The organism is Jiangella alkaliphila (genome assembly GCF_900105925.1).
Classification (GTDB): domain Bacteria; phylum Actinomycetota; class Actinomycetes; order Jiangellales; family Jiangellaceae; genus Jiangella; species Jiangella alkaliphila.
The window spans coordinates 1,129,480-1,241,853 of record NZ_LT629791.1 but is presented as its reverse complement, the minus strand read 5'-3'; the positions used below and the strand labels follow the sequence as shown (position 1 = coordinate 1,241,853).

At 72.4% G+C, this 112,374-nt stretch carries 109 protein-coding genes and 4 pseudogenes (2 of these 113 cut by a window edge); 61 read left to right on the top strand and 52 right to left on the bottom strand.

Annotated features, from left to right (window positions below; genetic code table 11):
• On the top strand, positions 1–599 hold the 3' end of the coding sequence (locus BLV05_RS05845; RefSeq protein WP_052762134.1) for an MFS transporter. 625 nt of this gene lie to the left of the window's left edge; the window shows 599 of its 1,224 coding nt (coding positions 626–1,224); its start codon lies off the left edge, out of view; the stop codon is at positions 597–599.
• An 11-nt stretch (positions 600–610) separates the two neighbouring features.
• Positions 611–1,498, top strand: coding sequence for a serine/threonine dehydratase (locus BLV05_RS05840; RefSeq protein WP_407716983.1), 888 nt, complete (start codon positions 611–613; stop codon positions 1,496–1,498).
• A gap of 7 nt (positions 1,499–1,505) precedes the next feature.
• On the opposite strand, the gene BLV05_RS05835 is transcribed toward BLV05_RS05840, so the two are convergent.
• Positions 1,506–2,030, bottom strand: a complete 525-nt coding sequence (locus tag BLV05_RS05835) for a hypothetical protein (RefSeq protein WP_046766973.1) — start codon at positions 2,028–2,030, stop codon at positions 1,506–1,508.
• A gap of 351 nt (positions 2,031–2,381) precedes the next feature.
• Here BLV05_RS05835 and BLV05_RS05830 point away from each other — a divergent pair, with 351 nt between their 5' ends.
• A complete protein-coding gene (locus tag BLV05_RS05830; protein ID WP_052762135.1) occupies positions 2,382–2,975 on the top strand; it encodes a DUF6624 domain-containing protein in 594 nt (197 codons plus the stop codon).
• Positions 2,976–2,978: 3 nt separating this feature from the next.
• Here BLV05_RS05830 and BLV05_RS05825 read toward each other — a convergent pair whose 3' ends face one another.
• The gene (locus BLV05_RS05825; protein WP_083421280.1) at positions 2,979–5,039 is read right to left on the bottom strand and encodes a beta-propeller domain-containing protein; all 2,061 of its coding nucleotides are present in this window, start codon (positions 5,037–5,039) and stop codon (positions 2,979–2,981) included.
• Positions 4,996–6,249, bottom strand: a complete 1,254-nt coding sequence (locus BLV05_RS05820; RefSeq protein WP_231948761.1) for a D-arabinono-1,4-lactone oxidase — start codon at positions 6,247–6,249, stop codon at positions 4,996–4,998. Before BLV05_RS05820 ends, BLV05_RS05825 begins: the two co-directional genes overlap by 44 nt.
• A gap of 64 nt (positions 6,250–6,313) precedes the next feature.
• Between BLV05_RS05820 and BLV05_RS05815 the strand changes: the two genes are divergently transcribed.
• From BLV05_RS05815 to BLV05_RS05800, 4 genes are all read left to right on the top strand, one after another.
• Positions 6,314–7,015, top strand: coding sequence for a DNA methyltransferase (locus BLV05_RS05815; protein ID WP_052762136.1), 702 nt, complete (start codon positions 6,314–6,316; stop codon positions 7,013–7,015).
• Positions 7,016–7,209: 194 nt separating this feature from the next.
• A complete protein-coding gene (locus BLV05_RS05810) occupies positions 7,210–7,902 on the top strand; it encodes a helix-turn-helix domain-containing protein (RefSeq protein ID WP_052762137.1) in 693 nt (230 codons plus the stop codon).
• 54 nt (positions 7,903–7,956) lie between these two features.
• Positions 7,957–8,502, top strand: a complete 546-nt coding sequence (locus BLV05_RS05805) for a dihydrofolate reductase family protein (protein WP_046766976.1) — start codon at positions 7,957–7,959, stop codon at positions 8,500–8,502.
• Positions 8,499–9,287, top strand: a complete 789-nt coding sequence (locus BLV05_RS05800) for an alpha/beta fold hydrolase (RefSeq protein ID WP_197683543.1) — start codon at positions 8,499–8,501, stop codon at positions 9,285–9,287. The genes BLV05_RS05805 and BLV05_RS05800 overlap by 4 nt, the downstream gene beginning before the upstream one ends.
• A 619-nt stretch (positions 9,288–9,906) precedes the next feature.
• Here the strand turns inward: BLV05_RS05800 and BLV05_RS38500 are convergent.
• From BLV05_RS38500 to BLV05_RS05785, 4 genes and pseudogenes are all read right to left on the bottom strand, one after another.
• Positions 9,907–10,074, bottom strand: a complete 168-nt coding sequence (locus BLV05_RS38500; protein WP_407929306.1) for a transposase — start codon at positions 10,072–10,074, stop codon at positions 9,907–9,909.
• A 133-nt stretch (positions 10,075–10,207) separates the two neighbouring features.
• Positions 10,208–10,386: pseudogene (locus BLV05_RS38495) on the bottom strand (transposase); the annotation flags it as partial.
• A 104-nt stretch (positions 10,387–10,490) separates the two neighbouring features.
• Entirely contained in the window at positions 10,491–11,345 is an 855-nt protein-coding gene (locus BLV05_RS05790) for an alpha/beta fold hydrolase (protein ID WP_082154948.1), read from the bottom strand.
• Positions 11,346–11,430: 85 nt separating this feature from the next.
• Positions 11,431–12,309, bottom strand: coding sequence for a LysR family transcriptional regulator (locus tag BLV05_RS05785; RefSeq protein ID WP_046766979.1), 879 nt, complete (start codon positions 12,307–12,309; stop codon positions 11,431–11,433).
• Positions 12,310–12,396: 87 nt separating this feature from the next.
• Between BLV05_RS05785 and BLV05_RS05780 the strand changes: the two genes are divergently transcribed.
• The 3 genes from BLV05_RS05780 (at position 12,397) to BLV05_RS05770 (ending at position 14,470) form a co-directional block, all read left to right on the top strand.
• Positions 12,397–13,749, top strand: a complete 1,353-nt coding sequence (locus tag BLV05_RS05780; RefSeq protein ID WP_046766980.1) for an FAD-binding oxidoreductase — start codon at positions 12,397–12,399, stop codon at positions 13,747–13,749.
• 83 nt (positions 13,750–13,832) lie between these two features.
• Complete coding sequence (locus tag BLV05_RS05775; protein ID WP_046766981.1) at positions 13,833–14,054, top strand: type II toxin-antitoxin system VapB family antitoxin; 222 nt, start codon at positions 13,833–13,835, stop codon at positions 14,052–14,054.
• A complete protein-coding gene (locus tag BLV05_RS05770) occupies positions 14,051–14,470 on the top strand; it encodes a PIN domain-containing protein (RefSeq protein ID WP_046766982.1) in 420 nt (139 codons plus the stop codon). The genes BLV05_RS05775 and BLV05_RS05770 overlap by 4 nt, the downstream gene beginning before the upstream one ends.
• A gap of 69 nt (positions 14,471–14,539) precedes the next feature.
• Here BLV05_RS05770 and BLV05_RS05765 read toward each other — a convergent pair whose 3' ends face one another.
• A complete protein-coding gene (locus BLV05_RS05765) occupies positions 14,540–15,292 on the bottom strand; it encodes an ABC transporter permease (protein WP_046766983.1) in 753 nt (250 codons plus the stop codon).
• Positions 15,289–16,278: an ATP-binding cassette domain-containing protein gene (locus BLV05_RS05760; protein WP_046766984.1), complete on the bottom strand. Its 990-nt coding sequence runs from the start codon at positions 16,276–16,278 to the stop codon at positions 15,289–15,291. The genes BLV05_RS05765 and BLV05_RS05760 overlap by 4 nt, the downstream gene beginning before the upstream one ends.
• A gap of 74 nt (positions 16,279–16,352) precedes the next feature.
• Here BLV05_RS05760 and BLV05_RS05755 point away from each other — a divergent pair, with 74 nt between their 5' ends.
• Positions 16,353–17,303 carry a helix-turn-helix transcriptional regulator gene (locus tag BLV05_RS05755; RefSeq protein ID WP_172860605.1) on the top strand — a complete coding sequence of 317 codons (951 nt, stop codon included), beginning with the start codon at positions 16,353–16,355 and terminating at the stop codon, positions 17,301–17,303.
• Between the two features lie 15 nt (positions 17,304–17,318).
• Here BLV05_RS05755 and BLV05_RS05750 read toward each other — a convergent pair.
• Positions 17,319–17,992: pseudogene (locus BLV05_RS05750) on the bottom strand (O-methyltransferase).
• A gap of 114 nt (positions 17,993–18,106) precedes the next feature.
• On the opposite strand from BLV05_RS05750, the gene BLV05_RS05745 reads away from it, so the two are divergent.
• Together BLV05_RS05745 and BLV05_RS36430 are read left to right on the top strand one after the other, a co-directional pair.
• On the top strand, positions 18,107–19,021 hold the full coding sequence (locus BLV05_RS05745) for a DNA polymerase beta superfamily protein (protein ID WP_160312712.1): 915 nt from the start codon (positions 18,107–18,109) through the stop codon (positions 19,019–19,021).
• A gap of 81 nt (positions 19,022–19,102) precedes the next feature.
• Complete coding sequence (locus tag BLV05_RS36430; RefSeq protein WP_169790489.1) at positions 19,103–19,258, top strand: DUF6131 family protein; 156 nt, start codon at positions 19,103–19,105, stop codon at positions 19,256–19,258.
• A gap of 5 nt (positions 19,259–19,263) precedes the next feature.
• Here the strand turns inward: BLV05_RS36430 and BLV05_RS05740 are convergent, their stop codons facing one another.
• Positions 19,264–19,752 (bottom strand): GNAT family N-acetyltransferase, encoded by a 489-nt coding sequence (locus BLV05_RS05740; protein WP_046766986.1) that lies wholly within the window; start codon positions 19,750–19,752, stop codon positions 19,264–19,266.
• A 91-nt stretch (positions 19,753–19,843) separates the two neighbouring features.
• Between BLV05_RS05740 and BLV05_RS05735 the strand changes: the two genes are divergently transcribed.
• Together BLV05_RS05735 and BLV05_RS05730 are read left to right on the top strand one after the other, a co-directional pair.
• Positions 19,844–20,335 (top strand): glutathione peroxidase, encoded by a 492-nt coding sequence (locus BLV05_RS05735; protein WP_046766987.1) that lies wholly within the window; start codon positions 19,844–19,846, stop codon positions 20,333–20,335.
• A gap of 33 nt (positions 20,336–20,368) precedes the next feature.
• Positions 20,369–21,355: pseudogene (locus tag BLV05_RS05730) on the top strand (aldo/keto reductase).
• A 25-nt stretch (positions 21,356–21,380) separates the two neighbouring features.
• Here BLV05_RS05730 and BLV05_RS05725 read toward each other — a convergent pair.
• Entirely contained in the window at positions 21,381–22,328 is a 948-nt protein-coding gene (locus tag BLV05_RS05725; protein WP_046766988.1) for a hypothetical protein, read from the bottom strand.
• 93 nt (positions 22,329–22,421) lie between these two features.
• Between BLV05_RS05725 and BLV05_RS05720 the strand changes: the two genes are divergently transcribed.
• From BLV05_RS05720 to BLV05_RS05710, 3 genes are all read left to right on the top strand, one after another.
• A complete protein-coding gene (locus tag BLV05_RS05720) occupies positions 22,422–22,973 on the top strand; it encodes a PH domain-containing protein (protein WP_046766989.1) in 552 nt (183 codons plus the stop codon).
• Between the two features lie 24 nt (positions 22,974–22,997).
• Positions 22,998–23,450: a peroxiredoxin gene (locus tag BLV05_RS05715; RefSeq protein WP_046766990.1), complete on the top strand. Its 453-nt coding sequence runs from the start codon at positions 22,998–23,000 to the stop codon at positions 23,448–23,450.
• Positions 23,451–23,528: 78 nt separating this feature from the next.
• On the top strand, positions 23,529–24,539 hold the full coding sequence (locus tag BLV05_RS05710; protein WP_407929302.1) for an LppM family (lipo)protein: 1,011 nt from the start codon (positions 23,529–23,531) through the stop codon (positions 24,537–24,539).
• A 54-nt stretch (positions 24,540–24,593) separates the two neighbouring features.
• Here BLV05_RS05710 and BLV05_RS05705 read toward each other — a convergent pair whose 3' ends face one another.
• The 12 genes and pseudogenes from BLV05_RS05705 to BLV05_RS05650 all read right to left on the bottom strand — a co-directional run bounded on the left by BLV05_RS05705 (position 24,594) and on the right by BLV05_RS05650 (position 34,568).
• A complete protein-coding gene (locus tag BLV05_RS05705) occupies positions 24,594–25,277 on the bottom strand; it encodes a YceI family protein (RefSeq protein WP_046766992.1) in 684 nt (227 codons plus the stop codon).
• Between the two features lie 95 nt (positions 25,278–25,372).
• A complete protein-coding gene (locus BLV05_RS05700; protein ID WP_046766993.1) occupies positions 25,373–26,512 on the bottom strand; it encodes a winged helix DNA-binding domain-containing protein in 1,140 nt (379 codons plus the stop codon).
• 40 nt (positions 26,513–26,552) lie between these two features.
• Positions 26,553–28,100, bottom strand: a pseudogene (locus BLV05_RS05695) (phosphoketolase family protein); the annotation flags it as partial.
• Between the two features lie 229 nt (positions 28,101–28,329).
• The gene (locus tag BLV05_RS05690) at positions 28,330–29,427 is read right to left on the bottom strand and encodes a hypothetical protein (RefSeq protein ID WP_052762140.1); all 1,098 of its coding nucleotides are present in this window, start codon (positions 29,425–29,427) and stop codon (positions 28,330–28,332) included.
• Between the two features lie 191 nt (positions 29,428–29,618).
• Positions 29,619–30,260: a response regulator gene (locus tag BLV05_RS05685; RefSeq protein ID WP_046767221.1), complete on the bottom strand. Its 642-nt coding sequence runs from the start codon at positions 30,258–30,260 to the stop codon at positions 29,619–29,621.
• Positions 30,261–30,265: 5 nt separating this feature from the next.
• Positions 30,266–31,525 carry a sensor histidine kinase gene (locus tag BLV05_RS05680; RefSeq protein ID WP_052762141.1) on the bottom strand — a complete coding sequence of 420 codons (1,260 nt, stop codon included), beginning with the start codon at positions 31,523–31,525 and terminating at the stop codon, positions 30,266–30,268.
• Positions 31,526–31,547: 22 nt separating this feature from the next.
• On the bottom strand, positions 31,548–32,126 hold the full coding sequence (locus BLV05_RS05675) for a TetR/AcrR family transcriptional regulator (protein WP_046766994.1): 579 nt from the start codon (positions 32,124–32,126) through the stop codon (positions 31,548–31,550).
• 161 nt (positions 32,127–32,287) lie between these two features.
• Entirely contained in the window at positions 32,288–32,734 is a 447-nt protein-coding gene (gene rplI, locus BLV05_RS05670; protein WP_046766995.1) for a 50S ribosomal protein L9, read from the bottom strand.
• A gap of 17 nt (positions 32,735–32,751) precedes the next feature.
• Positions 32,752–32,988: a 30S ribosomal protein S18 gene (gene rpsR / locus BLV05_RS05665; RefSeq protein WP_026877935.1), complete on the bottom strand. Its 237-nt coding sequence runs from the start codon at positions 32,986–32,988 to the stop codon at positions 32,752–32,754.
• Positions 32,989–33,113: 125 nt separating this feature from the next.
• On the bottom strand, positions 33,114–33,659 hold the full coding sequence (locus tag BLV05_RS05660; protein WP_046766996.1) for a single-stranded DNA-binding protein: 546 nt from the start codon (positions 33,657–33,659) through the stop codon (positions 33,114–33,116).
• 12 nt (positions 33,660–33,671) lie between these two features.
• A complete protein-coding gene (gene rpsF / locus BLV05_RS05655; protein ID WP_046766997.1) occupies positions 33,672–33,962 on the bottom strand; it encodes a 30S ribosomal protein S6 in 291 nt (96 codons plus the stop codon).
• Between the two features lie 180 nt (positions 33,963–34,142).
• Positions 34,143–34,568 (bottom strand): hypothetical protein, encoded by a 426-nt coding sequence (locus tag BLV05_RS05650; protein ID WP_046766998.1) that lies wholly within the window; start codon positions 34,566–34,568, stop codon positions 34,143–34,145.
• A 58-nt stretch (positions 34,569–34,626) separates the two neighbouring features.
• Here BLV05_RS05650 and BLV05_RS05645 point away from each other — a divergent pair, with 58 nt between their 5' ends.
• Complete coding sequence (locus tag BLV05_RS05645) at positions 34,627–35,415, top strand: deoxyribonuclease IV (protein ID WP_046766999.1); 789 nt, start codon at positions 34,627–34,629, stop codon at positions 35,413–35,415.
• On the opposite strand, the gene BLV05_RS05640 is transcribed toward BLV05_RS05645, so the two are convergent.
• Entirely contained in the window at positions 35,402–35,917 is a 516-nt protein-coding gene (locus tag BLV05_RS05640) for a MarR family winged helix-turn-helix transcriptional regulator (protein WP_046767000.1), read from the bottom strand. The two genes, BLV05_RS05645 and BLV05_RS05640, sit on opposite strands and share 14 nt — an antisense overlap.
• A gap of 76 nt (positions 35,918–35,993) precedes the next feature.
• On the opposite strand from BLV05_RS05640, the gene BLV05_RS05635 reads away from it, so the two are divergent.
• The 3 genes from BLV05_RS05635 to BLV05_RS05625 are packed head-to-tail and all read left to right on the top strand — an operon-like array spanning position 35,994 to position 38,831.
• Entirely contained in the window at positions 35,994–36,602 is a 609-nt protein-coding gene (locus BLV05_RS05635) for a YceI family protein (RefSeq protein ID WP_046767001.1), read from the top strand.
• 40 nt (positions 36,603–36,642) lie between these two features.
• Entirely contained in the window at positions 36,643–37,782 is a 1,140-nt protein-coding gene (locus BLV05_RS05630) for a lipid II:glycine glycyltransferase FemX (RefSeq protein ID WP_046767002.1), read from the top strand.
• Positions 37,783–37,787: 5 nt separating this feature from the next.
• A complete protein-coding gene (locus tag BLV05_RS05625; protein ID WP_046767003.1) occupies positions 37,788–38,831 on the top strand; it encodes an alanine racemase in 1,044 nt (347 codons plus the stop codon).
• A gap of 167 nt (positions 38,832–38,998) precedes the next feature.
• On the opposite strand, the gene BLV05_RS05620 is transcribed toward BLV05_RS05625, so the two are convergent.
• The 4 genes from BLV05_RS05620 to BLV05_RS05605 all read right to left on the bottom strand — a co-directional run bounded on the left by BLV05_RS05620 (position 38,999) and on the right by BLV05_RS05605 (position 44,609).
• Positions 38,999–39,445 (bottom strand): hypothetical protein, encoded by a 447-nt coding sequence (locus BLV05_RS05620; RefSeq protein ID WP_046767004.1) that lies wholly within the window; start codon positions 39,443–39,445, stop codon positions 38,999–39,001.
• Between the two features lie 142 nt (positions 39,446–39,587).
• On the bottom strand, positions 39,588–40,730 hold the full coding sequence (locus BLV05_RS05615) for a mannosyltransferase family protein (RefSeq protein ID WP_046767005.1): 1,143 nt from the start codon (positions 40,728–40,730) through the stop codon (positions 39,588–39,590).
• Complete coding sequence (locus BLV05_RS05610) at positions 40,727–42,145, bottom strand: glycosyltransferase family 87 protein (protein WP_052762142.1); 1,419 nt, start codon at positions 42,143–42,145, stop codon at positions 40,727–40,729. The genes BLV05_RS05615 and BLV05_RS05610 overlap by 4 nt, the downstream gene beginning before the upstream one ends.
• 61 nt (positions 42,146–42,206) lie before the next feature.
• Positions 42,207–44,609, bottom strand: a complete 2,403-nt coding sequence (locus BLV05_RS05605) for a transglycosylase domain-containing protein (RefSeq protein WP_052762143.1) — start codon at positions 44,607–44,609, stop codon at positions 42,207–42,209.
• A 280-nt stretch (positions 44,610–44,889) separates the two neighbouring features.
• Between BLV05_RS05605 and BLV05_RS05600 the strand changes: the two genes are divergently transcribed.
• The 9 genes from BLV05_RS05600 to BLV05_RS05560 all read left to right on the top strand — a co-directional run bounded on the left by BLV05_RS05600 (position 44,890) and on the right by BLV05_RS05560 (position 55,293).
• Entirely contained in the window at positions 44,890–45,534 is a 645-nt protein-coding gene (locus BLV05_RS05600; protein ID WP_046767006.1) for a PadR family transcriptional regulator, read from the top strand.
• A complete protein-coding gene (locus BLV05_RS05595; RefSeq protein WP_046767007.1) occupies positions 45,531–46,610 on the top strand; it encodes an inositol-3-phosphate synthase in 1,080 nt (359 codons plus the stop codon). The genes BLV05_RS05600 and BLV05_RS05595 overlap by 4 nt, the downstream gene beginning before the upstream one ends.
• Positions 46,611–47,131: 521 nt before the next feature.
• Entirely contained in the window at positions 47,132–50,242 is a 3,111-nt protein-coding gene (locus BLV05_RS05590; RefSeq protein WP_052762144.1) for a sensor histidine kinase, read from the top strand.
• Positions 50,239–50,634 (top strand): roadblock/LC7 domain-containing protein, encoded by a 396-nt coding sequence (locus BLV05_RS05585; protein WP_046767008.1) that lies wholly within the window; start codon positions 50,239–50,241, stop codon positions 50,632–50,634. The genes BLV05_RS05590 and BLV05_RS05585 overlap by 4 nt, the downstream gene beginning before the upstream one ends.
• 149 nt (positions 50,635–50,783) lie before the next feature.
• Positions 50,784–51,083, top strand: coding sequence for a DUF742 domain-containing protein (locus BLV05_RS05580; protein WP_231948754.1), 300 nt, complete (start codon positions 50,784–50,786; stop codon positions 51,081–51,083).
• Positions 51,064–51,660: a GTP-binding protein gene (locus BLV05_RS05575; RefSeq protein WP_046767010.1), complete on the top strand. Its 597-nt coding sequence runs from the start codon at positions 51,064–51,066 to the stop codon at positions 51,658–51,660. Before BLV05_RS05580 ends, BLV05_RS05575 begins: the two co-directional genes overlap by 20 nt.
• A 46-nt stretch (positions 51,661–51,706) precedes the next feature.
• The gene (locus BLV05_RS05570; RefSeq protein ID WP_152690581.1) at positions 51,707–53,308 is read left to right on the top strand and encodes a hypothetical protein; all 1,602 of its coding nucleotides are present in this window, start codon (positions 51,707–51,709) and stop codon (positions 53,306–53,308) included.
• Positions 53,309–53,353: 45 nt separating this feature from the next.
• Complete coding sequence (locus BLV05_RS05565; protein WP_052762146.1) at positions 53,354–54,193, top strand: hypothetical protein; 840 nt, start codon at positions 53,354–53,356, stop codon at positions 54,191–54,193.
• Between the two features lie 62 nt (positions 54,194–54,255).
• Positions 54,256–55,293: an NAD-dependent epimerase/dehydratase family protein gene (locus BLV05_RS05560; protein ID WP_152690582.1), complete on the top strand. Its 1,038-nt coding sequence runs from the start codon at positions 54,256–54,258 to the stop codon at positions 55,291–55,293.
• A 78-nt stretch (positions 55,294–55,371) separates the two neighbouring features.
• Here BLV05_RS05560 and BLV05_RS05555 read toward each other — a convergent pair whose 3' ends face one another.
• The gene (locus BLV05_RS05555; protein ID WP_046767011.1) at positions 55,372–55,737 is read right to left on the bottom strand and encodes a DUF3054 domain-containing protein; all 366 of its coding nucleotides are present in this window, start codon (positions 55,735–55,737) and stop codon (positions 55,372–55,374) included.
• Positions 55,734–57,272, bottom strand: a complete 1,539-nt coding sequence (locus tag BLV05_RS05550) for a CCA tRNA nucleotidyltransferase (RefSeq protein WP_082154954.1) — start codon at positions 57,270–57,272, stop codon at positions 55,734–55,736. Before BLV05_RS05550 ends, BLV05_RS05555 begins: the two co-directional genes overlap by 4 nt.
• Positions 57,273–57,416: 144 nt before the next feature.
• Here BLV05_RS05550 and BLV05_RS05545 point away from each other — a divergent pair, with 144 nt between their 5' ends.
• From BLV05_RS05545 to BLV05_RS05480, 14 genes are all read left to right on the top strand, one after another.
• Positions 57,417–57,872 (top strand): NUDIX hydrolase, encoded by a 456-nt coding sequence (locus BLV05_RS05545; protein WP_269149039.1) that lies wholly within the window; start codon positions 57,417–57,419, stop codon positions 57,870–57,872.
• Complete coding sequence (locus BLV05_RS05540; protein ID WP_046767013.1) at positions 57,869–60,082, top strand: DUF6049 family protein; 2,214 nt, start codon at positions 57,869–57,871, stop codon at positions 60,080–60,082. Before BLV05_RS05545 ends, BLV05_RS05540 begins: the two co-directional genes overlap by 4 nt.
• On the top strand, positions 60,079–63,600 hold the full coding sequence (gene murJ / locus BLV05_RS05535) for a murein biosynthesis integral membrane protein MurJ (protein ID WP_052762147.1): 3,522 nt from the start codon (positions 60,079–60,081) through the stop codon (positions 63,598–63,600). Before BLV05_RS05540 ends, murJ begins: the two co-directional genes overlap by 4 nt.
• The gene (sigM, locus tag BLV05_RS05530; protein ID WP_046767014.1) at positions 63,597–64,262 is read left to right on the top strand and encodes an RNA polymerase sigma factor SigM; all 666 of its coding nucleotides are present in this window, start codon (positions 63,597–63,599) and stop codon (positions 64,260–64,262) included. Before murJ ends, sigM begins: the two co-directional genes overlap by 4 nt.
• Positions 64,259–65,101 (top strand): anti-sigma factor family protein, encoded by an 843-nt coding sequence (locus tag BLV05_RS05525; protein WP_157524208.1) that lies wholly within the window; start codon positions 64,259–64,261, stop codon positions 65,099–65,101. The genes sigM and BLV05_RS05525 overlap by 4 nt, the downstream gene beginning before the upstream one ends.
• Positions 65,102–65,189: 88 nt before the next feature.
• Complete coding sequence (gene trxB / locus BLV05_RS05520; RefSeq protein WP_046767016.1) at positions 65,190–66,161, top strand: thioredoxin-disulfide reductase; 972 nt, start codon at positions 65,190–65,192, stop codon at positions 66,159–66,161.
• A 46-nt stretch (positions 66,162–66,207) separates the two neighbouring features.
• Entirely contained in the window at positions 66,208–66,531 is a 324-nt protein-coding gene (gene trxA, locus BLV05_RS05515; protein ID WP_046767017.1) for a thioredoxin, read from the top strand.
• Positions 66,532–66,941: 410 nt separating this feature from the next.
• On the top strand, positions 66,942–67,430 hold the full coding sequence (locus BLV05_RS05510; protein WP_152690585.1) for a hypothetical protein: 489 nt from the start codon (positions 66,942–66,944) through the stop codon (positions 67,428–67,430).
• 294 nt (positions 67,431–67,724) lie between these two features.
• Positions 67,725–70,526: an FtsK/SpoIIIE domain-containing protein gene (locus tag BLV05_RS05505; RefSeq protein ID WP_046767019.1), complete on the top strand. Its 2,802-nt coding sequence runs from the start codon at positions 67,725–67,727 to the stop codon at positions 70,524–70,526.
• Positions 70,523–71,674 (top strand): hypothetical protein, encoded by a 1,152-nt coding sequence (locus tag BLV05_RS05500; RefSeq protein WP_046767020.1) that lies wholly within the window; start codon positions 70,523–70,525, stop codon positions 71,672–71,674. The genes BLV05_RS05505 and BLV05_RS05500 overlap by 4 nt, the downstream gene beginning before the upstream one ends.
• A gap of 103 nt (positions 71,675–71,777) precedes the next feature.
• On the top strand, positions 71,778–72,383 hold the full coding sequence (locus BLV05_RS05495) for a hypothetical protein (protein ID WP_157524206.1): 606 nt from the start codon (positions 71,778–71,780) through the stop codon (positions 72,381–72,383).
• A 2-nt stretch (positions 72,384–72,385) separates the two neighbouring features.
• Positions 72,386–72,760, top strand: a complete 375-nt coding sequence (locus BLV05_RS05490; RefSeq protein WP_046767022.1) for a hypothetical protein — start codon at positions 72,386–72,388, stop codon at positions 72,758–72,760.
• 537 nt (positions 72,761–73,297) lie between these two features.
• The gene (locus BLV05_RS05485; RefSeq protein WP_052762148.1) at positions 73,298–74,527 is read left to right on the top strand and encodes a GNAT family N-acetyltransferase; all 1,230 of its coding nucleotides are present in this window, start codon (positions 73,298–73,300) and stop codon (positions 74,525–74,527) included.
• 103 nt (positions 74,528–74,630) lie between these two features.
• Positions 74,631–75,104 carry a hypothetical protein gene (locus BLV05_RS05480; RefSeq protein WP_046767023.1) on the top strand — a complete coding sequence of 158 codons (474 nt, stop codon included), beginning with the start codon at positions 74,631–74,633 and terminating at the stop codon, positions 75,102–75,104.
• An 18-nt stretch (positions 75,105–75,122) separates the two neighbouring features.
• Here BLV05_RS05480 and BLV05_RS05475 read toward each other — a convergent pair whose 3' ends face one another.
• The 5 genes from BLV05_RS05475 to BLV05_RS05455 all read right to left on the bottom strand — a co-directional run bounded on the left by BLV05_RS05475 (position 75,123) and on the right by BLV05_RS05455 (position 80,278).
• Positions 75,123–75,431, bottom strand: coding sequence for a hypothetical protein (locus BLV05_RS05475; protein ID WP_046767024.1), 309 nt, complete (start codon positions 75,429–75,431; stop codon positions 75,123–75,125).
• An 11-nt stretch (positions 75,432–75,442) separates the two neighbouring features.
• Positions 75,443–77,305, bottom strand: a complete 1,863-nt coding sequence (locus BLV05_RS05470; RefSeq protein WP_152690586.1) for an FtsK/SpoIIIE domain-containing protein — start codon at positions 77,303–77,305, stop codon at positions 75,443–75,445.
• Positions 77,306–77,404: 99 nt separating this feature from the next.
• Positions 77,405–78,211, bottom strand: a complete 807-nt coding sequence (locus BLV05_RS05465) for a hypothetical protein (RefSeq protein ID WP_046767026.1) — start codon at positions 78,209–78,211, stop codon at positions 77,405–77,407.
• Entirely contained in the window at positions 78,208–79,578 is a 1,371-nt protein-coding gene (locus tag BLV05_RS05460; RefSeq protein WP_046767027.1) for a CHAP domain-containing protein, read from the bottom strand. The genes BLV05_RS05465 and BLV05_RS05460 overlap by 4 nt, the downstream gene beginning before the upstream one ends.
• 94 nt (positions 79,579–79,672) lie before the next feature.
• Complete coding sequence (locus tag BLV05_RS05455; RefSeq protein WP_052762149.1) at positions 79,673–80,278, bottom strand: YbjN domain-containing protein; 606 nt, start codon at positions 80,276–80,278, stop codon at positions 79,673–79,675.
• A gap of 125 nt (positions 80,279–80,403) precedes the next feature.
• Between BLV05_RS05455 and BLV05_RS05450 the strand changes: the two genes are divergently transcribed.
• Positions 80,404–81,273: a hypothetical protein gene (locus BLV05_RS05450; RefSeq protein ID WP_046767028.1), complete on the top strand. Its 870-nt coding sequence runs from the start codon at positions 80,404–80,406 to the stop codon at positions 81,271–81,273.
• On the opposite strand, the gene BLV05_RS05445 is transcribed toward BLV05_RS05450, so the two are convergent.
• The 7 genes from BLV05_RS05445 to BLV05_RS05415 all read right to left on the bottom strand — a co-directional run bounded on the left by BLV05_RS05445 (position 81,266) and on the right by BLV05_RS05415 (position 89,906).
• Positions 81,266–82,045, bottom strand: coding sequence for a J domain-containing protein (locus BLV05_RS05445; RefSeq protein WP_083421278.1), 780 nt, complete (start codon positions 82,043–82,045; stop codon positions 81,266–81,268). The two genes, BLV05_RS05450 and BLV05_RS05445, sit on opposite strands and share 8 nt — an antisense overlap.
• A gap of 119 nt (positions 82,046–82,164) precedes the next feature.
• Positions 82,165–84,510 carry a hypothetical protein gene (locus tag BLV05_RS05440; protein WP_046767030.1) on the bottom strand — a complete coding sequence of 782 codons (2,346 nt, stop codon included), beginning with the start codon at positions 84,508–84,510 and terminating at the stop codon, positions 82,165–82,167.
• Positions 84,507–87,140, bottom strand: coding sequence for an ATP-binding protein (locus BLV05_RS05435; protein WP_082154955.1), 2,634 nt, complete (start codon positions 87,138–87,140; stop codon positions 84,507–84,509). Before BLV05_RS05435 ends, BLV05_RS05440 begins: the two co-directional genes overlap by 4 nt.
• The gene (locus tag BLV05_RS05430; RefSeq protein WP_046767031.1) at positions 87,133–87,885 is read right to left on the bottom strand and encodes a hypothetical protein; all 753 of its coding nucleotides are present in this window, start codon (positions 87,883–87,885) and stop codon (positions 87,133–87,135) included. The genes BLV05_RS05435 and BLV05_RS05430 overlap by 8 nt, the downstream gene beginning before the upstream one ends.
• Before the next feature lie 53 nt (positions 87,886–87,938).
• Positions 87,939–88,271, bottom strand: a complete 333-nt coding sequence (locus tag BLV05_RS05425; protein ID WP_046767032.1) for a hypothetical protein — start codon at positions 88,269–88,271, stop codon at positions 87,939–87,941.
• A 43-nt stretch (positions 88,272–88,314) separates the two neighbouring features.
• A complete protein-coding gene (locus tag BLV05_RS05420; RefSeq protein ID WP_046767033.1) occupies positions 88,315–89,583 on the bottom strand; it encodes a conjugal transfer protein in 1,269 nt (422 codons plus the stop codon).
• The gene (locus tag BLV05_RS05415) at positions 89,580–89,906 is read right to left on the bottom strand and encodes a hypothetical protein (RefSeq protein WP_157524204.1); all 327 of its coding nucleotides are present in this window, start codon (positions 89,904–89,906) and stop codon (positions 89,580–89,582) included. The genes BLV05_RS05420 and BLV05_RS05415 overlap by 4 nt, the downstream gene beginning before the upstream one ends.
• Positions 89,907–90,160: 254 nt before the next feature.
• Between BLV05_RS05415 and BLV05_RS05410 the strand changes: the two genes are divergently transcribed.
• From BLV05_RS05410 to BLV05_RS05355, 12 genes are all read left to right on the top strand, one after another.
• Positions 90,161–90,982: a hypothetical protein gene (locus BLV05_RS05410; RefSeq protein ID WP_052762151.1), complete on the top strand. Its 822-nt coding sequence runs from the start codon at positions 90,161–90,163 to the stop codon at positions 90,980–90,982.
• A 583-nt stretch (positions 90,983–91,565) separates the two neighbouring features.
• Positions 91,566–92,081, top strand: a complete 516-nt coding sequence (locus tag BLV05_RS05405) for a hypothetical protein (RefSeq protein WP_152690589.1) — start codon at positions 91,566–91,568, stop codon at positions 92,079–92,081.
• Between the two features lie 47 nt (positions 92,082–92,128).
• Positions 92,129–92,827, top strand: coding sequence for an SAF domain-containing protein (locus BLV05_RS05400; RefSeq protein WP_052762153.1), 699 nt, complete (start codon positions 92,129–92,131; stop codon positions 92,825–92,827).
• Positions 92,827–93,636, top strand: coding sequence for a P-loop NTPase family protein (locus BLV05_RS05395; protein ID WP_046767035.1), 810 nt, complete (start codon positions 92,827–92,829; stop codon positions 93,634–93,636). Before BLV05_RS05400 ends, BLV05_RS05395 begins: the two co-directional genes overlap by 1 nt.
• The gene (locus BLV05_RS05390; RefSeq protein WP_152690590.1) at positions 93,629–95,224 is read left to right on the top strand and encodes a CpaF family protein; all 1,596 of its coding nucleotides are present in this window, start codon (positions 93,629–93,631) and stop codon (positions 95,222–95,224) included. Before BLV05_RS05395 ends, BLV05_RS05390 begins: the two co-directional genes overlap by 8 nt.
• Entirely contained in the window at positions 95,221–96,129 is a 909-nt protein-coding gene (locus tag BLV05_RS05385; RefSeq protein ID WP_046767036.1) for a type II secretion system F family protein, read from the top strand. The genes BLV05_RS05390 and BLV05_RS05385 overlap by 4 nt, the downstream gene beginning before the upstream one ends.
• Entirely contained in the window at positions 96,126–97,031 is a 906-nt protein-coding gene (locus tag BLV05_RS05380; RefSeq protein WP_046767037.1) for a type II secretion system F family protein, read from the top strand. Before BLV05_RS05385 ends, BLV05_RS05380 begins: the two co-directional genes overlap by 4 nt.
• Before the next feature lie 123 nt (positions 97,032–97,154).
• A complete protein-coding gene (locus tag BLV05_RS05375) occupies positions 97,155–97,355 on the top strand; it encodes a hypothetical protein (RefSeq protein ID WP_152690591.1) in 201 nt (66 codons plus the stop codon).
• A gap of 3 nt (positions 97,356–97,358) precedes the next feature.
• Entirely contained in the window at positions 97,359–97,793 is a 435-nt protein-coding gene (locus BLV05_RS05370) for a TadE/TadG family type IV pilus assembly protein (protein ID WP_052762154.1), read from the top strand.
• A 1-nt stretch (position 97,794) separates the two neighbouring features.
• Positions 97,795–98,232 (top strand): TadE family protein, encoded by a 438-nt coding sequence (locus BLV05_RS05365; protein WP_046767039.1) that lies wholly within the window; start codon positions 97,795–97,797, stop codon positions 98,230–98,232.
• A complete protein-coding gene (locus tag BLV05_RS05360) occupies positions 98,229–98,660 on the top strand; it encodes a TadE/TadG family type IV pilus assembly protein (RefSeq protein ID WP_046767040.1) in 432 nt (143 codons plus the stop codon). The genes BLV05_RS05365 and BLV05_RS05360 overlap by 4 nt, the downstream gene beginning before the upstream one ends.
• 80 nt (positions 98,661–98,740) lie before the next feature.
• Positions 98,741–101,920, top strand: a complete 3,180-nt coding sequence (locus BLV05_RS05355) for a LysM peptidoglycan-binding domain-containing protein (protein WP_046767041.1) — start codon at positions 98,741–98,743, stop codon at positions 101,918–101,920.
• Between the two features lie 69 nt (positions 101,921–101,989).
• Here the strand turns inward: BLV05_RS05355 and BLV05_RS05350 are convergent, their stop codons facing one another.
• Complete coding sequence (locus tag BLV05_RS05350; RefSeq protein WP_046767042.1) at positions 101,990–102,892, bottom strand: hypothetical protein; 903 nt, start codon at positions 102,890–102,892, stop codon at positions 101,990–101,992.
• A complete protein-coding gene (locus BLV05_RS05345; protein ID WP_152690592.1) occupies positions 102,886–103,437 on the bottom strand; it encodes a hypothetical protein in 552 nt (183 codons plus the stop codon). The genes BLV05_RS05350 and BLV05_RS05345 overlap by 7 nt, the downstream gene beginning before the upstream one ends.
• Positions 103,438–103,604: 167 nt before the next feature.
• Between BLV05_RS05345 and BLV05_RS05340 the strand changes: the two genes are divergently transcribed.
• The 3 genes from BLV05_RS05340 to BLV05_RS05330 all read left to right on the top strand — a co-directional run bounded on the left by BLV05_RS05340 (position 103,605) and on the right by BLV05_RS05330 (position 107,165).
• Positions 103,605–104,741, top strand: coding sequence for an N-acetylmuramoyl-L-alanine amidase (locus tag BLV05_RS05340; RefSeq protein ID WP_046767044.1), 1,137 nt, complete (start codon positions 103,605–103,607; stop codon positions 104,739–104,741).
• Positions 104,742–104,839: 98 nt separating this feature from the next.
• Complete coding sequence (locus BLV05_RS05335) at positions 104,840–106,177, top strand: aminotransferase-like domain-containing protein (RefSeq protein WP_046767239.1); 1,338 nt, start codon at positions 104,840–104,842, stop codon at positions 106,175–106,177.
• Positions 106,178–106,193: 16 nt separating this feature from the next.
• Positions 106,194–107,165 carry a D-alanine--D-alanine ligase family protein gene (locus tag BLV05_RS05330; RefSeq protein WP_046767045.1) on the top strand — a complete coding sequence of 324 codons (972 nt, stop codon included), beginning with the start codon at positions 106,194–106,196 and terminating at the stop codon, positions 107,163–107,165.
• Between the two features lie 169 nt (positions 107,166–107,334).
• Here BLV05_RS05330 and BLV05_RS05325 read toward each other — a convergent pair whose 3' ends face one another.
• The 7 genes from BLV05_RS05325 to rnpA form a co-directional block, all read right to left on the bottom strand.
• Positions 107,335–108,366, bottom strand: a complete 1,032-nt coding sequence (locus BLV05_RS05325; RefSeq protein ID WP_046767046.1) for a ParB/RepB/Spo0J family partition protein — start codon at positions 108,364–108,366, stop codon at positions 107,335–107,337.
• On the bottom strand, positions 108,359–109,273 hold the full coding sequence (locus BLV05_RS05320) for a ParA family protein (protein WP_046767240.1): 915 nt from the start codon (positions 109,271–109,273) through the stop codon (positions 108,359–108,361). The genes BLV05_RS05325 and BLV05_RS05320 overlap by 8 nt, the downstream gene beginning before the upstream one ends.
• Positions 109,274–109,512: 239 nt before the next feature.
• Positions 109,513–110,193, bottom strand: coding sequence for a 16S rRNA (guanine(527)-N(7))-methyltransferase RsmG (gene rsmG / locus BLV05_RS05315; protein ID WP_046767047.1), 681 nt, complete (start codon positions 110,191–110,193; stop codon positions 109,513–109,515).
• Positions 110,194–110,261: 68 nt separating this feature from the next.
• Positions 110,262–110,762, bottom strand: coding sequence for a Jag family protein (locus tag BLV05_RS05310; RefSeq protein ID WP_046767241.1), 501 nt, complete (start codon positions 110,760–110,762; stop codon positions 110,262–110,264).
• A gap of 101 nt (positions 110,763–110,863) precedes the next feature.
• Positions 110,864–111,790 (bottom strand): membrane protein insertase YidC, encoded by a 927-nt coding sequence (gene yidC, locus BLV05_RS05305; RefSeq protein ID WP_046767048.1) that lies wholly within the window; start codon positions 111,788–111,790, stop codon positions 110,864–110,866.
• Positions 111,791–111,797: 7 nt separating this feature from the next.
• Positions 111,798–112,145 (bottom strand): membrane protein insertion efficiency factor YidD, encoded by a 348-nt coding sequence (gene yidD, locus BLV05_RS05300; RefSeq protein ID WP_082154958.1) that lies wholly within the window; start codon positions 112,143–112,145, stop codon positions 111,798–111,800.
• Positions 112,142–112,374, bottom strand: the 3' portion of a protein-coding gene (rnpA, locus tag BLV05_RS05295; RefSeq protein ID WP_046767049.1) for a ribonuclease P protein component. 139 nt of this gene lie beyond the right edge of the window; the window shows 233 of its 372 coding nt (coding positions 140–372); its start codon lies off the right edge, out of view; it ends in the stop codon at positions 112,142–112,144. The genes yidD and rnpA overlap by 4 nt, the downstream gene beginning before the upstream one ends.

The window sequence follows — 112,374 nt, the reverse complement described above, 5'->3', positions numbered from 1 at the left end:
CGGTGGCCGGGCGGACCTGGCTGTGGACGTACCTGGTCTCCGGCGCGGTCGGCGTCCCGCTCTGGCTGGCCGGCTACCAGCTGCTCGGGCCGGTGATCGCCGCCGGGCGCCCGGACGGCCTGCGGTTCTGGGGCTGGGCGGTGTCGGCGTTCGTGCTGGGCATGCTGGCCGGCTCGGTGGTCGCGCTGCGGTGGCGGCCGCGCCGGCCGATGCTCGCGACGGTGGCCGTGCTGCTGGCCTGGCCGCTGCCGCTCGCCGTGCTGGCCCTCGACGTGCACCTGGCGTGGGTGCTGGTGCCGATGGCGGTCAGCGGGCTGGCGCTGGACCTGTCGATCGTGTTCTTCGAGACCGCGCGGCAGCAGCAGGTGCCGGAGCAGCTGATCGGCCGGGTGTCGTCGATCGGGCTGCTGAGCGAGCTGGTCCTCGTGCCGGTCGGCTACCTGCTCGGCGGGGCCGTGGCGGACCGGGCCGGCCCGGCGCCGGTGCTGTGGGGCTGCGTCGCCGGCCTGGTCGGCTGCACGGCCGCGCTGTTCGCCGTCCGCGACATCCGCACCCTGACTTGGCGTTCGGAGCCCGAAGCGCACAAGGTGGAACGGTGACGACGACGAACCTGCCCGGTCCGGCCGCCGTGGCCGCCGCCGCGGCGACCATCGCCCCGTACATCCGCCACACGCCGGTGCTGCGCGCCGAGCTCGACGGCCGGCCGCTGGTGCTGAAGCTCGAACACCTGCAGCGCAGCGGCTCGTTCAAGCTGCGCGGCGCGCTGACGGCGCTGCTCGGCGGCGACCGCCCGGAGCACGTGGTGACGGCGTCCGGCGGCAACCACGGCCTCGGGGTCGCGACGGCGGCCGCCCTGCTCGGTCTGCCGGCGACGGTGTACGTGCCCGAGACCGTCCCCGAGACCAAGGCGCGGCGCATCGAGGAGGCCGGCGCCCGGCTCGTCCGGCACGGCGGCACCTATGCCGAGGCGGCCGCGGCGGCGACGGACGCGGCGGCGGCGCCCGGCGCGCGGTACCTGCCCGCCTACGACCACCCCGACGTCATCGCCGGCCAGGGCACGGTCGCCGCCGAGGTGGTGGCCGAGGCGCCGGACGTCGACGCGGTCGCGGTGGCGGTGGGCGGGGGCGGACTGGCGGCCGGCACCGCGCTGGCCGCCGGCGACCGCGCCACCGTCGCCGTCGAGCCTGAGCACTGCAGCGCCCTGCACCAGGCGCTGGCCGCGGGCGAGCCGGTCGACGCGGCGGTCGACTCGGTCGCGTCGTCGGCGCTTGGCGCGACCCGGGTGGGCGAGCTGCCGTTCGCGATCCTGACGGCGGCGTCGGTCCGGTCGGTGCTGGTCACCGACGCCGAGCTGCTGGCCGCGCGGGACCGGCTGTGGGACGAGTTCCGGCTGCTGGTCGAGCCGGCCGCCGCGGTGCCGTTCGCCGCCTGGCTGGCCGGGCGGGTCCCGGGCGAGCTGCCCTGCATCGTGCTCTGCGGCGCCAACACCGACCGCTGAGGCAAGGTCACTGACCCGGGAGCTCGGCCTCCAGCCGGGCGATCTCGGCGGCGCGCCGTTCCAGCAGCGCCGACCCGGGCAGCGGCTCGTCGCCGGCGGGAGTGGCGTCGAGGCCGCGCTCGCGCAGGACGGCCAGGGCGGCGGCGTACTCCGCCTGCAGCGCCTCGCGGTCCTCGTCCGGCAGCCGCTCGAACGCGTCGAGCAGCCGGTCCTGGCCGGCCTGGGTCGCGGTCTCGAGCCGGCTCAGCCGGCGCCGCCGCTGCGCCTCCCGGTCCTCCGGTGGCCGCGGCGGCCGGGTCCTCGCCCGGAGCAGCAGGAACAGCACCAGCACGCTGACCGCCGCGCACAGGACGCACGCCACGACCCAGCCTGCCTGTATGCCGTCGTCCCCCGCGGCCTCCAGCATCCTTCCGCCGACCACGACCGAGACCAGCGCCTGATAGCCGGCCGCGTAGTACAGATCGTTGCGGTCCGGCAGCGGCCGGCCACGCATGACCGGCCAGACCCACAGCCCCCAGCACGCGGTGCTCACCAGCAGCAGCGCGCCCGACCAGGGGATGGGCCGCCACCAGGTCCGCGAACGCGAAGAGCAGGCTCGTGCTGACGGTGAACGTGGTGAACAACAGCAGCTCGCGCCGGAGCACCCTCGACCAGCGCGTGGTGCCGACCGGCCGGACGAGGGGTGCGCGCAGGGCCGTCGTGAGCCCCGTCAGCTCCCGGCGCACCGCGTCGGCGTAGTCCGGCGCGACCGCCAGCACCCGCTCGTCCAGCTCGTGCCGCGACTCCTCGAACCGGGCCTCGGGTACCGCAGCCGCCCACTGGGCCGCCGTCATGTCGGTCTTGTCGGTCACGACCCGCAACCTTACGGGGCCATACTGTCTGGATGATCCGAGCAGCGCTGCTCGTCCTCCTCCTGCTGGCCGCGGCGTGCTCGGGCGACGACGCGAGCCCGCCGCACCGGGAGCGGAACGAGGAGCTGCGCGCCGAGCTGCTGGCGATGATGGAGCAGGACCAGGCCGAGCGGTCCGGCCAGAGCGCCGAGTGGAACGACCAGGAGCGCACCGACCGGCTGGCCGAGATCGTCGACGAGCACGGCTGGCCCGGCTCGGACCTCGTCGGCACCGACGGCGCCACCGCGGCGTGGGTGATCGCGCAGCACTCCGACCTCGACACCGAGTTCCAGCAGCGGGCGCTGGAGCTGATGCGGCCTGCCGTCGAGGCCGGTCTGGCCGACCCCGGCGACCTCGCCTACCTGGAGGACCGCGTCGCGCTGAACACCGGCGGCGAGCAGCTCTACGGCACCCAGATCGCCTGCGTCGCCGACGTCCCGGAGCCGGCCCCGCTCGCCGACCCGGAGACGGTCGACGAGCGGCGGGCCGAGGCCGGGCTGGAGCCGCTGGCCGACTACCTCGCCACCCTCGAGGAGGCGTGTGCCATCGACGCGACCGCCAGCCCAAGCCCGACCCCGTTCGGGTGACCCTCAGCCGAACGCGAGCCAGCCGCGCGGCTGGAGGTCGTCCAGCCCGTTGACCTGCACGCCGTCCTGCCACACGGTGTAGAGCGCGTCGCCGACGACGATGCTGCGGCGCAGCTGGGTCCAGCCCTCTCGCGGCGCCTCGGTGCGGGTGATCTGCCCCTGCTCGGTGACGGTGTCGTCGCCCAGCTGGACGACCAGCGCGCTGGGCCCCGTCATCGTCTCCAGCGGCACGACGACCTGGTCGGTGTCGGGCCAGAACAGGAACGACTGCGGGTCCCACTCCGTCTGCGACCACGCGTCCGGGACGACGTGGCCGTCCAGCTTGGTCGGTGCGCTGGGGTCGGCGACGTCGAACAGCGAGACCTGCGCGCCGACGGTTCTGCCGTCGGTGGACGCCTCCTGGCCGACGCCGATCAGCCGGTCGTCGCCGCCGTCGTGCAGGTACGACGAGTAGCCGGTGATCTTCAGCTCGCCGGTGACGGCTGGGGCGGCCGGGTCGGACAGGTCCAGCACGTAGAGCGGGTCGACCTGCCGGAACGTCACGACGTAGCCGGTGTCGCCGAAGTAGCGGACGGCGTAGATCTGCTCGCCCTTGCCCAGGCCGCCGACCTGCCCCAGCGGGACCAGCTCGCCGTCGCCCTCCTCGAGCGTGTAGAGCACGCTCTCGCTGGTGTCGGTGTTGCCGGTCCAGTCGTCGATGGTCGTGGCGACGCGCAGGACGCCCTCGTGCTCGGACATCGCGTACCGGCCGATGATGCGGCCCTCGACCTCGCCCGATGCCAGGTACCGCGCGGCGACGTTGCCGGTGATGTCGAACGCGTGGATGCCAGTGGTGATCTCGCCGGGCTCGGGCATCGGCCGGATCGAGCGCTCGTCGGCCGGGAACGGGTCGCCCCACCGCGTGGTCGCGACGTAGAGGCGGTCGGGGCTGGCGTAGACGGTGTCGCCGTCGGTCAGCACGCCGACGGTGCCGTCGGCGCTGAGCCCCTCGGCCGGGTCGAACGTCAGCACGCTGAGCGTGGAGTAGCCGGTGAAGTCGTCCGGCCGGCTCAGCTGCTCGCAGCCGACCAGCTGGTCGGTCACCGGCTCGTCGTCGCCGCTGGTGAACCTGTACGACGGCAGCCAGTCGGCGATGGTGGACGCCTCGACGACGGCGCGGTTGCGCTCGGTGAGCTCGTCCTCCGGCAGGTTGTAGTCCTGCTCCGTCATCGGGAACTGCAGCTTGGGGTAGGAGCTGACGACCAGCCGGACGGTCTCGTCGACCATGCGGGCGTCGAGGTAGTTGCCCTCGACCTCGAGCCGCGACTCGACCACCGGCGCCGCCGGGTCGGAGATGTCGATCAGCAGCACCGCGGTCGTCGACGGCATCCCGCCGCCGGGGTAGCTGCTCATCGCGGTGTCGTAGGCGATCATCGTGTTCTGCCTGACCAGCGCGACGACGCGGTCGCCGGCCAGGAACACCGAGGCATCGGCGTACTCCGGGGCGAACTCGGGGCCCGCCTCCGGGCTTCCGGACGGGACCGTGAGCGGCAGCCGGCCGACCTCGCGCGGCGCGGCGCCGGTGACGTCGACGATGCGCAGGTCGCCGCCGGCCGCGGTGACCAGCACCCGCCCGTCGGTCTTGGCGACGTCGGGCTCGTCGACGCCGGCCTCCTGCACGTTCGTGGTGGAGTGCGGTTGCCGGGCGGCGCCGCCGCTGTCGTCGCCACCATCCGTCCCCCGGGCGCGGCGAACGCACCGGAGTCCTCGGCGGCGACGTCCTGTTCGGCGCCGGCCGGCATCGGGTACATGTCGGTGCCGGTGCCGAGGCCCCACGGCCCGACCCGGTGCAGCGCCTCCGTCTTCAGGTGCTCCAGGACGTCCTCGCAGGCATCGAAGGACGTCAACCCCATGACGGCGATCGCACCGTCTTCGTCGTCTGAACCGAACGTGCAACCGGCGAGCATGCCCAAGGAGACAAGGCCGGCAAACCACCGCCTCATGCCCGATTCGACGGCGCGTGTGCGCCGCCGGTTCCGCGTCAGCCGATGTAGCGGTCGAGGAAGGCGTTGCCGAACCGGCCATCGGGGTCGTACGCGCCGCGCAGCCGGCGGAAGTCGGCCAGCCGCGGGTACCGCTCGCGCACCTGGCCGGGATCGACGGTGAACAGCTTGCCCCAGTGCGGCCGGGCGTCGTACGGGGCCAGCGCGCGCTCGATCTCCGCCAGCACCGGGCCGACGCCGTCCGGGTCCTGCTTCCAGGTGAAGTGGAAGCCGGCGACGTCGCGGCCGTAGGACGAGCTGAGCCAGAGGTCGTCGGCGGCGACGGTGCGGATCTCGGAGATGTGCAGCAGCGGGGCGATCCGGCCGGCCAGCCGCGCGAGGGCGCCGAACGCCTCGACCGCGTGGTCGCGCGGCACCAGGTACTCGGACTGCAGCTCCGCGCCGCTGCTCGGGGTGAACTCGAGCCGGAAATGCGGCAGCCGGTCGTACCAGGGCCCGGCCACGTCCTGCTGCTCGGTGGCGTTGGCTGCGGGCATGCCCGGCACCGGGTTGCGCGCTCCGTCGGCGAGCCGGGCGCCCAGCCAGTGCGGGTCCGGCGTCCAGCCGTCGCCGTCCTCGACCCGGTGCTTGACCCAGCCGCGCGCCGTCCCGCTCGCCCAGTCGGTGAAGACGCTGACGCTGTAGGCGGCGGCGAAGATCTCGTCGAACCGCTCGGCGACGGTGCGCAGCGGGAGGTCGTCGTAGACCACCTGGCGGACCTCGAACGCGGGCACGACGTCGAGCGTCACCGCCACCACGACGCCGAGCGCGCCGAGCGCCACGACGGCGCCGTCGAAGTCGGGGTCGTCGCGGCGCAGCGTGACCAGTTCGCCGTCGGCGCGCACCAGGTGCAGCCCGGCCACCGCCGTCGCGAGGTTGCCGTTGCCGTCGCCGGACCCGTGGGTCGCCGTCGCGACCGCCCCGGCAACCGAGATGTGCGGCAGCGAGCCGAGGTTGTGCAGCGCCCAGCCCTGCCGGTGCAGCTCCTCGGCGACGTCGCCGTAGCGCAGCCCGGCCGCGACCGTCACCGTCCGTGCCGCCGCGTCGACGTCCACCGGCGGCGGCAGCCCGGCGACAGAGACCAGCTCGCCGGTCGTGTCGGCGACGTCGCTGAACGAGTGCCGGCTGCCCAGGGCCCGGATGCGCCCGGTGCGCGCGACGAGCTCCTGCAGCTCCTCGACCGACGCCGGCGTGTGGATCAGCGTGGCGGCGTAGGTGAGGTTGCCCGCCCAGTTCGTCCGTTCCGCGCTCACAGCGAGCAGCGTACGGCCCGGGTCCCGGCAGCGCGTTGGCGGCCGGTCCAGCAAGATGGTCCGCATGAGGCCCTGGCTGCAGCAGTGGATGGACGACCTCGTCAACGAGCGCTACGTGGAGGCCGACGAGAACGTCCACTTCACCGAGAACCTGGCCGAGACGGTCATCGCCGAGTACTCCCTCCCCGGTCAGCTGGTGCTCGACCCGTTCGCCGGGTTCGGCACCACGCTGGTCGTCGCGGAGCGGATGGGCCGGTCCGGCCTGGGCATCGAGCTGCTGGCGGAGCGCGCGGAGATGGTCCGCCGCCGGCTCGGCGGCGCCGGCGAGGTCATCACCGGCGACGCCCGCAAGGTCGGGGCGCTGGTCGATCGGCCGGTCGACCTGTGCCTGACGTCGCCGCCGTACATGACGCTGGAGAACCACCCGGAGAACCCGCTCAACGCCTACGAGACCCTCGATGGCGACTATGGGTCCTACCTCGGCGAGCTGGACCGCATCTTCGGCCAGGTCGCCGGGCTGCTGCGGCCGTGGGGCCACCTCGTCCTCAACGTCGGCAACATGGTCGACGACGGCGTCGCCACCACCCTCGCCTGGGACGTCGGCCGCATCGTCGGCCGGCACCTGACATTCCGGCAGGAGACGTTCCTGTGCTGGGACGAGCAGCCCGAGTGGCTCACCGGCGACTACTGCCTGGTGTTCCAGCGCACCGCGGAGGAGCCCCCGCCCGGCGTGAGGCCGGGCCGCCGGGCGGGACCCACCCACTAGGGATCCTTCTATGTTCGTCAAGCCGGGTTGAATCCCTAGCTCACTCTGACGGTCATCGTCCGAGGTTCGCTGGGCACCGAAGATCGCACGACAGGAGTTCCCACGATCGTTCAGGTGCCAGCCGCCGCGGCGTGGGCGTCGGCTCTTGGTAACGATTGGTTCGGCCGATCACGGATCGTTCTAGAATCGGCGGAGTGGACCTGGTGTTCGATGAGACCGCCGTCGACCAGCCCCTGGTGCAACGGGTGTGGTGGTCGACGTGTGAGGCCACGACCGGGTTCGCCTCTGCGGTCAAGACCTCGTCGATGCTCGCGTTCGCCCGGAGCCCGGAGGGAGTGACGTCCGTGCATCTGCGCGGACCGGAGCAGTCGAGCGCCGTGGTGATGTGCGAGGAGGGCTGGGAGTTCTTCGGCGTGGAGTTCCGGCTCGGCGTGTATCTGCCCCAGTTCCCGCCTTCGGCTCTGGTCGATCGGCAGGACGCGCTGCTGCCGATCCTGCCGGGCGACCGGATCGTGCTGGACAACCGGGAGTGGGAGATGCCGACAGCGCAGAACGTGGATGTCTTCGTCAGCCGGCTGGCGCGCGCCGGACTGTTGCTCCTCGATCCGCTCGTCGACGACATCCAGCACGGCGAACGCCCGCGCGGCATGTCGGTCCGGATCGCGCAACTCCGATTCCGCCGAGCCGTCGGACTGTCTCATCGCAAGGTCAGCAGCATCGAGCAGGCGCGGAAGGCGGCCGCGTTGCTCGCGGCAGGTGGATCGATCGCCGATGCGGTGATCGGCGGCGGATACTACGACCACCCCCACCTTGCGCGGGCGATGCGATGGGCCACCGGTCAGACTCCGAGCGAGCTGAGGTCCCGCATCTCGTTCCTCGCGTTGTGAGGCGTTTCGCTTCAGTACAAGACCGGCGGATCGGCCGGATGGTTGAATCCCGGCATGCGGAAACTGATCGAATACGACCATGTGTCGATCGACGGGAGACAGGCGGGCGAGGCGTGGTGGACCGGCCAGCAGCAGGTCGTTCCGGGTGACCAGCACTTCGAGTACCAGCTGGGGCTGCTGTCCTCGGCGGTCGGCATCCTGCTCGGCCGCGTGACCTACGAGGGCTTCGCACAGACGTGGCCGACCATGACCGGCGACGTCGCCGACACGATCAACTCGCTGCCGAAGTACGTCGCCTCCCGCACGCTGACCGAAACCACGTGGAACGCCGAGATCCTGGAGGGCGGCGACGCGGTCGAGGCGGTCGCCAGTCTGAAGGAGTCGGGCGACGGAACTCTGATCAAATACGGCAACGGCCTGTTCAGCCGGGGGTTGTTCGAGGCCGGACTGATCGATGAGCTGCACCTCAGCGTGTCGCCGTTCATCGCGGGGTCCGGTGAGTCGCTGCTGTCAGGCCTCGCCACGACGGCGGTTGACCTGATCGGTGTGACCGAGGTCGGCAATGGCACCGTCGTGCTGGCCTACGCCCCGAGACGTTGACCGAGAGGATCCGCCAGATGACCCAAGGAGCCTATGCCGCCGTGAACGGCATTGATCTCTACTACGAGATCCATGGCGCCGAGCATCCCGGCCCGCCGCTCATCATGCTCCACGGCGGCGCGTACACCTTCCACCTGAGCTTCGGCGCGGTGCTGGGGTCGCTGAGCGCCGAGCGCAAGGTGATCGGCGTCGAACTGCAAGGACACGGGCACACCGCCGACAGCGACCGCCCCTTCACCATCCGGCAGTGCGCCGAGGACGTCATAACGCTGCTCGATCAGTTGAACATCGACCAGGCCGACTTCTTCGGCTTCAGCCTGGGCGGGCTGACCGCGACCGAGGTCGCCGTCCGAGCACCGGAGCGCGTCCGCCGGCTGGTACTGGCCGCCTCCCACTTCGGGCGGACCAGATCCGTTGCCTACTACTCGGAGATCACCGACGTGCAGCTGGATTCACCGCGGATGCCGACCGAGGAGCAGGGCGCCGCGATGATCCGCGCGTACACCGAGGTGGCCCCGAACCCGGACGGATTCTACGAGTTCGTGCCGAAGGCACAGTCCGAGGTGCACGACTTCGAGGGATGGTCGAACGAACAGCTGGCCAGGCTGACCATGCCCATCCTGATCATCATCGGCGACACCGACTTCGTCCGCCTGGAGCACGCCGTCGACATGAAGCAGTCTGTGCCCAACGCGCAATTGGCGATCCTCCCCGGCACCACGCACCTCGAGGTCATTCGACCCGACCTCGTGCTGCCGATGGTGAGCGCGTTCCTGGCACAGTGAGCGAGCGACCGCGTAAATCCCCGCCGTGCCATGCCGAATCTGGAGCCAGCCCGTCGCGGTCGTAACCTCGGGGAATCGCTGGCCGCGACCTGGTCAGAGGGTCAGCCTGCCGGTGATCTTTACGCCGAAGGTGCGGTGGATGTTTCGCCGAAATCGGGACAGAGTCGCGTCATAGTCAGAGATTTTGTCGAACACGCGCCGACGCCGACATCAGCCGGTGTCACGTTGTACCGGTCGGCCGGACGATGACGATGCCCGGGAGGCCCGCGAGTCCCGACATCTGTGTGGGCAGTCTCGCGCGCGCAGCGCCCGCGCGGCGGACCCGGTGCCGGCTCGGGGGCGAAGGGCGGCTCCCAGGCGCTCCCCACTCGCGATTCCTCTGCGTACGGCAGACCGGGCCATTGTCGACGATCGACCGGGCCACGATGAGCGTCATTTCCGAGCTTCGAAGAGGGGGACGGTTGCCATTGATCTCGCGCCCCGAGCATGACGCAGGTGCAGGCGACCAATGATTCGTTGAATCGCACTGGGTTGCGGCGTGCAAAGGTTGCCCGCCGCAATCGTCACGCCGAGGCGATGATTCGGGCTCTTTCCAGATCTATACAACTAGCGTGTCTCCTTATTGGCGTAGCCAGATGGTGATGGCAGCGAGCACGACGCCTCCTCGGTAGGTGATGGCGAGTTTGTCGTACCTGCTGGCCAGTGCTCGCCACTGCTTGAGCTGGTTGAAGCCGCGTTCGACGACGTTGCGCGTGCTCAACGGGCTCCTGGCGCAGGTTCGTGTGATTCCACAGTTCCCCCCGCGCCTCTGGCCAGGGACCCAGCGTGCTGGTGCGCTCGGATGATCGTGGAGTCGATGCTGACGATCCAGTCGAGCTCACCGGCCGCGTCGGCCTCGGCCAGCAACCGGGTGTGGATCTTGTCGTAGGTGCCGTCACCGCTGAACCGGCGGTGACGTTTTCCACACCGTCTGCCACGGCCCGAACGACGCCGGCAGATCCCGCCACGCGACCCCGGTCCGGAATCAGTAGATGATCCCCTCCAGGACCTGCCGGTGCTCCCTGAACGGACGACCGCGCTGCCCTTCCGACGACGGCATCAACGGCTCGATCCGCGCCCACTGCGCATCGGTCAACAACGCCTCACGCGACATGAGACCAACAATCCCGGCCCCACCGCCGATCTTTAGGAGACACGCTGGCCCTAGTGGACGCTCGCCCGTGCGACCCGCTCGATCAGCCGGGTGACGGTGCGGGAGTCCGACATCAGGCCGAGGTGTCCGGCGTTGTACTCGCTGATGGTGGCGCCGGCGTTCTCGGCCATCGCCCGCTGGACGTCCGGCGGGATGATCTCGTCCTTGAGCCCGATCAGCGTCCAGGACGGGATCGTCTCCCAGGCGGGCGGCCCGGAGGTCTCGGCCAGCCCGCCGAAGGCGGCCGCCCGCTGCGTGGCCCACACGAGCGCCTTGTCGTCTCGGCTCAGTCCGGTCGCGAACGAGTCGAAGACGACCGTCTCCTTGAGGTACAGGTCGGTGGTGGGGCCGGGCGGGCCGGCGGGCACGAAGTCGAAGACGGTCAACGGGTCGGCCGACAGCGCGGAGTCCGGCCCGGCCAGCTCGAGCGGGCTCTGCCCCTCGTCCGGCGCGAACGCGTTGATGTAGACGAGCGCCTCGACGTTCGGACTCCCGGTGGCCGCGTTGGTGATCACGGCGCCGCCGTAGGAGTGGCCGACGAGGACGATCGGCCCGGTCAGCGTGTCCAGGAACGCCCGCACGGACGCGGCGTCGGTGGCCAGTGAGCGCAGCGGGTTGGCGATCGCCCTGACCGTGTAGCCGTCGTCCTGGAGCCGTTCGGTGACGTTGTTCCAGCTCGAGGCGTCGGCCCAGGCGCCGTGCACCAGCACGATGGTCGGCTTCGGCGGGCCCGGGCGTCCGGCCTGGGCGACACTCTGTGCCGAGGTGACGCTGACCAGGAGGAGGGCGACCGCGGCGAGGAGGACCACCCACCTGGGCGGCCGCCTCCCGGCGTGGCTGACGGCTCGAGCGATCGGCATGGTCATGATCCGGTCCTCCTTCGATGGCGTCGAGCCGGAGGTGCCCGACGTTCCGGAAGACCGGCCACCGGCCCGCGGTGTGACAGCCGCGTCAGACGGACGGCCCTTCGATGTCGCGGGCGGCGGCCAGCAGCTGCCTGATCGCGGCCGGCGGCGGGTCGGCGCGGACCGCGAGATACGTCGTCGAGACCAGCGAGCCGAGCCGGCGGTAGGCGACGCCGGGCATCGGCGGTGGCGGCCCGACCTCGTAGAACGGCGTCCATGACGGCGCGGCGTGCGCGAGGTCGGCGAGCGTCTCGCGCAGCGACGTGAACGGCGGGCCGGCCGGCGGGTCGATGCCGGCGGCGCGGAAGGCGGCGGTCACCAGCGCATGGAACGGCGGGTTGGCGCGTGGATCGGCCAGCCGGACCGGCAGGTCGCCCAGGTGGCTCAGCCGCACCGTCTCGTGGGCCGTGAGCGGATGCCCGGCCGGCAGCGCCACGACGACCGGCTCGGTCCAGAGCGCGAGCAGCTCCAGGTCCGGTGCGTCGGTGACGTCGCGGACGAGGGCGGCGTCCAGCACGCCGGACCGCACGGACGCGAGCCGGTCGGCCAGCTTCACCGTGCTCAGCCGGACCCGCAGCTCCGGCGCCCGCTCGGCGAGGGCCGCGAGCAGCGTCGGCAGCCGCCGGCCGGGCGCCGGGCTGGTCCCGAGCCGCAGCGAACCGGCGCCGGCGAGCTCGGCGGCCAGGCGGCGGGTGCGTTCCGCCGCGGCGAGGACGGCCCGCGCCTCCGGCAGCAGCCGGTCGCCCTCGGCGGTGAGCCGGACCCGCCGCGTCGTCCGGTCGAACAGCACCACGCCGAGCTCGCGCTCGAGCCGGCGCAGCTGCTGGCTGACGGCGGGCTGGCCGACGTGCAGGGCCTCGGCGGCGCGCGCGAACCCGCCCTCGTCGGCGACGGCGACGAAGTACGCGAGCTGGCGCAGCTCCACGGACCTCCCCGATTGATCACTGTTGGTGATAACTGTACGTGCGGCTTCGGCCTGGTCCGGGCTCGACGGCTCGGGTGGGATCGAGGAATGGACACCACAGATCTCCCGGCGGTCGCCGACCTCGCGCGCCGCATCGACGGACCCGTCCTCCTGCCCGGCGACGACGGCTACGACCGCGAGCGGTCCGGCTTCAACCTCGCCGTCGACCACCGGCCCGCCCTGGTCGTCGTCGCGGCGTCGGCCGCCGACGTCGCCTCGGCGGTGCGGTTCGCCGCCGGCCAGGGCCTGCAGGTCACCGCCCAGGCCACCGGCCACGGCGCCGGCGCCCCGCTGGACGGCGGCGTGCTGGTGAGAACGCGGCGACTGGACGGCGTGCGGCTCGACGCCGGCGCCCGCCTGGTCCGGGTCGAGGCCGGGGTGCGCTGGCACCAGGTCATCGAGCCGGCCGCGGCCGCCGGGCTGGCGCCCCTCAACGGATCGTCGCCGCTGGTCGGAGCGGTCTCGTACCTGCTCGGCGGTGGTCTGCCGGTGCTCGGGCGGACGTTCGGCTGGGCCGCCGACCGGGTCCGTCGCCTGGAGGTCGTCACCGCGGGCGGCGACCTGGTCACCGTCTCACCGGACAGCCATGCCGACCTGTTCTGGGCGCTGCGCGGCGGCAAGGGCGGCTTCGGCATCGTCACCGCGGCCGAGATCGAGCTGGTCGCGCTGCCGGAGCTGTACGGCGGCGGTCTGATCTTCGCGGCTGACCGTGCGGCGGCGGTGGCGCACGCCTGGCGCGACTGGTCCGCCGACCTGCCGGACGCGATGAACACCGCCCTGGCCTTCGTGCGGCTCCCGGACCTGCCGGTCGTGCCGGAGCCGTTGCGCGGCCGGCTGACGGCGCACGTCCGCATCGCGTTCGCCGGCTCCCCGGACGAGGGCGCGGCCCTGGTGCGGCCGCTGCGCGAGCTCGGGCCGCTGGTGGCCGACACCGTCGCGCCGATGTCGTCGGCCGACATCGCGGCCGTCTACAACGACCCGACCGAGCCGATCGGCTACGACGAGCGCTCGCTCATGCTCCGTTCGCTCGACGCCGCGGCCGTGGACGCCCTGGTCGAGGTGGCCGGGCCGGCCGCGCCGGGCGGCGTGATCGTGGCCGACGTGCGGAGGCTCGGCGGGGCGCTGGCCCGGCCGCCGGAACACCCGCGCGCCCTCGACCACCACGACGCCGAGTTCAGCCTGGCCACCGTCGCGATGGACCCGGCGGCAGCGGCGGCGCTGCTGGACCGGCTCCGGCCGTGGAGCACCGGCCTGCCGTTCCTCAACTTCCTCGGCGGCCCGGCGGCGGCCGCACTGGCCGGCGAGGCCTTCCCGCCGCAGACCCTGGCCCGGCTGGCGGCGATCAAGCGCGACCGCGACCCCGGCGGCGTGTTCCCCGCCCCGCACTTGTCCGTGACCTGAGCGAAGCCGCCAGGCGCCGCCGACACGGCTGAATGTTGCTGTGATGTAGAGTCTTTGTACATCGGCCACATCGGGGGTGCGTCATGTCCGTGACTCAGATCGATATCGACGACGACGTCCTGGCGGAGGCCATGCGGCTGTCGGGCGCGAAGACCAAGAAGGAGACCGTGAACACCGCACTTCGCGAGTACGCGGCCCGCCACCGGCGCATCGAAGCCCTCGAGACCTTCGCGACGTTGTCGCAGGCCTGGGACTACGAAGGCTGGGAGCGTCGTCGCCAGGCCGACAGGGAACCCGGTAGTTGATCAGGTACCTTATCGACTCCTCCGCGCTCTGGCGCATCCTGCGTTCTGACGAGTTGCGCGCAGCCTGGGGCGAAGTCATCAGTGCCGGTGCGGTCGGCTCCTGCCCGCCGCAGCGATCCGAGTTCCGCCGCTCGGCGCGCGACATCGACGAATACGACCAGATGTCGGCCATGTTCGACGCGCTCTATCCCGACGTCTCCGTGCCCAAGGACGCATGGCGCTGGATCGAGTCCGCGCAGTACAGGCTGCTGCGCAAGGGCATGCACCAGGCGCTCTCGATCGTCGACCTGCTGGTCTGCGCCACGGCCGCGCATCACAGTCTGACTGTCCTGCACGACGACGGTGACTTCGTCGCGGCGGCGCAGCACCTGCCGGACGTGCGCGAGCGCCGGGTCAGGCAGGTCCCGCCGCGCTGAGCCGGTCTCGCGCGACATCGGGCCGGCCGCACGTCGGCGGCCGGCCCCGATGACCCCATGGGGTGAGGGCTAGGACGAGCGGCGCATCGCCCGGGTGCCGACCGCCAGGCCGAGGACCGCGACGGCGACCGAGGCGACCACGGCGGACAGCACGGTCGACGCCGGGAACTCGCCGTTGAAGAGGGCCCGTTCCGCGTCGACGACGTAGGTCAGCGGGTTCGCGCTGGACAGCGCCCGCAGCCAGCCGGGCCCGTCGTCGACCGGGAGCAGGATGCCGGCCAGCAGCAACAGCGGGAACAGCACCGTCTGCTGCACAGTCCAGAACAGCCACTCGGTGTTCTTCGACGCCAGCGCCAGCGTGTACGACAGCGCGCCCAGTCCCACCGCCATGACCGACAGGATCAGCACGCCGACCACGACGCCGCCGAGGTGCAGGTCGAAGCCGAACGGGGTGCAGACCGCGACGATGATCGCCGTCTGCACGATCATCGGGACGATCTCCTTCAGGGCCCGGCCGACGATCAGCGCCGGCCGCCGAAGCGGCGTGACCAGCATGCGCTCGTGCGCGCCGGTCTGGATCTCGAACAGCAGGTTCGACCCGGTGAACGAGGTGCTGAACAGGCACGACATCACCACGATGCCGGGCACGAACCACTGCAGCGCGGAGCCGCCCTCGACCTCGGGGAGCAGCGGCGCGAACAGCCCGAGGAACACCAGCGGCTGGATCATGCTGAACACGACCGAGAACGGGTCGCGCAGGACGGGCCGCAGCTCGCGGCTGAAGACGGTGACGGTGTCGGTTATCACGGTCGTGCTGCTCATGCTGCGACCTCCTCGGCGGAGACGGTGTCGGTCGCGGTGCCACCCTCGCGGAGGCTGCGACCGGTGAGGTTGAGGAACACGTCGTCGAGAGTGGGCCGGTTGACGGCGGTGGACTCGACGGCGATGCCGGTGGCGTCGAGGTCGCGGATGATGCCCGGGACGAGCCGCGGCCCGCCCTCGGCCCGCACCTCGACCGTCGCGCCGCTCGCGGTCACGGCCGCGCCCTCGAGTGCGTCCAGACGCGCGGCCGCCCGCACCGCGTCCGAGACGGACCCGAAGCCGAGCGTGATCAGGTCGCCCGAGTGGTCGGCCTTGAGCCGGGCCGGGCTGTCGTCGGCGATGACGGTGCCGTGGTCGATGACGATGACCCGCTCGGCCATCGCGTCGGCCTCGTCGAGGTAGTGCGTCGTCAGCACGATCGTCGTGCCGTGCTCGGCGCGCAGCTTTAGGATGTGCTCCTGCAGGTTGGCCCGGTTCTGCGGGTCCAGCCCGGTGGACGGCTCGTCGAGGAACAGCAGCCGCGGCGCGTGGATGAGGCCCATCGCGATGTCCAGCCGCCGCTTCTGCCCGCCCGACAGCGACGACACCGGCCGGTCCGCGACGGCAGCGAGGTCCAGCGATGCGATCAGCTCGGCCGCCCGCTCCTTCGCGTCGCGCACGCTCATGCCGTACGCCCGGCCCTGGCTGACCAGCTCGTCGCGGCCGCGCTGGGCGTGCGCCGCGCCGTTGCCCTGGCCGATGTAGCCGATGACCCGGCGCACCTCGCGCTGCTGCGCGACGACGTCGTAGCCGGCGACGGTCGCGGTGCCGGAGGTCGGCGGGATCAGCGTCGTCAGCATGCGCAACGTCGTCGACTTCCCGGCGCCGTTCGGCCCGAGCAGGGCGACCAGCTCGCCCTCCGCGACCCGCAGGTCGAGCCCGCGTACGGCTTCGACCGTATCCTTCTTGACGGTGAAGTGCCTGGTCAGACCCTTGGTCTGGATCATCGTGGTGGTCATGTGGACTACGCTAAAGTGCATTCAGGCCACTTTCTGACCTCAATAGCGAGGACTCTGGATTCATGGCGAACACGAGTGCTCGGATGCTCCGGCTGCTGTCCCTGCTGCAGACGCATCGGTACTGGCCGGGGGAGGAACTGGCCGACCGGCTCGGCGTCAGTCCGCGCACGCTGCGCCGCGACGTCGACCGGCTGCGCGAGCTCGGCTATCCGGTCGACGCGAACCGCGGCGTCGCCGGCGGCTACCAGCTGCAGGCCGGCGCCGCGCTGCCGCCGTTGCTGCTCGACGACGAGGAGGCGGTGGCCATCGCGGTCAGCCTGCGCACGGCCGCCGGCGGTGGCGTCGGCGGCATCGAGGAGACGTCGGTTCGGGCGCTGACGAAGGTGGTGCAGGTGCTGCCGCCGCGGCTGCGCCGCCGGGTCGACGCGCTGCACACGTACACCGTCCCGACGATCCCCGGCTACGGCCCGCGAGTCGACTCCGACGCCCTGACGGTCATCGCCCAGGCCTGCCGCGACGACGAGCGGCTGCGGTTCCGCTACACCTCACGCGACGGCACGGCGACCGGCCGGCTGGTCGAGCCGTACCGGCTGGTGTCGCGCGGGCGCCGCTGGTACCTCGTCGCCTGGGACGTCGAGCGGCACGACTGGCGCACGTTCCGGGTCGACCGGCTGACCGAGCCGGTCGCGACCGGTGCCCGGTTCCGGCCGCGGGAGCTGCCGGCCGGCGACGCCGCGACGTTCGTGCACGAGCGCCTGGCCGCCATCCCGAACCGCTACCACGTGGTCGTCGACGTGCGGGCGCCGGTCGGCGACGTGAACGCGCAGATGTGGGGCTGGGGGACGGTCGAGGCCATCGACGACGGCTCCTGCCGGCTCACCATGAACGTCGACTCGCTGGACTGGCCGGCGCTGGCGCTGGGCGCCATCGGTGCCGAGTTCGACGTCGTCGAGCCGGCCGAGCTGAGCGACTATCTGCGCGAGATGGGCGAGCGGTTCCTCCGGTCCGCGTAGCGCCCCGCGCCGCCCTCAGACGTCGGCGGTCACGACGGCGAGCAGGAAGCCGTCGTAGCCCTTGGTGCCGACGGTCTGGACGGCGGTCGCGGTGAGCCGTGGCTCGGCGGCGACGTACTCGTACAGCCGGCGGGTGCCGTCGACGGCCGCGTCGCCCGTATCGGCGTCGACCACCCGGCCCGCGCGCACGGCATTGTCGACGACGATGACGGTGCCGCGTCGCGCCAGCCGCAGCGCCCAGCCCACGTAGTCGGCGTTGCTCTGCTTGTCGGCGTCGATGAAGACGAGGTCGAACGGCCCGGCGCCCTCGGCCTGCAGCTGCGGGAGGGTGTCCAGCGCCTTGCCGACCCGCACGTCGACGCGGTCGCTCAGCCCGGCCCGGGCGAGGTTGGCCGTGGCGACCTCGGCGTGGGCGGGTCGGCCTCGAGCGTGATCAGCCGGCCGTCGGCGGGCAGCGCCCGGGCCAGCCAGATGCTGCTGTAGCCGCCCAGCGTGCCGATCTCGAGCACCCGCCGGGCCCCCGCGATCTGCGTCAGCAAGTGCAGGAACTTGCCCTGGTTGGGTGCGACGTTGATGGCCGGCAGCCCGGCCGCGTCGCTGGCGCCCAGCGCGTCGTCGAGCACGGGGTCGGGGGCGAGCAGGTGCTCGACGAGATACTGGTCGACCGCGGTCCACTGCTGCTCGCTCATGCCCTCAACCTACCGGCGGTTCTGATACCTGCCGATGCAAAGGTTCCGGTCCAAACGGTTGAAACCCGATGGATCGTCGGACGGGCGCACAGGTGGCGGGCGAGAATGGTCAGCATGTCTCGCCTGAGCGCCCCTGCGCGAGTCCCGGTCGGCATGCAGGTCGTCGTCCACGGCACGCCGGCCGATGCCGCCGTCCCGGGGACCGGCCGCGGCCTCGCCGGTCGCGTCGTCCGCGAGGCCGACGGCACGTACACCATCGCCCTGGCCGACGGTCAGGTGGTCGAGGCGGGTCCCGACCAGCTGAGCACGCTCGCCGACCCGCCGTCCGAGCTGCCCGAGCCGGTCCGCGCCGCGGCGCCGGACGACCTGGTCGTCGCGCGCACGCTGTACGCCGCCGCCGTCGGCGAACCGCTCGCCGACCCGGGCGCCGAGCTGACGGTGCGCGCCGTCTACCAGGCGCCCACGGCGGCGTTCTGGTCACTGCGCAAGCCGCCTGAGCAGGTCGCCGGGCCGGGTCCGTCGTGGCTGTCGTGGGAGGTCGAGCGGTTCTGCCGGCTGGCCCTCGACGCCGACCCGGTCTGCCTGGAGCTGCTGTGGTCGCCGCGCCGGGTGTGGGTCGGCGCGGTCGGGCAGGAGCTGCTGGACCTGCGCCCGGCCTTCCTGTCGCAGACCATCTCCGCCGCCTACGCCGACCACGTGCTGGCCGGCTTCACCCGGCTGGCCGGCGACGACGGGCCCGACGTCGAGCAGGCGGCCGCCGCGGCCGACCTGCTGCGCCTGCTGGTCGAGGGGCAGGCGCTGCTGCGCACCGGCGACGTCGGCGTCGCGTCCGACGAGCACCGCGAGCGGCTGGCCACCGTCCGGGCCGGCGCGCTGCCCTGGGAGCAGATCGACGCCTACCGGATGGAGCTGCAGCAGCAGCTGGACGAGGCGGCCGCGGCGTCGTTCCTGTCGCCCGGCCCCGACACCGGGCGGGTGGACGCCTGGCTCAGCGACCTGCGCCGCCGCGACCTCGAGCCGGCCTCCTAGCTCCCGCGCCCGATTGGACGGTGACGTGCCGGGTATGTACCGGTGCGTCACGAAAGTCCAATAAGGGGCAAAGGAGCTGGGATGATCATCCTGGGTGTCGTACTACTGCTGATCGGGTTGTTCACGAGCGTCGGCATCCTGACGACCATCGGCATCATCCTGCTGATCGTCGGAGCGGTGTTGTACGTCGCGGGCGCCGCCGGCCGCCCGCTGGCCGGCCGCCGGCACTACTGGTAGGGCCGCTAGAGGCGGCGGTGCATGATGTGCAGCCCGACGTAGCCGTGCACCGGGTGCAGGTAGCCCTCCGGTAGCGTCCCGACGACCTCGAACCCGAGCGATCGCCACAGTGCGATCGCTCGGGTGTTCGTCTCGACCACCGCGTTGAACTGCATCGCGCGGTACCCCGCGGCGCGGGCCCAGTCGAGGACGTGCTCGCCGAGGGCGCGGCCGACGCCCCGGCCGGAGTGCTCCGGCGCCACGATGAAGCTGGCGCTGGCGATGTGCGACGCCGGTCCCAGGTGGTTCCGGTTCATCTTCGCCGAGCCGAGCACCGTCCCGTCGTCATCGACCGCGACGACCGTGCGGTCCGGCGGGTCCAGCAGCCAGATGCGCCGGCCCGTCTCGGCGTCGAGGTCGCGCGGCAGCGTGTAGGTCTCGCCCGCGGCGACGATCCCCTGCAGGATCGGCCAGATCGCCGGCCAGTCGCCGGCCCGGGCGTCGCGGATCTCCATCAGCCGAGTATGCGACCCGTCCGGAAGAACCGCGGTGGCGGTGTGGTTGCATTCCGAGGGGCAGCTACCCGCCCGGCGTGAGGAGCCCGCGTTGACCAGCCTGTACGACATTCCACTGCATACCATCGACGGCGCCGACGCTTCGCTCGCGGACCGCAAGGGCACGCTCCTGCTGCTGGTCAACGTCGCGTCGAAGTGCGGCCTGACCCCGCAGTACGAGGGCCTCGAGCGGCTGCAGGAGCGCTACGCCGATCGCGGGTTCACCGTGCTCGGCTTCCCGTGCAACCAGTTCGGCGGCCAGGAGCCCGGCACCGCCGAGGAGATCCAGGAGTTCTGCTCCACCACGTACGGCGTCACCTTCCCGCTGTTCGAGAAGGCCGACGTCAACGGCCCGACCCAGCAGCCGCTGTACGCCGAGCTGACCCAGGTCGCCGACGCTGAGGGCGAGGCCGGCGACGTCCAGTGGAACTTCGAGAAGTTCCTGGTCTCCGCCGACGGCGCCGTGCTCGGCCGGTTCCGCCCCGGCGTGCTGCCGGAGTCGGACGAGTTGGTCGGGGCCGTCGAGGCGCACCTGCCGCGCTGATCTAGGCTCCGCCCGAGACATGAGAGGTTGATGGTGGAGACGAGAGAGCTGGGACGGACCGGCCGGCCGGTCGGCGTGGTCGGGTTCGGGGCGTGGCAGATCGGCGCCGACTGGGGCACCGTCGTCGACGACGCCGCGCTGGCCGCGCTGGAGGCGGCGGTCGACGCCGGGGTGACGTTCGTCGACACCGCCGACGTGTACGGCGACGGCCGCAGCGAGCGGTTCGTCGGTGAGCTGCTGCGTCGCCGTCCGGACGCCGGGCTCACCGTCGCGACCAAGCTGGGCCGCCGCGCGAACCCGCACGTGGCCGGCGCGTACACGCTCGACGCGTTCCGCGCCTGGACCGACCGCAGCCGCGAGAACCTTGGCGTCGACACGCTCGACCTCGTCCAGCTGCACTGCCCACCGCCCGAGGTGTACTCGCGCGACGCCGTCTTCGACGCGCTGGGCACGCTGGTCGAGGAGAAGCGGGTCCGCGGCCTACGGCGTCAGCGTCGAGACCTGCGACGAGGCGCTGGCCGCGCTGCGCCGGCCCGGGGTGGCCACCATCCAGATCATCCTCAACTGCTTCCGCCAGAAGCCGATCGACGAGGTGCTCCCGGCGGCCGCCGCGGCCGGCGTCGGCATCATCGCCCGGGTGCCGCTGGCCAGCGGGCTGCTGTCCGGCCGCTACGACGCGTCGACGACGTTCGGGCCGAACGACCACCGCACCTTCAACCGCGCCGGCGAGGCGTTCGACGTCGGCGAGACGTTCTCGGGCGTCCCGTTCGAGGTCGGCGTCGAGCCGCCCGCGAGATCGCGGCGCTGACCCCGCCGGACGTCAGCACGGCGCAGCTCGCGCTGCGCTGGATCCTCGACCAGCCGGGCGTCTCCGTCGTCATCCCCGGCGCCCGCGGCCCGGAACAGGCCGTCGCCAACGCGGCCGCCGCCGGACTCGCCCCGCTCGACGCGTCGACGGCGGCGGCCATCGGGCGCGTCTACGCCGAGCGCATCCGGCCGCTGGTGCACGACCGCTGGTGATCCACCGCGGCGGCGCCGAAGGGGTCTAGAGGCGCGCCTGCGGCGGAGCGATGCGCGGTGCGACGTCGAGCAGCGTCGGGGCGAACGCTCCGGCCAGCCTGACCAGCGCCTCGCGGTCGTCGGCGGGCACGTGCGGCCGGTGCCGGACGTACATGCTGACCTGCTGGTGGCCCATCCAGAAGTAGACGCCGCCGGTCGGCAGGTACACGCCGTTGTCGTGCAGCCCGCCGACGTCGATCGCCGCGGCGCCCGGCTGCTCCGCCGCCCACATGCGGCCCACTTCGTCGCCGTAACCGCGGATCGTCGCGGACAGGACGTCGGGACCGGCCGCCCACTCGCACCGCAGCTCGTCGACGGTCTGGCGGTCGCGGCGCTCCTCGGCCGGCGTGCCCAGCACCGCCTCGGCCTGCGCGGTGACGGCGTCGCAGGCCGGCTCGGTGCCCAGCTCCGGCGCCGGCGCGAGGTCCGGCAGCCGCGGCAGCACCAGCTCGGCCAGCCGGACGGCGTTCTGGTCGCCGCCGCCCTGCACGCGCACCAGCCGGCCGGAGTCGTAGACCTGCATGAGGCCCGCCCCGACGTAGTGCGCCGCGTCGCCCAGGCCGGGCACCTCGGTGGCCGGGCCCCGGCCGTCGGCGGCGTACCCGTCCAGCAGCTCCCGGTGCTCGGCCGGCGTCACCGGGTCGATGGAGACCTGGAGCTGGAACGGGATCTGCGGGCCGGTGGTGGTGCCGTGGTCGACGGTGATCTGGCAGCTGTCGAACGACGGGTCACCGACCGGGCCGGCGTAGTCGGTGAGCACGATCCGCCGGCCGGTGTAGATGGAGTGGACCTCGTCGGCGCTGATCAGGTCGCAGACGCGGGTGGCCGGCGGCGCCTCGCCGGCCTTCGCGCCGGACGGCCCGGCGATCTGGGCCGCCGCGCCGCAGCAGGTGAGCAGCACGAGGACGAGGGCCGCACCGGACCGCAGCCGCATCCCCTCACCCCACCCTGTATCGCCGACGCATATAGAGGATGACGCATCGGCCGGTCAGAACGGTTGCTCCAGGTGATATGCCACGATCGTCCCGTGACGAACACGGTGGTGCTGCGGCACGCGCTGGCCCGGGCGGTCGCGGTTACCGGCTGGGCCGCCGCACTGGGCTGGCTGGTGGCGACGTGGCCGCCGGGCGGCCCCGGCCTGTTGTTCGCCGCGGCGGCGAGCGGGCTGTTCTGGGTGCTGTGCTGGCGGCCGGCGGTGGTCATCGACGACGCGGCCGTCACCGTCCGCAACCCGCTGCGCGACGTGCGGATCGGCTGGTCCGCACTCGACGAGGCGACGTTCGGCTGGTCGCTGCTGCTGCGCGCGGGCGACGTCGCGTGCCGGGCCGTCGCGGCGCCCGGTCCGGCGTCGATGTCGGCCCTCTACGACCGGCACGTCACCCCCGGCGGCGTGCTGGAGCGCGACGCCGTCGCCCAGGCTGGACGACGTCCGGCGCCGGCCCTGCTGGCGGTGCGGCAGCGCTGGGAGGCGCGCCGGTCCGAGCCGTCGGGCGGGGTGACGGCGACGCCGGCGGTCGCGAGCGTCGCGGTGCTCGCGGCGTCGCTGGTGCTGCTGGTCCTGGCGGCCGTCACCGCCTGATCGGGGCGGTGGCAGGATGGAGGCATGGATGTCGGAGACGTCGTCGACGATTTCGTCCTGCCCGACCAGTCCGGCACGCCGCGCCGGCTCAGTGAGTTGCTGGCCACCGGCGCGGTGGTGCTGTTCTTCTATCCCGCCGCGATGAGCCGTGGCTGCACGGCCGAGGCCTGCCACTTCCGCGACCTCTCGGCCGAGTTCGCCGCCGCCGGCGCCCAGCCGGTCGGCATCAGCGCCGACGCCGTCGAGCGGCAGCAGGCCTTCGACGCCGGCAACGACCTCGGGTTCCCGCTGCTCAGCGACCCCGATCGCACGGTGGCGGCGCAGTTCGGCGTCAAGCGGCGCATCGGCGCGATCCCGGTGAAGCGGCAGACGTTCGTCATCGGCGCCGACTCCCGCCTGCTGGGCGTGGTCCGCAGCGAGCTGGCCATGGAGAAGCACGCCGACAGCGCGCTGGACATCCTGCGCGCCGCCGCCTGAGCGCCGATCACCGTCGCCCGGAATCCCGGTCCCGTCCGGAGGTGCCGAAACGGTGATCGTTGTGCCAGGCTGCGGCCCATGAATCGAACGCGACCTGTACGTGCCCTGGCAGTGGCGGCGTCGGCGCTGTTGCTGACCGGGTGCTTCAAAGTCGATATGCAGCTCGATGTGTCCGAGAACGACACCGTCGGCGGCGAGATGATCCTCGCCCTCAGCCGCGACGTGTCCGCGATGGCCGAGTCGATGGGCGAGGACCCCGACGCGCTCTTCGGCGAGATGGAGGACCTCCCCGAAGGCACGGAGGTCGAGGAGTACGAGGACGACCAGTTCGTCGGCCAGCGCTACACCTTCGAGGACGTCCCGCTGTCGGAGTTCTCCGAGGAGCAGGACTTCAGCATCACCCACGAGGGCGAGGAGATCGTCGTCACCGGCACCCTCGACATGACCGACATCAACCCCGAGGACATGGCCGGCCAGCTGGGCGAGCTGGGCGGCGAGGAGATGCCGCTGGGCGACATGGACCAGCTGATGGAGTCGCTCGAGATGAGCGTCGCCATCACGTTCCCGGGGGAGGTCACCGACCACAACGGCGACCTCGACGGCACCACCGTCACCTGGACCCCGACGCCGGGCGAGGCCAACGAGATCAGCGCGCGGTCCGCCGACTCCGGCGGCGGGGGCGGCGACGGCGTCCCGGTGTGGATCTGGATCCTCATCGTGGTCGTCGTCCTGGGCCTCGCGGCGCTGCTGTTCTTCCTGTCACGCAACCGCAACCAGGCTCCGCCCGCCGAGGCGGCGACCGTCGGCGCAGTCCCACCGCCGCCGCCCGGTCCCGGTCCGGAGGCGGCGCCGTCCGTTCCGGACGCCGGGGTCGCGCCGGCGGCCAGCCCGTTCGCGCCGCCGAGTGGTGCGGACGCGCCGGCGCAGCCGACCACCCCGCTCCCCGTCCAGCCGGACGAGCCGGCGACGGCCCAGGCCGAGCCGGTCACGGAGCAGGCCGAACCCGTCACCGAGCCCGTCACGGAGCAGGCCGAGCCGGAGCGGCCGGCCGAGGGCGATCAGCCGGAGCCGCCGGCGCCGCCGCGCTGACCCACAACGACGCCGGCCGGACCGCATCGCGCGGTGCGGCCGGCGTCGCCCCTCTCACCCCTGGCTGAGCGTCAGCAGGAACTCCACCGTGCCGCTGTCCTCGACCCGGACGAAGCCGAGGTCGGGCGGGTCGACCTCGAAGTCGGCGAACTGGATCTCGCCCGAGCCGGCCACCTGGACGCCGTCGCCGGAGCGCTGCACGTCGAGCTGCACCTCGATCGAGTGGGTGACGTCGCGCACCGTCAGGTCGCCGGTCGCCGTGACGCTGATCGGGCCGCCGTCGAGACCGTCCAGCGGCACCGGCGACGTGAGCGTGAACGTCGAGGTGGGGAACTCGTCGGTCTGCATGATCGGGCCGCGGAACTGGCCGTCGCGGCTGCCGCTGTCGGTGGTGATGGTGGTCATGTCGACGGTGATCTCGCCGTCGGTCGCCTCGCCACCGGCCACCGTGATCTGGCCGGTGACGTCGCTCGTGCGGCCGACGACGGTGTTGTCCTGGCCGTTGAGCACCTCGTCGACGCGGTAGCCGGCCTCGGACCCGCCGGCCACCGTCCACGTGCCCGTGAGGTCGCCGCTGCCACCGGACGCGGGCGGCGGCGACGTCTCCAACGCCAGCGGCTCGGGCGCGTCGTCGCTGAAGACGTTGATGTAGAGATACGTCCCGCCGACGACGACCAGCACGAGCGCGGCCAAGGCGCTGACGCCGATGACTACGCGGCGGCGGGTGAACAGAGACATCCGGTCGACCTCCAGGCAGTGTGTGTACCTGCTAGTAGTACGAGGAACTCGGCGACGGGGATGGTGGTTCCGCCAGTCGCGCCCGTCACACCCGGTCAGGATGGCAGGACGCGCACCTCGACCGCCGGTAATCCGGCCCACCAGCGGTCGTAGCGGCGGTAGACCGTGGGCTCGCGGCCGGCCAGCAACGCGGACAGCGACGCGGCCTCCGTCGCCAGCCCGTCCCAGTCGGCGTCGGACAGCGGCCGGAACGCGGTGGCCTCGATGCCGCCGTCGACCGGCCGCCACACGCCCGCGACGAAGCCGTCGACCAGCAGCGTGGGCAGGGTGTCGCCGTTGGTGCGGGTGACCAGCTTGCGGTACTCGGGCGGGATGACGCGGCCGCGGTCGGCGTGCACGAGCAACACGCTGTCCCACATGGCCAGCAACCGCGGTGGCGCCGGGACGTCCTCGCCGGGCCGCGGCGCGCCGGGCAGGTCGTAGAGCACCGTGCCGTCCGGGCCGTCGAACCGGGTCAGCTCGCCGGCGACGGCGTCGACGGCGGCCCTGGCCGGCGCGCGGTTCAGCAGCGCGAACTGCGCGAAGTCGGGCATGGACACCGGACCGAACGCGGCGACGTAGCGGCGGAAGAGCTCTACCTGGGCGGCCGCGCTGGTCTCGGCGTCGGCGATGGCCGGCGGGTCGGCGGCCGCGACGTAGGCCGGGCGGGTGCCGAACGACCACGGCGGCCCGGTGGGCGCGTGCTGCACCGGCCCGAACTGGCGCAGCGCCCACCACAACCCCTTCATCGGCGCGCCGTGCCGCTCGGTGAGCCACGCCTCGCACTCGGCCCCGCTGCGCGGCGTGGCGACGAATTCCAGCAGGTCAGGGATGGCGGCCTCGGCGTCGGCATGGCTCAGCCCGCTCACCCGGAACCGAGGGTCGTTCAGCCGCGCCGCCCGCAGCGTCGGCTGCATGGCCCGCTGCCAGGACGGATAGTCGCCGGCCGGCACGGCGTGCAGCGTGATGCGCATCAGCGTCGCCTTGACCAGCGCTCGTTCGGCGAACGCGGCGTCGAGGTCGGCCGGGTGGAAGCCGTCGAGCCGGTTCCACAGCGCGACGTACGGCGACGCCGGGTGCTGCGCCTGCAGCGCGACCAGGCGCCCGACCGCGTCGACGACGTCGAGCCGCGCACGCTCCAGCAGCAGCTGCCGGGCCAGCGTGGCGCGGTTGAGCGCCCGGGCGGTCATCGTCATGGCGGCATTCTGCCCGGACGGTCCGACAGCCCGGGCCGCGTCAGCCGCCGGTCCGCTCGCCCTGTACCGGTGCGGGCGCCGCCTCGAAGTCGGCCGCGGTGTCGTCGCCGGCCGTGCCCGGCAGCCCGCGGGCGCGCGCGTCGGGCCAGGCCCACTCGGCCACCTCGGGGAGGTCGGTGCCGTGCTCGCGGGTGTACTGCCGGGCCCGCAGCCGGGCGTCGGTCATCCGCTGCCGCAGCACGGCCTGCTCGGCGGCCAGCCCGGGGACGCGGTCGATGACGTCCATGACCAGGTGGTACCGGTCGAGGTCGTTGAGCATCACCATGTCGAACGGCGTCGTGGTGGTGCCCTCCTCCTTGTAACCGCGGACGTGGATGTTGTCGTGGTTGGTGCGCCGGTAGGTCAGCCGGTGGATCAGCCACGGGTACCCGTGGTACGCGAACACGACCGGCTTGTCCGTCGTGAACAGCGCGTCGAACTCGCGGTCGCTCAGGCCGTGCGGGTGCTCGCCCTCGTCCTGCAGCCGCATGAGGTCGACGACGTTGATCACCCGGACCCGCAGCTGCGGCAGGTGCCGGCGGATGAGGTCGACGGCGGCCAGCGTCTCGACGGTGGGGATGTCGCCCGCGCAGGCCAGGACGATGTCGGGCTCGCCCTCGCCGCCGTCGGTGCTGGCCCACTCCCAGATGCCGATGCCGCGGGTGCAGTGGGCGATCGCCTCGTCCATGGTCAGCCACTGCGGCCCGGGCTGCTTGCCGGCGACGACGACGTTGACGTAGTCGCGGCTGCGCAGGCAGTGGTCGTACGTCGACAGCAGCGTGTTCGCGTCCGGCGGCAGGTAGACGCGGATGACGTCGGCCTTCTTGTTCACCACGTGGTCGATGAAGCCCGGGTCCTGGTGCGAGAAGCCGTTGTGGTCCTGGCGCCAGACGTGCGACGACAGCAGGTAGTTCAGCGATGGGATGGGCGCGCGCCACGGGATCTCGCGGGTCACCTTCAGCCACTTCGCGTGCTGGTTGAACATCGCGTCGATGATGTGGATGAAAGCCTCGTAGCAGTTGAACAGCCCGTGCCGGCCGGTCAGCAGGTAGCCCTCGAGCCAGCCCTGGCACTGGTGCTCGGACAGCATCTCCAGCACCCGGCCGGTCGGCGACAGCGAGTCGTCGATGGGCAGCGTCTCGCCCAGCCAGCGCTTGCCGCCCGCGTCGACCGCCGCGGAGAGCCGGTTCGACGCCGTCTCGTCCGGTCCCATGATGAGGAAGTTCGTCGGGTTCTCCGTGACGACGCCGGCCAGCCACTCGCCCAGCACCCGGGTCGGCTGGGCGATGGCGCCGCCCGGCACCGGCACGTCGACCGCGTGCGCACGGAAGTCGGGCAGCCGCAGGTCGCGGGTGAGCACGCCGCCGTTGGCGTGCGGGTTCGCGCTCATCCGCCGGGGCCCGGACGGCGACAGCTCGCGCAGGTCGGCGCGCAGCCGGCCGTCGTCGTCGAACAGCTCCTCGGGCCGGTAGGAGCGCATCCACTGCTCCAGCAGCCGGGTGTACTCCTCGTTGCCGCGGACGGCGTTCATCGGCACCTGGTGCGCGCGGTCGCGGACGACGGCGACGGCGTCGGCGACCGCCTCGGACACGGACTCGCCGGTGCCGGACGGTGCGACGGAGAACGCGATCAGCACTGAACACTCCTGATGTCTCGGGTCGTGCACGCCATGCTCCCGCGCTCCGGTCGTCTCACGGTCTCGACCGACGACTCGTGGGAGCCTCCGGCCCCCATTCGCCGCCGGTATGCACGTCCCTCGACGGCCCATCGTAGGTCGGTCAGCCGAGGCCGCAGTCGGCGCACCGGCCGCGGCGGCGCAGCCAGTACGCCAGCGTCCCCCAGCCCAGCGCGACGCCCCAGAGCGGCCACAGCAGCGTCGGCCCGATGGCGGCCCAGTCCTCCACGCCGAACCAGCTGTCTGTCAGGGCCACCTTCACCATGCCCAGCCCGCCCGACGTCGCGAGGACCGCGACGAAGGTCGCCGGCACCACCGCGAGCCCGACCGGGACCGTCCGGCGGCGCAGCATCGGCACCCAGCGCGGGAACACCTCGCCCCACCGCTGCACCAGGCCGAGCGTCAGCACGGTCCCGACCAGCGCGAACGACCCGAGCCAGGCGGCCGCCCAGAGCGAGCCGTCGGCCCGGGCGTCGTCGTACTGCTGCTCGTCCATGCCCATCGGCACACCGGCGACCCACACCCACCGCGTCACCGCGTAGAGCGCCGGGATCGCGGCCGCGACGTACACGGCGACCCGGCCCCAGCGAAGCACCGCCGCGACCGATGCCGACCGGTCCGGCCGGCCGCAGCGGGCGCAGCTGCCCGCCGTCCGCCGCGCATAGGCGACGGTCGCGCCCGCCCAGAGGAACCCGCCCACGAGCGCGACCAGCTGGTGCACGTCCTCGACGCCCAGCGCCGCGGCGACATCGGCCCGGATCTCGGCGTCGAACGGCGCCCGGAAGACGATCATCGGCAGGTAGCCGAGCAGCGCCAGCAGTCGGGTCGTGGGCACCACCACCAGCAGCACCAGGGCGAACGTCGCGCCGAGTCCGACGGCGAACCGGCGCCACCAGCGAGGGATGTACGCGCCGGGACGGTAGCGGGCCATGACGGCGCCCGTCCCCGCGGCGGCCAACGCGACCGCGGCGAACAACGGCGCGCCGACGTCGGCCGGCACGTCGCCGAGCAGGGCCATGCTGCTGTCGCGGTCGGTGGGGTCGATCGGGTAGCCGGCGCCCGTGAGCGTCCAGCCCAGCGCCGTCAGCCCGTAGCCGAGCGCCCACAGGGTCGCGGCCCACGGTGCCCACTCCGGCCAGCGCCGCAGCACACCACGGAGCGCGGAGTCCGCCGCGGGCCGGTTCAGGATCGTCTGAGTCATACCTCACCTTCGCCCGCGCCCGGCGCCCCCAGCCTCCCGCCGTCCGGTGAACCGCCTCCCCCGAGGGAGGGACGGGCCCCACCCCGGCCAACCCCAAGTTGATCTTGGAGTTGTTCGCCCATCTATCGGACAATTCGCTACTCAATTGCCGAAGAACTCCAAGATCAACTTGGGGTTGGGTGGAGGATCGGTCAGCGGGGGCTGATGAAGCCGGACTCGTAGGCGGCGATGACGGCCTGGGTGCGGTCGCGGACGGCGAGCTTGGAGAGGACGTTGCCGACGTGCGTCTTCACCGTCTCGACGCCGACGACGAGGTCGGCCGCGATCTCGGCGTTGGACAGCCCGGCCGCCATCAGCCGCAGCACCTCGGCCTCGCGCTCGCTCAGCCCGGCGCCGGCCAGCGCGTCGCCGCCGTCGGTGCCGTGCGACGCGGCCAGCGTGCGAATGGCGGCCGGGAACAGCAGCGAGTCGCCGCGGGCCACGGTCCGGACCGCCTGCACGATCTGCTCCGGCCGGGCCCGCTTGAGCAGGAACCCGTGCGCACCGGCGCGCAACGCCTCGTACACGTAGTCGTCGTTCTCGAACGTCGTGACGACGAGGATGCGCGGCGGGTCGTCGCGGCGGCTGAGCAGCCGGGTCGCCTGGATGCCGTCGACGGCCGGCATCCGCACGTCCATCAGCACGACGTCCGGGCGGGACCGGGTCACCAGTGGCCCGACCTCGGCGCCGTCGGCCGCCTCGCCGACGACGCGCAGGTCGGGCTCGGCGTCGATGATCGCCCGCAACCCCGCCCGCACCAGCGGCTCGTCGTCGACCAACAGCACCGTAATCACGTCCGTCACCGGCCGCCCTCCCGTCCCGGCAGGTGCACCCGCACCCGCCACACCCCGTCCGCGGCCTGCGCGGACAACTCGCCGCGCAGCAGCCGCACCCGCTCGCGCATGCCGCGCAGGCCGCGGCCACCGTTCGCCCGGCCGGACGCGCTGCCGTCCGCCGTGCCGTCGGGCAGCGGGTTCGACACGTCGATGTCCAGCCCGTCCGCCGTCGCGGCGACCCGGAGCCGGACCGGCAGCTGCGCCGCGTGCCGGGCCGCGTTCGTCAGACCCTCCTGCACGATGCGGTACGCCTCGCGCGACAGCACTGGCGGCACCGCCGCGAGATCGCCGTCGACCGTCGCCTCCAGCCGCATGCCGGTGGTCCGGGTGTCGTCGATCAGCCGAGGCAGGTCGGCGAGCGTGCGCTGCGGCGACGTGCCGTCGTCCGGCGCCGTGCCGCCCGCGCGGAGCACGCCCAGCACGTGGTCGAGGTCCTCCATGGCGGTCCGGCCGGCCTCCTCGACGGCGACGAGGGCGCGGCGGGCGAACTCGGGATCGGAGTCGAGCACCCGGCGCGCGGCCGCCGCCTGCAGGGTCGTCACCGTCAGGGCGTGGCCGACGGAGTCGTGCAGCTCGCGGGCCAGCCGGTTGCGCTCGGCGAACTCCCGGGCCTGCGCCTCCATGGCCAGCCGCAGCTCGGCCGGCGACGGCCCCAGCAGCAGCGGCGCGAACCACGCCAGCAGCGCGCCCAGCCCGGCCACCAGGTACGCCGTCGCCACGACCAGCCCGAGCCCGAGCAGTACCGCCCACACCCCGGTGACGTCGTCGAGCGGCGCCAGCCCGGCGATCCCGGGGCCGTCGTCGAACCCGAGCCCGCGCACCACCAGCAGCACCGACGTCGGCGCGGCGAACAGCACCGCCGCCATCGCCGCACCACCGCTGAGCAGGTGCAGCACGTACCAGCCGGCACCGAACAGCCGGCTCTCCCACGGCGGGTCGGCGGCCGGGTCGGGCAGGTCGACGTCGAGCAGGCCGCGCGTCGCGGTGATCTCCAGCGCCCGCATCGCGGGCAGGAACGGCGGCACCGTCGCGATGACGAACGTGACCGCCGCCAGCACCCCGGCCGGCACGTACGGCGTCCCCGGTTCGGTGAACAACTGCACGAACCCGATGATCAGCAGGACGTACGGCAGCAGGATGACGCCGCCGAGCAGCAGGTGCACGCCCCGGCGGACCAGCCGGCGCGCGGACAGCGGCGCGACGATGCTCCGGAGCGGCCTCACGCCCCGATTGTCGCAGGCGATCTCAGGATGACGGGCGCTCGCCGTCGTCGTCGGGCAGCATCGACACCGCGACCGCGCAGGCGGCGTCGAAGATCTCGTCGGTGGTCGCCTCGACGTCGCTCATGATCATCGGGCCGCTGTGCAGCGCGAAGAACGCCATGCGGCCACACAGCTGCACCGGCAGCGGGTCGCGGGGGTCGACGACGAAGTCGACCAGCACCCGCATGCGCTCGCGCAACGCGTCGCCGCACTCATGCACGCGCAGCGCCGGCTGGTTCTCCATCAGGAACCGCAGCAGCGGCGTGCCCTGCCCGCGGATCGCCTTGGCGTACCGCTCGATCAGCTCGCGCCGGTTCTCCGGCGTGCGCTCGCGGCCGCGAGACCAGTCGACCACCTCGTCGACGGCCGTCAGCAGGTCGTCGACCAGGCTCTGGACGATGTCGTCCTTGCCCTTGAAGTAGTAGTACAGCGACGCCTTCGTGAGACCGAGGCGTTCGGAGAGCTCGCGCAGCGACGTCTTGTCGTACCCCTGCTCCGCGAACAGCTCCAGGGCGACGCTCTGGATGCGCATTCGCGTGCTGCGCGGGTCTCGGTCGAGCATGGGGCTCCGTCGTCGGTGGGGGCTGTGTGGTGAACGTACCCAGTTGCGCGAAAGGTTCCACGTCAACGACCTGGTCGCGACGCACGAAGGCCCGCGGGCCAGCATTCCTGCTGGCGGCGCGGGCCCCCGACGACCTCGGATGTCCTCGGCTGAGACGGACGTCAGGCCGGGACGACCTCGAGCGCGACGTTGGCGGCGACCTCCGGGTGGAGGCGCACCGTGACGCGGTGGGTGCCGACCGTCTTGATCGGGCTGCCCACCTCGATGCGGCGCTTGTCGATGGCCGGGCCACCGGACGCGGTGACCGCCGTCGCGATGTCGGCCGAGGTGACGGCGCCGAACAGCCGGCCGGAGTCGCCGGCCTTCGCGACGAGCTTGACGGCCGTGCCCTCGAGCTGCGCCTTGACCGCACGAGCGGAGTCGAGGTCGGCGAACTCGCGGGCCGAACGGGCGCGGCGGATGGAGTCGATCTCCTTCTGCCCACCCTTCGTCCACGCCATCGCGAACCCACGCGGCATGAGGTAGTTGCGGCCGTAGCCGTCCTTGACCTCGACGACGTCACCGGCGGCGCCGCGCCCCGGCACCTCCTGGGTGAGAATCAGCTTCATGGCGTCCTCTCCCCTTCTCAGCGAGCCGTCGAGGTGTACGGCAGCAGCGCCATCTCGCGGGCGTTCTTGATCGCGGTGGCGACGTCGCGCTGGTGGCGGGTGCAGTTGCCGGTGACGCGACGGGCGCGGATCTTGCCGCGGTCGGAGATGTACTTGCGCAGCAGCGAGGTGTCCTTGTAGTCGACGTAGTCGACCTTGTCCTTGCAGAAGGCGCAAACCTTCTTCTTCGGCTTGCGCAGCGGGGGCTTTGCCATCGTGGTGCTCCTCCTTCGGGGAGCCCGGTCGCCTCGCTGGCCGCGGCTGACCGGGATGGGTTGACGGGCGCGTTCTCGAACGGAGCGGCCTCCAGAGCCGCTCCCGAACGCTGATTACCTGGTGCTCAGAACGGGGGCTCGTCGGCCGGCGGACCGGCCGCCGGAGCGCCCCAGGGGTCGTTGCCGCCGCCGCCCTGCTGCGGCGCGCTGCCGCCGCCGGACGGAGTGGCCCACGGGTCGTTGCCACCACCGGCAGGAGCGCCACCGCCGCCGAAGCCGCCGCCACCGCCACCACCACCACCGGAACGCTGGGTGCGGGTGACCTTGGCCGTGGCGTAGCGCAAGCTCGGGCCGATCTCGTCGACGTCGAGCTCGACGACCGTGCGCTTCTCGCCCTCGCGGGTCTCGTACGAGCGCTGCTTGAGCCGGCCCGTCACGACGACACGCATGCCGCGCTGCAGCGACTCGGCGGCGTTCTCGGCCGCCTGCCGCCACACCGAGCACGACAGGAACAGCGCTTCGCCGTCTTCCCACGTGCTGGTCTGACGGTTGAACGTGCGCGGCGTGGACGCGACGCGGAAGTTCGCGACCGCGGCACCGCTGGGCGTGAAGCGCAGCTCAGGGTCGTCGGTCAAGTTGCCGACGACCGTGATGACGGTCTCGCCTGCCATTGGTGGTCCCTCTCAGTGGGCTTCCGGCCGAACGACCTTGGTACGCAGCACAGTCTCGGACAGTCCGAGCTGGCGGTCGAGCTCTGCCACGGTGTCGGCCTCGCACGTGACGTCGAGCACCGCGTAGATGCCCTCGCTCTTCTTGCCGATCTCGTACGAGAGCTTGCGGCGGCCCCAGATGTCGATCTTCTCGACCGAGCCACCGGACTCGCGTACGACCCCGAGGTACTGCTCGAGGCTGGGCTGCACGGTGCGCTCCTCGGACTCGGGGTCCAGGATCACCATGACCTCATAGCGACGCATGCCGGATCACCTCCTGTGGTCTTCGCGGCCACGGTCTCTCCGTGGCAGGAGGGCTGAACGTCGATGGCCCGGTCGGATGCACGCTGGTCGCGCATGACCGGGCCGCAGGCAAGGTTACCAGCGATGAGCCGAAACGCCGATTCGGTTGTCCACAGGGTTTGACCTGCAGGTTCCGAACCGTCAGAAATCGGTCCCGGCCTCCAGCCGCTGCCGCAGCAACCGCTCCAGCGGCATCGACTCGCCGTCCCTGGCGCCCACGCCGGCCTGCAGCGGCGGGTCCGACGGCGCGATGCGCACGCCGAGCAGCCGCGACCGCGTCGAGCGCGGCACGTCGAGCAGATAGAACGCACCGTCCTCGCCCACCGCCATCGCCCGGTTGCGGCGGACGTACCACCCGCGCAGCCCGGTCTGGTAGCGGACGGCGCCCTCGGCGGCCCGCGCCCGCAGCGGCCCGGGCGCGACGCCGGCGGCCGTCATGGCGGCGACGAACTCGGCGACGAGCACCTTAGCCCGCTCGGTCTCGGCGGCCTGCTTGCGCGCGAGCGCGTCGGCCTGGGCCTGGACGACCTCGCGCCGCCGCTCCCGCCAACTGGGTTCGCCGCTCATCGATCCGAGCCTACGGGGACCGGGCACGGTGTCGGACCGGCGCGGTAGCGTCTGTGGCATGGCTGAGCAGCGCATCGGAGCCCACGTGAAGCAGGGCGATCCCATCTCCACGTCCAAGGCCAACGGGGCCGGCGCGGTGCAGATCTTCCTCGGCGACCCGCAGGACTGGAAGGCCCCCAAGCTGGCCTACCCGGGCGGCGCCGAGGCGCTGAAGGCCGACGCCGAGGCGGCCGGCCTGAAGGTCTACGTCCACGCGCCGTACGTCGTCAACGTCGCCACCACGAACAACCGCATCCGCATCCCGAGCCGCAAGATCCTGCAGCAGCACGTCGACGTCGCGGCGCAGGTGGGCGCGGCGGGCCTGGTCGTGCACGGCGGCCACGTGCTCAAGGGCGACGACCCGCAGGCCGGCGTCGACAACTGGCGCAAGGCGGCCGAGCAGCTCGACGCCAAGGTGCCGGTGTTCATCGAGAACACCGCCGGCGGCGACTACGCCATGGCCCGCAAGCTGGACCGGCTGGCCGCGCTCTGGGACGCCGTCGGCGAGTTCGGGTTCGGCTTCTGCCTCGACACCTGCCATGCGTTCTCGGCCGGCATCGCTCCGGAGGACATGGTCGAGAAGACGCGGGCCATCACCGGGCGCATCGACCTCGTGCACGCCAACGACAGCCGCGACCCGTTCGACTCCGGCGCCGACCGACACGCCACCATCGGAACGGGCAGCATCGGCGGCGAGGCCATCGTGGCCGTCATCGAGGCGGCGGGCACCGACGCCGTCGTCGAGACGCCGGCCGAGGGCCAGGACGCCGACGTCGCCTACCTACTGGAACAGGTCAAGGCGAGGTAGCGGCGATGCGCGGCCGCGCGCGGGCGGCCTCGGCCACCCCGGCCACGGCTTCGGGCCGGACGGTGTCGCGCACGATGCGCAGCGCCTCGACCAGGGCGCTCAGCTGCTCGGGCGTCAGCAGGCCGGTGTACCAGCGGTCGACGTCCTCGATGTGCTCGGCGACGGCGGCGGTCACGCGTTCCAGGCCGGCGTCGGTGAGGACCGCCCAGGTGCCGCGGCGGTCGGTGTCGCAGCTGGCCCGGTTCACCAGGCCGCCCCGCTCCAGCCGGTCGACCACGCGGGTGACGCCGCTGGTGGTCAGGCTGGTCTGCGCGGCGAGGTCGCTCATGCGCAGCTGGCAGTTGGGCGTGCGGCCCAGGCGCAGCAATATCTCGAGTTCGTTCTCGGACAGTCCGTGGTGGGCCAGGCGGGTGGCGAACTTGTTGGTCAGCCCCCGGTGCACCTCGACGAGCAGGCCGACGGCGGTGAGCCGGTCGTCGTCGATGATTCGCTTCGTCGCCATAGATGCTGATGCTAACAATGGTTGACGGCGCAAAATATTGAACGTTGAAGCATAATCGCCAGAGAAAGGGCACGCGATGGCTGAGGCGCACACCGCCCGCAACCTGCACCCGTGGAACGGGCTCACCGTGCCGGGGGCCGGCGTTTTCACGCTCGACCCCGCGCACGCCGACGTGACGTTCGCCGTCCGCTACCTCATGGTCACGCAGATCAAGGGCCGGTTCGGCGACGTCCGCGCCACCCTGACGATCGGCGAGGACCCCACGGCGTCGCACGTCGAGGTCGTCGTCGCGACGGCCAGCCTGGCCACCGGCGAGGACGACCGCGACGACCGGCTGCGCTCGGCCGACTTCTTCGACGTCGCCCAGCATCCGGAGCTGACCTTCCGGTCCACCCGCATCGCGCACGTCGACGGCAACGAGTTCGTGCTGGCCGGCGACCTCACGATCCGCGGCAACACCGGGCCGGTGGAGTTCCGGGCCAGCTTCGACGGCGTCGGCTTCGACCCGTGGGGCGCCCAGGTCGTCGGCCTGAGCGCCCGCACCGAGATCGACCGCGAGCGGTGGGGGCTGACGTGGAACCGGGCGCTCGAGACCGGCGGCGTGCTCATCGGCAAGACGGTGGTGCTGGAGATCGACGCCGAGTTCACCCGCCCGGCACAACCGGACACTCCCGGACGTTCGTGATCGTTCTCAGGTGCACACCCGAAGCGGGTACCCTCGCCCCGTGACACGCTCCTCCACCCTCACCGTCCGTGAGATCACGAGCGACCAGCACGTCGCCGCGATCGCCGAGCGGCCCTCGGTCAGCTTCCTCCAGACACCGGCGTGGGGCGTGGTCAAACGCGACTGGCGGTCCCGCTCGGTCGGCTGGTTCGACGACGACAAGCTGGTCGGCGTCGCGCTGGTGCTGTACCGCAAGGCGCCGCGCATCCGCCGTTCCCTCGCCTACATCCCCGAGGGCCCGAGCATCGACTGGGACAGCGTCGCGGCCGCCGGCGACCTGCAGCGCTGGCTGGCCCCGCTGATCGAGCACGTGAAGGCACAGGGCGCGTTCGGCCTGCGCTTGGGGCCGATGGTGGTGACCCGCCGCTGGCACAACGCCACCCTCAAGAACGCCCTCGCCGACCCCGGCATCGCCAGGCTGCGCGACGTCCCGGCCGACGAGACCACCGCCACGGGCACCGCGCTGGCCGAGCAGCTGACGGCGCTGGGCTGGCGTCCGCCCGCGGCCACCGACGGGTTCGCCGCCGGCCAGCCGCGGCACGTCTTCCAGCTGCCGCTCGAGGGCCGCGACGCCGACGACGTCCTCAAGGGCTTCAACCAGCTGTGGCGGCGCAACATCAAGAAGGCGGACAAGTCCGGCGTCGTCGTCTCGCTCGGCACCGCCGCCGACCTGCCCGAGTTCCACCGCGTCTACGCCGAGACCGCGCAGCGCGACGACTTCACGCCGCGCCCGTACGCGTACTTCGAGGGCATGTGGGCCGCGATGACCGCCGACGCGCCTGAGCGGCTGCGGCTCTACCTCGCCCACCACGAGGGCGAGCTCGTCGCCGCCGCCACGATGACGCGGGTCGGGACGCACGCCTGGTACTCCTACGGCGCCTCGACGACGACCAAGCGCGACGTCCGCGGCTCCAACGCGATCCAGTGGCGGATGATGCAGGACGCGCTGGCCGAGGGGTGCTCCGTCTACGACCTGCGCGGCATCACCGACACGCTGTCCGAGAACGACCCGCACGCCGGCCTGATCCGCTTCAAGCTGGGCACCGGCGGGCAGGCCGTGGAGTACCTCGGGGAGTGGGACCTGCCCATCTCGCGCGTCCTCTATTCTGCCTTCGACCTCTACATGAAGCGCCGGAGCTGACCGCGGTGTCCCTGACCTTGCACATCGACGCCGACCAGTGGCGCGGCCGGGTCCGCCGCTACGTCCAGGACGCGACCGCCGCGGGCGTCACCGTCGTCCCCGTCGCCAAGGGCAACGGCTACGGCTTCGGCAACGCCGTGCTGGCGGCCGAGGCGGCCCGGCTCGGGGTGACGACGCTCGCCGTCGGCACGTACGACGAGGTCGCCGCGGCCACCGGCGAGTTCGGCGGCGACGTGCTGGTGCTGACGCCGTGGCGGCCCTGGCTGACCGCCGCGCTGGGCGACGACCGCCTCGTCCACACCGTCTCGCGGCTGGAGGACCTGCGGCAGCTGGCGGCCGCGCCCGCCCGCCCGCGGGTCGTCGTCGAGGTGCTGACGAGCATCCGGCGCCACGGCATCGACCCGGGCGACCTCGCCGACGTCGCGAAGCTGCTCGACGACGTGCGGTTCGAGGGGTTCGCGCTGCACCTGCCGCTGGGCGACGACCACGCCGCCGAGGCGACGACCTTGGCCCGGCGGGCATTCGAGGCGGTACCGGCGGCGGCCCGCACGATCTGGGTCAGCCACCTCACCGCGGCGCAGGCCGCGACGGTCGGGCAGGCGACGTCCGCCGAGGTGCGGCTGCGGGTGGCGACGGCGCTCTGGCTCGGCGACCGCTCCGGGCTGACCCCCAAGGCGACGGTCCTCGACCTGCACCGGGTCCGGCGCGGCGAGACGTACGGCTACCGGCAGCGCCGGGCCCGCCGCGACGGCACGGTGGTGGTCGTCGCGGGTGGGACGGCGCACGGCATCGCGCTGCAGGCCCCGACGGCGGCCGGCACGCTGCGTCAGCGGGCGTCGGCGCTGGCGCGCGGCGGGCTGGAGGCGGGTGGGCGGGCGCTCTCGCCGTTCCGCGTCGCCGGCAAGCAGCGCTGGTTCGCCGAGCCGCCGCACATGCAGTGCTCGATGATCTGGCTCCCTGACGGCGTCGAGCCGCCCTCCGTGGGCGACGAGGCCGGCGTCGAGGTCCGCTACACGACGACCACCTTCGACGCCCTCGCCTGGGACTGACCGACTAGGGCGTGTCTCCCAAGTCTCGGCCGTAGCGAGCGGCGTCCAGGTGGATGCCTCGCAAGGCCGAGGAGGGAGTCATAGCGGGGTTCTATGACGACTGACGAGAACGCAGCGAGGCGCCGCCTGGGCGTCGCGCAGTAGGCCATGGACTTGGGAGACGCGCCCTAGTCGCGCTCGTAGCGGGCGATCGACCCGTAGTCGCCGAACGAGGGGATCGGCTCCCAGTTGGCGTCGACCGGCACGTCGTCGTACTCGACGGTCTCCTGGACGTTCTCGACCTTGTTCTTGACGACCCGCTTCACGTAGCCGTCCTCGCGGAGATGGACGGTCTCGTGCGACGCGGAGTCGGACAGCCGCAGCCCCGGCTGGTCGTTCGGATACGTCCACAGGTGAACCCGCGTCAGGAAGAGACGGTCCTCGGCCTTCTTCATGAACGTGTACTCGGTCGCCTTGCGGCCGACGTCGTCGAGGAACGTCACGGCGACCACGCCCGTCTTCCACACCGGGGTGACCAGGACCGGGAACGTCGTCCCCGTCCGGGGCGGCAGGACGGCCGTGTACTCCTCGCCGGCGCCGTCCCGGACCCGCGCCTCCTCTTCGGTCAACGGCACGCCGGGGGACGCCGTCGGCGTGGTTCCACTTGAAGCAGTAGTCGACCATCTCCGGAACCCTAGGGGGTGTCTCCCGAGTCCATGGCCTACTGCGCGACGCCCAGGCGGCGCCTCGCTGCGGCCGAGACCCGGGAGACACCCCCTAGCCCGCCCAGCGTCCGGTCAGGTAGGCGGCCGCCCAGACCGACATGAGCGGCACCGAGACGGCGAGGTAGCCCCACAGGACCCAGCGCCGGCGGGCCGCCAGCACGGCGATCGTCACCCACAGCGGCCACCACAGCAGCGACGCCCGGGGCACCGAGAAGAACCACGTCGACGTGCCGAACGCGATGACCTGGAGGCCGACCCAGGTCGCCTCGCCCCAGCGCCGCCAGCGCACCAGCAGCACCGTCAGCACGACGCCGACCAGCATGGCGACGAGCTCGGCGCGGAACATCCAGGCGAACCCGGGCGACTGGGTGCCCCCGAAGGCCGCCTGCCAGGTGGTGTCGAAGGCCGTCCACGGCCAGGAGAAGTGCCGGTCCCAGCCGTCGGCCTGGGCGTGCAGCCAGGCCAGCCAGTCGCCGGTCCGCGACTCGAGGTACACCGACCACGCCAGCAGCGGCAGCGCCGGGAGGAACAGCCAGCCGAGCCCGGACCACCACGGCCGGCCGGTCCGCTCGACCGCCTCGCGCCGCGTCGTCAGCCACTGGACGGCGACGGCGGCGGCCAGGAACACGCCGCTGACCCGCACCGTGCACGACAGCGCCGTCAGCGCACCGGCCGCCAGCCAGTGCTGCCGGCGCGCCGCCAGCCAGGCCGGGAACGCGAACGCCAGGAACAGCGACTCGGTGTACGGCGCGGCGAGGAACACCGCCGTCGGCGACACCACCCAGACGAGGACGGTGAGCCGGCCGATCCGCTGGCCGCCCTCCAGCTCGCCGATGCGGCCCAGCGCCACCGCGGCGACGGCGCCGGCCAGCAGCGACACGATCAGCCCGGCGGTGACGTGGCGCAGTCCCAGCTCGGCGCCGAGCCACAGCAGCCCCGGGAAGCCGGGGAAGAACGCCTCGTTCGGGACGCCCGTGGGCTCGCCGCCGTAGCCGTGGATGGCGATGCCGGCGTAGTGCCAGAAGTCCCACTGCTGCCACCGGTCCAGCGCGGGCACGACGTCCTGGCCCGTGGCGACGAACATCCAGCCGGTGGCGCCGGCAATCACCCACAGCGAGACCCGGCTGGCCAGCCAGACCCCCAGCGCGTCGCGGTCGACCGGGAGCACCCGCTCCGCCAGCGTTCGCGCCGTCATGCCGGCACCACCCCGCCGCGCCGGTGCCGGGGCTCGGCGGAGCCCGGCGGCCGCGGCAGGAACCGGCGGACGGGGTCCTCCTCGGGACGGCGGATGTCGCGCACGACCATGACAACGAGCCAGAGCAGTCCGGCGATCCGCAGCACGATCGCCGCCGCGTACTGGTCGTTCGTCAGCAGCGGCGAGGCCGGGTCGTAGAGCGTGGCCAGGTAGCGCCACACGAGTACGAAGTAGACGGCCTCGGCGACCTGCCAGACGGCGAGGTCGCGCACCCGCGGCCGGGCCAGCACCGCCAGCGGCAGCAGCCACAGCGAGTACTGCGGCGACCACACCTTGTTCACCAGCAGGAACGCCGCGACGGCGAGGAAGGCGAGCTGCGCGACGCGGGGCGGGGCCGGTGCCGTCAGGGCCAGTGCGGCGATCAGCGCCAGCAGCACCACCGCGAACACCAGGACGAGGTCGTCGACGGAGTCGGGCATCAGGTCCGGCGCCAGCAGCTCCAGGGCGAACCAGGTGGAGCCGAAGTCGGCGGCGCGGTCGACGTTGAAGGTGAAGAACTCGCGCCAGCCGTCCGGCGCCCACCACGCCACCGGCAGGTTCACGGCGGACCACGCGACGACGGCGGCCGCGGCGGCCAGCGCGGCGTCGCGAAGGGCGGAGCGCCGCTCCGGCGACCGCAGCGCCACCAGCACCAGCACGCCGAGCAGCAGCACCGGGTACAGCTTGGCGGCGGTGCCGAGCCCGATCAGCACCCCGGCGACCACCGGCTGGCCCCGCGCCCACGTCAGCAGCGCCAGCGACGTCGCCAGCACCGCCAGCAGGTCCCAGTTGACGTACGCGCTGAGCAGCAGCAGCGGCGAGGCCGCCACCAGCAGTCCGTCCCACGGCCGGCGCGGCACCGTCCGCGCGGTCGCGACCACCACGCCCAGCGCGGCGACGGCCATGAGCACGGCGGTGAGGTCGAAGAAGACGACGCTCTCGGCGATCGCCGGCGGCAGCTCGCCGCCACCGCCGAACGTGTCGTACAGCCCGGCCGCCGCGACCGCCGTCACCTGCATGACGGCGCCGGTCAGCACCGGGTACTCCAGCAGGCTGTCGCGGTAGGCCACCAGGCCGTCGACGAAGCCGCGCTCGCGGTACAGGAACCCGACGTCGCTGTAGCACAGCGACGTCCACATCGACCGGTCCGCGCGACCGGCCCAGCCGGCCGCACGGCACGGCTCGTCGGCCAGGTAGCTGATCGCCAGCACGACGACCGCGACCAGCAGCGCCACCCGGATCGGGCCCCACCAGCGCCGCGGCCAGGCCGCCCGGCGCCCGAACGGCCCGCCGATCACCTCACTCAACCCTGCGACGACGGGGTCGTCACGGCTGGGCGCGGCGGGCTCCTCGCGGCGCTGCTGCGTCACGGACACGAGTCGACAGCCTAACCCTCACCTGACGTCTGTCCGGACCTGGCCGCAACAGGTGCGCCGGTCAGCGGTCGGCGCCCCCGGCGTCGCCCCAGTCGCCGCCTCCGTTGGCGTTGCCGTTCTCGTCGCTCGTCGGCTCGTCGGTGGGTTCCTCGGTGGGTTCTTCGGTGGGCGTCTCGCCGGTGCCGCCCTCGCTGCCGCCCCACTCGGTGCCGGACTCGTCGCCGCCGTCCCCGCCGGACGTGTCGCCGCCACCGTCGCCGGACTCGTCGCCGCCGTCGCCACCGTCACCGTTGTCGTCGCCGCCGTCGTTGCCGTCGCCGTTGTCGCCGTTGTCGCCGCCCTCGTCGTCGCCAGGGGTCTCGGTCGGGGTGGGCGTCGGCGTGGGCGTGGGGTTGACCGGCTCGCCGACCTCGGCCGGCTCAGGGAACTCCTCGATCTCCATGCCATCGAGGGCGCCGGCCATGAAGGCGGTCCAGATGCGGGCCGGGAAGCGGCCACCGGTCGTGGTGTCGTAGCCACCGACGCCGTCGAGGGAGACCGTGCCGGCGGTCTCGCCGTCGCCGCGGAAGATCGCGACGCTGGCCGCCAGTTGCGGCACGTAGCCGGAGAACCACGCGGTGAGGTCCTCATGGGTGCCGGTCTTGCCGGCGGCCGGCCGGTTGAGGTTCTGCGCCTCCTGGCCGCTGCCGTTCTGGACCACCTGGCTCAATGCGAAGGTGGTGTCGGCGACGACCCCGGGGTCGAGGACCGACTCGGGCGCCGGCTCGACGCTGTACGGGACGTTGCCGCCCGGCTCGGTGACCGAGCGGACGGTGTACCAGTCGGCGTGCCGGCCGCCCGCGGCCAGCGTGGCGTACGCCTCGGCCATGTCGATGGGCCGGACGTGGCCGATGCCGATGGTGACGCGCGGGTTCTGGCGCATCTCCGCCTCCTCGTCGGCCGCGTAGGCCAGGCCGGAGGCCAGCTGGGAGTCGACGACGGAGTCGGGGCCGATCTGCATGGTGAGGTCGACGAACGCGGTGTTCATGGAGTTCTCGGTGGCCGTGACCAGGTCGATGGCCTCGCCGTACTCCTGGTCGCCCTGGTTGTGCACCGGCGGGCCGAGGATCGGGTCGGTCAGCGTGTTGCCGGAGTACCGGCTCTCCAGCGAGATGCCCTGCTCGAGGGCCGCGGTCAGAGTGAACGCCTTGACCGTCGACCCGCCCTGGACCGAGGCGTCGATGGCGTCGTTGAACGGCTGCTCGACGGCGTCGGGCCCGCCGTACATCGCGACGACGGCGCCGTCGCCAGGCGTGACCGCCGCGAGGCCGACCCGGACGCCGTCGGCGTCCTCCTGCGGCCGTTCGGCCTCGACGGCCTGGATGGCCGCGCTCTGCGCCTGCGGGTCGAAGGTCGAGACGACCCGCAGGCCGCCGGTGTCGATCTGCTCCTCGGTGAAGCCGTTGTCGATCAGCTCGTCGCGGACCTGCTGCAGCAGGTAGCCGTTGGGGCCGCCGTACATGTTGGTGTTCTGCTCGGGCACGACCTCGGGCGGCACCAGCGTCTCGGCGCTCGCGGCGTCGAGCGCGTCGATCTCGACCATGCCGTCGACGACGTACTGGAACCGGTTCTGGAACCGCTCGGTGTTCTCCGGGCCCAGCGTGGGGTCGTAGCGCGCCGGCGAGCGCAGGATGCCGGCCAGCGCCGCGCACTGGGCGGTGTCGAGCTCGGACACCGGCACGCCGAAGTACGAGCGGGACGCGGTCTGGATGCCGTAGACACCGCCGCGGCCGAACCAGATGGTGTTGAGGTACGACGCGAGGATGTCGTCCTTGTCCAGCTGCTGGTCGATCTTGACCGAGATGAACAGCTCCTGCACCTTGCGGGTGAGGGTCTGGTCCTGCGTCAGGTAGTAGTTCTTGACGTACTGCTGGGTGATGGTGGAGCCACCGCCGGCCGCCGTCGACCCGTTGTTCTGGATGTAGCCGATGCCCGCGCGCACCAGGCCGACCGGGTCGAAGCCGTTGTTCTCGTAGAAGCTGCGGTCCTCGGCGGCCACGACGGCGTCCTGGCAGGCCTGCGGGATCTCGGAGATGTCGACGGTCTCGCGGTTCTCGGCGCTGAACCGGCCCAGCTCGGTCTCGCCGTCGTTCCAGTAGACGATGGTCGCCTCGGACCGCGCGAACGCGTTGGCCTCAGGGATGTCCGTCATGGCGTAGGCGATGCTGATGCCGGCGACGCCGAGCAGCATCATGCCGAGCGTGTAGAGGCCGAAGGCCTTCCACGTGACGAACTTGCGCCAGCCCTTGCGACGGCCCTTGGCGTCCTTCTTGCCGTTGCGGCCGCCGGCGTAACGCCTGCTCCCGCCCCGTCCAGGGGTCGACGAGGAGACCGCGCCCGCGGACGCGGCGGTCTTCGGCGCCGCGTTCTTGGACGCGGCTGTACGCGCGCGGCCACCCGCGCGGCGTCGCCCTTGGTTCGTCACAGAGTTCTCGGTCGGGTCGGGGACATCGGCCGTCCGGTGCGCGCGATGAGGCGCTCCGGATTCATGCAGAGCCTACGACGCTCCATGGTTGATCACGCCAATCCTGCTCTCGCCCCGGACGTTTCAAACCTGCCCGTGACGGCACAGCCGCCACACCCGTCACGCCGATGTCGACGGGCCACTTGCAGATCACGTCGGGGACGTTCTATCGTCCTGAAGTATCGTACGGATGTATCGGTTCGATACATCGATCTGACAATGATGCAAGGGAGCGTACCTCGTGGGCAAACGCGCAGAGGCGCTGGAGCTGGCCGTCCTGGGCCTGCTGCACGATGCGCCGCTGCACGGCTACGAGCTCCGCAAGAGGGTGAACTCGCTGCTGGGGTGGGGGCGAGCCTTCTCGTACGGCACCTTGTATCCGACCCTCAAGGCGATGGTCCGGCACAACTACCTGGCCGAGGACGAGCCGGTCGACACCCTGTCGCCGGTTCCGCATCGCAGCGGCCGCCGCGGCCGCATCGCCTACCGGCTCACGCCAGAGGGCAAGGAGCGCTTCGCCGAACTGCTCTCCCAGACCGGACCCTCGGCCTGGGACGACGAGCACTTCGGCGTGCACTTCGCGTTCTTCGGGCGGGCCGACGCCGATACCCGCATGCGGATCCTCATCGGCCGGCGCAGCCGGCTGCAGGAGAAGCTCGACCAGTTCCGCTCGGCACTGTCGCGCACTCGTGAGCGGCTCGACGCCTACACGCTGGAGCTCCAGCGACACGGCTTGGAGTCGGTCGAGCGTGAGGTCAAGTGGCTCGACGACCTGATCAGCGCCGAACAGCGCTCGATCGGCAGGCCACAGGGCGCCATGCCCACCCCAGGGGCCGGTGAGCCACCGGCGCCCCCCACCGGAATCGAAGGAGAGAACGGCCGATGAGCTCGGTACGTGTTGCCATCGTCGGCGTAGGTAACTGCGCCGCCTCGCTCGTGCAGGGCGTGCACTATTACCGTGACGCCGACCCGGCGACGAAGGTCCCTGGCCTGATGCACGTTCAGTTCGGCGACTACCACGTCCGTGACGTCGAGTTCGTCGCCGCGTTCGACGTCGACGCCAAGAAGGTCGGGCAGGATCTCGCGGACGCCATCGGCGCCAGCGAGAACAACACCATCAAGATCTGCGACGTGCCTCCCACGGGCGTCGTCGTGCAGCGCGGCCACACGCTCGACGGTCTGGGCAAGTACTACCGCGAGACCATCACCGAGGCCGAGAGCGAGCCGGTCGACGTCGTCGCCGCGCTGAAGGCCGCCAAGGTCGACGTGCTCGTCTGCTACCTGCCCGTGGGCTCGGAGGAGGCCGCGAAGTTCTACGCGCAGGCCGCCATCGACGCCGGCGTCGGCTTCGTCAACTGCCTGCCGGTCTTCATCGCCGGCACCCAGGCATGGGCGGACAAGTTCACCGCCGCGGGTGTCCCGATCGTCGGCGACGACATCAAGTCGCAGATCGGCGCCACCATCACGCACCGCGTCCTGGCCAAGCTGTTCGAGGACCGCGGCGTCACCGTCGACCGGACCTACCAGCTCAACGTCGGCGGCAACATGGACTTCAAGAACATGCTCGAGCGCGAGCGGCTGGAGTCCAAGAAGATCTCCAAGACGCAGTCGGTCACCTCACAGCTGGTCGACGGCCTGGAGCCGCGCAACGTCCACATCGGCCCGTCCGACTACGTCGCGTGGCTGGACGATCGCAAGTGGGCCTTCATCCGGCTCGAGGGCCGCAACTTCGGCGACGTCCCACTGAACCTGGAGTACAAGCTCGAGGTCTGGGACTCCCCGAACTCGGCCGGCATCGTCATCGACGCGCTCCGGGCGGCCAAGATCGCCATGGACCGCGGCATCGGCGGGCCGATCCTCTCGGCGTCGTCCTACTTCATGAAGTCGCCGCCGGAGCAGTACTCCGACGACGTGTGCAGGGAGAAGGTCGAGCAGTTCATCCGTGGAGAGATCGAGCGCTGACGCGTTCACGCGTGAGGAGCCGGCGCCCCCGCTGGGGTGCCGGCTCCTCACGCGTGGCGGGGGCGGCGTTGGGACCAGTCCAGGATCGGCCGAACGGACACTCCGGCGGGCCGCGCGGCGGACCGTCCGCCGGGCCTCCGGCGCCCGAACGCCGCAGCTACCGGCGTTGACCACCGGTCCGCCCAGGGATGAGAATCCCGTCGTCGGTGCGGCAGTTTGACGTGGCTCGTCTACCATTTCCGTCATGCTCCGGTGGGATCGTGTGCCAGATTGAGGTGTTTCACCCATCGGTCGCCTATTGACAGAACGCTGCCGGGCAGCAAGCGTCGTCTAGCGGCGCGTGTGCGTCCCGGAGCACGACGGCGGCCACGAAGGGGCCTTGAGTCGCTCACCGGCGAGCGACCACGGGGACGACAGAGGAAGGATCATCGATGACGCGGACCGCCCGAGGACGCCGTAGCAACGACGGCGCCACGAAGCGGGCGCGCACGAACCTGCGCCCAGGAGACCCGCGCCCAGCCGTGAAATCCGGTCGCGCGAAGGAAGGCGGCGACGGCTCCCGGTCGTTCTGGCAGTCCTTCCTGCACGACCGCAGCGTGCGCTCGCGCGTCGCCGCACTGGTCCTTCTCCCGCTGCTGGGCACGCTCGTGCTCGGCACGCTGTTCTTCAACAACGCGCTCGACGAAGCGTCGTCCGCCTCGCGCACCGAGAGCCTGGCCGAGGTCGGCATGGTGTCGCTCCAGGCGCTGCAGGCGATCCAGGACGAGCGCGACACCACCGGTCTGCAGAACAACCCCACTGCGAGCGTCAGCCCCGAGTCGGTCACGGCCGCGCGCGAGAACACCGACGCCGCCATCGCCGCGCTGTCCGACGCGGTCGACGAGCGCCGCGGCGACGACCTCGGCACCAGCTTCGAGGCCGCGGTCAGCCTGTACGACCGCGAGGTCGAACGGCTGACCGAGGGCGAGTCCACCTACCGCACGCAGCGCGACGCCCTCGACCCTCCGTTCGACTCCGGCACCGGTGGCTACGAACGTTTCGCCGCTGTGCTCCGGCAGTTGGCCACGGCATCCGCCGGCGGCACGGACGACCCGACGCTGGCGCGCCAGATCGCGGCGGTGGCTGACATCGCCCAGGCGGTCGAGGCGGCGTCGATGGAGCGCGGCCTCGTCGCCTTCTTCATGACCCCTGACCAGGCCCCCTCCGACGCGCACCGCGACCAGGCGATGCAGCTCCAGGGCGAGCAGGAGCTGCTCCTGAGCGACCGGTTCCTCCGCGGGCTCGGCTTCACCGAGCAGATGCGCATCTACTCCAACCAGATCTCCGTCGCCGACCGCGCGGTCACCGATGCCCGCGCCGACATCGTCGACGGCGTCGCGCCGCGGGTCACGACAGCAGAGTGGTGGGAAGCGTCGACGGAGCGCCTGGACGCGCTGCGCGACATCCAGCAGGAGGCCGGCAACAACGTCCTGACGCTCGCCGCCGACCGCACCGACAACGCCCGGGTCACCGCGCTGTTCAGCGCGCTCGCCGTGCTCGCCGTCCTGGCGCTCACCGTCTACCTCGCCATCGTCGTGGCGCGGTCGATCATCGGCCCGCTGCGCCGGCTGCGCGCCTCGGCGCTCGAGACCGCGCAGACCCAGCTGCCGGCGCTGGTCGAGCGAGTGCACAAGGACGGGCCGCTGGTGGCCCGCAACCTGCCCGACGCCGTCCAGGCCGAGGGCCGCGACGAGATCGGCCAGGTCGCGACAGCATTCAACGACGTCCACTCCACCGCCGTCCGGGTCGCCGCCGAGCAGGCGCTGCTGCGGCAGAACCTCGACACCATCGTCGTCAACCTCTCCCGCCGCACGCAGTCGCTGGTCGACCGCCAGCTCGGCGAGATCGAGGGCCTCGAGCAACGCGAGCGCGACCCCGACCAGCTGAGCACGCTGTTCCGCATCGACCACATGGCCACCCGCGTCCGGCGGCACGCCGAGAGCCTCCTGGTCCTCGCCGGCGTCGAGGAGATGCGCAAGCACACCAGCGCGGCCGGCGTCCTCGACGTCGTCCGCACGGCGGTCGGCGAGGTCGAGCAGTACCCGCGGGTGAAGTTCGGCGTCATGCCGACCGACCTCATCACCGCCGGGGCCGTCGACGACATCGCCCACCTGCTGGCCGAGCTGATCGACAACGCGACCGAGTTCTCCGCTCCGGCCACGCCGGTCCGGGTCACCAGCCAGCCGCTGCTCGGCGGCGGCCTGCGCCTGCAGGTCTCCGACTCCGGCCTGGGCATCCCCGCCGGCCAGCTCGACGAGCTCAACGAGCGGTTGCGCAACGTCGGTGACATCGACGTCGCGGCCTCCCGCACCCTGGGCCTCTACGTGGTCGCCCGGCTGGCGGCCAAGCACGGCATCCAGGTGCGGCTCGAGCCGGTACCCGAGGGCGGCACGGCCGCGCAGGTCGACCTCCCGGCGCACCTGATCCTCTCGCCGCTCGACACCAGCGAAGGCGTCATCCCGCCGGTGCCGGCCGAGCCCGCGGCGCCGCAGCCGGGCGGAATCGACCCGTGGAACCTCGACCCGAGCCCCACGCCGTTCCGCCGCGAGGAGTCCTCGCCGTCGCTGCCGGTCTCCTCGATCACCGCGGCCGGGCTGCCGCGCCGCGAGGACCGGCCCGCCGAGACCCGCCACCCGATCGACGCCTCCGCCCAGACCGACCTGCCGCAGGCGTCCGACCCCGCGCCCGCCGTCGACGCCGGCCGGCCCACCTGGCCCAGCCCGGAGGAGTCGCGGCTGCGTCCCGACACCGGCGAGCACCGCATCGCGCCCATCACCGCCGAGACCCGCTACTCGCCGTCCGACACCGGCGAGCACCGCATCGGCGACACCGGCGAACGCCGGCTGACCGAGACGGGCGAGCGCCGGCTCTCCGACACCGGTGAGCGCCGCGTCACGACCGACCACGGCGCGCGGTCCGACGAGGCATGGCGGCAGCCGCTGACCAACGGCACGGGCTCGGCGCTGCCGACCCGCGAGCCCCGTCAGGAGCCGCGGCCCGAGGTCCGCCAGCCCGCACCGCCGCCGCCCGCCGCACCGCCGGCCCGGCCGGCCGCCGCTCGCTCCTCGCTGCGCGCGCCCGAGCCGGTGCTCCCCGAGAGCGACTCGCCCATCTACGACTCCGTCGCCTCGGCCTGGTTCAGCCGGTCGGGCAGCGACTCGGCCGCCGACGACTGGTCCAGCCCGGCCGACGAGGGCTGGCGGCGGGCCGCCGAAGCGCTGCGCTCGGCCGAGGAGGCCGCCAGCGCCCGCGCCGTGCAGCGCGACACCGAGCCCATCCAGACCTCTCCGCAGCCGGGTTCGGGCTGGGCACGCGAGACTCCGGCGGCGGTGCCCGAGCCGGTCGCACAGGCCGAGCCGGCGCTCAGCGCGTCCGGACTCCCGCTGCGGCGCCGCGGCGCCTCGCTGGTGCCGGGTTCCATCGCCGAGCTGAACGACACCGAACGGCCCGAGCGCCCTGCGGCCGCGGCCAAGGACGCGAGTAACGTGGCCTCGACACTGGCCAGCCTGCAGCGAGGTGTCGGGCGTGGCCGGGAGGAAACCGGTGGCTGGGTTCCGAAACGACCCAGTGACCCCGAGAGGAGCGATTCGTGACCAACGCCTCCAGCGACGAGCTTGGCTGGCTGCTCGACCGGTTCGTCGACCGCACCACGGGCGCGGCGCACGCGGTCGTCGTGTCGGCCGACGGCCTGCACCTGGCCGGCTCCACGGGCATGCCGCGCGAACGCGGCGAACAGCTCGCTGCGGTGGTGTCCGGCCTGGCCAGTCTCACGGTCGGCGCCTCGCTGATCCTGGGCGCCGGCGAGGTCCAGCAGACCCTGGTAGAGATGAGCAACGGCTTCCTGCTGGTCATGGCGGTCGGCGACGGCGCACACCTGGCCGTCCTGGCTGCCTCCACAGCCGACCTCGGGCAGGTCGGCTACGAAATGGCCCTCCTCGTCGAGCGCGTGGGCGCCGTCCTCAACCCGGCCACCCGGGTGGGGTGAGAAACGACGTGCACGGGTGCCGGATGTGGTAGGGATCGGGTCAGCACAGCGCAGATCCACGGTCCCACGATGGTCTGGAGGTCATGATGGCGACACCTGACGGCCGACGAGTTCGGCCGTACCTTGCGACGCGTGGACGCACGCGCCCGGTGCAGGACATCGCCATCGAAGCCCTCGTCTCGACCACGCAGGACGGCCGCACCCACGGCAGCGACCCCGAGCCGGAGCGGGAACGCATCCTCCGGCTGTGCCACTCGCCACGGTCCGTGGCCGAGGTGGCCGCAATCGTCTCGATGCCGCTCGGCGTGGCCCGCGTGCTCGTCGCGGATCTCGAGACCGAGGGAATGGTGCGGGTGGCTGACCCGCATGCGGCATTTGCCGGCTCCGAGGAGCCGGCCCGTAATCTGAGTGTGCTGGAAAGGGTGAGGGATGGCCTTCGTCGACTCTGAGGTGTCTGGCGGCACACAGGCCGACCAAGATGCGCTGTCGGTCAAGATCGTCGTGGCCGGCGGCTTCGGCGTGGGCAAGACGACCTTCGTCGGCGCGGTGAGCGAGATCGAGCCGCTGCGCACCGAGGCGCTCATGACCGAGGCCTCGACCAGTGTCGACGACCTCTCCATGCTGCCCGAGAAGCGCACCACCACTGTCGCCATGGACTTCGGCCGCATCACGCTGGCCGAGGACCTCGTGCTGTACCTGTTCGGCACGCCGGGCCAGAACCGGTTCTGGTTCATGTGGGACGACATCACCCGCGGCGCCATCGGCGCCGTCGTGCTCGTCGACACCCGCCGGCTGGCCGACTGCTTCGGCGCCATCGACTACGTCGAGCAGCGGGGCATCCCGTTCGTCGTCGCGCTCAACGCGTTCAACGGCATCCAGGAGCACGACGTCGAGGACGTCCGCGACGCCCTCCAGGTCGGCCCCGAGGTCCCGTTCGTCGTCACCGACGCCCGCGACCGCGAGTCGGTCAAGGTCGTGCTCGTCACGCTGGTCGAGCACGCGATGTCGCTGATCAAGCAGACCTGACGCGATTCGCCGGGAACCTCCGGCATGCACCGTCCGTCCTGGTGACATGCGTCACAGGGGGTGGGTGGCCGGTCTCGTCGTCACGCTGACGGCGTGCACGGCCGCGGACGCCGAGCCTGACGATGAGACGACGGCGTCGGAGCAGCGCTACACCGGGACGTTCACGGTGCTCGAGGACACCGAGCACGGCCCGCAGTTGTGCCCCGGCGGCGCGCTCACGAGCTACCCGCCGCAGTGCGGCGGCCCGGACATCCCGAACTGGGACTGGGACGCCGTCGAGCACGAGACGGCCGACGGCGTCAGCTGGGGCGACTACACCCTCACCGGGACGTTCGACAGCGACGAGTTCACGCTGACCGAGCCGGCCGAACCGCCGGAGCCGACCGGCCTCGCCGAGGAGTTGCCCGACCTCGACGTCCTGCTCGACACGCCGTGCCCGGCGCCACCGACCGGCTGGGTGCTCGTCGACGTCGCCACCGCGAGCACCGAGGCGCTGGGCGCCGTCGTCCGGTACGCCGAGAGTCTCCCCGGCTACGGCGGGCTCTGGGTCGACCGTTCCGTGGAGCAGCCGCCCGGCGCGCCCCCGTCGGCAGCCGCCGCGGCGGCGATCCTCAACGTCAGCTTCACCGGCGACCTCGCCGCGCGCGAGGCGGACCTGCGTGCGGTCTGGGGCGGCGCGCTCTGCGTCACGGCGGCCGAGCACCCGCACACCCGGCTGGAGGAGATCCAGGCGGAGCTGGCCGGCGAGTTCGGCATCTTCTCCGCCGGGGTCTCGGAACCGGAGAACCTGGTCGAGGTCGAGGCGCTGGTCGACGACGGCCTGCAGGAGCAGCTCGACGCGACCTACGGCCCCGGCGCGGTGCGGGTGACGTCGGCCCTGCGGCCGGTGCCGTCCGACGACGCGCCGACGATCTACGACGGGACGTTCACCGTCATCGAGTCGCGGGACGGCGAGGTGTACGCCTGCTCGTCGGTCATGGAGTCCTACCCGCCCCAGTGTGGCGGCGGCTTCGAGCTGCACGGCTGGTCGTGGGACGACATCACCGGAGAGGAGTCGGCCGACGGCGTGCGGTGGGGCACGTACCACGTCGCGGGGACGTGGGACGGCACCGCGCTGACGCTGACCAGGCCGCCCGAGCGCCCGCCGCCGCCCGGCCCGCCGGAGGATCTGAGCCAGCGCTTCGACACGTCCTGCCCGACCCCGCCGGGCGGCTGGGCGATCTTCCACGGCGCCCTGACGCACGCTGCCGACTTCGACCGCGCCCACGCGTACGCCCTGGCCGCACCCGGCTACGTCGACTCCTGGCTGGACCGCCACGTCGCGCCGGAGGACCGGTCGGCGACGGCACCGGCCGAGGTCATCGTGAACGTGCGGTTCACCGGCGACCTTGCCACCCACGAGGCGGTCCTGCGCAGCCTGTACGGCGGCGCCATCTGCGTGAGCCAGGCCGAGCGCAGCCAGCAGGAGATGGAGGCCATCGCCGCCGAGATCGCGGCCGAGCACGACGCCCTCGCCTGGATGGTCGAGACGCCGGCCAACACGGCGTGGATCCAGGTGGTCGTCGACGACGGCCTGCAGGAGCGGCTCGACGACGAGTACGGGCCGGGCATGGTGCGGGTCGAGGCACTGCTGCGGCCGGTGGACTGACGCCCGCCGCCGGAACGCCGCGACCCCCGGCGCCGTCCAAGTGGCATGCGTCACTTCGGGTGGATCGTCGCCGCGCCGGTCGCGGCCCTGATGCTCGCCGCCTGCGGCGATGAGGAGGCGCCCGCCAGCGCCTCGCCGTCGGACCCCCCGTCGTCCGCCGACGCCGGACAGCTCTACACCGGAATCTTCACCGTCCTGGAAGGGCAGGGGCACGGCCCGCAGCTGTGCTCGGCCGTCGCGGACTCGTTCCCACCGCAGTGCGGCGGTCCCGACGTCGCGGACTGGAACTGGGACGAGGCGCCCGACGCGACCTCGGCCGACGGCGTGACCTGGGGGTCCTACTCCGTCACCGGCACCTGGGACGGCACCGCGCTGACGCTCACCGAGCCGCCGCTGGCCGGCGCCGCCACGTCGCCGGTCGTGCCGGACGATGCGCTGCCCGACTTCTCGCCACCGTGCGAGCCGCCGGCCGGCGGCTGGGCCGTCGTCGACGCCGCCACCGCCACCGTGCAGGGTCAGGCGGCCATCGGCGCGTACACCGAGACGCAGCCCGACTGGGCCGGCACCTGGGTCGACGAGTCGATCGAGCCCGCGGTCATGACCGTCCTGTTCACCGGTGACCTCGAGCGGCACGAGGCCGAGCTGCGACAGGTGTGGGGCGGCCCGCTGTGCGTCGGCGCGGCCGAACGCAGCATGGCGGAGCTGACGACCATCCAGGAGGAGCTGGCCGGCTCCGTGCCGAACCTGAACCGCGTCGGCCCGGAGTACACCGCCAACGTCGTCGAGCTGCACGTGTTCATCGATGACGGGCTGCAGGAGCAGCTGGACGAGCAGTACGGCGAGGGCGTGGTCCGGGTGTCCGCCTCGCTGACACCGGTCGAGTGATGCGTCTGCCCTGAGCAGAGGACCGTGACGGACACCCGCCGCGCTGGCTAGCGTCGGGCACCATGAGTCGTCACGCGATCGTCGTCGGCAGCACCGGCCAGATCGGCCGCGCCACCGTGGAGTCCCTGCTCGCCGACGGGTGGACCGTCACGTCGGTCCACCGCGGCACCGTGGCGCAGCCGTCCGGCTGGGCCGCGCGCGGCGTGGTCGAGCGGCCGGCCGACCGCGCCGACCTGGCCGGGGTGGTGGCCGCGTCCGGCGGCGCTGACGTCGTCGTCGACACCATCGCGTACGACGACGCCGACGCGCGGCTGCTGCTCGGCCTGGCCGGCGACGTCGGCTCGCTGGTCGTCGTCTCCAGCGCGTCGGTGTACGCCGACGACGCGGGCCGCACGCTGGACGGGTCGACCGGGCCGGACGACTTCCCGCGGTTCGCCGGGCCGGTCCCGGAGACCCAGGCCACCATGCCGCCCGGACCGGCCACGTACTCGACGAAGAAGATGCTGCTCGAGTCCGCCCTGCTCGACGACGGCCGGCTGCCGGTCACGGTGCTGCGGCCGTGCGCCATCCACGGTCCGGGCAGCAGCAGCCCGCGTGAGATCTGGCCGTTGCTGCGCGCGCTGGCCCGCCGGCCGCGCGTCCCGCTGGCGTACGGCGGCGCGAGCCGGTTCCACACCACCAGTGCGCCGAACCTCGCCGAGCTGATCCGGCTCGCGGCCGCGCGGCCGGGCACCCGGGTGCTCAACGCCGGCGACCCGGAGCCGCCGTCCGTCGCCGAGATCGTCCGGATCGTCAGCGCGACCGCCGGCCACGACCCGGAGCTGGTGCCGCTCGACGGTCCGGCCCCGGCCAGCCGTGTCAGCCGGACCCCGTGGTCGGTGCCGCGCCCGTACCTCGTCGACATGACGGCGGCGACGGCGCAGCTGGGCTACGCACCGGTCGCGAGCTACGCGAGCGCCGTTGCCGAGACGTCGGCCTGGCTGCGCGAACGACTGGCCGACCGGCCCTGGCGCGAGGCGTTCCCGCTGCTGGCGCAGTACTACGGCAACAGGATGGACGACTTCGCCGCCGAGGACGAGCTGCTCGCGTCGCTCCCCTGACCCGCCCCTCCCGCGTTGATCTTGGAGTTTTCGCGGTATCTATCGGGCACGGGCCGGAACTCCGCACCTACTCCAAGATCAACGCGGGAGTGGGCGGCGGCGCGCCGTGGCCGCGACGACCGCGCGCCAGCCGACCAGGAACGCGCCGAGCACCACGGTCGCGACCACGACGAACGAGGCCGCCGTCCCCTGCCCGGATGCGGCGCGCAGCAGCATCCCCACGGCGACCGTCGCCACCCACACCGTCACGCCGCTGACCAGCGATGCCGGCGGCCGGCGCCGCAGCATCGTCACGGCCCACCCGGCGGCCAGCCCGGCCGCGAACGGCCACGCGGTGCGTGCGAGCCCCGCCAGCGAGAGCGGGTCGTCGTGCGTGCGCCGGCCGATCAGCACGAACACCACCACGAGCGCGGCGTCGACGAGCAGGGCGGGCCAGGCTCTCACGCTGAGCTCTCGGGCTGCTCGGACCACCACCGCAGCAGTTCGTCGCGCACCTCGTCCTCAGGCAGCACGCCGCGGTCGAGCCGCAGTTCGAGCAGGTGGTGGTACGCGCGGCCGACCAGCGGACCCGGCCCGATGCCCAGGACCTGCATGATCTGGTTGCCGTCGAGGTCGGGCCGGATGGCGGCCAGCTCCTCCTGCTCGGCCAGCCGGGAGATGCGGTCCTCCAGGCTGTCGTACGACTGCTGCAAGGCCAGTGCCTTGCGTCGGTTGCGCGTCGTGCTGTCGGCGCGGGTCAGCACGTGCAGCCGCTCGAGCTGGCTGCCCGCGTCGCGGACGTAGCGGCGCACCGCGGAGTCGGTCCATTCACCGCCGCCGTAGCCGTGGAACCGCAGGTGCAGCTGGATCAGCTGGGCCACGTCGTCGATGACAGCGGACGGGTAGCGCAGCGCCGCCAGCCGCTTGCGAGCCAGCTTCGCGCCGACGACGTCGTGGTGGTGGAAGCTGACGCCGCCGCCGTCCTCGAACTTGCGGGTGCGCGGCTTGCCGATGTCGTGCAGCAACGCGGCCAGCCGGGTCACGAGGTCGGGTGCGCCGCCGGGCAGCCGCCCTTCCAGCTCGATGGCCTGCTCGAGCACCGTCAGCGAGTGCTCGTAGACGTCCTTGTGCCGGTGGTGCTCGTCGATCTCCAGCCGCAGCGCGGGCAGCTCCGGCAGCACGTGGCCGGCGATGCCGGTGTCGACCAGCAGCGTCAGCCCGGTGCGCGGCGCCGGCGAGAGCAGCAGCTTGGTCAGCTCGTCGCGGACCCGCTCGGCCGACACGATCTCGATGCGGGCGGCCATGTCGGTCATCGCCGCGACCACCTCGGGCGCCACCTCGAAGCCCAGCTGCGACGCGAACCGGGCGGCCCGCATCATGCGCAGAGGGTCGTCGGAGAACGACTGCTCCGGCGTGCCGGGTGTGCGGATGAGCCGCCGGCCGAGGTCGGCCAGCCCGCCGTAGGGGTCGACGAACTCGCGACCGGGCAGCAGCACGGCCATGGAGTTGACGGTGAAGTCGCGGCGGACGAGGTCGTCGGTGATGGACGCGCCGTACGCGACGGCCGGCTTGCGGCTGGTGGGGTCGTAGCTGTCGGCGCGGTAGGTGGTGACCTCGATCAGGAAGCCGTCCTTGGTGCCGCCGATGGTGCCGAACTTCTGCCCGACGTCCCACAGGTTGTCGACCCAGCCCGCGAGCAGGCGCTTCGTCTCCTCAGGGCGGGCCGACGTGGTGAAGTCGAGGTCCTGGCCCAGGCGGTCGAGCATGGCGTCGCGGACCGACCCGCCGACGAGCGCCAGCTCGTGCCCGGCCGCCTGGAAGCGCGCGCCCAGCTCGTCGGCCACGGGCGCGATGCGCAGCAGCTGCCGCACCGCCTGTCGCTGGGCCTTCGAGAGCACGTGGGTCGCCGCTTCCTTCGTTCCGATCACGACGGACCAGCCTAAGGGTCGAAGGGCACCGGCACCCAACCGGTTTCCGACCTGCGCAGGATGCGGCCGCATCCCGGCTACTCTGGACGTATGCCCGGCTCGCCGTCCTCGCCAGCCGACGGTCCGCACCATCGGCGACGTCGGGGGGCGAGGCGACGGCGGAAAGCCAGCCGGCCGCGGCTGCGCACCGTCCGAGAGACCTCAGCGGGGGGCCTGGTGGTCGACCGCTACGAGCACCCGTCGAGTGTCGCCCTCATCGGCCGCATCGACCGACGCGGGCGGCTGGAGTGGGTGCTGCCCAAGGGACACGTCGAGGCAGGTGAAACGCCCGAGGAAGCTGCGGTGCGGGAGGTATCGGAGGAAACTGGTCTGCAGTCGAGGGTCGTCACCCCGGTCGGCGACATCGACTACTGGTTCGTGGCGGACAATCGGAGGATCCACAAGACGGTGCACCACTTTCTCCTCGAGGCCACCGGTGGGAGTCTGAGCACCGACGACGTGGAGGTGAGCGAAGTGGCGTGGGTGCCACTGGACGAACTGGCCGGACGGATGCGCTATGCGTCCGAACGGCGGCTGGCGCGACGGCTGCGCGAGCTGCTCCCGGCCTCGCCCGGCGACACCCCGGCGGCCACCGTCTCCGAGTCCGGCGGCGCCCGGAAGGACGGGTCATGAGGCTGGCCGGCCTCCGAGCACTCGCCGCCGTCTGCGCCCCCGCCGCCGCCCTCGGCATCGGGTTGCTGGCGCCTGGCACGGCCGCGGCCGTGGAGACGGCGCCCGACGCCGCCGCCCTCACCGCCGAGGCCACCCTGACCGGCGTCTCGCCGGGCGTCCTCACCCCTGACGACGACGGCATCACGCTCACCGGAACGGTGACCAACACCGGCGACGAGCCGATGGGGAGGGTCCAGGCACTGCCCCGGTTCAGCACCAACCGGGTCGAGTCGCGCGACGAGCTCCGCGCCATCGGCACCGACGAGGAGCTCTACTGGGGGTCGCGCGAGAGCGACGGCTTCGACCCCATCGCCGACACCCTCGAACCGGGCCAGGCCGAGACGTTCACCGTCACGCTGTCCAGGCAGCAGCTGGGCTTCGACGCCGACGGCGTCTACGTGGTCGGCGTCGACATCCTGGCCACCACGGCCGAAGGCGAACGCGCGCGGGTCACGACGTCTCGCACCGTCGTGCCGTGGATCCAGAGCCCCGACGAGCTGCCGTCCGTGCCCGTCGCCATGCTCTGGCCGCTCGCCGCACGTCCGTCGCTGCTGCCCGACGGCACCCTGACCGACGAGACGCTGGCCGAGCAGCTCGCCGCCGACCAGTCGCTGACGGCCGTCCTCGAGGCCGCCGCCGAGGCACCCGTCACCTGGGCCGTCGACCCCGACCTGCTCGACACCGTCTCCGTGCTGGCCGACGGCTACAGCGTCACCACGCCGGAGGGCTCGATCGAGGGATCACAAGCCAACACTGACGCCGCGCTGGCCTGGCGCGAGCGGTTCGACCAGGTCACCCAGGACGCCGACGTCTGGATGCTGCCCTACGCGCTGCCCGACGTCGGCGCCCTCGACGAGCACGACCCGGCGCTGGCCACGGCGCTGACCCAGGAATCGCTGGCCGCCTCTGAGACCGCGGCCGAGCCGCTGCCGTCGGCCACCTCCGGCGTCGCCTGGCTCGACGGCGGCTCCGTCACCGAGGGCGTCCTCACGACACTGGCCGACGCCGGCACCGAGACCGTCGTCGTGCCGTCCGGCGCGGTCCAGGCGGCCGACGACGAGGCCAGCGACGACGAGGCAGGCGAGGCCGCCAGCGGCGAGAACGGCGCGCTCGGCCAGGTCAGCGCCGGCGACCACACGCTGAGCGTCGTCGCCGCCGACGCCGGGCTGAGCTCGGCCATCACCGACGCCGCCGCCGCCGACGACCCGACCGCCGGCGCCGTCGACCTCCAGCAGCGCTGGATCGCCGAGACCGCCATGGTCGCGCTCGCCGCCGCTGCCGACGACACCGAGCCGCCGCTCCTGGTGGCCGCCCCGCCGCTGCGCTGGCGACCGGCCGACCCGATCCCGCAGAGCCTGGTGACCGCCTGGACGTCCAGCACCTGGGTCGAGCCGGTCGGTCTCACCGACCGCATCGACGCCGGCGAGGCGCCGGAGGTCACGCCCGCCCCGTCCGACGGCACGGCCCTGCTGCCCGAGGCCAACGTCGCCGCGACGGCCCAGCTGCGCGACGACACCACCCAGTACACCACGCTGCTGGCCGACCCCGAGGACGTCACCACGGCGCTCGACCACGCCACGCTCCGCTCGGCGTCCACCGGCTGGCGCGACAACCCCGAGACCGGGGTCTCCTACGCGCGGGGCATCGGCGAGGGCCTCACGCAGCGGATCGAGCAGGTCAGCATCACCGTGCCCGAGTCGGTCACGCTGTCCAGCCGGGCCGGCGCCTTCCCGCTCACCGTCACCAACGACCTGCCCGAAGCCGTCAACGTCCGGCTCGAGGTGCACTCCGAGAACCCCGACCGCCTGCGCGTCACCGAGATCGAGACCCAGGAGATGGCGCCGGGCGAGCAGAAGCTGGTCGAGGTGACCGCCGAGGCCGCCGCCAACGGCCGGGTCCCGATCGAGGTGCAGCTGACCACCAACGACGGCCAGCCCATCGGGCCACCGGTCGCCACGGTCGTCAACGCCACCGAGTACGGCACCATCGGCTGGGTGATCGTCGGCGGGGCGGGCGCGCTGTTCCTCGGCGCGATCGTCCGCCGCACGCTGCGCAACCGCCGTCCGCGCCGACGCCGTCGTCGTCGCTCCGACCCGCCGGCCCCGGCGGACGGGAGCATCCTCGACGAGCTGCCCACGGAGGCGAGACCGACGCAGGAGGCGACGCGGTGACGGCGACACAAGAGCCGCCCCGCAGCTCCGGCCTGCTGGGCTCCAGCGCCATCATGGCCGCCGGGACCGTGGTCTCGCGGCTCACCGGCTTCGCGCGCGCGGCCGTCGTCGCGGCGGCCATCGGCCTGACCGCGGCCACGGCCGACGTGTTCAGCGTGCCGACGGTGCTGCCGACCATGCTGTACATCCTGGTCGGCGGCGGGGTGCTCAACTCCGTGCTCGTCCCCATGCTGGTCCGGGCCATCAAGAACGACGCCGACGGCGGCAACGCCTTCTCGCAGCGGCTGTTCAGCCTGGCCGTGACGGTGCTCGGGCTGGCGACGGTCGTCGCCGTCCTGGCCGCGCCGTTGCTGATCCAGCTGATCGTCGACGACCGCTACCTCCAGCCGGAGATGCGGCCGTACTACGACAACATGGTCATGTTCGCCCGGTTCTGCCTGCCGCAGATCTTCTTCTACGGGCTGTACGTGCTGATCGGCCAGATGCTCAACGCCAAGGGCCGGTTCGGCCCGATGATGTGGTCGCCGATCCTCAACAACATCGTGGCCATCGCAGTGTTCACCGTGTTCCTGGTGGTCTACGGCACGCAGGGGTTCGAGCCGTTCACCTCCGCGCAGACCATGCTGCTGGGGCTGGGCACGACGTTCGGTGTCGTCGCACAGGCGCTCATCCTCATCCCGGTGCTGCGCAAGACCGGGTTCTCGCTGCGGTTCCGCACCGACTGGCGCGGGCAGGGTCTAGGGGAAGCGGCCCGGCTCGGGCTGTGGACCGTCGCGTTCGTGGTGGTCAACCAGCTCGCCTACCTCGTGGTCGTCAAGGTCTCGTCCGGTGCCAGCAGCATCAGCGCGACCGATGCCGGCGCCGGCTACACCGTCTACGCCAACGCCATGCTGATCATGATGGTGCCGCACTCCGTCATCACGGTCTCGCTGGCGACGGCGCTGCTGCCGCGGCTGGCCGACCTGGCCTCCGACGGCAACCTCGACGAGGTCCGCGAGAAACTGGTCTCCGCGCTGCGGATGTGCCTGGCGGTGATCATCCCGCTCGGCGCGCTGATGGCGGCGTTGGCGTTCCCGCTGACCGCCATGATCTTCGACTACGGGTCCGCCGGCGGGCAGACCGACCGGCTGGCGTTGACGCTGGTCGTCCTGATGCCGGGGCTCGTCGCGTTCACCATCCACTACCTGGTGCTGCGCGGCTTCTACGCCATGCAGGACACCCGGACCCCCTTCTTCAACCAGATCTGGGTGTCCGCGGTCATCATGATCGGTGCCGTCGGGACGGCCGTCCTGGCACCCGGCGACCAGTACGTCACGATGGCGCTGGCCGGCGGCTACAGCGTCGCGTACCTCGTCGGCGCGTGCACCGGCGCGTATCGCCTGCAGCAGCGCATCGGGACGCTCGGTGGCGGCCAGCTCGTCCAGCACATCGTCCGGCTGCTGATCCACTCGGTCATCGCGGCCGCGCTGGCCTGGCTGGTGTGGCGCGGCTGGACCGGCCTGGGGGTCGGCGACGCGCTGCCGTCGCTGGTCGCGCGGATGCTGGAGCTGTTCATCGGCGGGACGGTGGGCCTCACGACGTTCGTCGGGCTGGCCTACGCGTTCCGGGTGGCCGAGGTCCGTACCGCCGTGCGGATGGTGATGGCACGGCTGCGCGGCGGCGGCCGGGCGGCTCCTGCCGTCGACCCCGGCGACCTGCTCGAGGACACCGCCGAGTACCTCATCCCGGTCGAGACCGGCACGCTCAGCATCTTCCGTCGTCCCGTCGATCCCAGCATGACGTCGGAGTTCTTCCTCGACGAGACCCTGCCCGGCGTGCCGAGCTTCTTCGACACGCACGCGGGCGGCTACCGCGACCGCGCGGGCGTGGGCGGCGCCGTCGTCGGCCTCGACGCGGTTCGCGACGGCGCACGAGTGGTCCAGCCGCTGCCCGGCACGCGGCCGGGCGCGCCGTCGGAGCCGCCGGCCCCACCCCGCGGGCCGATGGCGGGGCAGCGGCGCACGGTCGCCGGACGCTACCGGTTCGAGCGGCTGCTCGAGAACGCCGACGGCATCCAGTCCTGGCAGGCGGTCGACGACGTCCTGCGGCGGGCCGTGTTCGTCCAGGCCGTCGCTCTGGACGACCTGCGGGCGCCGGGGTTCGCCACCGCCGCGCGGGTGTCGTCCACCGTCTCCGACCCGCGGTTCCTGCGCGTCCTCGACGTCGGCAGCGACGACGACGTCGCCTACGTCGTGCGCGAGTGGACGCCGGGGCAGAGCCTGGCCGCTCTGCTCGCCCACGCCGGCGCGTTCCACCCCGAGCAGGCCGCCGCCGTCGGGCGCGAGGTCGCCGAGGCCATGGCCACCGCGCACGCCCAAGGGCTGGCGCACCGCCACCTCGACCCCACGCTGGTGTTCGTCACGGCCGACGGCTCGGTGAAGGTCGCCGGGCTGGAGACGGAGTACTCGCTGCGCGGGCGGGCCCAGACGCCGTGCGAGCCCACGGACCCGACCCAGCCGAACGCGGCCGAGCTCGACGCCATCGGCATCGGCGGCGTGCTCTACGCCGCGCTGACCGCCCGCTGGCCCGTCGGCACGCCTGGCGGACTGCCGCCGGCACCGCTCATCGACGGCCGGCTGGCCTCGCCCCGTCAGGTCCGGCCCGGCGTGCCGCGGCTGCTCGACGCCGTCACCGACCGCGCCATCGGGCATGCCCGCCGGCACCACGCGACGCCGCTGGTCACGCCGCTGCAGGTCGCGACCGAGCTGGCCAACGGCGCGCGCAACCACCACCGCGCCGTCGTCGCCGACGAAGCCGTCGTCGCGGCACCGCCGGCGCTGCTGGACGAGCCCGGCGAAGAGCCGCCGTCCAGCCGCGTCGAGCAGCTGCGGGAACGGCGCAAGTCCGGCCGCACCGCCCGGTTGCTCGGCGTCATGGCCGCGATGCTGCTGCTGGTCGGCGCCACTCTGGTCGGGCTGCAGCTGCTGCTCGGCGCCATCGACGACGCCGGCGACGACGAGTCCCCGTCGGCCTCCGCGCCCGGCGAGACCGGCACCACACCGGCCGACGAGACCCCGGCCGCCGACCCGACCCCGATCGCGGCCACCGCCGCCACCGACTACGACCCCGCCGGCAACGACGAGGAGAACTCGAGCGACGTCGCGAACATCTTCGACGGCGATCCCGAGACGACGTGGACCACCGTCAACTACTACGACCCGCTCGAGGACCAGAAGGCCGGCGTCGGCATCTACCTCGACCTCGGGCAGGCGGTGTCCGTGCGCGAGGTCCGGCTGGCGCTGGTCAACGCCGGTGCGACCGTCGAGCTGCGGGTCGCGCCCGAGGACGCCACGCAGGCGCCGGACGATCTCGACGGCTGGACCGCCGTCGACACCGTCGAGGGTGCTGAGCAGAATGTCACCCGCACACTTGACGAAGCCGTTACCACTCGGTATCTCCTCGTGTGGTTCACTCAGTTGCCCCGTGCCGACGACGGCAACTACCGGAGCGGAATAGCCGAAGCGGAGGTGCTCGGGTGACGCAGTCCGCGCCCGGTCCCCGGGTGCCCGACGAAGAGCTCCTGCGCCAGCACGTCGACGGAGATCCGGACGCCTTCGGTGAGCTGGTCAAACGCCACCAGGACCGTATGTGGGCGGTCGCGCTGCGCACCCTCGGCGACCCGCACGACGCCGCCGACGCCCTGCAGGACGCGATGATCAACGCGTTCCGGCGGGCCGCGTCGTTCCGGTCCGAGTCCGCCGTCACCACCTGGCTGCACCGCATCGTCGTCAACGCCTGCCTCGACCGCGTCCGGCACGCCGCCGCCCGCCCGGCCGACCCGGTCGCCTTCGACGGCACCGAGATCCCCGGCATCGCGCCCGCCACCGACCCGTCCAGCGACCCCGCCGAGCGCACGGCCCTGCGGGTCGACCTCGAGCAGGCGCTCGCCTCGCTGCCGGTCGACCAGCGGCTGCCGCTGATCCTCGTCGACGTCGAGGGCCTCCCGGTGGCTGAGGCGGCCGAGCTGCTCGGGCTGCCGGTCGGCACCATCAAAAGCCGCTGCGCGCGGGCCCGCGCCAAGCTGGTGCCGCTGCTGGCCCCCGGCCGGTTGAGCAGCACGGGCAACGCTCCGGGGAACCAAGGCGCCGGTGGTGACGTCCCATCTGGGACGTCGCGTGGAACAGGAGGTGAGCATCGGTGAGTACACCTGAGGCCCATCCGCCTACCCATGTGCTGGCCGATCTCGCCGAAGGCGTCCTCGACGACGCCCAGGCCGGCGAGGTCCAGGCCCACGTCGACCAGTGCGCCACGTGTCAGGGCACCCTCGCCGAGCTGGCCCAGGTCAGCGTCGCGCTGCGGGCCCTGCCGGCCGAGCTGCCGATCCCCGAGTTCGTGGCCGCCCGCATGTCCCACGCCCTTGCCGCCGAGCGGTCGTCCGGCGGTGACGCCGGCGGCTCTGACGCCGCCGAGTCGCCCGATGCGGGCGCCGGCGGCGGCACCGTCGCCTGGTTCCGGCGACGGCTGCCCCAGGGCCTGGCCGCCGCCGCGAGCGTTGCCGTCATCGGGTTCGCCGGCTACGTCGCCGTCGAGAGCGGCGGTGGCGACGACAGCAGTGGCTCCGGCGACGCCGCGGTCGCCGAGGGCCAAGCAGGCGACGGCGACGACGACGCCGGGCTCGAGTTCGGCACGTCTTCTGACCTCGGCCGGGGCGGTTCCCCGAGCCCGACGGAGGATCCTCCGGCCGCGGCTGACGATCCCTATACCGCGCCGCCCGGCACGCCGGAGCACGTCGACCCGGCCGAGGTGACCGCCGCCGTCGAGGACGTCGTCCAGCAGCGCGTGGAGGCCGTCAACGAAACCTGCGGCGACGACCTGTCCGAGGAACTGGGCCTGCCCGTGATCGGCTCCACCCTGGTCGGCTCCGGAGTGCTCGTGGTCCTCGAGGACGCCACCACCTACGACGGCTGGCTGCTCTGGACCTGCAGCTCCAGGTCCAACGAGACGCTGGAACCGACCGTCGAGCTCCCGAAGACGGAGTGAACGGGCGGCAACCACTCCGCCGGGAATGCCGACCGCCTAGGATCCGTTGGGGCAGATGAACCAACGCGACGCTAGGGAAGGCACAGGCGTGACGGACATCCGTGACCTGATCATCATCGGTTCCGGGCCGGCCGGGTACACGGCCGCTGTGTACGCTGCCCGGGCGCGGCTCGAACCGCTGCTCATCGAGGGTGAGGTCAGCTGGGGCGGCGCCCTGATGAACACCACCGAGGTCGAGAACTACCCCGGCTTCCGCGACGGCATCCTGGGCCCGGCGCTGATGGAAGAGATGCGCGCCCAGGCCGAGCGGTTCGGTGCGCAGATCCTCACTCGCGACGTCGTCGAGGCCGACCTCACCGGCACGGTGAAGTCGGTCACCGACAGCGAGGGCAACGTCCACCGCGCCCGCGCCGTCATCGTCGCCACTGGCTCGAGCTACCGCGAGCTGGGACTGACGAACGAGAAGCGGCTGTCCGGGCACGGTGTCTCGTGGTGTGCCACGTGTGACGGGTTCTTCTTCCGCGACCAGGACATCGCCGTCGTCGGCGGTGGCGACTCCGCCATGGAGGAGGCCACCTTCCTCACCCGGTTCGCGCGGAAGGTCTACCTCATCCACCGCCGCGACTCCCTGCGCGCGTCGAAGGTCATGCAGGAGCGGGCCTTCGCCAACGACAAGATCGAGTTCGTGTGGAACACCGAGGTGCTCGACGTCCTCGGCGACGAGAAGGTCAGCGGCCTGCGGCTGCGCGACACCGTCACCGGTGCCGAGCGTGAGCTGGCCGTCACCGGCCTGTTCCTCGCCATCGGCCACGACCCCCGGTCCGAGCTGTTCAAGGGGCAGCTGCGCCTCGACGACGAGGGCTACGTGCTGGTCGACGCGCCGACCACGAAGACCGAGCTGCCCGGCGTCTTCGCCGCCGGCGATGTCGTCGACCACATCTACCGCCAGGCCATCACGGCGGCCGGCACCGGCTGCCAGGCCGCCCTCGACGCCGAGCGCTACCTCGCCGACCTCGAGGCCGCCGATCACGCCGTCAAGCCTGAGCTCGCCGTCCGCTGACGCCGAGCTCCGTCACCAGAGAAGCGCCCACCATCAAGGAGTCCCTATGGGCAACATCCAGCACGTCACCAGCGCCGACTTCGACGAGAAGGTTCTGCAGAGCGACAAGCCCGTTCTCGTCGACTTCTGGGCAGAATGGTGCGGGCCGTGCCGCATGATCGCCCCGGTTCTCGAGGAGATCGCCGCCTCGCAGGACAATCTCGAGATCGTCAAGCTCAACGTCGACGAGAACCCCGAGATCGCCGCCAGCTACCGCATCACCTCGATCCCGGCGCTCAACGTGTACTCCGGCGGTCAGGTCGTCAAGCAGATCGTCGGCGCCAAGCCGAAGGCCGCTTTGCTCAACGACCTCTCCGACTACGTGCACTGACGCCCTAGCGGCGACCAGACGGCCCGCGCAACGGCCGCACCCCGGCGCCCGCCGGTGGACCCCACGGTCCGCCCGGCGGGCGCCGTCGCGTTTCACGCTCTCGTTTCAGTGCAGGCCGAAATGATCATGCCGTATCGGCCGAACGACGGCCGCCCTCGGCCATCCGGACGAAAAATCAATCGGACATAACCGTCACAATCGCCTTAAAAACACGTTGTAGCGCGTAATAGTTTGCTCCGGACCTCTTGCCTCGCGGACCGAAACCGACATTGAATGGCGTATCCGCAGAAACGAGCCGCTCCGTTTGCCGAGCGCCGAGTTCTCCCGGATCATCTCGTCACGGAAGTCCTTGCTCGGACACCTACCGTGTCAGTGACCGGGGCTCCTGGGACGTCAGGCGAGAGGTGTACATGGAATACAGAGACGATTTGGTGAACGCCGAGAACGCCGCCGTCGAGGCCTACACCTCGATGGCGGTTCGGCAGACCAAGCTGTTGCTGCTCGGCATCGGCACGATGATCGCCTCGATCGTGGCGATCATCCTGGCCGCGCTGGCGACGCTCGCCGACCTGGCGGGCGTGGCCGACCTCCATGCGGCCTTCATTCCGGTGGCGGTGATCGGCCTCGCGTGCGGCGGGGTCGACTTCATCGCTCGTCGCCGGGACAACGACTACATCGCGGGCTGGGCGACGGTCGTCGGCCAAGGTGCGCTCACGGCGGCCGGCGCCATTGCTCTGCTCGGTTGGTTCTCAGCGGACCTCTGGGTGTTCGGAGTGGGCCTCGTGATCGGAATTGTAACGAGTTCGATCTTGGTCAAGTATCCCGAATGGGAAACCGAAGCGGAAATGCTGGAACGGTTTGTCCGAGTTCCCGATGACGGTGGGGACGATTTCCTCTGACCGTCATCCGTTCGGACGACCTCGACGAGTCATCCGATGTCGTCGCGCCGGGCATAACCCCAGCAACGGTCACCCTGGCTCGGCGTCCTCTGCCGGCCGACACCCCGGAGTCGGCCGGCCGCGTCGTCTCCCGGCGCGACCAAGCGCGACCTAGCGCGACTCAGGGCCACCCGACGCGGCCCGCCGCCTGACCGCGTCCCCCGTCCGTCACACAGAACCTCTCCCTGCCCGGTCACAAACCGGCCATCCCGCGCACTTTCGTAGGGGACAGGTACCTCGACGGGAAGGGCAGGCATGCGCACTTCCGCCCTCCGGCTCGGTCTGCCGCGCGGTCCCGGCCCCGACGACGACGGCCCGGCGGCCCTGGCGCACGCCGTCCAGGCGACCGAGGACGCCGCGCTCCACCTGCGTGCCCTCGCCGACTCCGCCGCCGATCGCGAGCGTCGCCGTCTCGCCGAGGACCAGCAGGCCATCGCCCGCGAGTCCCGCCGCCGGCAGGCGCGCTCCAACGCCTCGCTGCTCGCCGCCGCCGACCGCGTCCGCCTCGACATCACCGAGCTGCTCGGCCGCGGCCCCGGCTACGCCCACGAGGGCTGGGAGTCCCCGCTCTGGGCCGAGCCGTACGACCAGCCGGTCGACGTCACCCAGGTGGTCCGCGCGGCCACCCTGGGGCTGGCGTCCCCGAGCAACATCGTCGAGCTGCCGTTCGTCCTGCCCGCGCTGGGCGGCAACGTCGTCATCACGCACGCACCGGCCGGCCGGGCGCCGGCGCACAACCTCGCGCAGGCGTTCGTCACGCGCGCGCTCGCGTCCGCGCTGCCCGGGTCGCTGCGGCTGCACCTGCTCGACCCCGGCGGGCTCGGCCAGAACCTCGGCATCCTCAGCCGGCTGCCCGAGCCGCTGGTCGCCGGCGGTGTCCGGGCCACCCACGAGGAGGTGTCGGCCGAGCTGCGGGGGCTGCGCGAGCACGTCCACCGGCTCAACAGCCAGGTCCTGCTCGGCGACGACGACTCCCTGGTCACCCGCTGGCACGAGGGCACGGCGCAGGGCATCCCGTGCTCGCTGGTGCTGGCGGCCGGGCTGGGCCCCAACCTCACCGCCGACGACGCGCAGCAGCTCTGGTCGCTGGCACGTACGGGCAACCGCTGCGGCGTCGCGGTGGTCGCCGTCATCGACACCGGCCGCGAGCTGCCGCAGGGCGTGGCGCTGGCCGACCTGCTCGAGAACGCCGAGCACCTCCACGTCGACCACGAGGGCGGCGCCACCTGGGCGTCGTCGCCGCCGGCACTCTTGCACAGCGCGCGCGTGCGCTGCCCCAACCCGCCCGGCTCGGCCCAGCACCGGTTCCTCACCACCATCCTGGCGCCGGCCGTCCGCAGCGGCGTCAACCGCCCGGTGGTGCTCAGCGACCTGCTGGCCACGGAACAGCCCGGCGCCGGCACCACGCACACCCGCGTCGCCGCCACCGTCGGCCAGGCCGCCGACGGCTCCGCCATCGAGCTCGCGGTCGGCGACGACGAAGGCGTGGCCATCGGCGGCATCGTCGTGGGTCCGTCCGGCTCGGGCAAGACGACGCTGCTGCACGCGTTCATCCACGCGCTGGCGCACCGCTATCCGCCCGAGGAGCTCGAGCTCTACCTGCTCGACATGAAGGCCGGCGTCGAGTTCGCCGAGTACGCGCCGCGGCCCGACCGGCCCGCGCTGCCACACGTGCGCGCCGTCGGCATCGAGGCCGATGCCACGTTCGCGCTCGGCGTGTTGCAGTACCTCGCCCTCGTCGACGCCGAGCGCAAGCAGCTGTTCAAGCAGGCGTCCGCCGACACCGGCCGCGAGATCAAGAACATCGCGCAGTACCGCGAGGTCACCGGCGAGGTGCTGCCGCGCGTGCTGTTCGTCGCCGACGAGTTCCAGCTCATGCTCGCCGGGCCCACTGAGGACGCCGCCTGGGACACCCTCGACGTCCTGGTCAAGCAGGGCCGCAGCCAGGGCGTCCACGTGCTGCTGGCCACCCAGAGCCTCAACTCCGTCGGCTCCGGCCGGGCGGCCCAGAAGGCGTCGGTCTTCGACCAGCTCGAGCTGCGGGTCGGGCTGCGCTGCAAGCCCGACGAGCTGAGCCTGCTGCTCGACCGCTCCGTGCGCGACCGCCTCGACACCGGCCGGCGCGGGTCCGGCGTGCTCAACCAGGCGCGCGGCGACAAGGACGCCGACCTGCTGTTCCAGGCCGGGCTGCTCGATACCGACGACCGCCGCCGCATCCGCGACTCCGTCGTCGCCCGCTACGGCACCGACCCCCGCATCCGCATCAGCCGCGGCACCGGCGGCGTCGAATTGGCCGACGCCGCGCCGGTGCTGACGTCGACGCCGCGGCCCACCGTCTACGTCGGCGCACCCGTCGGCGTCTCGCCGCCGCTGGTGGGCGTCCCGGCCCGCTCCGGCGATGGCCGCGGCCTGCTGCTCGCCGGCCGCGACGAAGCGCACGCCGTCGGAGCCGTCAGCGCCATGCTGGCCGGCCTCGCCCTGCAACCCGCCTGCGACGACGCCGGCTTCGTCGTCGTCGACCTCCTGCCGGAGCGCATTCCAGGACGGCGGCCGCTCGACCAGGTCGTCCACTGGCTCGGCGACCGCGTCGTCACCCTCGACGAGGCGGGGCTGGACCGGCTGCCCGAGGTCGCCACCCGCCCGTCCGGCCCGGTGTTCGTCGCCGTCCTCGGCCTGCAGTACTCCGGAGTCGAGGCGCCGCTGTACACCGACGAGCCGCATCCGCTCGGCTGGCTGTGCGGCACCGGCCCGTCGCTGTCGGTGTTCCCGCTCATCTGGCTCGACACCCCCGACCGGCTGCGCAAGCTGGGCCAGCACGGCGAACGGCTGCAACTGCGCGCCGACGCCGGCGGCGACATCATCGACACCACGTCGTTCCTCCGCGTCCGGCCGCCCTTCCCCGCCTCCCGCGGCCGGCTCTGGTTCCACGACCTCGCCGGCGACGCCGACCCCGTCCTGCTCGATCCGCTCCAAGTGGGCGCCGTCCTCCCCGACCCGCGTCGCGTCGTGCCCGCCGCCCCGGCTTCGGCCGCGCCCGGCACCGGAGCGCTCCGATGACCACCGACCTTGACTTCGGCACCAGCGACGACCACAACACGGCCTCGCGGGCGGGCGTCCCGCCGCGCAGCCCGGCCATGCGCACCTACTGCTCCACCCTCAGCCGCTTCACGTCGGCCGTCCAGAGCACGGAGCAGCTGCTGCGCAACGACGACGCCGGCACCCGCGAAGACACCGAACAACGCGAGCTGACGGCCACCACGCGCCTGCGCGGCATCGACCGCGCCGCCTCCGCCGCCGCCGACGGCCTCGCCCACTGCGCCACGGTTCGATCGACGTTCGGCCTGCCGGCAGACGCCGTTGCGCCGGCCGGCGGGCCTGCCTTCGACCTCGATGGCCGAGCACTCGGCGCCGGCTCGGAGGATGCGTGGCCGGCACTTGACGATGACGCCGCCCGCGGCCGGCGCGGCCGCGCTGGCGGTCGCCCCGACCACGACGCCCTCGGCACCATCGGCCGCTCCGGCGAAGGTGTGCCCGGCACCTTCGACCCTGACCACGGCCCTCGAGGCGGCGCCCCCGAGCTGCCCTTCGACGACCGTCCTCCCGAGGGCGGCACCGCCACCCCACGGCCCGGCCCAGCCCGCGCCGTCCGCCCCGAGTACGCCGCTCCCGGCGCCACCGTCGAGCCCGATCCGAGGTCGCCAGGCGCGACCGCCGTCCGGTCCGAGTCGGCGCTGGTGCACGAGCCGGCCGACCGACCCGTCGACCCGGCGCCCGGGCTCGACCGGCTGCGTCGCACCGGCGGCGCCGACCTCGGCGTCGCCCTCACCGCACTCGGTCGCCGGCGCGACGAGCTCAAGCTGGCCGAGACCGACTTCGAGCGCTGGCTCGCGTCCCATGACGAGCGGTCCCGGAAGATCACCCTCGGCGCCGCCGTGGCCGCCGGAGTGGCCGGCGTCGCCGTCATGGCCGTCGCGGGCGCCCGCACGTCCGCGGCCACGGCGCTCGCCCTGCTGATCGTCTGCACGCTCGCCGTCGTCGCCGTCGGGCTGGGCGTGGCCGCGGCCCGGCGGCTACCCCGGGTGTGCCGAGGCGCCGGACTCGCGCGGCGGCCGGACGGCGTGGCGCTGGCCAGGTACGGCGCGCGGATCGGAGGTACGGCGCTGCTGGCCCTGACGGCGGCCAACATCGCCGCCGGTGCCCTGTGAATTGCCGCCACCTGTCACATTCACCCTCCCCCAACGACCTACAGAAGGTAAGCGGTCCACCTGATCCCGGCGGGTGCGGCCACAGACCGAGAAGGGCGGCATCATGCCGAGCATCAAGGAATCCGGCGAGATCCTCATCGACGTCTCCACCGGCCTGACCCGCGGTGGCGACGAGACCTCGCGCGGGCTCACCGAGCTGGAACAGAAGGCCAACGCGGCCATCGAGGCGCTGCGCGACCTGCGGGCCCCGGCCGAGGAGGCCAAGGCGGCCGCCGAACGGCTGCGGGCGCGGGCCGAGAACGCGAGGTCGAAGTTCGAAGAGCTGGAACGCGCGGCCTCGGTCACCGAGGACGGCGCCCGGGTCCTCCAGTCGGCCTGCGACGACCTCCAACGCGGCGACGCCGACCTCGCCGGCGTGTTCGAGCCGCAGATCCGGCCCATCGCGGTACAGGTCAGCCAGTTCACCGACACCCTGCGGCAGAGCGCCGACCGCCTCCAACGCGCCGTCGACGGCGTTGCCGAGGGCGCGCAGCAGATCGGCCGCAGCACCGACCAGCTGCTCGACCACGGCGAGCAGATCACCCAGGGCGCCGGCCAGGTCACGTCCAACCTCGCGCAGGTGAAGAAGCGCCTCGCCCAGATCATCCCGGCCGCCGCCCGCGCCGTCCGCGAGCGTGGCCGCGAGGCTGTCCACGTCGCGCGGAGGTAGCCGTGTCCACCGCGCCCACATCCGCCCTCACCGGGACCGAGGGCGAGATCCGCATGCTCCGCGATTCCCAGAACGCCCTGCTGACGGCCGTCGCGGCAGCCGAGCGCGGACGCGATGCCACGGCGGCCGACCTCGGGGCGGTCCAGAAGCGGCTCGCCACGAGGACCGACGAGGCGCTCCCCCACGACCAGGCGATCCGCCAGCGCATCACCGCCGCCATCGAGTCCGCGTTCACGACCGCCCTCCATTCGCTGACCGCCCGCTGGGACGAGATCGTTGATCTGCTCAGGGAGGCGAGCAAGCGCATCGGCGAGGCGTTGAGGGAGGCGGAACACCGGCAGCGGCAGCGAGAGGCGGCGAGAATCCAGGCGCGCTGAGCGGCCGCCGGGCCGCGTGACGGGGGTCGGCCGTCACGGTGGTCGCCCAGCTTCGCTTGCTGGGCGGCGCTGCTGTCGCCAGAGCAACAGAACCCCACCCGGTGCAGCGGAGCACCGGCTCGGCGGTCCGAGGCCAGCCTCGCTGGCGGAGTGGGTCCGATCGATGCATTCGGGGCTGGTCGACCTGATCCGTGGGCCGGGTGCCGTGGGTCGGCTCGGTGAACTCGGTTGGCCAGGCTCACGTGTCGGGTTCGGACCAGTCGTCCGCACTGTCAAGGGCGAGTTACTACGGCCAGAGCAGCAGAAGCTCGCCCTTCGCAACGCCACCGGGCGGCACAGCCTGGGTCTCAGTCGCGTTTCCAGACCCGAAACGGCCGAACGGCGCGCCTTAGGCTCAGGACGCGCCTGACACCCACGACGCCAACCCCGGCACCGTCGCCAGACTCCCTCGCGGGGGCCGCACCTGCGCAGCGTCGCAGCGCAGCCCGGGCCGGAAAACCTCTGGCCCGGCCCGGAACCATGCGCTAGACAAGGACCGTGACGAACGACCTGGTCTTGCGCACCGCCACCGATGACGACTACGCCGAGATCGAAGCGCACATCAACCGCGCCTTCCTCGATGACGTCGACGAGGACACTGCCGACCTCAACCGGATGATCTTCGAGCCCGGCCGTACTCAGTTGATGACCGACGCCGGGCAGATCGTCGGCACCGGGCTGGTGCTCACGCGCGACCTGAGTGTGCCGGGCGGCGTCGTCCCGACCGCGCACGTCACCGGCGTCGGAGTCGCGTCGACGCATCGGCGGCGGGGGGTGCTGACGGCGCTGATGAACGCGATGCTGACCGAGGCGCACGACCGCGGCACCGAGCCGCTCGCGGCGCTCTGGGCCAGCGAGGGCGCCATCTACGGACGGTACGGCTACGGCCTCGCGTCGTGGCGGGTGTCGTACGAGATCGCGTCCGGCGAGACCTCCGTCGGCGGCACGACGCCCGAGGGCGGCCGGCTGCGGCAGTCCGCGACCAGCGACGTCCTCGACGAGATCAAGGCGCTGTACGACCGCGTGCTGGCGCAGCGGCCCGGCCTGTCCACCCGTCAGGGCAAGTGGTGGGAGTACCTCACCGCCGACCCGAAGGGCTGGCGGCGTGGCATGTCCGCCGAGCGCACTGTCCTCTACGAGGACGACGGTGGCGTCCGCGGCTACGCCCGCTTCCGCACCAAGCCCGGCTGGAGCAAGAGCGGCCCGGACGGCGAGATCCGCGTCACCGAGGTGCTCGCCGAGACGCCCGACGCCCACGCCGCGCTCTGGCGGTTCCTCACGTCGGTCGACCTCGTGCGTACGGTCAAGTACACGCACGGTCCCGTCGACGACCCGATGCCGCACCTGGTCACCAACCCCGACGCCCTGGTCGGCTCGGCCGCCGGGTCCTTGTGGGTGCGCATCCTCGACGTCCCGGGAGCGTTGGCCGCGCGGCGCTACGCCGCCCCGGTCGACGTGGTGCTCGAGGTCATCGACTCGACGTTCTCCGGCAACGCCGGGCGCTGGCGGCTGGTCGGCGACGACGCGAAGGCTGACGTCACGCCCGCCGACGCCGACGCCGACCTGGCCCTGGACGTCCGGGCACTCGGCTCGCTGTACCTGGGCGGGGTCTCGGCGGGAACGCTGGCCGCCGCCGGGCTGATCACCGAGCGCACGCCCGGCTCCCTCGCGCGGGTGTCGACGGCGTTCGGCTGGCACCGCGCCCCGGTCACGGTCGAGATCTTCTGACGTCCGGCACGGCACCCATCGACGACAACGCCGTGCACGACCGGCACGCCCGCAGGCCCATCCGGGCCCGCCGTCCGGTCGTCGCCCGGGCGGGCCGACAGCGATGAGGATCGCCGTCACCGGCCACCGGGAGCTGGACCCGGCGACCACGCAGCTGGTCGACGACGCGATCCGCGAGCGGCTCGCCCAGGTGCGAGCCGATGGGCTAGCCGGGATCTCCTGCCTCGCCGACGGCGCGGACCAGGTGTTCGCGCGGGCCGTTCTCGACGCGGGCGGGCGGTTGGTCGCCGTCGTACCGGCGGCGGAGTACCGGGCCGGTCTCCCGGCCGAGGCGCACGCGGCGTACGACGCACTCCTCGCCGAGGCCGCTGAGGTGCGCCGGCTCGAGTTCACCAAGTCCGACCCCGAGGCGCACATGGCCGCCAGCAGGCACCTGCTACGCCACGCCGACCTGCTCTACGCGGTCTGGGACGGCCGGCCCGCCCGCGGCTGGGGCGGCACGGCCGATGTCGTCAGGGAGGCGCGTGAGCTCGGCCTGCCGGTCGAGGTGATCTGGCCCGACGGCGCCACCCGCTGACCGGCGCCATCCGGCGGGTCAGCCGGTGCCCCAGCCCTCGGTGTCGATCTTCCGGTTCCGGTTGCGCCGAGTGAGGATGCTGCCGAGGGCGAGAACGAAGAGCACCAGGCACACCAGCAGCACGATGTGGGCGCCGCTGATGCCCGCCCCGTCCCAGCCGGGCACCTCCCAGACGGCGTCGTCGGCGGAGGCGATGAAGCCGCGCTCGATCATCCACTCGCGGCCCTCTTCCCACGAGCTGAACACCAGCGGCGCCACCACCGGGAGGGCCAGCGGCGCGGCCAGGAACATCATGAACACGTCGTTGTCGGAGACGTTGTCGGCCATGGCGCGCGTCCTCAGTAGATGCCGTCGGTGAGGTGCCTGATGCGGACCGCCCGGGTGCGCGACACCACCTGCGAGCCGGCGCCGTCGTTGCCGCGCCAGCGGATCAGCAGCTTGGTGCCGTCGTTCTGGATCGGCTCGACCTGCTCGATGATCACCCAGCCGGTCTCGTCGTCGAGACGGGCGAGGCTGCCGGCCTGCAGTTGCGACACCATGACCATCTCGGACCAGCCGGACGTCTCGACCTGCGTGGACGCCGCCGCGGACGACCCGCCGCCCGAGGTGCGGGCGCGGCTCCAGTCGGCCAGCCCGGACGTGCCGGCGCCGTAGCCCTCGGCGAGGTCGGCGTTGAGGTTGACCCGCCAGGACGCTTCGGGGCTGTCGGCCAGCGCTCGCGATCGCTGCACGTGCAGGACGGGGTGCGTGACGACGCTCGGCCGGAGCGCGTCGAGCAGGTAGAGGTCCTGTTCGTCGTTGACGCGGCGTGCCTCGCGCGGGTCGGGCGTCCAGTAGCACTGGATGAGCACCGGTTTCGCGTCGCCGGACTGCATGGTCGCCCGGCCGGGCACGGGTTCGGCCGGCTCGGTGGGCCGGTCGCTCCCCCACAGCACGGACGCGACGCTGCTGTCGAGCCGGCCGAGCGCCACGACGGCGCCGATGTCGTCGCGGTTCTCCTGGCGCAGCAGTGGGTCGTCGGCGCGCTGCATGCTCAGGACGACGTAGACGTTCACCTGGCGGCCGTGGCGGAGCAGGTCGGTGACGCGGTCGTGCGCCAGCGAGGCGGCGGCCGTGCCCTGGCCCGCGCGGTTGGCGGCGTCGGCGACGGCGGTGGCGAACTCGCGGAAGTGGTGGATGACGACGACCAGCGGCTCGAGCTCACTGCGGCTGGAGCCGGACTCGATCAGCGCGACCCGGCCCTCCATCTCGCGCCAGGCCTGGTTCAGCACGACGATCTGGTCGTCCAAAGTGGACGCGACGATCTGGACGTTCGGCCAGTCGCGCACGCCCAGTAGGTCGACCCGGCGTTGGTCGATGATCCACACCGGCCAGCCGCGCGCCGCCGCTTCGACGACGATGCCGGTGAGCAGCACCCTCTTGCCGGCGCCCGAGCGGCCGAGCACCAGCAGGTGGCCCTGCGGCGCCGCCAGGTTCCAGCCGACCCGGGTGCCGGTGCCGTCGATGCCCAGCGGCACCAGCCACGACGTCAGGTCGGCCTGCGTCGGCACCGGCCGGGCCACCTTGTCGGGCAGCGCCCGGCGGGCGGCGTCGCGAGCGCGATCGACCCGCGCCGACGGTTCCGGCGTGAGCGCGCCACCGGTGCGAGTGGGGTCGCGCAGCGTCACCCGGTGGCCGCGGACGTTGTGCCGGCCGATGGTGTACTGGTGCTCCAGCTGCTGGTGCACTGCCTCGGCGACGCCGCCGGGCCAGTCGGGCGCGGAGTCGTCGACCTCGGTCGGGTACTGGATGTTCAGCACGTGCGGGACACCGATCCACCCGCCCTGCCACTGCCGCGCGTCGATGTCGAGGTACGACGCGTCGGGCACGCCGAGATGCTGCGCCAGCGACTCGGCGAGGTCGGCGATGACGCCGTCGCGCAGCCGCCGCCGCACGGACACCGCGTACGTCGCGCCGGCACACGCCAGCGTCGGCAGCAGGAAGAGCACGCCGATGCCCGGCTCGTCGAGCGCGGTCAGGATCGCCCACATCGACACGGCCAGGAAGGCGAGCCCGACCGCACTGGCCGCCAGCTGCCACGGCGTGAAGCCCTTGATGGTGGGCTCGGCCGGGCGCGCTGACGCGAACCTGTCGTCCCTGCCGTCCGGGTCGGGCGGCCCGGACGAGACGGCGAAGGTGTCCACCGGGTCATGTGGCGCCACGGGACCGCCTCTCGGTCGGTAGGTCCTCACTATCGAAGGTGCGCTCGCATGGGGTGTTGTGACAAGGGGCGGCTCAGCGATGAAGACACGGCGACGGCGTCAGCGATGCGCCAGCGGGGTCTGCAGCTCGACGAGGCGCCACGGCTCGGAGACGGACGCGCGTTCGAGGAAGGCGAACCACTGGTGCTCCACCAGCGCGCCGTTCCACGCGTCGCGGCCGATCGGCGTCATACGTACGTAGAACCGGCGCTCGGCGCGGGTGGCGGTGTCGGCGGTGTCGACGTCGGTGGTCTGCGGCTCGATGGCGTTGATCGAGGCGAACGCCTGATGCGCGGACCACTGCTCCCAGTCGCGCTGGACGTCCTGACTCAGGCCGTCGAGGTCGTAGGCGGTGGAGTCGTACGGCGCGGCCAGCCAGTCCTGTACCCGGGCCATCGCGTCCTCCGACGACGCGTCCTGCGCGGTGTCGAAGCTGTACGCGGCGGTCAGGGCCGCGACGGCGACGGCGGTCGGGTCGGCGCCGTCGACGGTCGCGGGGTCGGGCACGACGACGGGTTCGGGCTGGCGCATGCCGGGCGGCAGAGTCGGCGTCTGACGGGGGGCAGGGGTCGGCGCGGCGGTCGGGGTGTCGGACGGCTCCAGCGGCTCGGCGTCGCCACCGGCCTCGGTGCTGGACTCGGCGCCGGTCGGCTGCTCGTCCGGCGGGGTGGTGCCCACGCCGGCGTCGTTCCCGTCGGGCCCACCGCCGGTCGGCTCGGCGACGGGATCGTCGGTTCCGGCGGAACCTTCCGCGGAGCCGCCGCTTCCATCGTCATCCCCACCGCCACCGAAGACCAGCAGCAACCCGACGACGGCGAGCACCGCCGCGACGCCGGCGAGCAGCAGCGAGGAGCGCGAGCGGGTCATGGGTTCATCCGCCCGTAGCCGAGCACCGGCCCGCTCGGGCCCATGCTGAACGTGCCGGACGAGCGCGAGACGCGGTTGCTCTCGTTGCCGCCGACGGTGATCAGCGTGCGGTTGGCCTCGTCGACCTCGACGACGATGCTCACGTGCCCGGAGTAGATCATGACGTCCCCGGGGCGGGGCGGCTTCGTGGGGCCGGCGCTGCCGACCGGGATGAACTCCTGGCCGTGGCCGCCGGACTCGAACCACGCCTTCATGCCGATGACGGCAGGGATCTGCCAGGGATGTCGCCAGAAGTACATCTGGGTGCCGGGTTCGGCCTGGAACGGGAGGTCGGCCGTCTGGAAGACCCAGCTGACGAAGTCGGCGCACCACTGCTCGCAGCCGGTGGCGATGTAGGTGTCGCTGATGGTGGGCCCGCAGTTGCTGCCGAGCGGCTGTTCGACGATGCCCTTCGCGTACTCCTGTTCCGCGATCTGCACCACCCCGTCGAGCCCGCCGCCGCTGATGCCGCCGCAGCCGGCGAACCCGCCGCCCTCGGTCTGCTCGCCGTCCTCGCCCTCGCCGGCGCCCATGCCGTGCGGCGGCGGGTAGGTGGCGTACTGGCCGTAGTCGCCGGTGCCACCCTGGGTCAAGTTGGACGAGACGAGCGCGTGGACGTTCTCGACGTAGCGGCGGGTCTCGTCGTTGTTCCAGTTGCCGGCCGGGCCCGCGTTGTAGCTGGCCGCCGAGTACACGAACGTGCCGGGATCCCAGCTGGCGACGTCGCCGAGTGGTGTCTCGGCCGTGACGCTGCCGTAGACGCCGTCGGCATGAGTGAACAGGTTGCCCGCGGTGAAGATCGCGTCCCACGGGTCCATGTAGTCCGGTGGGCCGCCGCCGGCGCTGTACTTGTACGCGTCCCAGGTGCCGGCGCCGGTGTTGAACTGCATGGGGCCGTGGCAGCAGCCGGAGCTCGGCCAGTCGGTGTCGAGGTCCTTCCAGGCGTTGCCGTTCTCGCTCAGGTAGATGGCCGCCAGATACGCGGGGTCGACGCTGAACTCGTCGCCGGCGGCGGTGAAGATCTCCGCCCACGGCTCAGGGACGTTCGCCAGGGTCGCGCCGCCCGTGCAGACCTGGCCGCCGGGCGTCATGGTGCACTCGGCCAGCGGGGCGCGGTCGGTGATCTCGCACCAGAGCGCCATGATGGTGGCGACCGGGACGAACGCCAGCGACGCCGCGCCGACCACGCCGAAGACGGTGAGCAGGGCGATGCCGAGGATCCACTTCCGGACCCGGCCGGAGCCCTGCCCGCCCGGCGTGCGCGCCGGCTTCGTCTTCGTGCGCCTCGCGACGACGGCCCCGCCGGCGGCGACCGAACCCTGTGCCATACCCCGCCCTCCATCCGGGCGCCCGCTACGGCGGCCTCGAGCGGACATCTGTGTAGGTCGCTGGGACGCCGGTTCTGTGACAGTTGTCCGGCGCTCAGAGCTCGATGGCGACGGCCTCCGGGAAGGTGAGGGCCGCCTCGGCGAAGAGCGCGAGCGAGCTGGACAGACCGGCGTTGACGGCGCGGTCGAGCTGGTCGTGGGTCACGAGGGGGCCGAAGTCGATGGTCAGCTCGCCGTAGAGGCCGACCGACTCGTCGTCGAGCGTGCGGACGAACGCCTTGGGCCAGGCGCGCTCGGCGTTCCACTCGTTCGCGAAGATGGCGGCGGGCGCGTACATGTCCTCCGGCAGCGCCCGCTCCCATTGGCCGTAGACCTGGAAGACCGGCGCCTGACCCTCCTCGGCCAGCAGGAAGAAGTAGAAGTAGCCGTTCTCCCAGATGCCGCCGATCGCGTCGTCGCCGTCGACGAAGTACTTCGCCTGCATGTCGTCGAGGATCGCGGCGACGGTGCTCAACGTGAGCGGGACCAGCTGGGCCGGCGCGTCCACGACGGGTTCCGGTGTGGCACGGGCGGGTACCAGCGCGCCGGCGTTCGCCGCCGAGGCCGCCGGCGAAGGCCCGCTCAGCGACTGCTGCGGGCCGGGCATCGCCCTGAGCCGGTCGAGCTGGCTACGCGGCCCGTACCCGTTGGTGTCGGTCATGCCCGTGGTCCTCTCCGCGTCCGGTGCTACCCCTGTAGGTGCGCCGACGACACCGGCTGTGACACCCGGGCGGCCGGTTCGCGCCGCTACAGTGGTGCTGGTCACGACCGCCCTCTGAGGACGCGATGCCCGACGATCACTCTTCCGCCCCCCGCGACCTCTCGCCCCGCGCCCGCGGCGAGGTCGACATCGACGTGGGCCGGTCCGCCTCGACGCTGGACGGTTCGTTCGACGGCTCCGCCGAGCGTCCCTGGCACAGCTGGGAACGCATCCCGGCCGAGGTGACGGTGGTGCTCGAGCACCACGGTTGCGTTCCCCGCGATCCGTTCGTCGCCGGAGCGACCGCGCCACGCACCCGGCGCCGCGGCGGCGAGGTCTTCCAGCGGGCCGGTGCCTGGGCGGTGGATCGATCCCGGCTGGTCCTCATCGAGGCGATCCGCGGTCTCGAGCCGCTGGACGGCAACCGCTTCCGGCCGAGCACGCCGTGGCGCCTGGGGGTCGGCTCGCACCCGTTCGTCGGCGAGGTCAGCGAGCGATCCGGCATGGTACCGGTCGACGTGGTGACGGGGACGGCCGCTGGTCCGGACGACCCGGCCGACGACGCGGACGGACCCGAGATCATCGAGCTGCTGCCCGGCCCGGTGCGCCGCCAGCTGCTCACGTCCGTCCCTGAGCCGGAGGTCGTCGAGGAGTACCTCTACCAGGGCTCGCGCCGCGACGTCCCCCAGCTCCACGAGGCCGGCCTGCTCCGCGTCGGTGGCGACACGATGATCGCCCTGCACGCGGTCCGCTCGATCAAGGTGCCGCGCCGCATGACGGCCGCCGAGGCCGAGATGGCGCTCGCGGCGGCGCCGTGGCACGTCCAGACGCTGACGGCGCGCCTCGGCGCCGCCGAGCACTCCGAGTGGACCAGCTTCGAACAGGACCGCGCCATCGGCGCGAACGAGCCGCCGCGGCTGACCGGCGGCGACCCCGGCCGCCGGGCGCTCACCTGAGCCGCGACCGCGCCGCCTGCCACAGCGGGACCGCCGTCATCGCGGCCGCGTAGACGAGCCACACCAGCGCCAGGCTGACGAACACCAGCCGCTCCCACGGCTCCGCGAGGTCCCAGTACGCCAGCGGCCAGCCCACCACCAGCAGGACGAACACGCCGAGGTGCAGCATCGTCAGCGGAACCCACAGCAGTCCCATGAACCCAAAGACGGCCACGACCGCGTAGCCGACGACCACGATCGCCAGCACCAGCGGGTGGTCGAGGTGGAAGCCGAGCAGGTCCGACCCCGCGCCGGACGGGCGGATCCACCCCGGCGCCAGGAACAACACGGCGGTGAGCAGGGCGAACAGGGCCGCTGCCACCCAGCCGCCCCAGCGGCTCGCCGCCGTGCCGCGCGGAGTCTGCACCCACCGCTCGCTCCACGACGGCCGATGCTCCTCGCTCAGCGTCTCCGACGCCTGACCCGTTCCCCTCGGCTGCGCGGTGCCGCCGGCCTCCCACCGCACCTCGTCGCCCCAGGCGGGTTCCGGCGTCGCCTCGGCACCCGAGGGCGGCGCGTCAGCACGAACCCCTCGCGCCCCGGCGTCGTAGGCGGCCCGGGACTGCGGATCGGACAGCGTCCGGTAGGCGTCGGTGACCAGGCGGAACATGCCCGCGGTGCCGCCCGCGTCGGGGTGCGCCGTGCGGACGGCGCGGTAGTACGCGGCCTTGATCTCGGCCGCCGTCGCCGTCGGACGGACGTCGAGGATCTCGTAGTAGTCGACGTCGGTCATCTCGACCCGTCGGACCTGGTGCGAGTCACTCCCCCACCCCCAGGATGAGCCCGGTCACAGCGAGCGTAGGCATGCACGATCATCACACGCAATCGAGTCGCCGGCTCGCCGGCCGACCGTCACGAGCCGTCCCGCCGGCGCCGCTCCCACTCCCGGCGGGCGTCGTCGCGGTTCCTCCGGCGCAGCTGCTGCTTGCTCTGCCGCGCGGCGGCCTCGGCGTCGGCCTGCGCCTTGTGCCGGCGACGGGTGAGGTCGGCCTGCGCCCGCGCCGACTGGTACCGGTCGTCGGAGCGCTGGTAGGTCCGCTGCGCCTCCTCGGCCCGCATGCGCCGTTCGTAGTTCCGTTTGACCAGGCCGGCCTTGGCGTCCTCGCGGGCGTGATAGGCGCGGTTGGACATGCCCGCCGTGCCGAACCGGCCGCCGGCCATCCGGGCCACGCCGTCGGCCATGCCGCTGCGGGTCCGGTGGGCCAGCGACCGCAGCCCGTCGACCGGCAGGTGACCGGACTGGCCGGCTTCGGCGACCTTGCCTCGGTACCGGTTGCGCAGATCGGCCCCTCCGCGGCTGGTCCAGGCGCCGAACTGCTGCATGCGGCCGCGCGACCGGGTCGCGGTGCGGGCCAGCTCCACGCCGACGCGGCTGCGACGTGCCGCGGCGATACCGCCCTGCGCGACGTTCCTGCTGCTCTCGCCGAGCGCGATGGCGCCGCGCCTGGCCAGGCCGCCGGCGCCGCGAGCGGCGCCTCGGACCACCGTCGACTTCGCGGCCATGGCACCACCTTTGACGGCGAGCGAACCGCCGCCGGTGGCCCAGGCCATGCCGACGTGGCCGACGAGGCCGCTGGTGCGGCGGATGACGCCCTGCAGGCGGCCCTGCCCGCCGCCTGATCGCAGGCCGGCGTTGCGGGCCGCGTCGCCCATGGCGTTGAAGCCGTTCAGACGGCGCATCGCACCGCCCGGGCCGCTGCCCGCCGGGACGAGGGACGAGCCGCCGAACCCGCCGCCGCCTCCGCCACCACCGGGGTTGAACTTCGACGCCATGGCGGCGGCCACGCGGTCCTTGGTCTCGTGAACGGCGCCGCGGCCGCGCCAGAACAGCACGATGCCGGCGATCAGCAGCAGGTCGATGAGCAGGAACTTGCCGATCTCGGCCCACCGGACGGAGCGGTCGTCGGGGTTGCCGGTGGGTGCTCGCCCGGCGGCCATGATGTCGGTGACGACGTGCAGGAACACGCCGAGGAACACGATGCAGAACATCAGCATCAGCACGGTGGCGAACAACTGCCCGACGTTGCGCCACAGCACCGATCTGGCGCCGCCGGGGAGGATCGCCAGCAGCAGCGTGATCAGCAGCTTGATGCACTGGACGAGTGCGGACAGGCCGGCGATGAAGACGACGCCGGCGATGATGAGGATGAGCACCGCGAGGATCGTGACGGCCGGCTGGATCGCGAACTGCGCCATCCAGCTGTCCGGCCGGGCCATCTTGGCGAACGTGTCGACCTCGTCGTTCAGGCAGCTGCCGACGACCTTCCAGACCTCGGGGTCGTAGTCGACGGGTTCGTCGCCTGTGCCGCCCCACCAGGTGCCGGGGTCGGTCAGTTCCGATCCGGTGTCGACGCCGTCGGCTGCCGACCCGCGGCCGGCAAGGTCGCGGTCCTCCAGATCGTCGCGGAGGTCGTCCTTCGAGGTGCTGTTACCGGCGTGGGACAACGCGACGACGTAGGCCTCTTCGCAGTCGCCGTCGAGGATGTAGCCGAAGTTGACCAGCATGGCCGGGTGGTAGAGGAACGTGCTGAGGATGCTCTCGCCCGGACTGACCTGTTCGTTCTCCGGACTGGTGAGGTCGTCGAGATAGTCGTCATCGTTGACGATCTGGCCGACGAGGTACTGCGAGGTGTCGCGGGCGTCGTAGAGCAGCCCCTCCTGGTTGTCGTTGTCGCCGACGAGCCAGGTGATCGGGTTGATCGGGGCGAGGTTGTTGTCGGGATGCTGCGCGTCGTAACTGATCGCGGCCACCGCGTAGTTCGCGATGATCAGTGACAACAGGAGTTGGACCAGCCCCTTCCCCCACATGCCTCTGGCCATCCAGATCATGCACACGAACGCCGTGATCGTCAGCATCGCGGCATACATGTTCAGGTTCGACAACATGCCGGCGATGGAGTCCTGGAAGTCGCCGGCGATGCCGGTGAACCAGTCGAGCCACGACATGCCCAGCACGAAGTCGGTGACCCACGCGAGCGCGATGACCTGGAACTGGTAGATCGCCCAGGTGATCGTCATGAGCACCTTGAAGATCAGGTGGAACGGGTCGGTGATGCCGCCGGCCAAGGACAGTTGCACGTGAAACGCCGACAGCTCGCAGTTGCCCGTCGGGTTGATGAACTGGTCGCCGAGGCCGTCGCCGCCGGGGACCTGGCAGGCCTCGGCGACGATGGTGACCGCACCGGCGACGACGCTCATGCGGGCCTCGACCCGACGGTGCCGGCCTCCAGTTCGGGCGGGCCGTCGCCGCCCTCGAGCGCGGGAACGCCGGCTCGGGCCGCGAGCGCGCCGTCGAGCCGGGCGCCGGCGCCACCCACCGTCCGGCCGCCGATGACGACCTCCGGCGGCGAGGTCTTCATGGCCTCGAAGCGTTCGGGCCGCGAGGGCGGCATGACCTTGATGCGGGCGACGTTGCCCAGCGCGTCGCGCATCAGCGCCTCACCGCGGCGCATCTCCGGCACGCCGTCCGGTCCGACCGGGCTGGTGTGCTCGGTGATCAAGGCCACCAGCGACTCGTCGTCGGGGTCGAGGTCGAGCCACTTCAGGCCACGTTTGGCCAGCGTCTTGTCGCGGTGCCGCATCAGGATGCGGGTCGGGATCAGGCCTCGCAACGTCGCGTCGCCGAAGTCGCTCTCGGGGTCATGGCTGCCCAACGCGACCGCCGCCTGGTGCTTGCGGCCGTCGCGGACGAACACGGTGATCTCCCGCTCGCCTTCGGGTGAGGCGGTGACGTGGTGGGCCTCGTCCACGATGAACAGCGCCAGTTCGGAGCGGTCGCCGAAGCAGACCTGCCGGCCCATGCTGGCCATCAGCGCGTACATCGCCCGGCCGAAGATCTTCTCCAGCTTCATCTGCTCGAACAGGTGCGCATGCTGCAACTCGTCGCGGTCGGGCAGTTCCAGCGTGCGGGTCCAGAACACGATCGCGCGGTCGCTGAGCTCGACCGGCGGCAGCGAGGTGTCGAAGATGACGCGGCCGAACTCCTTGCGGGCGAAGACGTTCATCAGCCGGCCCAGCTCGTAGGCACCGTCCAGGGTGCAGCTCTCGAGCAGGTGCTTGGTGAGGTCACCCAGGCCGCGGATGCCGTGCCGGGCGAGGTACCCGACCTCGAGCACCTCCGACAGCAGCACGCCGCGTTCCGACGTCGGCGACACGTTCAGCAGCGGCGTCAGGAACGACTGCGCCACCCGCGACCCGGTGTGCCGGTCGAACACCCGCAGCGGGTCCATGCTCATCGTCGGCTCGACGACGGACACCACGGTCGGGGTGGTGAGCGCGCGGGCCATCGTCACCCACTCACCGGACTCGGTGCGGTCCAACGCGATGAACCGGCCACCGCGGTCGACGGTGTCGGCGGCGATCTTCTTCAACGCCACCGACTTGCCGGCGCCCAGCTCACCCGCAATCGCGAGTGAGCCGGAGACGTCGAGACGGGTGGTCGCCCCGGCCGGGTCGTGGTGCACGACGCCGGTCTGGCCGGTGGAGATGTTCAGGCCGAGCAGGCTGCCCTTGCTGTCGCCGATGTCGCAGGTGACCACCGGGACCGACGCGGAGAAGGAGTGCGACGTGGTGATCTGGGCGAACTCGCGGACCGACTTGGACAACGGCGCACCCGGCAGCATGGCCCACCACAGGTCCTCCTGGGCGCCCAGCGGGTGCGTCAGCTTGAACCCGGAGGCTCCGTAGAACGCCTGCAGCTCCTTGGCCTGCTCCATGACCTGCTCGCCGGTGCGCCCGGCGACGCAGAAGATGACCGTCGCCTCGACCTCGACCTCGAGATCGTCGGCCGACAACAGCGCCTCGTACTCGGCGAGATCGCGCGCGGACCGCTCGATGGCGTGCATGCCCGTGGTCAGCTGGCCCTCCTGCTGGAGGAACTGGTCGTTGAGGTTCGCGACGGCGCGGCGGTTGCGCGCGATGACCTCTTCCCGCGTGCGGGTGTGCAGCCGCACCGCCCAGTCGACGTCGAGGCCGGCGTCGTCGACCCGGCCGAGGTACTCGCCGCCGGGGAAGACCATGCCGTCGGCCGGCGTGTCGGCCAGCGCCAGCAGGCCCTGGTAGGACACGGCGTCGGGCTGGTCGGGCTGGGTGATCTTGAGGTACTTGCGGCGCAGCGGGTTCCAGCTCTTGAGCTGCTTGCGGTCGAGCTCGGCCTGGCCGCCCTCGTCCATCAGCGCGTCGGGCCACAGGACGCCGTGACGGGGGATGACGGCGGCCTCGTGGTCGGCCCGGGTCTCGGGGAGGTCCATGTCGGCGAACAGGCCGCGCTGCATCGTGTGCTGGTACAGCCAGACCAGCTGGGCCACGGAGGCCGGCCGGGGCCGGAACACGGCGGGGATGCCGAGCTCGACCTTGCGGGCCTGTTCGGTGCGCACCTTGAGCTCGGCCGGCGAGATGCCGTGACGCGGCAGCGCGAGCTGGTCGCGGAAGTCGTCGACGGCGGCCCGGAAGGACTCGCCGAGGTTGCCGAACCGGCCGCCGTTGCGCAGCGGGGCGCTCAGCCAGAACGTCCGCTGGCCCAGTGCGAGGTCGTCGAGGGTGTCGAGGGTGGCCTCGCACTCGGCCGCCCACTCGGGGCAGTGCTCCAGCGGGATGCCGGTGATCATCCGCTCGACGATGGCCGCCGGGTCGAGCGCCGCGCAGGCACCCACCAGCAGCGCCTCGCCGGGCAGCGCCCGCAGCAGCGCCTGGTGCGCCGCCCGCACACCGTGCTTGTCCTTGTCGGGACGGAACCCGTACGGCAACGCCTGCAGCCGCCACGTCGCCCACACCGTCCCGCCCCGCGACCAGAGCAGATGGCCGGCCATGGCCCGCGCCGGACTACGCATCGTCCTCACCCCACGAATCGCTGACCTCGCCGTTCCCGTGCCGGACGGCGGTGCGTTGCTGGCCCCGCGGACGTGGCGCGGCACGCCGTCCGTTCGCGGGTGGTTGGTCCTGCTGGTCGGCCGGGAGCAGGGCCAGCAGCGCCTGCACCCCGCTCAGCGGCGCGGCGACCTGCGCCGCGACCGGTTCGATCGCCGTGGCCGGCGCGTCGAGCGGTTCGACCTCGGGTGGCGGGGTCCGGTCGAGCCGTCGCCGCAACCCGTCGGACAATCCGTCGGGCAGCTCCCCGGCGGCGACGGTGACGCCGGGCGCGAGTCCGGCCCACGGATCGGTGCCGGGCAGCGGTCCGAGGTAGACGCTGGTGCGGTTGTGGACGCGCCGCGGCCGGCGGAACCGCACCGGCCGCCCCTGGTACCGGCCCGACGCGGGCGAGTTCATCGCCCGGTACAGGCCGAGCAGCGCGTAGAGCGGGTTGCGGCCGTTCATCGGCAGCCGGCCGATGAGGAACACAGCACCGAACGCCGCGCCGAACAGCACCGCGATGTTGCCGAAGACCCCGAAGACTCCCCAGGTGTCGATGGTCAGGCCGCCGACGACGATGATGAGGATGGCCGCGATGAGCTGCTGGACCGTGTACGGCCCGCCGGGGATCTTCGTGCCGTCGGGCATCCGCCCGAGCAGCTGCGGGAACTTCCGGGCCCGCGTGTAGTACTTGACGGTTTCCAGTTCGTCCGGGTCCTCGGCCATCGATCGTCACCTCCGCCCTGGGGTCTCGTGGCCGGCCTGGTCGCCCGGCGTCGCTACGCCGGATCGACCTGCGATGGCGTCGATTGCGGCGCTCCGGACCCGGGGAGGTCCTCGCCGACGGTGTCGTCGAGAGAGGTGACGTTGAAGACGATCCAGATGAAGACGCCGGCCGCGAGCGCGGAGACGATGATCGTGCCGATGGCGAACTTCGACTGGACCGCCTTGTAGACCACGAACAGGACGGCGACCGTGATGGCCACGACCTGGAGGACTCCCCGCAGACTCGTCGCGGTCTCGGAGGTCCAGTCGAGCAGGCCGGCCTGGATGGTGATGGACGAGCTGGCGAGGTCGGGTGCCGTCGCCGTGAGTCCGCTGATGAGGCTCATGGCTCCTTCTCCTTATAGCGGGACGGTGAGTGGTGCGGGTGCGCTAGGGCGACTCGGTGGTCGACCCTGTCGGTGGGTCTGATCCGGCCTCCCTCGTCGGTTCGTCGGACGGTGTCTGGCTTGGGCCCTGGGACGAGGTCCCCTGCGAGGTGCTCGTCCCAGGAGTCGGGGTGGGGGTGACCGGCACCGGCTCGGGCAGCGGGACCGGCTCGGCCAGCGCGGGCGATGTGCGGAGCTGGGCGACCTCCCAGCGTCCCTCGCGGGCCTGCAGCACCAGGGCGTACTGGGCGCCCAGCTCTTCGCCGTTGGAGCCGCTCAGCGTGACGTTGGCCTGCACCTCGGCGGTCTCGCCGTCGGACGGCTCCTCGCTCGGTGCGTCACCGCCGGCGGCGACGATGGTCTCGACCTGGACGCCGGCGTAGGGCACCGGGTTCAGCACGCGGAACGACGTGCCCGGGCTGCTGTAGGCCTCGAGCGAGGCCTGGTCGCCGCTGACGAGCATGGCGCTGAGGAAGTTGGCCACCCGGGCGAACGCGGGGTGGTCGGAGGCGAGCCCGTGGTCGTAGGCCGAGGCCAGCTGGTCGAACTCGTCGGGCGCCGGGACCGGCGAGGGCAGCGCCTGCGCGATCATCTCGCCGTCGACGTAGAGGACCGGCACCTGGAAGTAGAGGCGGCCGGCGGTGATGCGCTGGACCGGCTCTGCCTCGCCGTCCTCGCCTTCGCCGGCGTCGTCCTCGGCGTTGGCATCGTCCTCGGCGGGGGTCTCGGCCGGAGTCTCCGCCGTGTCCTCGGCGGGCTCCGCCGCGGGTTCGGCGTCGGCCGGCGGCTTTCCCTCGGCCGCGTCGACGCCGACCGTGACCGACCACAGGCCGCTGTCGTCCTTGACGATCTCGGCGACGGCCGACCCGGAGGTGGTCCACGGGACGTCGGCCCGGCTGAGGCCGAGGTCGCCGAAGTAGGCGCGCAGCGCGTCGGACCGCTCGGCCGGCGTCTCGAGCCAGGCGACGACGGCGCGCTCGGCGAACTCGCTGACGGCGGCCGCCTCACCGATGCGGTCGACGTAGCCGTCCTGCCGGACCACCGGGCGGTTCTCGGGGAGTAGTACCTGAAGCGCCAGCGCCAGCGGTCCGGCGATCAACGCGGCCCACAGCAACCCGACCACCACGCGGGTGGCGAGCTGGGAGCCGCCCGTCCACGTGTGCTGCTCGGAGCGCGCCGTGTCGGCGGCGGCGGTGTCACGCGGGCCCTCGCCGTCGGTGCCCTTCGGCTCCTTCGGCTCTTTCGGCGGCCCGAAGCCCCAGTTGGTCTTCATGGTGCCGGTTCCTCGTGTGCCGCGTCGTACCGGTGCGGGCTCGAGGACGGCGGAGCCACCTCACCGTCCGAGCCCGCACCGGGGTCTGAGCCGACCGCTCCGAACTCCCACGGTTCGCGCAACTCCGTCACGTGCACCAGCCGTTCGAGCGCCTCCTGCGCGCGGTCGGCGTTGGCGCCCACCGCGTCGTGCAGCCGCTTGGCCGCGTCGCGATCGAAGGGGTCGGCGACGAGCTGAGCGAGCTCGCGGTCGATGGCCCGTCGCGCTGCCAGAACCGTCGCCGCGTCCATGAGGGACTGCCGGTTACTGAAGCGCTCTGTCATCTCGGGCTCCTCGGTCGGCGGGTCGGTTGTCTGCGTAGGTGTGGGCGGATGGCGTCTTGTGACGGGGTGATCGGGGCGGGTTGTGCCGGAAGATCGGGCATTCGGACCATCACGGGCATCGGGCAAGGCGCTGACCTGCGCACTCCCGAACCGGGCAAGAGGAAGAACCCGCGCCGGAGCCTTGCGGGCAAGTGCGGGGGCAAGCCCCTCGGACCACGGTTGAGGCGTCGATCCACCCCGGAGGAGACACCCCGATGCCGATACCTGGCGACACCGCATACGACACCGTTCACGACACCACCTGCACCGGCGCCCGCCGCCGCACGGACGCCAGTCTCGTGGGCCGGTTGAACGCCGAATGGAGCCGGCTCTGCGCCGACCCGCGCACCGAACCCGCCGTCGCCCAGTGGGGCCGGCGGCACCCCGAGCTGGCCGGCTGCCTCGCCCTCGAGGACGTCGAGCTCGCGGTCGCCACGTCCGGCGCGGGCGGCGCCGAGCGGGCCGACCGGATCCTGCTCGCCCTGCTGCGCCTCGCCCGCGACGGCGACTCGCTGGCCGGGCGGACCGTGCTGCAGTTGATGCTCGGCAAGGCCGTCCGCATCGCGACGACGCGCGCCGGCCGCGACACGAAGCCGAGCCTCGAGCACACCGCCGTCGCCGCGCTGTGGACCGTCATCGCGACGTATCCGATCGAACGGCGGCCGGCCAAGGTCGCGGCGAACATCGCGATGGAGACGCTGCGGGCCGTCACCGGCGAACTGACCCATCAGCTCAGTGAGACCCCCACGAGCCCCGACGTCCTGGCCGCCGACCTCATGCCGCTGACCGCGTCCGAACGCACCACAGCCGACCACGAGCTGCTCGACCTGCTCACCTGGTCGGTCGACGCAGGCACCATCACGGCGGCCGACGCGACGCTGATCCTCGACATCTACACGCCCGCTCCGGGTATCGAGGGCGGCGCCGCGGCGGCGGAGCGGCACGGCCTCAGCTGGCCGGCCGCGCGGCAGCGGGCCAGCCGCGCCATCCGCAAGGTCGCCCGCCAGCTCCGCGCCGACGTGCCGGCGGCCGCGTGACCGGCCCCCGGCGACGCAAGCGGCGCCGCAGGAAGGCGTGCGCCAGGCGCCGGCCGCACCTCGACGCCGGCCACCTGGAGATTGGGAGGACGTGCCGGATCCTGGACCGACGGCCCGGACGGTGCCGCCGACGAGCCTGAGTCCGTGCTCTCGAAAGTGTCAGCCCCCTGGGCCCGGGGCAGGTCGTTCGTCGTGGCGGGGTGACCAGAACGCCAACTGTTGGCCCTGGTGTCACCGGACCCACCACCGACAGCAGCGCCGACGGTGGCAGCGACGGCCGTCTCTGGCGCATCAACCGGCCACATGCTTCACGTCCGTCACTCGGGACGCGGGATGATCATGGAAGTGGGCCGTTCGGCTTGCGCCGACCCTGGTCAGACGTGAAGATCGGCTGAACGGCCGAGCCGGCAGGGAGGTTCGGCTGCCCCGGACGGAGCCCATACATGGGTCATACAGCCACCAGACGCTCGCCAAGACTTAACAATTCGCGGCCTATGCAGTTGTGGGCCGAGTCACATACCCTCGATGCCACGAGGCCGCCCGTGCAGGGCGCGGCCTCGCACGTGTATCGAGGAGGCCGGCGTTGACCGAGAGCACTCCGACCGCTGAGTTCCTGCGGCAGGGCACGAATCCAGTGGTGGAACCCGCGGGCCTGGACGACGTCCTGGCCCGCCGCTCGGTCGGCACCGACACGGTCGCGGAGGCCGTCGCCAAGCCCGTCGCCGGCACCGTCGACGAGGCCACGCCGGTCATCAGGGCGAGCGTGGTGCACGTGCCGTCGTCGCTGCTGTCGGTGGTGGCGGCGGAGCGCCAGCGGTCCGGCCGGTCGAACGGGCAGATCCTCATCGATGCGATCGAAGCCGGACACGAGCATCTGGTCAAACTCCACAATGAGTCCAACAGCATTGGAGGCCGACTCTTCACCGCTCGCACGGCGAAGCCCCAACTTCCCGTGGCCCAGCCCCTCTCACCGCTCAACATCCGCCTCTACGAACAGGACTACGAGGTCCTGGACCGGCTCGTCACCGAGCTCGGCGCGGGTTCCCGCAGCCGGCTGGCGACGCTGGCCCTCGCCTTCTACCTCGACGGCCCGACGTAGCGGCACCAGCACCACCACACTTCCCCAGACAAAGCAGGACGGCAACGATGAGTTCGCCCCCCACCCATCAGCCGGTACCCGATCACCTCGACGACGAGTTCGACATCGCCGAGGCCAAGCTGGAACCGGCCGTCGCCGCACCGCCGAAGCAGCGCCGCAGGCCGGCGTTGATCGGCCTCGGCGTGGCACTGGTCGCCCTCGGCGGCCTCGGCGCGGCCTGGCTGGCGACGAGCATGAGCGACACGGTCGAGGTCATCGCGGTGCGCGAGGACGTCGCCCGCGGCGAGCAGATCACCGAGGACGACCTCACGACGGCGAGCATCAACGCCGACCCGGCGCTCGACCCGATCCGCAACACCCGCAGGGACGAGGTGGTCGGCCAGTACGCGTCCGTCGACCTCCCGGCCGGCACGCTGGTCACCGAGAACTCCTTCAGCGGCAGCGTCCAGCCGGCCGAGGGCGAGTCGATGGTCGGCGTCGCGGTCACCGCCGCCCAGCTGCCCAGCGAGCCGCTGCGTCCCGGCGACACCGTCCGCATCGTGGACACCCCGAATCCGCAGGACAACCCGCCGGGCTCGACGCCCGACTCGATCGAGGCGAGGGTCGTGTCGACCACGACCGACGAGGAGACCGGGCAGCGGATGGTGAACGTCGTCCTGCCCGAGGTGCGCGCCGCCGATCTCGCCGCCCGCGTCGCCACCACCCGCATCGTCGTCATCCTGTTGTCGCGAGCGGGGGGTGAGTGATGGCGGTCGTCGCTCTCACCTCGGCCCGAGGCGCACCCGGCGTCACGACCGCGGCGCTGGCCATGGCCATGCTGTGGCCGCGGCCGGTCGTGCTGGTCGAGGCCGACGTCGCCGGGAGCAGCAGCATCCTCGCGGGGTACCTGCGCGGCACCATCCCACCCGACCGCGGGCTGGTCAGCCTGGCCGTCGCGCACCGGCGCGGCGTGCTGGACGAGAAGTTCTACGACCAGACCATCGCGTTGATCGAGAACCGCGTCCGGCTGGTCCCGGGGCTGGTCAACGCCCAGCAGGCGGCCAGCATGGACAAGCTGTGGTCGCCGCTGAGCATCGTGCTGGCGAACCTGGAGCGCACCGGCACCGACGTCATCGTCGACGCCGGGCGGCTGGGCATGCGCCACGGGCCGATGCCGCTGCTGCGCTCGGCCGACGCCGTCCTGCTGGTGACGCGCACGACGCTGCCGGCCGTCAGCTCGGCGCGGGCCCGGGTGAACCTGCTGCGCGAGGACCTCGTCGAGCTGGGCCAGGGCGACGACACGCTGGCGATGCTGCTGATCGGCGAGGGCCAGCCGTACCGCGCCCGCGAGATCCACTCCGCCCTGAGCGTCCCGGTGCTGGCCTCCGTGGCCTGGGATCAGGCGGCCTCCGACTCGCTCAGCGTGGGTGCGGCGTACGGACGGCGATTCGCGGCGGCCCCGCTGTTCCGCAGCACGCGGGTCGTCATCGGCGCCGTGCACGAGCTGATCGACCGCCATCGCACCCGCCTCGCTCCGGCCGCGGAGTCCCTGATGGAGGAGCACACCTATGGCTGACCCCACGAACGCCGCGGCCAGCCTGGAGAACCTGCCGCTGTTCACGGAGCCGAACGGCGGGAACGGCTCCGGCGACGAGTGGGGCGACACCCATCACTCGCTGAGCGGCCCGGGCCAGACCGACCTGCGCCGGTCGCTGCAGGCCCGGCTCGCCTCCGCCACGGCGCAGCGCGGCCGCGGCGGGCCCAGCGGCCAGCACGCCCGCCGCGACGACGACCTCACCGCACTCGAGCGCAACGGCGGCGTGCTGCGGCCGATGGGCCGCGGGGGTGAGGTCGACTGGGGCCTGGTCCGCGCCTACCGCGAGCAGGCCGCCGACCAGCTGGCGCACGCGCTGCGCAGCCGCGAGGGCCTCGACGACGCCGGCCGGCGCGAGCTGGGCCGCAGCATCGTGGTGGAACTGCTCGCCGACCACGCCGAGCGGGCGCTCACCAAGGGCCTGCCGATCATCACGCCCGACGAGCAGATCCAGCTGGCTGACGCGATCATGGCCGCGCTGTTCGGGCTCGGCCGGCTGCAGCCGCTGGTCGACGACCCCGGCATCGAGAACATCGAGATCAACGGGCACGACAACGTCCACCTGATCTACGACGACGGCCGCATCGTCGAGGGCCCGCCGGTGGCCGACAGCGACGAAGAGCTGATCGAGACGCTGTCGTTCCTGGCCACCCGAACGGGCACCAACGAGCGGCCGTTCTCACCGTCGAACCCGCGGCTGCACCTGCGGCTGCGGGACGGGTCGCGGCTCGCGGCCACCGCGTGGATCACCCCGCGGCCGGTCGCCGTCATCCGCAAGCACCGGCTCACCGACATCGGCGTCAAGGAACTGGTCGACCTCGACATGCTCAGCCCGGCCGCGGCGGCGTTCCTCTCCACCGCCGTCCGCGCCCGCAAGAGCCTGGTGGTCTCCGGCGCGCAGGGCGCGGGCAAGACGACGCTGGTGCGCGCGCTGACCAACGAGCTGGACCCGATGGAGCGCATCGGCACCATCGAGACCGAGTACGAACTGCACCTGCACGACATGCCCGAGCGGCACCGGCGCATCGTGGCCTGGGAGGCGCGGCCGGGCAGCGGCGAGCGCGGGCCCGACGGCCGCGCCATCGGCGAGATCACGCTCGATGACCTCGTGTTCGACTCGTTGCGCATGAACCTGTCCAGGCTCATCGTCGGCGAGGTGCGCGGCCGCGAGGTGCTGCCGATGTTCAAGGCCATGCAGTCCGGCGCCGGATCGCTCTCGACGACGCACGCGCATTCCGCCCGGGCGGCGATCGAGCGTCTGGTCACCTGTGCCATGGAGGCCGGGCAGCACGTCACGGAGTCCTTCGCGTACCGGCAGATCGCCGAGCACATCGACCTCATCGTCCAGATCGAGCTGGTCGACCAGAGCTACGCCGGCGGCAAGCGGTCGCGGTACATCAGCGAGATCATCGCCATCGAGCCGGGCGAGCACGGCCTGCCCGCCGTCACCGACGTGTTCCAGCCCGGCGCCGACGGCCGCGCGGTGCCCGGCACGCCGCCGATCTGGCTGGGCGACCTCGAGCGGGTCGGCTTCAACCCGCGGCTGCTCGACCACGGCGGTGCGCCGTGACGCCGTTCGCCGCGGCGCTCGCGGCGATCCTGGTGCTGGGCGGGGTGCTCGTGATCGTGCTCGGGCTGATCCCGCAGCCGGTGCGGGCGCGCCCGGCCACGTCCGGGCAGCGGATCAAGGCCAGGTTCATCAGCCTGACCGGCGGCCGCAACCCCGCCGCACGGCAGCTGCGCATCCTGCTCGGCATCGGCCTGGCCGGCGGCATGGTCGCCTGGCTGCTCACCGGCTGGCTGATCCTTGTCGTGCTGGTGCCGGCCGCCCTCATCGGCCTGCCCGCGCTGCTCGCGCCGCCGCCGTCGGCCACCCCGGTCGTCAAGCTCGAGGCGATGGAGGAGTGGACGCGGTCGCTGGCCGGCGTCCTCACGGTCGGCGTCGGGCTGGAGCAGGCCATCACCGCGACCATGAAGTCGACCCCCGACGCGCTGCGGCCGGAGGTGACGACGCTGGTGGCGCGGCTGCGCGCCCGCTGGCCGACGGTCGCGGCGCTGCGCGCGTTCGCCGACGACCTCGCCGACGCCACCGGCGACCTCATCGCGTCGTCGCTGATCCTGGGTGCGACGCGGCGCGGTGCCGGCCTCGCGGCGGTGCTGGAGGGGCTGGCGGCGACGGTGGCGCAGGACGTCCAGGTGCGGCGCAAGATCGAGGCCGACCGGTCCAAGCCGCGCACCACGGCGCGCATGGTCACGCTCATCACGCTGGTCGTGCTCGGGTTCATGACGTTCAACAGCGCCTACATCGAGCCGTACGGCTCGGCCATCGGGCAGATCATCCTCATCGTGCTGCTCAGCTGCTACGTGCTGTGCCTGCTGTGGATGCGGCAGATCACCAAGCCCCGCCCGCTGCCTCGGATCATGGGCTGGGACCTGCGCTCGTCCAGCGGACCGACCCGGGCGGAGGCGCGATGATCTGGGAACTCGGCATACTCGCCGGCGCGCTGGCCGGGCTCGGCCTGGCACTGGTGGTGCGCGAACTGGTCCCGGCGCAGCCGCACCTGCGGGCCACGCTGGGCCGGCTGCACGACACCGGCACCGAGACCACGCGGTCGCTGGAGCCGCAGACCAGCCAGGGCAGCTCGCTGTTCCAGGACCGCCTCGGCCGGTTCCTCGAGCAGCGGCTGCCGACGCTGGTGGGCTTCCGGCTGCCGCGTCAGGAACTGGACCTGCTGCGCATCCCCGCCTATCGGTACTACGGCGAGAAGGCGCTGTGGGCGCTGCTCGGGCTGGCGTTCCCGGCCATCCTGACGCTGACGCTGGCCATCACCGGCATCTCGCTGCCGTTCACGGTGCCGGCGTTCGTCGGCCTCATCCTCGCCGTCGTCATGTGGTTCCTGCCCGACATCGAGACCAGGTCGAAGGCGAACAACGCCCGCGAGGAGTTCACCCGGGCACTCGGCGCCTACATCGACCTCGTGGCGCTCGAGCGGGCCGGCGGCGCCGGGTCGACCCAGGCGCTGGAGAACGCCGCCGAGGTGGGCGACTCCTGGGTGTTCCAGCGGCTGCGCGAAGAGCTGGCCCGGGCCCGGTGGTCCGGCACGACGCCGTGGGAGGGCCTGCACACACTCTCGGTGCAACTCGGCGTCAACGACCTCGACGACCTCGCCGACATCATGCGGCTGTCCGGCGAAGAGGGCGCCACGGTCTACGAGAGCCTGCGCGCCCGCGCCAGCGGACTGCGTGACGCCACCCTGTCGGCGGAGCACGCCCGCGCCAATGCCGACAGCGAACGAATGGTCATGCCCGTCGCACTTCTGGGCGTGGTTTTCATGGCACTACTGGCGGCTCCGACGGTGATGCGTATGCTCGAATAACAATTGTCCGCTATTTCCTCAGTCAGGAATTCCCCGGTCCTGGCACGTCACAGAAGTCTCCCCGGACATGCCTACAGCTGTGACGGGTCGGGAACAGCCCGCACCCCCGAGAGGAACACGACAATGCTGCAACTCCAGACATGGATGACGGTCCTGTCGGCCGAGCTGCGCGACCGCTACGCCGAGCTGACCGACCGCCGTCGCGAACAGGGCGCCACCACCCTCGAGTACGTGGTCATCGCCGCGGCGGTCTTCGTCGCCGCCGTCGCCCTGGTCGGCATCATCATCGGCGTCATCAACCGCGAACAAGCGAAGATCCAGTAGGTCATGAGCCGCCGGCCACGTGACGGGCAGCGGCGTCGGCCCCGACGCCGCCTCCCCGGACGTCCCGAACGAGGCGCGGCGACGCTGGAGCTCGTAGTCCTGTTCCCGGTCGTCCTGCTGATCACCTTCGGTGTCATCGAGGGTGCGTTGTGGTATCACGCCCGCAACGTCGCCCTCGCGGCCGCCGAGGAAGGCGTGCGCGTGGCCACCGGCAACGGCGGGTCGCTCGACGCCGGCGTCGCCGAGGCCCGCACGTTCGCCCAGGAGGCCGGCTCCGACGGCGTGCTCAGCAGCATCACCGTCAGCGGCAACGGAGGCGACGTCGAGGTCACCATCACCGTCGAGGGCTCGTCGCAGAGCCTGTTCCCCGGCTGGTCCGGGCACCAGGTCTCGCAGTCGGCCAGCGGCCCGGTCGAGCGCTTCACCGGGCCGGACTGACATGTCCGCGCAGGTAGCACGCAGAGAGCGCGGCTCGGCCACCGTCGAGCTGGCGGTGGTCGCGCCCGGCCTGCTGATGATCATCGCGCTGCTGGTGCTGGGCGGGCGGGTCACCATCGCCGGTGGCTCGGTCGAGCACGCCGCGGCCGAGGCGGCGCGCACCGCGTCCATCGCCCGCACCGAGAGCGACGCGCAGTTCCAGGGCCGCAACGCCGCCGAGGCGTCGCTGGAACAGCAGGACCTCCTGTGTGTCGGCGGACCGTCCATCGAGATCGACACCAGCCAGTTCAGCCGGCCGCCCGGCGAGCCGGCCACCGTCTCGGCCACGGTCACCTGCCGGGTCCAGCTCTCCGACGTCGCCATCCCTGGGCTGCCCGGCTCGCGGGAGATCACCGAGACGGTCGAGAGCCCGCTCGACACCTACAGGATGCGCGGATGACGGCCCGGCGGTTGCGGTCCGATGGCGAACGGGGCGCCATCGCGATCTTCGCCGTGGTCATCGTCATGGCGTTGTTCCTGGCCATCGGGCTCGTCGTCGACGGCGGCGGCCAGATCCGGGCCATGCAGCGGGCCAACGCCATGGCCGCCGAGGCCGGCCGCACGGCCGCCCAGGCGGTCATCATCGACGGCGACGGCGCCGGTCACCCGACCATCGACTTCGCCCGGGCCTGCAGCGCCGCCACCGACTACGTCACGTCAGCGGGCGGCCAGCCCACCGGCTGCCGCCGCGTCGACGACACGACGGTGCAGGTCGACACCGCGATCACCTACGACAACGTCTTCCTGTCCCTGATCGGGCAGCCGACGTCCCAGGCCACTGGCAGCGCGCAGGTACGCCTCGCGCGCGGCGTCGGAACGGAACAGTGAGGAGTACCCCCGTGCCTCGAACCCATAGAGCCGCCCGTCCCCGGCGCACGATTTCATCGGTCCTGCGCGGTCTGGGAGCGTTGGTCGTCATCGTCGCGGTCCTGGTCGGCATCCCGCTCGCACTGATCGCCGTCGCCGGCAACCCACTCCCCGACTCCGTCCCCAGCTGGGACGACGTCACCTCCGCGCTCACCGAGCCCGACGACGGCTCGTTGTTCCTGGAGGTGCTGCTCTGGATCGGCTGGCTGGGCTGGATCAGCTTCGCCGTCGGTCTCGTCGTCGAGATCCCCGCGGCCCTCGGCGGCCGCAAGGCGCCGCGGCTGCCCGTGCTGCGGTTCCAGCAACGCGCCGCCGCCGGCCTGGTCGCCGCCGTGGCCGCCGTGTTCGTCGTCGGCCCGGTCGGCGTGGCCACCGCCGCCGAGCCCGTGCAGCCGCCGGCGCCTCAGCCCGCCCCGGCCACGACGACCCAGGCGCCGGCCGCGTCCGAGGTGGCGACGGCCGAGACGGCGCCCGCCGCGGCACCCGAGGCGGCCCAGCCGGCCATGGTGCAGCGCACGCACACCGTCCAGCGCGGCGAGTCGCTGTGGCGCATCGCCGAGCAAGAGCTGGGCGACGGCATGCGCTGGCCGGAGATCGCCGAGCTCAACTACGGCGTCGCGCAGCCCGGCGGCCGCGCCCTCGACAACACCCACTGGATCGACCCTGGCTGGCAGCTGCGGCTGCCGCCGGAACCCGCCCCGGCCGCCGAGGCCGTGGCCGACACCGGCGCCGTCACGCACGTCGTCGCCGAGGGCGACACCCTGTGGGGCATCGCCGAGCAGCGGCTCGGCGACGGCGCCCGGTACCCCGAGCTGGTCGACGCCTCGCGCGACACCGTGCAGCCCGACGGCGGACGGCTCACCGATCCCGACCTCATCCGGCCGGGCTGGACCATCACCGTGCCGGGCACGGCCGGGACACCGCCGGTCGTCGGCGACCCGGTCTCTCGCGAACCGGTCCAGCCGCCGGCCGAGGAAACGCCCGCCGAGCAACCGCCCGCGGAAGAGCCGGTCCAGCCGCCCGCCGCGGAGCTGCCCCAGGAGCCGCCGGCGGACGAGGCGCCCGCCGAGGAAGCGCCTGCTGAGGAGGCGCCGCCGGCCGAGGAGCCGGTGCAGCCGCCGGTCGCCGAGCAGCCGGGCGACTCCGAGGCCGGCGACTCCGCCACGCAGGCCGTCGGCGACGACGTCGAGGTGCCGATCCGCACGACCGCCGGCGTCGGCGCGCTGCTGGCGGCCGGTGTGCTGGCGTTCATCGCCGTCCGGCGGCGCAGCCAGCAGCGACGGCGCGAGCCCGGCGAGCGCATCGCCATGCCGGCTGGCGCGCTGGCCGACACCGAGCGTGAGCTGCGCGGCGTCGCCGACCCGATGAGCGTCGAGCTGGTCGACCTCGCGCTGCGCGGGCTGGCCGCCGACTGCGCCCGCCGTGGTGTCTCGCTGCCGCCGCTGCGCATCGGGCGGCTGACGTCGGAGCAGTTCGAGCTGTACCTCGCCGACGAGGCGCAGCTGCCGCCGCCGTTCGTCGCGACCGACCAGGGCCATGTGTGGCTGCTGCCGGCCGCCGCCGGACGGGCCTTCGACGCCGACGAGCTGCGCGAGGTCCCGGCGCCGTACCCGAGCCTGGTCACCGTCGGCCACGGCCCCGAGGACGGCCACCTGCTGCTCGACCTCGAGCGCCTCGGCACGCTGGCCGTCGTCGGCGACCGCGAGCCATCCCGTGAGGTCATGGCCGCCCTCGCCGTCGAGCTGGCCACCAGCCCGTGGGCCGACGACCTCCAGGTCACGCTGGTCGGCACCTGCCCCGAGCTGGCCGGCGGACTCGACACCGGCCGCATCCGGTACCTGCCGACGGCCGGCAGCCTGCTCACCGAACTGAGCACCCGGGCCCGGCACGACCGCGTGGCGATGGCCGAGTCGGGCGCCTACTCACTCGACGACGCCCGTGCCCGCGGGGTCGCCGTGGCCGCGTGGACGCCTGAGATCGTGCTGCTCGGCGAGCCGCTCGGCCCCGACCAGGACGCCCAGCTGGCCGACCTGGTGCAGTCGCTGCCCCGGGTGGCCGTCGCAGCGGTCACCAGCGGCGACGGCGCGGTCGGCCAGTGGTCGCTGGAGCTGACCGCCGGCCAGCCCGACGCCGCCGTCCTGCAGCCGGTCGGCGTCAACGTCCAGCCGCAGCGGCTCGACCAGCACCAGTACCACCGCATCCTGGAGCTGCTGGGCGTCACGACGCAGCCCGCGCGGCCCTGGATCGACGCCGGTGGCCGGCCGGCCGACGAGCCGGAGCCCGGCGAGGTCGGTCCCGGCCTGCTGGAGAGCCTGGAGGCAGAGTTCGACCGCTCGACGCCGGCCGAGCCGGACGTGCAGCCCGCGGCCGACGTCAAGCCCGTGGCCGGCGCGGAGCCCGTCGAGGAGGTCCCGGCGGCGACCGCTCCCGAGACCGTCGCGGCTGCGGCCCCGCCCGTCCCGGTGCCGGGCGACGGTCCCACCATCGCGCTGCTCGGGCCGGTCGAGGTCGAGGACGCCGATGGACCCGTCGAGCAGTCCAAGTACCGGCAGCTCACCGAGATCGCGGCGTTCATCGCGCTGCACCCCGGCCGGGGGCACGCGGCGCTCGACGACGCGATGTGGCCGGGCAGCCGGGTCACCCAGAACACCCGCAACACGGCGATCTCCAAGCTGCGCCGCTGGTTCGGCCGCGACGCCCACGGCGACGACTACCTGCCGCGGGTCGACACCGGCTACCGGTTCCACCCGGGCGTCACCACCGACTGGGACGAGTGGCGCTCACTGGTCGGCGACGACCCCACCCTGGCCGGCACCCAGCAGCTGGTCGCGGCGCTCGAGCTGGTCCGTGGTCAGCCGTTCACCGGCGTCAACCCGCGCCGCTACGGCTGGGCCGAGCACCTCAAGCAGGAGATGATCTCGGCCATCGTCGACGCCGCGCACGAACTGGCCCAGCGCGCGCTGCGTGGCGGCGACGCCCACCTCGCCCGCAAGGCGTCGACCATCGGCCTGCAGGTCGAGCCGGGCATGGAGCTGCTCTGGCGCGACCGCATCAAGGCCGAGCACCTGGCCGGCAACCGCGCCGGCATCGACGACGCCATCGCCCGGATGACCGCGATCAGCGCCGACCTCGGCGACGACCTCGAGGTCGCCACCGTCCGGCTGATCGCCGAGCTCACCAGCCCGGCGCCGGAACGCTCCGGGGTGCCGGAACGCCTCTAGCGCCGACGTGGTTGAGGGATCTGGGCCGTTCTGGCGACCCAGATCCCTCAACCATCACTGGGTCAGTGGTCAGCGGGTGCGGACCAGCGCCTGGATCTCGCCGACCGGGACGACGGTGCCGTTCCAGGGGCTCTCGAGGGTGTCGGGCACGCCCGGGAGGCTCACCTCGACGCCGCCCATGGTGAACGTGACGTCGTAGACCAGGCGGGCCTGAGCGGGGAAGCCGGGCTGGCCGTCGATGTCCTCGCTGGTCTGCTCGTGCGACATCTCGAGGTAGACGTGCTCGCAGGCGCGGGTGCGCAGGTCGGGGTCGCAGTCGATGGTCTCGGAGCCGTCGCCGGGGTCGATCTCGACGTGGCTGAGCTCACCGGTGGCCTGCAGCGGGCCGGCCACGCTGCCGATGATCTCGCCGTCGCCGAGACCGTCGAGCAGGTACCGGGTGTCGGCGCCGACGTAGGTCATGCCGGACGGCTCGAAGGTCATGGTGAACGCGGGGGTCTCCAGCCGGCCCAGCGCCTGCCAGCCGAGGCCGGGGAGTGCGCCCTCGTACGGCTCGATCCACCGCCACCGCTCGTAGAGCTCTTCCTGGCCGGGCACGCGGCACTGGACGAACGTGAAGATGTGGTCCGGGCTGGGCCGGGTCTCCTCGGGCGGCCACTTGTCCTCGGGCAGCGTCGACGGGATGTCGGCCCGGCAGGCCTTCGTGCCGAGGCAGAACTCGTCGTACGGCTCCTCGGTGAGATCGCAGCGTGGGCCGTTGCCGCCGGAGCCGTCGTCCTCGCCACCCCCCTCTTCGTCGGGGTCGGGGCAGATGTTGACGTACTCGAAGACGCCCGGGCTGACCTCGAGCCACACATAGCACGGGTCCGCCGCCGGTTCGGCCGCCTGACCGGGGGCGACGGCGCCGAGCAGGCCGGCCAGCAGGACGACGGCGGCCATCAGGACCTGGGACACGCGGCGTGGGGTCAGCATGTGATGGTCCCTCCAGGTTCGATCGGTTCGCCGATGAGCCAGGCGCCATCGGACTCGACCACTTCGTAGACCACGGGATGCGGCGTCGACTGTTCCTCGGCGGGCGGGATCTCCTCGCCCGTGGTGAGCTGCGGCGCCCATTCGGACTCGTCCATGCAGGCGCTCACGACCCCGGACCGGTCGACGACCTGGACGTTGACATCGCTGATGACTGGCTCGCCGACTCGGACGATGCCCTGGTCGGCATAGCGCGACGCGATGCCGACGTTGAGCTCGGTGGTCTCCTCGGTGGCGAGGCCCGCGAAGAGCCCCTCCAGATCGTCCGCCTCGCCGCTCTGCGCCTCGACGACGGCGGCGATGAACTGATCGAACACCGTTCGGATCTGCTCTTCGGCCTGTGCGGAGGCGTCCTGGGTGACGGCGACCGTGGGCTCCGGGGACGCGGGATCGCCAGCGTCGTCGTCGCCACTGCACGCGGCGACGACTGCGATGCACACCAAGCCGACCGAGAAGCGTCGGCCCGTCCGGGGAAACGAGCCGCTCATGCAGGGACAATAGCCACCAAGACGTGACACGGGCAACACGAACGCCATGAACGGTCGGTGTCGTTTCCGCTGGCCGTGGCCGGGAACCCCGGCTCACCGCGAGGCGGTTGACCCGGCCCGCTGTGGGTAGAATCGGCGCGACACGCCCACGGAAGGACCACCCCCGGATGACCTCGCTGAGCTACCAGTTGGGCGACACCGGACCGGCGATCGCGGAGATCCGTTCGAAGCTGACCCAGCTCGGACTCCTCGACGACACCGCGCCCGGTCCCAGCACGTTCGACGAGGACGTCGCCCAGGCGGTGCGGCAGTTCCAGCAGGAGCGCGGCCTCACCGCGACCGGGGTCGTCGACGCGACGACGTACCGCGTGCTCGACGAGGCGCGCTGGCGGCTCGGCGACCGCCTGCTGTCCTACGTCGTGGGCAACCCGCAGGCCGGCGACGACGTCATCGCCCTGCAGCGCCGCCTGTCCGAGCTGGGCTTCGACGTCGGCCGGGTCGACGGCGTGTTCGGCGCGCGCACCGGCGACGCCCTGCGCGACTTCCAGCGCAACATCGGCCTGCCCGCCGACGGCACCTGCGGGCCCAGCTCGTTCAAGGCGCTCGGCCGGCTGGCGCCCATCGTGACCGGTGGCCGGCCCGAGAGCCTGCGCGCCGTCGAGGCGCTGCGTCAGGCCGGGAAGCGGCTGCCGGGCAAGGTCGTCGTCATCGACCCCGGCCACGGCGGACCCGACCGCGGCCACCGGGCGCACGGCCTGGACGAGGCCGCCGTCGTCGAGGACCTCGCCGCCCGCATCGAGGGCCGGCTGACCGCCACCGGCGTCCAGACGTACCTCACCCGCGGCCCCGGCGCCGACGCGTCGCCCGGCGAGGCCGAGCGCGCCGCGTTCGCCAACGACTCCGGCGCCAACCTGCTGGTCTCGCTGCACGTCGACGCGCACGCCAATGCCGATGCGTCCGGCGTCGCCACCTACTTCTACGGCAGCCACGAACCGGGCACGGCCAGCGCCATCGGCGAGCAGTTCGCCGGCCTCGTCCAGCGTGAGATCGTCGCCCGCACCGACCTCGTCGACTGCCGGGCGCACCCGAAGACGTGGGATCTGCTGCGGCACACCAGGATGGCCGCGGTCCGGGTCGAGCTGGGCTACATCACCAACGACGGCGACGCCGCCCGGCTGGCCGACCCCGACTTCCGCGACGTCGTGGCCGAGGCCATCGTCGTCGCCATCCAGCGGGTGTACCTGCCGTCGGGTGAGGACGCCGCCACCGGCGCACTGCGGTTCCACGACCTCGCCACGGGCTGACACGCTGCTCAACCCGCGGAATAGGATTCGCCTCTCCCTGCCGCGATGAGGCACAGTTGACTCTGTCTGTGTCCGGTCTTGTCCCGGGAGGTGTGTACGTGAGCCAGCAGCCCAGCCCGAACCGGAAGACGACCGACGCAGCAGCAAGCACCGGTTCACGGCTCGACTCCTACGTCGACCGCTACGCCACCCGCACGCACGGCATGACGGCCTCCGAGGTGCGCTCGCTGTTCGCGGTGGCGTCCCGCCCCGAGGTGGTGTCACTGGCCGGCGGCATGCCGAACATCTCCGGGCTGCCGCTCGACGTCGTCGGCGCACTGGTCAACGACCTCGTCGCCAAGCGCGGCATGACGGCGCTGCAGTACGGCTCCGGCCAGGGCGACCCCACGCTGCGCGAGCAGATCTGCGACGTCATGCGCCCGGTCGGCATCGTGGCGCACCCCGACGACATCACCGTCACGGTCGGCTCGCAGCAGGCGCTCGACCTCGTGACCCGCATCTTCATCGACCCCGGCGACGTCATCCTGGCCGAGGCTCCGTCCTATGTGGGTGCACTCGGCACGTTCCGGTCGTACCAGGCGTCGGTCGTGCACGTCGAGATGGACGAGCACGGGCTGGTGCCCGAGCGGCTGGCTGCCGCCATCGACGCCGTGCGAGCCGCCGGCAAGCCGCTCAAATTCCTCTACACCATCCCGAGCTACCACAATCCGGCCGGCGTGACGATGACGCCGGGGCGCCGGGCCGAGGTGCTCGACATCTGCCGCCGCACCGACGTGCTGGTCATCGAGGACGACCCCTACGGCCTGCTCGGCTTCGACGGCGAGGTGCCGCGCGCCCTCCGGGCCGACGACGCCGAACAGGTCATCTACCTCGGCTCGTTCTCCAAGACGTTCGCGCCGGGCCTGCGCGTCGGCTGGGCGCTGGCACCGCACGCCGTCCGCGAGAAACTGGTGCTCGCCGCCGAGAACAGCGTGCTCTGCCCGCCGGCGTTCAGCCAGCTCACGGTCTCCGAGTACCTCGCCGGCCACGACTGGATGGCGCAGGTCAAGGACTTCCGCGAGACCTACCGCGAGCGGCGCGACGCCATGCTCGAGGCGCTCGACGACCTCATGCCGGCCGGCGCCCACTGGACCCGTCCCAGCGGCGGGTTCTACGTGTGGCTGACGCTCCCCGAGGGCATCGACGCCAAGGCCATGCTGCCGCGCGCCGTCACCAACCGGGTGGCCTACGTGCCCGGCACCGCGTTCTTCGCCGACGGTTTCGGCTCGCGCTCCATGCGGCTGTCGTACTGTTACCCGACGCCCGAGCGCATCCGCGAGGGCGTGCGCCGGCTGGCGCAGGTCATCGAGCAAGAGATGGAGCTGCGTGCCACGTTCGGGGCATGGGGAGCCGCACAGCGGCCCGGCCTCGACGCGCCGGGGCCCGACCAGAGTTGAGGGGTTTCGTTCCAGTATGAGTGATCTCGGCCGCGTCCTCGTCCTCGCCGGCGGCCTCTCGCACGAGCGCGACGTGTCGCTGCGCTCGGGTCGCCGGGTGGCCGAGGCGCTGCGCGAGGTGGGTCTCGACGTCGAACAGCGCGACGCCGACGCCGACCTGCTCGCCTCGCTGCGCCACGACGCTCCCGACGTCGTCTTCCCGCTGCTGCACGGTGTGTCGGGCGAGGACGGCGCCATCCAGGAGGTGTTGTCGCTGGCCGGGCTGCCGTACGTCGGCTCGGCGCCGGCAGCCTGCCGGCTGGCCTTCGACAAGCCGGTCGCCAAGGCGATCGTGCGGCGCGCCGGCATCGCCACCCCGCCCTCGGCTGTGCTGTCGCAGGCGACCTTCCGCGAGCTGGGCGCCGCCGTGCTGCTCGACGCGCTGGTCGCCCGGCTCGGGCTGCCGCTGGTGGTCAAGCCGTCGCGCGGCGGCTCGGCCCTGGGCACGACGATGGTGCGGGCGGCCGACGAGCTGCCCGCGGCGATGGTCGAGTGCTTCGCGTACGGCGAGCCGGCGCTGATCGAGCGCTGGATCGACGGCACCGAGGTCGCGATCTCCGTCCTCGACACCGGCGACGGCCCGCGCGCGCTGCCGCCGGTCGAGATCGTCCCCGAGTCCGGCACCTACGACTACCACGCGCGCTACACGGCCGGGGCGACCGAGTTCTTCGTGCCGGCCCGGCTCGACACCGAGGCGTCCGCCGCCGTGGCCGAGGTGGCGGTGGCGGCGCACCAGACGCTGGGCCTGAGCGATCTGTCGCGCACCGACGTCATCGTCGACCGCGACGGCCTTCCGTGGCTGCTGGACGTCAACGTCGCGCCCGGCATGACGGAGACCTCGCTGCTGCCGCAGTCCGTCCAGGCGGCCGGGCTGGACCTCGGCGTGCTGGCGCGCGAACTGCTGGCCAGCGCCGTCGACCGGCACCTGCAGAACCAGAACGCCGGCTGACGCCCGAGTCGGGTCGGGCGAGGCCGGCGTCGAGAGGGGGCCGGAGGTCTCCTCGAAATCGTCGGCGCGAGACGCAGGACCACGGTGGCCATGCCTGGGGCTTGGTCGACCCGACGGCCCAATGTCGTCGTGAGTGTCAGCCGGCGTTGGGCCGGTTCATGGCGGAATGTCACTCCGCCGGGTCGGCACCGCCCGCCTCACGCACCTGCTGCACCATGCGTGGGTCGATGGTGCCCACGATGCGCTCGAGGTCGTCGATGCTGGCGAACTCGATCGTGACCTTGCCCTTGCTGCGACCGAGGTCGACCTTCACCCGGGTGTCGAGCCGCTCGGAGAGGGCGGCCGCGATGTCGGTGAGCCGCGGCGCCGTCGGACGGGCCGCGCGGCGCGCCCGCGCCTTGGGCGTCTCGGAGTCGTCCAGCGACACGATCTCCTCGACGGAGCGGACGCTGAGGCCCTCGGCAACGATCCGCTGCGCCAGCCGCTCCTGCGCGCCGCCGTCGGCGAGGCCGAGCAGCGCCCGCGCGTGGCCGGCCGACAGGATGCCGGCAGCGACCCGGCGCTGCACCAGCGGCGGTAGCTTCAGCAGCCGCAGCGTGTTGGAGATCTGCGGCCGGCTGCGCTTGATGCGCGCCGCCAGCTCGTCGTGCGTGCAGCCGAAGTCGTCGAGCAGCTGCTGGTAGGCGGCCGCTTCCTCCAGCGGGTTCAGCTGGCTGCGGTGCAGGTTCTCCAGCAGCGCGTCGCGGAGCATGTCGTCGTCGCGGGTGGTGCGAACGATGGCCGGGATGGTCGGGAAACCGGCCTCCTTGGTCGCCCGCCACCGCCGCTCGCCCATGACCAGCTCGTAGCGGCCGTTCTCCAGCTGCCGCACGACGATCGGCTGCAGCAGCCCGACCTCGCGGATGGACGACATCAGCTCGGCCAGCGCGTCCTCGTCGAAGACCTTCCGCGGCTGACGCACGTTCGGCGCGATCGCGTCGACCGGGATCTCGGCGAACGTGGCGCCGTCGACCGGCAGCAGCTCGTCGTCGTCCGCCGCCGTTTCACGTGAAACCGGCGCCGCCGAGCCGTTGGAGGCCTTGTTTCCGCCCGGGAAGATGGCGTCGACCGGCGCCTTGCGCAGCGTGTCGCCGCCCGCCGGGTCCCCCGTCGGGATCAGGGCGCCGAGACCACGCCCCAACCCGCGCCTCTTCTCAGCCATGGATCAGCTCCTCGTGTGAACTACCTGATGCTCCCCGCTCCGCGATCTCGCGCGCGGCTTCCAGATACGACAGCGCGCCACTGGACGCGGCGTCGTACGTCATCACGGTCTGGCCGTAACTCGGTGCCTCGCTGATGCGCACCGAGCGCGGGATCGCCGTCTTGAGGACGGTGTCGCCGAAGTGCCGACGGACCTCGTCCGCCACCTGCGCGGCCAGTCGTGTCCGGCCGTCGTACATAGTGAGGAGGATGGTCGAGACCGCGAGGTCGCGGTTGAGGTGGGCGCGCACCATGTCGATGTTCTTGAGCAGCTGGCTCAGGCCCTCGAGGGCGTAGTACTCGCACTGAATCGGGATCAGCACCTCGTCGCCGCCGACGAGCGCGTTGACCGTCAGCAGGCCCAGCGACGGCGGGCAGTCGATGAACACGTAGTCGTAGTCGACGCCGGGCGACTGCAAATGCTGGTCGAGCGCCTTCCGCATGCGCGACTCGCGCGCGACCATCGACACCAGCTCGATCTCGGCGCCGGCGAGGTCGATGGTGGCCGGCACACACCACAGCCCCTCGATCTCCTCGACCTTCTGCACGACATCGCTGACCGGGGTCTCCTCGACCATGACGTCGTAGATGCTGGGGATCTCCGCGTGGTGGTCGATGCCGAGCGCCGTCGACGCGTTGCCCTGCGGGTCGAGGTCGACCACGAGCACGCGCAACCCGCTCACCGCGAGCGCGGCCGCGAGGTTGACGGTCGTCGTGGTCTTCCCGACGCCGCCCTTCTGGTTCGCGACGACCATGACGCGCATCTGGTCGGGTTTCGGCATCGGCGCCGTGCGCCGGCCGACCGCCATGAGCGCGACCGCGGCCTCGCGGGCGATCGGGGTGTCCAGGTCGGCCAGCGAGCCGGACATCGCGAAGTCCGCCAGGTCGGCCGTCGAACGTACGTGGGTGCTCGCGGCCGGATCGGCCGGTCGGTCGCCCGCATTCACCGAAATCTCACGCTCCAGGTTCGACGGTCCGTCCGTCGGATCAATGGTCCCACTGATGCACGGCCAGCCGTTGGCCGACCGCCGTTCCCCCGTAGCGCTGTCGATTGCGACGACCCCACCGGCCGCAGGCCATCCCAGGCCCGCCACGACGGTGGCATCGGTCATCTGCTCGTCCTCCGTTGTCGTGCACCTTGCTTCGGCGCCGTTCCCCTGTGTCCGGCGACCACGACGGCGACCCGCGCGGCCGGATCGACCACGCCTTCGCCGGCTTCTTCAACTCTCCATGACGTCGCGCCCATTCTCGCCAAAGACGCGGCGGAATCACGCAACTCTTCGGAAACCGACCGGCCCTTGAGCGCCAGAAGCACTCCGCCGGGCCGCAGCAGCGGCAACGTCCAGCCCGCCAGCCGGTCCATCGGCGCGACCGCGCGGGCCGTCACCACGTCGAACCGGGCCGGTGGACGGACGTCCTCGGCCCGCGACCGCAGCACGCTCACGCGGTCGAGGCCGAGCGCCGCCACGGTCTCCGTCAGGAAGTCGCTGCGCCTCAGCAGCGGCTCGATCAGGACGACCTCGAGATCGGGCCGGGCGATCGCCAGGGGTATACCCGGCAGCCCGGCGCCGGAACCCACGTCCGCGACAACGGAGCCCTCGTCGACCAGCTCCGCCAGCACCGCCGAGTTGAGGATGTGCCGGTCCCAGATCCGCGGGACCTCCCGCGGCCCCAGCAGGCCGCGCTCGATGCCGGCACTGGCGAGCTGCGCGGCGTAGGCCACCGCCAGCTCCAGCCGGTCCCCGAACACGGCGGAGGCCGAGTCCGGCACGGCGATCACGTCGTCCAAGACTCGGCCTCCTGTGAATGACAGCGATGTTGTTTCACGTGAAACGGCGACGCCGTCGCGTGCACCACTCAGGCGGGCATCACCACGACGTAGCGCCGGGGCTCCTCGCCCTCGGACTCGCTGCGCAGGCCCGCGTCGGCGACGGCGTCGTGGACGACCTTCCGCTCGAACGGGGACATCGCGCCCAACGACTCCGGCTCGCCGGACGTCCGCACGGCCTCGATCACCCGCTTGGCCAGCTCCAGCACCTCGGCCCGCCGGTTGGCCCGGAAGCCGCCGACGTCGAGCATCAGCCGGCTGCGCTCGCCGGTCTCGCGGACCACCGCCAGCCGGGTCAGCTCCTGCAGCGCCTCGAGCACCTTGCCGTTGTCGCCGACCAGCGCGTCGAGACCGTCACCGACGATCGAGACGACCGCGCGGTCGCCCTCGACGTCCATGTCGATGTCACCGTCCAGGTCGGCGATGTCGAGCAGCTCCTCCAGGTAGTCCGCCGCGATGTCGCCCTCCTGCTCGAGCCGCTTCGACAGGCCCTCCCCGGTGTCACCCACTCGTTCCTGCGCCGCATCCAGTTCCGTGCCAGCGTCGCTCACCGTCGACTCCTTCTACGTTCGTTGTGGGGCGGATCCGCTGCCCGCCGAGGCCTGCTGCCGTGCGGCCGTCGCCGCGCCGGCTACTTCTTCTTGCGCTGCGAGCGCGAGGTCTTCTTCGGTTGCCGCCGGACGACCTCGGTCTGTTCCGGCTGCTCCGGTTCCGCGGTATCGGGCGTCGGCAGCGCGATGCCCTTCTTGCGGGCCTTCTCCTCCAGGCGCCGCTGGTGCGCCTTCTCGGCCTCGGTACCGGGCGCGGGCATGCGGCGGATGACGTACAGCTGCTGGCCCATGGTCCACAGGTTCGACGTGAGCCAGTACAGCACGGTGCCGAGCGGGAAGTAGACGCCGGAGAACGCGAAGACCAGCGGCAGCACGTACAGCAGGATCTTCTGCTGCTGCGCGAACGGGCCCTCCAGGGCCTCCTTCGGCATGTTCTTGCGCATGATCTGGCGCTGGGTGACGAACTGCGTGACGACCATCAGGACGACCATCACCGCGGCGATGATGCGGGTGTTGATGGTCTCGGCGTTCAGGAACGTGTCCGCCAGGCGGGCGCCGAAGATCTGCGCCTGGCCGGCCGACTCGAACAGCTCCGGCTGGCTGGTGAACGCGCCGCGCTCGTGTCCCTTGGCGACGCCGTCGAGCACCCGGAACAGGGCGAACAGGAACGGCGCCTGGAGCAGGATGGGGAGACAGGACGAGAACGGGTTGGTCCCGGTGTCCTTGTAGAGCTTCATCATCTCCTGCTGGAGACGCTCGCGGTCGCCCTTGTACTTCTTCTGCAGCTCGCGCAGCTGAGGCTGGAGGATCTGCATCCGCCGCTGCGACTTGATCTGCCGCACGAACAGCGGGATGAGCAGGATGCGGATGACCACGACGAGTCCGATGATGGACAACGCCCAGTTCACACCGTCGTGATCGATGCCGATGAGCTCTGAGAAGAGCCAGTGCCAGCCGATCATGATCCAGCTGACCAGGTAGTACAACGGCGCGAGGATGGTATCCACGGGTGTATCAGACTCCTCGGAGAGAGGTCGGTGCGCCGGGCGGCAGATCCGCCCGCGGCGCGGAAGCTCCATGCGACGCGGCCGGGTGCGGCTCGTCGTCGCCGTCAGTCCCGGCGGCCCGGCCCCACCACCGGTAGTTCTCGCGGGTGGGTACGAGGTCGACGCCGCCGGCGCACCAGGGATGGCACCGGCCGAGCCGACGCAGGGCGAGCCAGCCTCCGCGCAGGGCACCGTGCCGCTCCACCGAGCTCAAGGCGTACGCCGAGCAGGACGGGTAGTAGCGGCAGGTCTGCCCGTACAGCGGGCTGATGACGAGGCGGTAGCCCTTGAGCAGAGCCACCATGACGGTCTTCATCGCCGCTGCTCCGCTCGGGTGACGGCGCGGTCGATGGCGGCGTCGAGCTCACGCGCCAGGGCGGAGCTGGGAGCGCCGGCGATGCCGGGCAGGGCACGGACCACGAGCTTGGATCCGGCGGGCAGGCGGCCGACCCGCTCGGCGAGGAGATGGCGCAACCGGCGCCGCACGGTGTTGCGCACCACTGCACCCCCAACCGGGCGTCCGACGACCAGACCCACCGACGCAG

Excerpts from the sequence above, each read along its gene's own strand:
- BLV05_RS05830 (WP_052762135.1), top strand. The coding sequence starts at position 2,382 with ATGATCCGAGCAGCGCTGCTCGTCCTCCTCCTGCTGGCCGCGGCGTGC.
- BLV05_RS05825 (WP_083421280.1), bottom strand. The coding sequence starts at position 5,039 with ATGGCCGGTTCGGCAACGCCTTCCTCGACCGCTACATCGGCTGACGCG.
- BLV05_RS05815 (WP_052762136.1), top strand. The coding sequence starts at position 6,314 with ATGAGGCCCTGGCTGCAGCAGTGGATGGACGACCTCGTCAACGAGCGC.
- BLV05_RS05805 (WP_046766976.1), top strand. The coding sequence starts at position 7,957 with ATGCGGAAACTGATCGAATACGACCATGTGTCGATCGACGGGAGACAG.
- BLV05_RS05790 (WP_082154948.1), bottom strand. The coding sequence starts at position 11,345 with ATGACCATGCCGATCGCTCGAGCCGTCAGCCACGCCGGGAGGCGGCCG.
- BLV05_RS05780 (WP_046766980.1), top strand. The coding sequence starts at position 12,397 with ATGGACACCACAGATCTCCCGGCGGTCGCCGACCTCGCGCGCCGCATC.
- BLV05_RS05775 (WP_046766981.1), top strand. The coding sequence starts at position 13,833 with ATGTCCGTGACTCAGATCGATATCGACGACGACGTCCTGGCGGAGGCC.
- BLV05_RS05765 (WP_046766983.1), bottom strand. The coding sequence starts at position 15,292 with ATGAGCAGCACGACCGTGATAACCGACACCGTCACCGTCTTCAGCCGC.
- BLV05_RS05760 (WP_046766984.1), bottom strand. The coding sequence starts at position 16,278 with ATGATCCAGACCAAGGGTCTGACCAGGCACTTCACCGTCAAGAAGGAT.
- BLV05_RS05755 (WP_172860605.1), top strand. The coding sequence starts at position 16,353 with ATGGCGAACACGAGTGCTCGGATGCTCCGGCTGCTGTCCCTGCTGCAG.
- BLV05_RS05745 (WP_160312712.1), top strand. The coding sequence starts at position 18,107 with ATGTCTCGCCTGAGCGCCCCTGCGCGAGTCCCGGTCGGCATGCAGGTC.
- BLV05_RS36430 (WP_169790489.1), top strand. The coding sequence starts at position 19,103 with ATGATCATCCTGGGTGTCGTACTACTGCTGATCGGGTTGTTCACGAGC.
- BLV05_RS05740 (WP_046766986.1), bottom strand. The coding sequence starts at position 19,752 with ATGGAGATCCGCGACGCCCGGGCCGGCGACTGGCCGGCGATCTGGCCG.
- BLV05_RS05725 (WP_046766988.1), bottom strand. The coding sequence starts at position 22,328 with ATGCGGCTGCGGTCCGGTGCGGCCCTCGTCCTCGTGCTGCTCACCTGC.
- BLV05_RS05715 (WP_046766990.1), top strand. The coding sequence starts at position 22,998 with ATGGATGTCGGAGACGTCGTCGACGATTTCGTCCTGCCCGACCAGTCC.
- BLV05_RS05710 (WP_407929302.1), top strand. The coding sequence starts at position 23,529 with ATGAATCGAACGCGACCTGTACGTGCCCTGGCAGTGGCGGCGTCGGCG.
- BLV05_RS05705 (WP_046766992.1), bottom strand. The coding sequence starts at position 25,277 with ATGTCTCTGTTCACCCGCCGCCGCGTAGTCATCGGCGTCAGCGCCTTG.
- BLV05_RS05700 (WP_046766993.1), bottom strand. The coding sequence starts at position 26,512 with ATGACGATGACCGCCCGGGCGCTCAACCGCGCCACGCTGGCCCGGCAG.
- BLV05_RS05690 (WP_052762140.1), bottom strand. The coding sequence starts at position 29,427 with ATGACTCAGACGATCCTGAACCGGCCCGCGGCGGACTCCGCGCTCCGT.
- BLV05_RS05675 (WP_046766994.1), bottom strand. The coding sequence starts at position 32,126 with ATGCTCGACCGAGACCCGCGCAGCACGCGAATGCGCATCCAGAGCGTC.
- rplI (WP_046766995.1), bottom strand. The coding sequence starts at position 32,734 with ATGAAGCTGATTCTCACCCAGGAGGTGCCGGGGCGCGGCGCCGCCGGT.
- rpsR (WP_026877935.1), bottom strand. The coding sequence starts at position 32,988 with ATGGCAAAGCCCCCGCTGCGCAAGCCGAAGAAGAAGGTTTGCGCCTTC.
- BLV05_RS05660 (WP_046766996.1), bottom strand. The coding sequence starts at position 33,659 with ATGGCAGGCGAGACCGTCATCACGGTCGTCGGCAACTTGACCGACGAC.
- rpsF (WP_046766997.1), bottom strand. The coding sequence starts at position 33,962 with ATGCGTCGCTATGAGGTCATGGTGATCCTGGACCCCGAGTCCGAGGAG.
- BLV05_RS05650 (WP_046766998.1), bottom strand. The coding sequence starts at position 34,568 with ATGAGCGGCGAACCCAGTTGGCGGGAGCGGCGGCGCGAGGTCGTCCAG.
- BLV05_RS05645 (WP_046766999.1), top strand. The coding sequence starts at position 34,627 with ATGGCTGAGCAGCGCATCGGAGCCCACGTGAAGCAGGGCGATCCCATC.
- BLV05_RS05640 (WP_046767000.1), bottom strand. The coding sequence starts at position 35,917 with ATGGCGACGAAGCGAATCATCGACGACGACCGGCTCACCGCCGTCGGC.
- BLV05_RS05635 (WP_046767001.1), top strand. The coding sequence starts at position 35,994 with ATGGCTGAGGCGCACACCGCCCGCAACCTGCACCCGTGGAACGGGCTC.
- BLV05_RS05615 (WP_046767005.1), bottom strand. The coding sequence starts at position 40,730 with ATGACGGCGCGAACGCTGGCGGAGCGGGTGCTCCCGGTCGACCGCGAC.
- BLV05_RS05595 (WP_046767007.1), top strand. The coding sequence starts at position 45,531 with ATGAGCTCGGTACGTGTTGCCATCGTCGGCGTAGGTAACTGCGCCGCC.
- BLV05_RS05575 (WP_046767010.1), top strand. The coding sequence starts at position 51,064 with ATGGCCTTCGTCGACTCTGAGGTGTCTGGCGGCACACAGGCCGACCAA.
- BLV05_RS05570 (WP_152690581.1), top strand. The coding sequence starts at position 51,707 with ATGCGTCACAGGGGGTGGGTGGCCGGTCTCGTCGTCACGCTGACGGCG.
- BLV05_RS05565 (WP_052762146.1), top strand. The coding sequence starts at position 53,354 with ATGCGTCACTTCGGGTGGATCGTCGCCGCGCCGGTCGCGGCCCTGATG.
- BLV05_RS05560 (WP_152690582.1), top strand. The coding sequence starts at position 54,256 with ATGAGTCGTCACGCGATCGTCGTCGGCAGCACCGGCCAGATCGGCCGC.
- BLV05_RS05550 (WP_082154954.1), bottom strand. The coding sequence starts at position 57,272 with ATGCGGCCGCATCCTGCGCAGGTCGGAAACCGGTTGGGTGCCGGTGCC.
- BLV05_RS05540 (WP_046767013.1), top strand. The coding sequence starts at position 57,869 with ATGAGGCTGGCCGGCCTCCGAGCACTCGCCGCCGTCTGCGCCCCCGCC.
- trxA (WP_046767017.1), top strand. The coding sequence starts at position 66,208 with ATGGGCAACATCCAGCACGTCACCAGCGCCGACTTCGACGAGAAGGTT.
- BLV05_RS05510 (WP_152690585.1), top strand. The coding sequence starts at position 66,942 with ATGGAATACAGAGACGATTTGGTGAACGCCGAGAACGCCGCCGTCGAG.
- BLV05_RS05505 (WP_046767019.1), top strand. The coding sequence starts at position 67,725 with ATGCGCACTTCCGCCCTCCGGCTCGGTCTGCCGCGCGGTCCCGGCCCC.
- BLV05_RS05500 (WP_046767020.1), top strand. The coding sequence starts at position 70,523 with ATGACCACCGACCTTGACTTCGGCACCAGCGACGACCACAACACGGCC.
- BLV05_RS05495 (WP_157524206.1), top strand. The coding sequence starts at position 71,778 with ATGCCGAGCATCAAGGAATCCGGCGAGATCCTCATCGACGTCTCCACC.
- BLV05_RS05480 (WP_046767023.1), top strand. The coding sequence starts at position 74,631 with ATGAGGATCGCCGTCACCGGCCACCGGGAGCTGGACCCGGCGACCACG.
- BLV05_RS05475 (WP_046767024.1), bottom strand. The coding sequence starts at position 75,431 with ATGGCCGACAACGTCTCCGACAACGACGTGTTCATGATGTTCCTGGCC.
- BLV05_RS05465 (WP_046767026.1), bottom strand. The coding sequence starts at position 78,211 with ATGACCCGCTCGCGCTCCTCGCTGCTGCTCGCCGGCGTCGCGGCGGTG.
- BLV05_RS05460 (WP_046767027.1), bottom strand. The coding sequence starts at position 79,578 with ATGGCACAGGGTTCGGTCGCCGCCGGCGGGGCCGTCGTCGCGAGGCGC.
- BLV05_RS05455 (WP_052762149.1), bottom strand. The coding sequence starts at position 80,278 with ATGACCGACACCAACGGGTACGGGCCGCGTAGCCAGCTCGACCGGCTC.
- BLV05_RS05450 (WP_046767028.1), top strand. The coding sequence starts at position 80,404 with ATGCCCGACGATCACTCTTCCGCCCCCCGCGACCTCTCGCCCCGCGCC.
- BLV05_RS05445 (WP_083421278.1), bottom strand. The coding sequence starts at position 82,045 with ATGACCGACGTCGACTACTACGAGATCCTCGACGTCCGTCCGACGGCG.
- BLV05_RS05440 (WP_046767030.1), bottom strand. The coding sequence starts at position 84,510 with ATGAGCGTCGTCGCCGGTGCGGTCACCATCGTCGCCGAGGCCTGCCAG.
- BLV05_RS05435 (WP_082154955.1), bottom strand. The coding sequence starts at position 87,140 with ATGCGTAGTCCGGCGCGGGCCATGGCCGGCCATCTGCTCTGGTCGCGG.
- BLV05_RS05430 (WP_046767031.1), bottom strand. The coding sequence starts at position 87,885 with ATGGCCGAGGACCCGGACGAACTGGAAACCGTCAAGTACTACACGCGG.
- BLV05_RS05425 (WP_046767032.1), bottom strand. The coding sequence starts at position 88,271 with ATGAGCCTCATCAGCGGACTCACGGCGACGGCACCCGACCTCGCCAGC.
- BLV05_RS05420 (WP_046767033.1), bottom strand. The coding sequence starts at position 89,583 with ATGAAGACCAACTGGGGCTTCGGGCCGCCGAAAGAGCCGAAGGAGCCG.
- BLV05_RS05415 (WP_157524204.1), bottom strand. The coding sequence starts at position 89,906 with ATGACAGAGCGCTTCAGTAACCGGCAGTCCCTCATGGACGCGGCGACG.
- BLV05_RS05410 (WP_052762151.1), top strand. The coding sequence starts at position 90,161 with ATGCCGATACCTGGCGACACCGCATACGACACCGTTCACGACACCACC.
- BLV05_RS05400 (WP_052762153.1), top strand. The coding sequence starts at position 92,129 with ATGAGTTCGCCCCCCACCCATCAGCCGGTACCCGATCACCTCGACGAC.
- BLV05_RS05395 (WP_046767035.1), top strand. The coding sequence starts at position 92,827 with ATGGCGGTCGTCGCTCTCACCTCGGCCCGAGGCGCACCCGGCGTCACG.
- BLV05_RS05390 (WP_152690590.1), top strand. The coding sequence starts at position 93,629 with ATGGCTGACCCCACGAACGCCGCGGCCAGCCTGGAGAACCTGCCGCTG.
- BLV05_RS05380 (WP_046767037.1), top strand. The coding sequence starts at position 96,126 with ATGATCTGGGAACTCGGCATACTCGCCGGCGCGCTGGCCGGGCTCGGC.
- BLV05_RS05375 (WP_152690591.1), top strand. The coding sequence starts at position 97,155 with ATGCTGCAACTCCAGACATGGATGACGGTCCTGTCGGCCGAGCTGCGC.
- BLV05_RS05370 (WP_052762154.1), top strand. The coding sequence starts at position 97,359 with ATGAGCCGCCGGCCACGTGACGGGCAGCGGCGTCGGCCCCGACGCCGC.
- BLV05_RS05365 (WP_046767039.1), top strand. The coding sequence starts at position 97,795 with ATGTCCGCGCAGGTAGCACGCAGAGAGCGCGGCTCGGCCACCGTCGAG.
- BLV05_RS05360 (WP_046767040.1), top strand. The coding sequence starts at position 98,229 with ATGACGGCCCGGCGGTTGCGGTCCGATGGCGAACGGGGCGCCATCGCG.
- BLV05_RS05350 (WP_046767042.1), bottom strand. The coding sequence starts at position 102,892 with ATGCTGACCCCACGCCGCGTGTCCCAGGTCCTGATGGCCGCCGTCGTC.
- BLV05_RS05345 (WP_152690592.1), bottom strand. The coding sequence starts at position 103,437 with ATGAGCGGCTCGTTTCCCCGGACGGGCCGACGCTTCTCGGTCGGCTTG.
- BLV05_RS05340 (WP_046767044.1), top strand. The coding sequence starts at position 103,605 with ATGACCTCGCTGAGCTACCAGTTGGGCGACACCGGACCGGCGATCGCG.
- BLV05_RS05330 (WP_046767045.1), top strand. The coding sequence starts at position 106,194 with ATGAGTGATCTCGGCCGCGTCCTCGTCCTCGCCGGCGGCCTCTCGCAC.
- BLV05_RS05325 (WP_046767046.1), bottom strand. The coding sequence starts at position 108,366 with ATGGCTGAGAAGAGGCGCGGGTTGGGGCGTGGTCTCGGCGCCCTGATC.
- BLV05_RS05320 (WP_046767240.1), bottom strand. The coding sequence starts at position 109,273 with ATGTCCGGCTCGCTGGCCGACCTGGACACCCCGATCGCCCGCGAGGCC.
- yidD (WP_082154958.1), bottom strand. The coding sequence starts at position 112,145 with ATGAAGACCGTCATGGTGGCTCTGCTCAAGGGCTACCGCCTCGTCATC.